General features: G+C 38.4%; 93 protein-coding genes and 5 tRNA genes (1 of these 98 running past the window's edge). 8 read left to right on the top strand and 90 right to left on the bottom strand.

Features of this window, described 5'->3' with window-relative positions; all coding sequences use genetic code 11:
• The 56 genes from BMZ41_RS10345 to BMZ41_RS10070 all read right to left on the bottom strand — a co-directional run.
• Window positions 1-849: the 5' portion of a Fic family protein gene (locus BMZ41_RS10345; RefSeq protein WP_090529391.1), read on the bottom strand. It extends 225 nt beyond the left edge of the window; only the first 849 of its 1074 coding nucleotides appear in the window; it begins with the start codon at window positions 847-849; its stop codon lies off the left edge, out of view.
• A gap of 142 nt (window positions 850-991) precedes the next feature.
• A complete protein-coding gene (locus tag BMZ41_RS10340; protein WP_176754491.1) occupies window positions 992-1150 on the bottom strand; it encodes a hypothetical protein in 159 nt (52 codons plus the stop codon).
• A gap of 30 nt (window positions 1151-1180) precedes the next feature.
• On the bottom strand, window positions 1181-1537 hold the full coding sequence (locus BMZ41_RS10335; protein ID WP_090529388.1) for a hypothetical protein: 357 nt from the start codon (window positions 1535-1537) through the stop codon (window positions 1181-1183).
• A complete protein-coding gene (locus BMZ41_RS10330; protein ID WP_090529385.1) occupies window positions 1519-1887 on the bottom strand; it encodes a HipA domain-containing protein in 369 nt (122 codons plus the stop codon). Before BMZ41_RS10330 ends, BMZ41_RS10335 begins: the two co-directional genes overlap by 19 nt.
• 68 nt (window positions 1888-1955) lie before the next feature.
• On the bottom strand, window positions 1956-3422 hold the full coding sequence (locus tag BMZ41_RS10325) for an RNA-binding domain-containing protein (RefSeq protein ID WP_090529382.1): 1467 nt from the start codon (window positions 3420-3422) through the stop codon (window positions 1956-1958).
• A gap of 317 nt (window positions 3423-3739) precedes the next feature.
• Window positions 3740-3916 carry a helix-turn-helix domain-containing protein gene (locus BMZ41_RS16145; RefSeq protein WP_090529379.1) on the bottom strand — a complete coding sequence of 59 codons (177 nt, stop codon included), beginning with the start codon at window positions 3914-3916 and terminating at the stop codon, window positions 3740-3742.
• A gap of 19 nt (window positions 3917-3935) precedes the next feature.
• Window positions 3936-4913 (bottom strand): DUF4422 domain-containing protein, encoded by a 978-nt coding sequence (locus BMZ41_RS10315; RefSeq protein ID WP_177184206.1) that lies wholly within the window; start codon window positions 4911-4913, stop codon window positions 3936-3938.
• A 109-nt stretch (window positions 4914-5022) separates the two neighbouring features.
• Window positions 5023-6090, bottom strand: a complete 1068-nt coding sequence (locus BMZ41_RS10310) for an FkbM family methyltransferase (protein ID WP_090529372.1) — start codon at window positions 6088-6090, stop codon at window positions 5023-5025.
• Entirely contained in the window at window positions 6083-7198 is a 1116-nt protein-coding gene (locus tag BMZ41_RS10305) for a DUF5672 family protein (RefSeq protein ID WP_090529369.1), read from the bottom strand. Before BMZ41_RS10305 ends, BMZ41_RS10310 begins: the two co-directional genes overlap by 8 nt.
• Entirely contained in the window at window positions 7191-8276 is a 1086-nt protein-coding gene (locus BMZ41_RS10300; protein ID WP_090529366.1) for an FkbM family methyltransferase, read from the bottom strand. The genes BMZ41_RS10305 and BMZ41_RS10300 overlap by 8 nt, the downstream gene beginning before the upstream one ends.
• A gap of 9 nt (window positions 8277-8285) precedes the next feature.
• The gene (locus tag BMZ41_RS10295) at window positions 8286-9530 is read right to left on the bottom strand and encodes a GT-D fold domain-containing glycosyltransferase (RefSeq protein WP_090529363.1); all 1245 of its coding nucleotides are present in this window, start codon (window positions 9528-9530) and stop codon (window positions 8286-8288) included.
• 10 nt (window positions 9531-9540) lie between these two features.
• Window positions 9541-10704 (bottom strand): radical SAM family protein, encoded by a 1164-nt coding sequence (locus BMZ41_RS10290; RefSeq protein ID WP_090529359.1) that lies wholly within the window; start codon window positions 10702-10704, stop codon window positions 9541-9543.
• Entirely contained in the window at window positions 10701-11657 is a 957-nt protein-coding gene (locus tag BMZ41_RS10285) for a hypothetical protein (RefSeq protein WP_090529356.1), read from the bottom strand. Before BMZ41_RS10285 ends, BMZ41_RS10290 begins: the two co-directional genes overlap by 4 nt.
• An 18-nt stretch (window positions 11658-11675) precedes the next feature.
• Window positions 11676-12128: a DUF4869 domain-containing protein gene (locus tag BMZ41_RS10280; protein ID WP_090529353.1), complete on the bottom strand. Its 453-nt coding sequence runs from the start codon at window positions 12126-12128 to the stop codon at window positions 11676-11678.
• A 106-nt stretch (window positions 12129-12234) separates the two neighbouring features.
• Entirely contained in the window at window positions 12235-13434 is a 1200-nt protein-coding gene (locus BMZ41_RS10275; RefSeq protein ID WP_090529351.1) for a glycosyltransferase family 2 protein, read from the bottom strand.
• Window positions 13435-13590: 156 nt separating this feature from the next.
• Window positions 13591-14940 carry a glycosyltransferase gene (locus BMZ41_RS10270; RefSeq protein WP_090529348.1) on the bottom strand — a complete coding sequence of 450 codons (1350 nt, stop codon included), beginning with the start codon at window positions 14938-14940 and terminating at the stop codon, window positions 13591-13593.
• A gap of 47 nt (window positions 14941-14987) precedes the next feature.
• Entirely contained in the window at window positions 14988-16418 is a 1431-nt protein-coding gene (locus BMZ41_RS10265; protein WP_090529345.1) for a glycosyltransferase family 2 protein, read from the bottom strand.
• 50 nt (window positions 16419-16468) lie between these two features.
• On the bottom strand, window positions 16469-17512 hold the full coding sequence (locus tag BMZ41_RS10260) for an FkbM family methyltransferase (protein WP_090529342.1): 1044 nt from the start codon (window positions 17510-17512) through the stop codon (window positions 16469-16471).
• Between the two features lie 26 nt (window positions 17513-17538).
• Window positions 17539-19056: a Coenzyme F420 hydrogenase/dehydrogenase, beta subunit C-terminal domain gene (locus tag BMZ41_RS10255; RefSeq protein WP_090529339.1), complete on the bottom strand. Its 1518-nt coding sequence runs from the start codon at window positions 19054-19056 to the stop codon at window positions 17539-17541.
• A gap of 24 nt (window positions 19057-19080) precedes the next feature.
• Window positions 19081-20130, bottom strand: a complete 1050-nt coding sequence (locus tag BMZ41_RS10250) for a polysaccharide pyruvyl transferase family protein (RefSeq protein ID WP_090529335.1) — start codon at window positions 20128-20130, stop codon at window positions 19081-19083.
• Entirely contained in the window at window positions 20093-21316 is a 1224-nt protein-coding gene (locus BMZ41_RS10245) for a glycosyltransferase family A protein (protein WP_177184205.1), read from the bottom strand. The genes BMZ41_RS10250 and BMZ41_RS10245 overlap by 38 nt, the downstream gene beginning before the upstream one ends.
• Window positions 21317-21361: 45 nt before the next feature.
• Window positions 21362-22417, bottom strand: coding sequence for a polysaccharide pyruvyl transferase family protein (locus BMZ41_RS10240; protein WP_090529329.1), 1056 nt, complete (start codon window positions 22415-22417; stop codon window positions 21362-21364).
• Window positions 22404-23471 (bottom strand): NHL repeat-containing protein, encoded by a 1068-nt coding sequence (locus BMZ41_RS10235; RefSeq protein WP_090529326.1) that lies wholly within the window; start codon window positions 23469-23471, stop codon window positions 22404-22406. Before BMZ41_RS10235 ends, BMZ41_RS10240 begins: the two co-directional genes overlap by 14 nt.
• A 72-nt stretch (window positions 23472-23543) precedes the next feature.
• A complete protein-coding gene (locus BMZ41_RS10230; protein ID WP_090529322.1) occupies window positions 23544-24638 on the bottom strand; it encodes a hypothetical protein in 1095 nt (364 codons plus the stop codon).
• An 88-nt stretch (window positions 24639-24726) separates the two neighbouring features.
• Window positions 24727-25251 carry a hypothetical protein gene (locus tag BMZ41_RS10225; protein ID WP_090529319.1) on the bottom strand — a complete coding sequence of 175 codons (525 nt, stop codon included), beginning with the start codon at window positions 25249-25251 and terminating at the stop codon, window positions 24727-24729.
• A 673-nt stretch (window positions 25252-25924) separates the two neighbouring features.
• Complete coding sequence (locus BMZ41_RS10220; RefSeq protein ID WP_028247533.1) at window positions 25925-27364, bottom strand: AAA family ATPase; 1440 nt, start codon at window positions 27362-27364, stop codon at window positions 25925-25927.
• 249 nt (window positions 27365-27613) lie between these two features.
• Complete coding sequence (locus tag BMZ41_RS10215; RefSeq protein WP_090529316.1) at window positions 27614-28675, bottom strand: galactitol-1-phosphate 5-dehydrogenase; 1062 nt, start codon at window positions 28673-28675, stop codon at window positions 27614-27616.
• The gene (locus tag BMZ41_RS10210) at window positions 28638-29351 is read right to left on the bottom strand and encodes an IspD/TarI family cytidylyltransferase (protein ID WP_090529311.1); all 714 of its coding nucleotides are present in this window, start codon (window positions 29349-29351) and stop codon (window positions 28638-28640) included. The genes BMZ41_RS10215 and BMZ41_RS10210 overlap by 38 nt, the downstream gene beginning before the upstream one ends.
• Complete coding sequence (locus BMZ41_RS10205) at window positions 29348-30010, bottom strand: ribulose-phosphate 3-epimerase (protein WP_090529309.1); 663 nt, start codon at window positions 30008-30010, stop codon at window positions 29348-29350. The genes BMZ41_RS10210 and BMZ41_RS10205 overlap by 4 nt, the downstream gene beginning before the upstream one ends.
• A 23-nt stretch (window positions 30011-30033) precedes the next feature.
• Window positions 30034-31395, bottom strand: a complete 1362-nt coding sequence (locus BMZ41_RS10200) for a hypothetical protein (protein ID WP_090529306.1) — start codon at window positions 31393-31395, stop codon at window positions 30034-30036.
• A gap of 118 nt (window positions 31396-31513) precedes the next feature.
• Window positions 31514-32341 carry a hypothetical protein gene (locus BMZ41_RS10195; protein WP_090529303.1) on the bottom strand — a complete coding sequence of 276 codons (828 nt, stop codon included), beginning with the start codon at window positions 32339-32341 and terminating at the stop codon, window positions 31514-31516.
• An 85-nt stretch (window positions 32342-32426) separates the two neighbouring features.
• Window positions 32427-32624, bottom strand: a complete 198-nt coding sequence (locus BMZ41_RS10190) for a hypothetical protein (RefSeq protein ID WP_143071343.1) — start codon at window positions 32622-32624, stop codon at window positions 32427-32429.
• A 254-nt stretch (window positions 32625-32878) separates the two neighbouring features.
• Window positions 32879-34066, bottom strand: a complete 1188-nt coding sequence (coaBC, locus tag BMZ41_RS10185; RefSeq protein WP_090529298.1) for a bifunctional phosphopantothenoylcysteine decarboxylase/phosphopantothenate--cysteine ligase CoaBC — start codon at window positions 34064-34066, stop codon at window positions 32879-32881.
• 65 nt (window positions 34067-34131) lie between these two features.
• Window positions 34132-35052, bottom strand: coding sequence for an ECF transporter S component (locus tag BMZ41_RS10180; RefSeq protein WP_090169625.1), 921 nt, complete (start codon window positions 35050-35052; stop codon window positions 34132-34134).
• Between the two features lie 315 nt (window positions 35053-35367).
• Window positions 35368-37779 carry a clostripain-related cysteine peptidase gene (locus BMZ41_RS10175; RefSeq protein WP_090529295.1) on the bottom strand — a complete coding sequence of 804 codons (2412 nt, stop codon included), beginning with the start codon at window positions 37777-37779 and terminating at the stop codon, window positions 35368-35370.
• A gap of 76 nt (window positions 37780-37855) precedes the next feature.
• Window positions 37856-39352 carry a methyl-accepting chemotaxis protein gene (locus BMZ41_RS10170; RefSeq protein ID WP_090529292.1) on the bottom strand — a complete coding sequence of 499 codons (1497 nt, stop codon included), beginning with the start codon at window positions 39350-39352 and terminating at the stop codon, window positions 37856-37858.
• A gap of 226 nt (window positions 39353-39578) precedes the next feature.
• Window positions 39579-39800, bottom strand: coding sequence for a Lar family restriction alleviation protein (locus BMZ41_RS10165; RefSeq protein ID WP_090529289.1), 222 nt, complete (start codon window positions 39798-39800; stop codon window positions 39579-39581).
• Window position 39801: 1 nt separating this feature from the next.
• A complete protein-coding gene (locus tag BMZ41_RS10160; protein WP_090529439.1) occupies window positions 39802-41097 on the bottom strand; it encodes a UDP-N-acetylglucosamine 1-carboxyvinyltransferase in 1296 nt (431 codons plus the stop codon).
• Window positions 41098-41154: 57 nt separating this feature from the next.
• Window positions 41155-42891, bottom strand: coding sequence for an ABC transporter ATP-binding protein (locus BMZ41_RS10155; protein ID WP_090529286.1), 1737 nt, complete (start codon window positions 42889-42891; stop codon window positions 41155-41157).
• Window positions 42891-44636, bottom strand: a complete 1746-nt coding sequence (locus BMZ41_RS10150) for an ABC transporter ATP-binding protein (RefSeq protein ID WP_090529283.1) — start codon at window positions 44634-44636, stop codon at window positions 42891-42893. The genes BMZ41_RS10155 and BMZ41_RS10150 overlap by 1 nt, the downstream gene beginning before the upstream one ends.
• Before the next feature lie 3 nt (window positions 44637-44639).
• A complete protein-coding gene (locus BMZ41_RS10145) occupies window positions 44640-45812 on the bottom strand; it encodes a peptidyl-prolyl cis-trans isomerase (protein WP_090529280.1) in 1173 nt (390 codons plus the stop codon).
• Between the two features lie 69 nt (window positions 45813-45881).
• Complete coding sequence (mfd, locus tag BMZ41_RS10140) at window positions 45882-49409, bottom strand: transcription-repair coupling factor (RefSeq protein ID WP_090529277.1); 3528 nt, start codon at window positions 49407-49409, stop codon at window positions 45882-45884.
• A gap of 32 nt (window positions 49410-49441) precedes the next feature.
• Window positions 49442-51091: a SulP family inorganic anion transporter gene (locus BMZ41_RS10135; protein WP_090529274.1), complete on the bottom strand. Its 1650-nt coding sequence runs from the start codon at window positions 51089-51091 to the stop codon at window positions 49442-49444.
• Window positions 51092-51100: 9 nt separating this feature from the next.
• Entirely contained in the window at window positions 51101-52207 is a 1107-nt protein-coding gene (locus tag BMZ41_RS10130) for a type IV pilus twitching motility protein PilT (RefSeq protein ID WP_090169645.1), read from the bottom strand.
• Window positions 52208-52225: 18 nt separating this feature from the next.
• A complete protein-coding gene (locus BMZ41_RS10125) occupies window positions 52226-52594 on the bottom strand; it encodes a hypothetical protein (protein ID WP_143071342.1) in 369 nt (122 codons plus the stop codon).
• Window positions 52595-52614: 20 nt separating this feature from the next.
• Window positions 52615-52995: a hypothetical protein gene (locus tag BMZ41_RS10120; protein ID WP_090529270.1), complete on the bottom strand. Its 381-nt coding sequence runs from the start codon at window positions 52993-52995 to the stop codon at window positions 52615-52617.
• Window positions 52985-53524 (bottom strand): DUF4860 domain-containing protein, encoded by a 540-nt coding sequence (locus BMZ41_RS10115; RefSeq protein ID WP_242942051.1) that lies wholly within the window; start codon window positions 53522-53524, stop codon window positions 52985-52987. Before BMZ41_RS10115 ends, BMZ41_RS10120 begins: the two co-directional genes overlap by 11 nt.
• Before the next feature lie 24 nt (window positions 53525-53548).
• Window positions 53549-53905 carry a hypothetical protein gene (locus tag BMZ41_RS10110; RefSeq protein WP_090529264.1) on the bottom strand — a complete coding sequence of 119 codons (357 nt, stop codon included), beginning with the start codon at window positions 53903-53905 and terminating at the stop codon, window positions 53549-53551.
• A 1-nt stretch (window position 53906) separates the two neighbouring features.
• Window positions 53907-54959, bottom strand: coding sequence for a type II secretion system F family protein (locus tag BMZ41_RS10105; protein ID WP_090169656.1), 1053 nt, complete (start codon window positions 54957-54959; stop codon window positions 53907-53909).
• A gap of 11 nt (window positions 54960-54970) precedes the next feature.
• Window positions 54971-55945, bottom strand: coding sequence for a transglutaminase-like domain-containing protein (locus BMZ41_RS10100; RefSeq protein WP_090529262.1), 975 nt, complete (start codon window positions 55943-55945; stop codon window positions 54971-54973).
• Window positions 55946-55968: 23 nt separating this feature from the next.
• A complete protein-coding gene (locus BMZ41_RS10095) occupies window positions 55969-56391 on the bottom strand; it encodes a hypothetical protein (RefSeq protein WP_090169660.1) in 423 nt (140 codons plus the stop codon).
• Window positions 56391-57638 (bottom strand): AfsR/SARP family transcriptional regulator, encoded by a 1248-nt coding sequence (locus BMZ41_RS10090; protein ID WP_090169662.1) that lies wholly within the window; start codon window positions 57636-57638, stop codon window positions 56391-56393. The genes BMZ41_RS10095 and BMZ41_RS10090 overlap by 1 nt, the downstream gene beginning before the upstream one ends.
• A gap of 129 nt (window positions 57639-57767) precedes the next feature.
• The gene (gene pth, locus BMZ41_RS10085; protein ID WP_090169664.1) at window positions 57768-58337 is read right to left on the bottom strand and encodes an aminoacyl-tRNA hydrolase; all 570 of its coding nucleotides are present in this window, start codon (window positions 58335-58337) and stop codon (window positions 57768-57770) included.
• 6 nt (window positions 58338-58343) lie between these two features.
• Complete coding sequence (gene spoVG / locus BMZ41_RS10080) at window positions 58344-58604, bottom strand: septation regulator SpoVG (protein ID WP_028247506.1); 261 nt, start codon at window positions 58602-58604, stop codon at window positions 58344-58346.
• A gap of 5 nt (window positions 58605-58609) precedes the next feature.
• Window positions 58610-59743, bottom strand: coding sequence for a glucose-1-phosphate adenylyltransferase subunit GlgD (glgD, locus tag BMZ41_RS10075; protein ID WP_090169665.1), 1134 nt, complete (start codon window positions 59741-59743; stop codon window positions 58610-58612).
• Window positions 59740-61014, bottom strand: a complete 1275-nt coding sequence (locus BMZ41_RS10070; RefSeq protein WP_090169730.1) for a glucose-1-phosphate adenylyltransferase — start codon at window positions 61012-61014, stop codon at window positions 59740-59742. The genes glgD and BMZ41_RS10070 overlap by 4 nt, the downstream gene beginning before the upstream one ends.
• Before the next feature lie 309 nt (window positions 61015-61323).
• Here BMZ41_RS10070 and murC point away from each other — a divergent pair, with 309 nt between their 5' ends.
• The 4 genes from murC (at window position 61324) to BMZ41_RS10050 (ending at window position 66252) form a co-directional block, all read left to right on the top strand.
• Window positions 61324-62703 carry a UDP-N-acetylmuramate--L-alanine ligase gene (gene murC / locus BMZ41_RS10065; RefSeq protein ID WP_090169668.1) on the top strand — a complete coding sequence of 460 codons (1380 nt, stop codon included), beginning with the start codon at window positions 61324-61326 and terminating at the stop codon, window positions 62701-62703.
• Window positions 62704-62917: 214 nt separating this feature from the next.
• Entirely contained in the window at window positions 62918-64042 is a 1125-nt protein-coding gene (locus tag BMZ41_RS10060) for a DnaD domain protein (protein WP_090529258.1), read from the top strand.
• Between the two features lie 12 nt (window positions 64043-64054).
• A complete protein-coding gene (locus BMZ41_RS10055; protein ID WP_090169672.1) occupies window positions 64055-65047 on the top strand; it encodes an ATP-binding protein in 993 nt (330 codons plus the stop codon).
• 26 nt (window positions 65048-65073) lie between these two features.
• The gene (locus BMZ41_RS10050; protein ID WP_090169674.1) at window positions 65074-66252 is read left to right on the top strand and encodes a ribose-phosphate pyrophosphokinase; all 1179 of its coding nucleotides are present in this window, start codon (window positions 65074-65076) and stop codon (window positions 66250-66252) included.
• Window positions 66253-66300: 48 nt separating this feature from the next.
• Here BMZ41_RS10050 and BMZ41_RS10045 read toward each other — a convergent pair whose 3' ends face one another.
• Window positions 66301-68487, bottom strand: coding sequence for an LTA synthase family protein (locus BMZ41_RS10045; RefSeq protein WP_090529255.1), 2187 nt, complete (start codon window positions 68485-68487; stop codon window positions 66301-66303).
• Window positions 68488-68624: 137 nt separating this feature from the next.
• Here BMZ41_RS10045 and BMZ41_RS10040 point away from each other — a divergent pair, with 137 nt between their 5' ends.
• Window positions 68625-71177 (top strand): hypothetical protein, encoded by a 2553-nt coding sequence (locus tag BMZ41_RS10040; RefSeq protein WP_090529252.1) that lies wholly within the window; start codon window positions 68625-68627, stop codon window positions 71175-71177.
• A gap of 5 nt (window positions 71178-71182) precedes the next feature.
• Here BMZ41_RS10040 and BMZ41_RS10035 read toward each other — a convergent pair whose 3' ends face one another.
• From BMZ41_RS10035 to BMZ41_RS09930, 23 genes are all read right to left on the bottom strand, one after another.
• The gene (locus BMZ41_RS10035; protein ID WP_143071341.1) at window positions 71183-71830 is read right to left on the bottom strand and encodes a lysoplasmalogenase family protein; all 648 of its coding nucleotides are present in this window, start codon (window positions 71828-71830) and stop codon (window positions 71183-71185) included.
• Between the two features lie 10 nt (window positions 71831-71840).
• Window positions 71841-73649: a hypothetical protein gene (locus tag BMZ41_RS10030; RefSeq protein WP_090529245.1), complete on the bottom strand. Its 1809-nt coding sequence runs from the start codon at window positions 73647-73649 to the stop codon at window positions 71841-71843.
• A gap of 133 nt (window positions 73650-73782) precedes the next feature.
• The gene (locus BMZ41_RS10025; RefSeq protein ID WP_090529242.1) at window positions 73783-74961 is read right to left on the bottom strand and encodes a class B sortase; all 1179 of its coding nucleotides are present in this window, start codon (window positions 74959-74961) and stop codon (window positions 73783-73785) included.
• A gap of 133 nt (window positions 74962-75094) precedes the next feature.
• The gene (locus BMZ41_RS10020; protein WP_090529239.1) at window positions 75095-86281 is read right to left on the bottom strand and encodes a fibronectin type III domain-containing protein; all 11187 of its coding nucleotides are present in this window, start codon (window positions 86279-86281) and stop codon (window positions 75095-75097) included.
• 235 nt (window positions 86282-86516) lie between these two features.
• Window positions 86517-87128, bottom strand: a complete 612-nt coding sequence (locus BMZ41_RS10015) for a Fic/DOC family protein (protein WP_090169689.1) — start codon at window positions 87126-87128, stop codon at window positions 86517-86519.
• Window positions 87129-87132: 4 nt separating this feature from the next.
• On the bottom strand, window positions 87133-87297 hold the full coding sequence (locus BMZ41_RS15650; RefSeq protein ID WP_155942184.1) for a hypothetical protein: 165 nt from the start codon (window positions 87295-87297) through the stop codon (window positions 87133-87135).
• 89 nt (window positions 87298-87386) lie between these two features.
• Window positions 87387-88043: a response regulator transcription factor gene (locus BMZ41_RS10010; protein ID WP_090529236.1), complete on the bottom strand. Its 657-nt coding sequence runs from the start codon at window positions 88041-88043 to the stop codon at window positions 87387-87389.
• A gap of 217 nt (window positions 88044-88260) precedes the next feature.
• Window positions 88261-88956 carry an ABC-2 family transporter permease gene (locus BMZ41_RS10005; RefSeq protein WP_090529234.1) on the bottom strand — a complete coding sequence of 232 codons (696 nt, stop codon included), beginning with the start codon at window positions 88954-88956 and terminating at the stop codon, window positions 88261-88263.
• Entirely contained in the window at window positions 88953-89693 is a 741-nt protein-coding gene (locus BMZ41_RS10000) for a lantibiotic immunity ABC transporter MutE/EpiE family permease subunit (protein WP_090529232.1), read from the bottom strand. Before BMZ41_RS10000 ends, BMZ41_RS10005 begins: the two co-directional genes overlap by 4 nt.
• Window positions 89690-90391, bottom strand: coding sequence for a lantibiotic protection ABC transporter ATP-binding protein (locus BMZ41_RS09995; RefSeq protein WP_330388870.1), 702 nt, complete (start codon window positions 90389-90391; stop codon window positions 89690-89692). The genes BMZ41_RS10000 and BMZ41_RS09995 overlap by 4 nt, the downstream gene beginning before the upstream one ends.
• Before the next feature lie 126 nt (window positions 90392-90517).
• The gene (locus tag BMZ41_RS09990; protein WP_090169698.1) at window positions 90518-90694 is read right to left on the bottom strand and encodes a gallidermin/nisin family lantibiotic; all 177 of its coding nucleotides are present in this window, start codon (window positions 90692-90694) and stop codon (window positions 90518-90520) included.
• Window positions 90695-90767: 73 nt separating this feature from the next.
• On the bottom strand, window positions 90768-90944 hold the full coding sequence (locus tag BMZ41_RS09985; RefSeq protein ID WP_090169700.1) for a gallidermin/nisin family lantibiotic: 177 nt from the start codon (window positions 90942-90944) through the stop codon (window positions 90768-90770).
• 73 nt (window positions 90945-91017) lie between these two features.
• Window positions 91018-91194, bottom strand: coding sequence for a gallidermin/nisin family lantibiotic (locus BMZ41_RS09980; RefSeq protein ID WP_090169702.1), 177 nt, complete (start codon window positions 91192-91194; stop codon window positions 91018-91020).
• A gap of 66 nt (window positions 91195-91260) precedes the next feature.
• Window positions 91261-91434 carry a gallidermin/nisin family lantibiotic gene (locus BMZ41_RS09975; protein ID WP_090169704.1) on the bottom strand — a complete coding sequence of 58 codons (174 nt, stop codon included), beginning with the start codon at window positions 91432-91434 and terminating at the stop codon, window positions 91261-91263.
• A 130-nt stretch (window positions 91435-91564) separates the two neighbouring features.
• Window positions 91565-92854, bottom strand: a complete 1290-nt coding sequence (locus BMZ41_RS09970) for a lanthionine synthetase C family protein (RefSeq protein ID WP_090169706.1) — start codon at window positions 92852-92854, stop codon at window positions 91565-91567.
• Between the two features lie 4 nt (window positions 92855-92858).
• Window positions 92859-94661 carry an ABC transporter ATP-binding protein gene (locus BMZ41_RS09965; protein WP_090529227.1) on the bottom strand — a complete coding sequence of 601 codons (1803 nt, stop codon included), beginning with the start codon at window positions 94659-94661 and terminating at the stop codon, window positions 92859-92861.
• A 10-nt stretch (window positions 94662-94671) separates the two neighbouring features.
• Window positions 94672-97689: a lantibiotic dehydratase gene (locus BMZ41_RS09960; protein WP_090529223.1), complete on the bottom strand. Its 3018-nt coding sequence runs from the start codon at window positions 97687-97689 to the stop codon at window positions 94672-94674.
• 158 nt (window positions 97690-97847) lie between these two features.
• The gene (locus tag BMZ41_RS09955) at window positions 97848-98567 is read right to left on the bottom strand and encodes a LytR/AlgR family response regulator transcription factor (RefSeq protein ID WP_090169713.1); all 720 of its coding nucleotides are present in this window, start codon (window positions 98565-98567) and stop codon (window positions 97848-97850) included.
• An 18-nt stretch (window positions 98568-98585) separates the two neighbouring features.
• On the bottom strand, window positions 98586-99890 hold the full coding sequence (locus tag BMZ41_RS09950; protein ID WP_090169716.1) for a sensor histidine kinase: 1305 nt from the start codon (window positions 99888-99890) through the stop codon (window positions 98586-98588).
• A 108-nt stretch (window positions 99891-99998) separates the two neighbouring features.
• Window positions 99999-100379 carry a DUF5975 family protein gene (locus BMZ41_RS09945; RefSeq protein ID WP_242942050.1) on the bottom strand — a complete coding sequence of 127 codons (381 nt, stop codon included), beginning with the start codon at window positions 100377-100379 and terminating at the stop codon, window positions 99999-100001.
• A gap of 219 nt (window positions 100380-100598) precedes the next feature.
• Complete coding sequence (locus BMZ41_RS09940) at window positions 100599-102509, bottom strand: ABC transporter ATP-binding protein (RefSeq protein ID WP_090529217.1); 1911 nt, start codon at window positions 102507-102509, stop codon at window positions 100599-100601.
• Window positions 102502-104274, bottom strand: a complete 1773-nt coding sequence (locus BMZ41_RS09935) for an ABC transporter ATP-binding protein (RefSeq protein WP_090529214.1) — start codon at window positions 104272-104274, stop codon at window positions 102502-102504. The genes BMZ41_RS09940 and BMZ41_RS09935 overlap by 8 nt, the downstream gene beginning before the upstream one ends.
• 3 nt (window positions 104275-104277) lie before the next feature.
• The gene (locus BMZ41_RS09930; protein ID WP_090169724.1) at window positions 104278-104757 is read right to left on the bottom strand and encodes a MarR family winged helix-turn-helix transcriptional regulator; all 480 of its coding nucleotides are present in this window, start codon (window positions 104755-104757) and stop codon (window positions 104278-104280) included.
• Between the two features lie 267 nt (window positions 104758-105024).
• On the opposite strand from BMZ41_RS09930, the gene BMZ41_RS09925 reads away from it, so the two are divergent.
• On the top strand, window positions 105025-105585 hold the full coding sequence (locus BMZ41_RS09925) for a TetR/AcrR family transcriptional regulator (RefSeq protein ID WP_028247491.1): 561 nt from the start codon (window positions 105025-105027) through the stop codon (window positions 105583-105585).
• A 60-nt stretch (window positions 105586-105645) separates the two neighbouring features.
• On the opposite strand, the gene BMZ41_RS09920 is transcribed toward BMZ41_RS09925, so the two are convergent.
• On the bottom strand, window positions 105646-106584 hold the full coding sequence (locus BMZ41_RS09920) for an ROK family glucokinase (protein WP_090529211.1): 939 nt from the start codon (window positions 106582-106584) through the stop codon (window positions 105646-105648).
• Between the two features lie 30 nt (window positions 106585-106614).
• The gene (locus tag BMZ41_RS09915; protein WP_242942048.1) at window positions 106615-108663 is read right to left on the bottom strand and encodes a transglycosylase domain-containing protein; all 2049 of its coding nucleotides are present in this window, start codon (window positions 108661-108663) and stop codon (window positions 106615-106617) included.
• Window positions 108664-109068: 405 nt separating this feature from the next.
• Between BMZ41_RS09915 and BMZ41_RS09910 the strand changes: the two genes are divergently transcribed.
• Window positions 109069-110103 (top strand): aldose epimerase family protein, encoded by a 1035-nt coding sequence (locus tag BMZ41_RS09910; protein WP_242942047.1) that lies wholly within the window; start codon window positions 109069-109071, stop codon window positions 110101-110103.
• Window positions 110104-110240: 137 nt separating this feature from the next.
• Here BMZ41_RS09910 and BMZ41_RS09905 read toward each other — a convergent pair whose 3' ends face one another.
• From BMZ41_RS09905 to BMZ41_RS09895, 3 genes are read right to left on the bottom strand one after another with little or no spacing between them, the layout of a single operon-like run.
• The gene (locus tag BMZ41_RS09905) at window positions 110241-111179 is read right to left on the bottom strand and encodes a transketolase family protein (protein ID WP_090529205.1); all 939 of its coding nucleotides are present in this window, start codon (window positions 111177-111179) and stop codon (window positions 110241-110243) included.
• The gene (locus BMZ41_RS09900; protein ID WP_090529203.1) at window positions 111179-112006 is read right to left on the bottom strand and encodes a transketolase; all 828 of its coding nucleotides are present in this window, start codon (window positions 112004-112006) and stop codon (window positions 111179-111181) included. Before BMZ41_RS09900 ends, BMZ41_RS09905 begins: the two co-directional genes overlap by 1 nt.
• A gap of 57 nt (window positions 112007-112063) precedes the next feature.
• Entirely contained in the window at window positions 112064-113488 is a 1425-nt protein-coding gene (locus tag BMZ41_RS09895; RefSeq protein WP_090529200.1) for an ATP-binding protein, read from the bottom strand.
• 322 nt (window positions 113489-113810) lie between these two features.
• Between BMZ41_RS09895 and BMZ41_RS09890 the strand changes: the two genes are divergently transcribed.
• Entirely contained in the window at window positions 113811-114806 is a 996-nt protein-coding gene (locus tag BMZ41_RS09890; protein WP_090529197.1) for a zinc dependent phospholipase C family protein, read from the top strand.
• Between the two features lie 87 nt (window positions 114807-114893).
• Here BMZ41_RS09890 and BMZ41_RS09885 read toward each other — a convergent pair.
• From BMZ41_RS09885 to BMZ41_RS09865, 5 genes are all read right to left on the bottom strand, one after another.
• Window positions 114894-114966: transfer RNA gene (locus tag BMZ41_RS09885), tRNA-Phe, on the bottom strand.
• Window positions 114967-114972: 6 nt separating this feature from the next.
• Window positions 114973-115046 (bottom strand) — tRNA-Met (locus tag BMZ41_RS09880).
• Between the two features lie 13 nt (window positions 115047-115059).
• A tRNA-Tyr gene (locus tag BMZ41_RS09875) sits at window positions 115060-115141 on the bottom strand.
• Window positions 115142-115170: 29 nt separating this feature from the next.
• A tRNA-Val gene (locus BMZ41_RS09870) sits at window positions 115171-115243 on the bottom strand.
• A 24-nt stretch (window positions 115244-115267) separates the two neighbouring features.
• Window positions 115268-115341: transfer RNA gene (locus BMZ41_RS09865), tRNA-Asp, on the bottom strand.
• Between the last annotated feature and the right edge of the window lie 2 nt (window positions 115342-115343).

Genomic DNA, 115343 nt, shown 5'->3' with positions numbered 1-115343 from the left:
TGCCTTTATTAATTCCATGTCTTCTTTATATATTTCTTTAACCTTTTCTAGCTTATAGATATAGGATGAACACTGGTCTATTGTACATTGTAGGAAAAATTTAAGGTATCCAATTATGTTCCCACGTCGTAATTCCATTAGACTTCTTTGATATGAAGGTTTATATAATTCAATTATTTCAGACATAAATAACAAAGGTCGTGTATCGTCAAGCACTGACATTTGCACTGGAATCAAAGCTCTCCCTAGTCTTCCGTTTCCATCTTTATATGCATGAATAGTCTCAAACTGAGCATGAGAAATAGCTACATTTATCAAAAAAGGATCAATAAACATATTATTCATGTACTCATATAGATTGATAAGAAGTCCATATACCTGTTCTGGAACCGGTGGAACAAAGGTTGCTGTTTCAAGAGTACATCCTCTTGGTCCAATCCAATTTTGGGTAGTTCTGATTTTACCAGGTGTTTTTTCTGAACCTCTAACACTATCAAGTAATATCCTATGCATTTCATTAACCAGTTCATAATTAATACCGGTGCCTTTGTTTTCCTCAGCATAAGATAAAGCCTTCTTTAAATTCTGTATCTCTTTCTTATCATCAGTTTCATCTAGATATTTTAAATAAAACATCTCATCCTGAGAGATTTGTGTTCCCTCAATTTGAGTTGACTTATAACTCTCAGTAAGAATAACTGAATCTAAGAAATAGGATGCATCAAACTCAAGAGTATTAAGAATTGCTTTATATTCTCCATACTTAGAATTCGCTTCAGCAATAAGTCTCAGAAGCTCCTTATCCATTTCATATTCTAATGGCATATTTTTTGCTACATATGGTTCCATTTTGATATTTTTTAATACTCCTAACTTAAATTTTTTCACTGTTTTTGATTATATTATAGTATTTCTAAAGCAAAAAATCACTATTTTTCTAAAAAACAGTGATTTTTCATCATTAAGATACCTAAAACAAACTACTGCATAATTATTTATTTTTACGTACTTCCTGTATTTCAGCATTAATTTCTTCTAAAGACATATCGGCAATTCCGTTCTCCTCAGCCCTTTTGCTAATTTCTTTCATTACTCGAATTGCATCATTATCATCTATTTCTGCACTATTTCTCATGTTTATACTATCCATATTGAATCTCCTTTCTCTTAATCCTCCCTTTTATAATTCCGCAAAACACTTAGCCCCAAAATCCTCAAACTTCACCCAGTAATTATCCAAATGATTATTTCCATTATTCTTTTTGATGTATAGGTCGAAATCCATTTTATCCATTCCAAGTGCTTTGAGATGTTCTCTGTAAAACATGCAACCCTCGCGCATAGTTCTGCGCTGAAAAAACTGATTGAAGCTACCATAGGATACACCCAGCTTGGCTAATTCCCATGGATATAGCTTACCATTACTTAAATCTTCAGCCTTTATAAGCTCGCGGTTCTTTATCTCGAAATCCATAAATGGAGTGTCAATGTAATAAAGGAGTCCCTTTAGATTATTTATTAATCTAACTTCTGCCATAACTGCTGCATCCTCCTTTTGTATTCTTCAGCAAAAGATGTGTGTAAAATTTGTAGGTAATGAATTTCCTCTACACCTTTATAAAGAGTCCTCAGATGATACTTTTTATTTAACTCAAGTAAGAAATCAAAAGGATCTTCTCCATATGGCGAAACATACACATTATTCATTGCTTCCTCGAAGCTCTTATAATTGTCTCTGTAATAGTCATGCTCAAACAAGCCCATACCATTATCAAATACTAGTGGAATCGAGTATTCTCCTGTGTTTGAATTAAAGAATAAACCGAAGTTTCTTGTATGCCTGTCCACATTTCCAACCAGGCAATCTATAACCGCCAAATCTATCATGTATTTTTCGGCCTGAGCATATGAGATCCTTCCTATTGTTGCAAGCTGATTGGCACACCATTCCAGCTTTAGCGAATTTTTAATTTTACCTTCTCTATATTTGCTGTATACATGCTTGCGGTTTGATTCTTTGTTTCTATGAGCATTCCTGAATTTACTAATCTGTCAATAACTTTACTTCTGAAATAAGTTGATGGTGTAACCCCTATTTCTGTGGCAATTTCTTTTACAGTATGTTTATTGCCGTAGCAATATGAAAGAATTCTTAAATCATTTTTTCCTTCCAGGATTTCTTCTACGTATACAGCTGGCGATTCAGCAGTAATATCTATAACGCCTTTTTCAAATGTTAAGTCAGGAAGAGTCAATGTAAATGAATTTGAATCAGCTGTTATAAATGGTGCAAACTCTTCTCCTGACTTTGCATAATCTTCTTCTATATAGTCAAATCCAGAGCCCTTTTTTTCCATGTATTTACACATCTCAAGAATATTACAAATGATATCGTTTCTTCTACGAGGGATAATTGATGCTATATTTTTCTCCTTATAAAGTTCTCTTACTCCTAAAAGCGCTCCTGGAGATGTTATCTCAAGTCTATCTGGGAAAATATTTATCTCAACTTGAGTACCGTGCATGTAGTAGTTCCTGTGACCTATAGCGTTTACGACACCTTCTGTAACAGCTCTAGGTGGATAAGATACATAGGGTACAGTTTTAGTATCAACTTTTCTAAAGCCATTAGCAGAATGTGAGCTGATAAAATTAATAGTTTTTTCCAATACAGATAGTATATTACCTGTATACTCTTCTGAAGCTGTTACGATAGAGCCTCCTTTTGTTAAACCAGGCCATACTGTAGCCACAACCTTTGTCCTTAAACCATCGTAATCATCTGCAAAAAGCTGCATTCCTTTAGATATAAACTTATCTTCTGAAATTGCACCTTTAGATATAAGTTCTTTTTCAGAAATCTTGGATTTTCTTTCTTCGGCAACCAAATGAAGCTTTTTATAATTGTTTTCCGTATAAGGAATATCAATTATAGCGGTGTCAAACGGAGTATTGTCACTCATTAAAATAAGATCTTTTATCTGTTCTGATGTAGCAATATCGGTACGTCCATAATTTCGTACATATATACCAAGCAAGCCTTCTTCGTGTAAGGTAACAGGTAAATTTTTACTTTTTGCTACTGTCACTTCTATGATATACCTTGGCTCATTGCCTGTTACCGCGTTAATTCCCTTTATGTCATAGGAAATACTTGGATCAATACGTTCTTTTATCTGGCGGTGTATCATCAAAATGATTTTATCGGCTGTTTTTTTGTCTAATGCTACAATCTTATGTGTGTCATCTTCAACACCTATGATTAATTTGCCACCTTCGGTATTAGCGAATGCCACGATTGTTTTAAGCCAACCTATTTCAAGATTTTTTCCTTTATCGCTTTTTCCTTCTTTAATTATTCCTTTATATTCAGTGTTTTTATTCTCCAAACCATATTCTGGAAACATCTCTTCTAGACGCATAATGTAATCCTCCGACGGGTCTTTATATTAGAATTATAAAAAAATACAGTGAAGTTGTAAACAAAAACTTCACTGTACTTCACTGCTAACTTCACTGTACTTCATTATCCAATTCACTAACTTCATTAGATTTCCAGTATGCACTCAAAAATATAATCTCTCGGCTGATAAAACATGTCTGTATTATAATTTGATATAGCATCAGAAATCCAAGAAGTATAGACTTCAATCAACACTTTTATGACATCCTCATCTTTTTTACAAATATGAGGTGTTAGTATTAGCTCGCTATTGTATAGTTTCTTTACAATAACCAGCTAATCCCACCTACTTTTGTCTAGTTCTAGCTGATTATTGCGCCTTTTTCCACATAACATAATAGTCTTGAAAAAATAAAGAGCCTGACGAGTGACGCCATACTCCTTAGCCAAAGCACTAAGACTTTCGCCACGATTGTATCGCTCTTCTATTTCATTTATCTGCTCTTCGCTTATTAATTAATTGTCATTATACCTAAACCAGCAGCCTACATCCCCCGTGAACAATCTTATATTTATCCTTATTCAGCATAAAGTATATTGTCTCCAGCGTTTCCCCCATGTACCCAATGTACCTGTCAGACCGCTGATTACCCTTTGGATCAGAGTACTCTTCCACCTTCTCAAGTATCGGAAATAGCCACTGGCAGTATTCCTTTAGTACCGATTTCTTAGCCAAGATTACATTGTAATTAAATAGCCATTTCTGCTGTAAAATCATTTTGACTGCAGGCATCTGCTCCGGATGAAGCTCTTCCAGTGCCCTCAACAACGCGTCCCAATCTTCATCCTTTATATATCTTTTTCTATGCTCCAATATATCAGGCTCATAGGTCAGTGGAAAAGGTAATACCACGTCTATGTCGTTAGCCTTTATTCGCCTTAAATCATCTTCAGACAAATCGAGAAATCTTCGATACTGACATAAGCCATAATAATTTGATTCATTCCCAGCCTCATTCAGCACATTCTTCCACACCCAATACAATCCCGTAAGCTCGCAGTAATTTCCATTCTTGTGGGAAATGTTAATACCAGTGTCATCAAACAGCTGGGCATTCATGTTGTCAGGCCCCGCTGCACCCACATGAATTGGAATCATATATTTCGGAATATCGTATTTACGAATCAATGGTTTGTCGTACTTTGAACATGCCATAAATACATTAAGACTAGACTGCTCACGCCCTGCATCAAGGCTATAAACAGAAGAGTACCCTACACCTCGCTTGCTTGCCTCAGTGCATAGATTATTCAGTTCTTCATCCTTCATTAATGTGATATTGTAGAAACCTGCTGCATGGAGAGAATCAACTATCCCATCCATCACATTTGCAGGCGTAGCCACAAGGATTTGCACATCAGATTTGTCTGCGCATTCCTTAGAATAATCTTCAAGAGTGAGCACTGGTAGACTTGCCAAAGAAGATGGATTGTTTTCATAACTAGTCACTAGAAAACACTCCACCTTTTTATCTGAATTTGAAATTGTATATGCCTCATAGACAGTTAGCGCTATGCCCTGGGCTCCGAATATTACAGTTTGCATGATTTCACCTTACTCACATCGCATAAAGCACCGTCTCAAGTCCTTCAAAAGAATAATGTCTCAAATAGAATTTATAGTCCCGATTTAACTCCAAAATGTACATCGGAATTTCCCAAATATCTTCCGGCCTATGATAAACACATATAGCAAGCTTTGGTCTCTGATCCGCAATAATCCGTTTTGCACCCTCCAAAGCTTTTAGCTCTGCCCCTTCAATATCCATTTTTATAAACGTAATTTTTTTATCTGAAAAAACATTATCAAGGCTGGTTACTTCTATTGAATCAACACGTCCCTGGTTCGCTTCAGGGTTCTCACATATGCATGAGCCTGCTGTTCCTTTTGCGTCAAAGAAAACGGTGCCATCCATGTTCCATGCACCTTTTCGTATGATTTCATATTGCTCATCGGTAATCCCCTTAGCCTTCATATTTTCCACAAGACCCTTTATGTTCTTTTCATCTGGCTCAAAACAATATGCATACCCTTTTCCATCACACCATTTTAAAAATTGTACTGCCGACATTCCATCGCAACTACCAACATCTGCAAATACTTCGTGACCATTTGCACGTGGCAGTTGCTCTAAATCAAAATACTGCTTTCCCTCAGTCAAATCATAGAGGATTGTTCCGTCGATAATATTGCTAATATCGACCCCTTTAGAAATCAGATACTCTTGCATCTCTTCTTTATATCTCTTTGAGGTTATAACAATATAGTCTCCTTGGTAATCGCTAAGATATTTATCAATCTGAACTATTGGAATTGAATGCAAACTTTCTCTGGAATCATCCTTAGTTATGATACATTTCCACTTAACATCTGGAGTAAGTTTTATCAATTGTGCTCCATATACTCCCGCGCCATATAAAACCAGGCCTTCGTCACAAGAACTAATTCTATCAATAAACTCTTTCCATTCCTCGCTCTGGCATACTTTAATACGAAACACATCTCCTAATTGATTCAAATATTTATCATTCAGGGTGTCACTATATGAGACACGCAAGTCAAAGATTCTTTTCGATTCGTCATCCATTAGAACAGATTTAATTATTTCCAACCCCTTATCATTCATTACACATTTCCTTCTGTAAATCTGTTGACAAAATAAAGTCTCTTCCTTTTACCCATCCTTTAGATAACAATAACTCTTCTACACTTTGTGGATTTGCAAGGGCCACAAGTATAGGATGACTTTCTTTATCTAATGCATCCATTAATGAAATGATTTCGATATCATTAATCTTTTTACCAATTTTATTATTATCGTTATCGATTATATTTACTATCTCAATCTCTGTACCTAATGCCATGTTTGCAAAACTAAATCCATAGTGTCCTGCGCCAAAAACATATATTTTCCCATCCCAATTCGGTAGCATCCTCAGCAATGTCTTATAAAGTTTTTCCTTTGAAAAATATTTTTTTAGCTTTTCAAAACGTTCCGGACCAGATGATAATATAATGGTCTCTTGGTTCTCAGGAATTATTTCCACATCATAGCCATAGCTATCAATTATTTCTTTCCAAAAATATCTTCCAAATCTATGCCAGGCATGACATCCAAAAGGTAACTGTCCACCGTGAAGCTTGTGACACTCCTCAGGATGCATTTCATATGCAAAATCCATAGAATCCGGTCTTTTTGCGATCTTTAAATATTCACTTCCAAAAACTGCTATCGCCATATCCTCTGGCACAAGCATTTTTCCATAGTCAACCGTAGCTTTGCATTCTCGAATCCATCTCAAAAATGCTGAAACCTTCCTCAGGGAAAAGCCTCCGTTGGCGAAATACCATAGGCTTTTCTCCGTAGTATGGCACTCTAATCCATGTAACCATTCTGCGCCTATATAGTCATACCCAAGATTGCAAAAATACTCTAACTTATCTTCAAAAACGAATGCATCCAACTGATAAATGAGAATATATTCATAATCCTCAAATAACTGATAGAATTCCTCACTTAGTACATACTCGCTGTAGGCTTTTCTGCTAGACAGATATTCAGCCCTTACTGAAAGTAGCTTCTCGTCATCCGCATAGTCTATAGTTATCCCCTCCGGGACCACCAAAAACCTATCGTATTTTTTTAACACCCTTCTGCATTGAGTCAATGATATTTTTTCATTGTTACTCAATTTTGCTTTGTGTGAAGGAATAACAACAGCAACTTTATTCATCCTTATGCATCCTCAATACCCCATGAACCAATCGAGGCGGTTGATTCATATTGTCTGGAAACACCATATAACCTTTTGTAGTCTCACCAACAAATCCGATTGGTTCTAGTATCTCCCTTATCTTCCTTTCATCCTCCAGATTATGATATACACATACTGCAAGCTTCATTTTATTCCTGTTTTTAAGGTAATCTCTTGCCGCAGATAGTGCCTCTACCTCAGCACCTTCTATATCCATTTTTATAAAATCTATATCATATTCTTTTGCCAGACTGTTTATAGTTACAAATATATCATCATCCTTGTTTCCTAAGCATTTATTAACAATTACTACCTTTTCCTTCCAGGGTTCAAAGGTCTTTTCTAAGGCTTCATTCCAGCCTTCATCGGCTTCAACCAGAATTATCTTTTCAGCCTTCTCTGCTAGTTCTAACGAGAAGTTACCTTCTGCTGCACCACAATCTAAAAGCACACCATCATCAAAGGAAAAGCCATCATCCAAATATTTATGTGGTGACATTTCATCCTGCTCAATTAGCAAGGATGCTATGTACTTTTCTGCTGCACCTATGGAGGAGAACTTTCGATTTAAATAAAGTTTCTTTCCATTGTAATTGGCATAGTAAAGCCCACAGCTTTCATCTAAAACACAACTTATACCATCTTTATATTTTTCTACAAAAGTATAATTAAAAGCTCGTAGTCTATCGCTTTTTTCAACGGTTTCGATTATTCTCCTTTTATCCTGATCATTCACATCTATACTAGAATAATATTCAAGGAAATCCTCTCTCTGCCAATAGGTCCAATGAACTATCTTACCTTTTTCTACCTGTAGCTCTTTTTCAAGCTGAGAATATATTTCCTCATAAATCGTGTCATTAACACATATAGCAACTTTATCATATTCGTATTTACGAATATCTGTTGGAGAAATAACCCCTACTCCCTCAACAGTTCTTCCCCACTTTGACTCATTGTTATCTAGAAATGCTATCGGTGTTATTCCCTTATTTTTTAAGTATCTGCATACTCTGACACCAAATTCTCCAGACCCAAACAACAATACTTTCTCCATAAATTTTCCCTATGCTTCTATCCTTGCAATTATTTCTCCAGAATATTTCTCCCAAAGTTCAGCAGGCATTTCTTCGTAACCTTTTTTGTCAACATACTCACTGACTGTTTTATATGGCACGTCGCATCTTTCCTCTGCTCCCCTTAGGAACCACTCGTACTCAGTATCAAGTTGACCAATGTCTAACGCCCAATGTCCTTCCTTGGCTAAATCATAGGCAAGCACTGCCGCTGTTGGTCCTACTATACCAATAGTCAAATGATTTGCTGCATACTTTCTGGCCGTAGCAAGTATTTCATCATATTTATTAAAGGCATCCTTGTCTGGAACAAGAATTCTTTCTACGCTCTTGACGTTCTCAAGAAGGTCGTTACCTAAACCAAACCTTGTGTGGTCCCCTTCAACAATAATCACATCCTGGTCTTGCCATATCTTTTTAATTAGATTAAATTTTTTTCTAATCACTTCGGGATTTTTATCTTTATAAATAAAATATGGTCGCGACACATATGCATTGCCATATTTCTTTGATACATCGAGAATTTCCATGTGAGCAGCACGAACCGATGGAGCTAGATACTGCCTTATTCCATTAGCTGCTACATCTGTGTATTTAGATAGATTGCCATAATTGTCCGCAATGGCAATCAGTATTCTAGAATCATTTGAATTTATTATTTCCTTAAGCCTAGCCGCAAGCTTCTCATCTACGTTCTGATAGCGCAAACGTAGCCTGTTTAACATCATTTCAAACTCGCCATCACCATAGCGAACCAAACTTTTCTTTGCTCCTAGCACCTCCTGTATGGTCTCTTCTTCTGTCATTACATATGGAATTTCTTTTTTCTCCAAGAGACTATCAGCGTTGGTTTCATATGGCAGATTATAAAGAGTTGGTTTCACTACCTCTTGGGTGTATTTCCATGTTAATTCGGCTTTCCATTTTGAAGAATCAATCACTTCTTCGTAAGCAGGATTGTCCGCATCTTTCTCGTCAAAAAAGCAAATTATTTTCTCTGCTGGAACCCCGCTTTCTATTAGTTCCTGACGTATTGGATTAAATGACATAATGCTCACTATTACATAGTCATAATCTCCACAAATGGATTGCTCATTTATTATTGGGATACCGTCTACATCCACCTGCTCCTGGGCATAGTTATCGATAAAGGCTTTTATTTCTATATCATTTACCAGACATTTTTTTAGATAGGAGTACCCCACTCCTCGTCCAAAAATATAAACCTTTTTCATTACTAATCCCCTATCTTTTCTGCTGTATTGCTGCTGGAATAAGAAACTTTTCAGCCTCTGCTCCTCTACAGTACCTACACATGCTCAGATATCCATTTTCAACCAATCCTAATTCAAAAGCCAATACATCTTTCTTATCCTTAACTGCATCCATATCAAGATATTCATCAAGGCCTACATCCTTGCCAGAATTCTCGGAAACACTTCTTGCCATTACGCAATAGTAATACTTATTTTCTCTGATTTCTCGACAAGGCGTGTTACAGGTCTTGAAAATCCTTTTTAGTCGTTCTTCATCTTCCCCATTGTCTACTTCAAAGAATCCATAATCAAACCACTGATCCTTGGAGGTATCTAGAAGTACAGTCTTCACTCCATGAAGTTTTTCCAAAAGCCTCTCATAAGACTTTTTTAGATTAGGTAACGTATATGAATAGTCTGAAATTCTAACTGTCACATCATACTTTTTTATCAAGGCTATCAGAGTATCATCTGGTGTGATGGTACCATTCGTAGTTATAGAAAACATTATTATTTTTTTTCTATAATTTTCTCCGATGTATTCTACGGCCTTGTCCAAGTCTTTATATAAAAATGGTTCTCCACCAATTAGTACAAATTCCTTGACGATATCCACATTTTTGAAGAAGCTATCTGCACTTTTCTTTACACTTTCAAATGACATATCCTGCTCGTCTCTACTCACTTTATTGCAAGCATGTGCACATGCCTCACAACGCAAAGTACATCGCTCCGTTACACATATCTGAGCCAGATTTACAAATATTTTTTCATTACGGAAATACGATATTAATGGTAATATGTCCTTCAAAAAATGTTCCCAGTCAGTATAGTCTTGTTCAGCCTCTAAGCCATTTTTCTCCAGCTGTTTTCCTATCGTCTTGGTATTATCTTTAGTTGCCGTGATTACAATATATGACCTGTTCTCCTTGGCGAGAAAATCTTCCAAGGAATAAACCTTCTCCCCTAAATATCCACTATCCTGCTTACTTTTATCGTTATCAATAAATCCCCCAAACAAGGCATAGCGAATAAGCACTGGATACAATTCCTCACCCAGCTTCCCGCACCCAAAGATTGCTACTTTTCTTTCTTTAGGAAGATATGTTGAGATTTGATTGTATTTTTCTCTTAGTTCATTCATAACCATCATTTAATATCATCCGGAAGAATCTTTTTAATTTTCTCAACAGAACCTTTTGTTAGATAGTAATCATTTAGACGCTTTTTTGAATATTGGCAAACACTATTTCTTGTTCTTTCACACAATTCATGCGTATAAAATTCTTCCCAACTAAAAAAGTCTCTACTATCTGAATAATTCCATGTCTCATCCAAGATTTCACTAGGTACCTGTACCACTCCAGATTTTAAAATCAAGTATTCAAACGACTCAGGTGCATAAATCCTTGCATCTTTTTTAGATGTAATAATATACTCCATACAATCCTGTATCTCTGGGCCAAAAGCGGCGCCATCTACTATTGCAAGGACATTATCTTCTGATGACTGAGCCATCATCTTTTTTATATTACTTTTCCCTTTGGCCGAAACACATTTTGCAGCATATATTTCACTAAAGAAATCGTTGCCTGAGTTTGAATCTTCAGTAATAACAAGCATCGGTTTACTGATTAGCGTCTCACTATTTCCGTATAACTGATACATCTCGTTATACACTTTCTTGGCGACTCTATATTTATCCGCTTCTCGATTCTCTCTTAGCCCATATATCTCCTCAATACTATATGGTAACTGTGACATTTTTTCTCGTGAGACTATAATAAAATAATGGTTTGCTTTTTTTACTTTTTCAGCAAACTCTTTACTCTTTAAAAAACTATTACCCTCGTCTATAAAGAATATTCTTTCTTCATAGGTATCAATAAACAAAGTCCCATTTTCTTCGGTCAACACATTACAACTCTTCTCACATTTAAGAGTAATACCAGATGATTCTGGACTACTATTATATAGTGACAAGAGCCTTATCAACTCGGATTTTCCTGAAGCACTATCTCCTCTAAGAACAGTAATATTTCTTTTTACCGTTAAATGATAATGAACTTTGTTGTTATATAAATCAATTTCGTATTTACCTATCATCCGATTGTACAGCCTCCACTAGTCCAACAATCCGTCAATAACTACTTTTTCTGCTAACTCTTTGGGAGAATGGACTATTTCACTAGTATTTTCAATCTTAATATCAAATTTCTCGCATGGGAAATGCATCATATGTCCTAATCGAACTAAGACATCTTTTGAATTTCCAATTTTAAGTAACCATTCAGCACAGTTATCACCACATGCTGAAGCATTATAAACGTGCTCATCATCAAATGCTATTTGAATAAGAGTTTTGGCACCACCTGAAATTCTATTAATAGAAATAGATCCCAAAAATGGACTGACTACCAAATTAGGACCCACTAATTCAGATTTATCAATATCCTTAACTATTTCTTTTGCTAAGTCGCTTTCAAGCCACTCATCGGAATATGTATTATCAAAAAATAAATCTGGATTATTAATATAATTTTTTCCTGTATAGTCTCCAAAATATATTTTCAGCATATTTCTTCCTCTTGTTTATAAAAAATGCTGTAGCCTTAGCTACAGCTAAATTATACACTATATAGTTTTTTTCATCCATTAGATGTGTTAAATATGAATCCTCCATTCACATCATAGCCTCTGAAAAGAAAGATTTTTCAATACATTCCCTCCAGATGATTTTACTAGGGTCAACTTGATAATCAGTTATCAGCTCTTCTCGAATTACCTCAGCCAATGAGGAATTCTTGACAGCTATTATTATCAAATCATAATCTTTTGACAGACCTTTTTTTATGGATTCTAAATCATAGTCACATTGAAATCCTAATTGCTCATAGTTTTTATCAACCCAGGCAACCAGATTATCCTGAGCATTATTTCGACGTACATAATGATACAGTGCCTGCCCACATGCATTTGCCCCATAGATAATATATTTATTATCCCTTAGTAACTGAGGCTCATAATTAAATTCCCAGATATTTAACAGTCCATGATTTATTCCATAAATGCACTCTAGAGTATGTGATTCTAATTCCAAAACATATCTTTTCAGCTGCCTTATTAGTTCATCCTTTTTTCTACTATCCTTAAACTTATCATAAAGTGTTGAATATAACCTGTAGGTATTCATTATTAGCTCAGGATTACAATCATGGCACATAGAATCATTCCTTATGCAGTAGTGATAATAAGCTTCATGCAGAATATAAATACTCTTTATCTCCATGCAATAGGAATACAATGTAGTGGAATCCTCGCCATAGAAAATGCGACTATCAATTTCTCTGAGTATTTTTTGAATGATATCCTTTTTGAATAACTTATTTACTAATGTTGGATATAATCCAAAATCATTTTTCTTAAAATCAAATAACATGGATGGATATATACTATCAGCAATATCTTTATATAATCCTTCTCCATAATTATCCATAACTATTTCTTTTTTTTGACCTGAATTATACTCACGAATTATTCCTGAAGATATCAGGTCTGCACCAGACTCAGAATATACTTTATATAATTCCGCGAACATCTCTGGCTCAACATAATCATCACTATCTACAAAACCAATTAGGTCATATGTGGCAGCCTCAACGCCGGCTAATCTAGCAGAGGTAGAACCGCCATTTTCTTTATGAATAACCTTAATATTTGAATATTCACCACTATATTTATCACATATCTCGTCAGATTTATCCATCGAGCCATCATCAACAAGTATTATTTCTATTGATTCAATACTCTGATGCAATATGCTTTCAATGCATCTTATTAAGTATTTTTCTGAATTATAAACAGGAACTATAATACTTATCATTTTTAATTACTCCCATTCATACATTAACAAAAAAGCGCCTCGCATCATAACGATGCGAAGCGCACTTCAAAACAATATTACCTTTTACTCCCCATCGACCCTATATTTAAAATTATTGTATTTTACATGAGGTGCAACCTTTAGCAACCTTTATACTTAAGGTGCAAGCTTTAGCAAATCACACAATAATATTATCCTTTTTTCATTAATCCCCATATCTATCAGCTCTTTGGTAATATCTAAATAATCCCTAGCAGGTGTAACAAGGATAGGAACTTCATCTAACGGTATTTCACTTGGTTTCTTTACAGATATATTCTTCGAACCCATTGCAAATATTTCATTATTATCCGCTCTCTTATCAAATATTCCTTTTACTCTATCTGAATTTGACAGTTTCAAATCAGACATAACCATACGTCCAATTTCTCCTAGTCCATATACATATATCTCGTCTATTTTATTTTTATCTAATATATCTTCTACTCTTTTACCAGTTGATGTTAATTTAGAATAGTTATAGTAACATATCCCCGAAACATCCGATTGAATCTTGGCAATTTTATTAGCTCGTGATATATCCATATTTGAATCTGCATTTTTACTTTGGATTATATCGTTCATGTCAAGATGATCAATAAATTCATCAAATCTAGCTTTTTCTTTCTCTTGAATATCTCTCGGTAAGTTATTATAGTCGAAAAAGATCCCCATTAATTCCGCCTGAAGTATTTCTCGACGTATTTTCTCACTCGTATTTTTTACTATATCTTCAACAATATAATAAGATTTATATACACAATCAAAATTATTAGCTCTTATTCCCACCAAAGACGTATCGCGTCCCATCTGATGATTAACTACTACTGCGTCACTCAACGAAACTCTTTCCGCATTAATAAGAACTGAAACATAAAAAGACCAATCGTTAACACATTTCAAATCATTAAATTCTATATTATTATTTATCAAAAAATCACGTCGATAAATTCCACTCCATGGTGCGCAAGTGAGTTTTCTTATCATTAAATCTATATATTCCCTAGGATTTAGCACTCTACCATCGAAGAATTTTTCATGAACGTTAAAAAGAGAATACTCCACGTATTCCTCTTCTTTTTGTGTTCCGCTATCAGCCTTAAAGCAAAAACACCTAAATTTCAAGCAATCCAATTTACTGGCTACTGCTTGACTATAAATTTGAGAGTAAACATTATCATATATATAATCGTCTGCATCTAAAAAATGAACATATTCCCCCTCAGCTTTGCTCAATCCAAGATTTCTAGCTACTCCGGCATATTTTCTCGATTGTTTATATACCTTTATATTTGAATAGTTTTTTTGATACCACAAAAGAATATTGTAGGTATTATCTGTCGAGCCGTCATCCACACATATAATTTCTATGTCTTCTAAATCCTGACGCATAATACTTTGCAGACACCTATCAATATGTTTTTCTCCATTATATACTGGTACTACAACACTGATTTTAGGTTGCATTTTTCCTCCGTCCCCGATAACGTCCTCAAAAAAGAATCTCAGTAATTTTATGGCAAATAGTCAAAAGGTAAATAACGTAACTCTAAAAATATATCTTTGGCCGAGGTTTCATATAATCTATATACTTTACCTTTAAATTTTAGGTTATCTTTTAACATGATATACATATCTTTTTCATATAATGCACTAGAAATAACGATTTCTTCGATATTATAATCGAGAATATCATTAACACTTATAATAGGTCTTCCACAATAATATTTTTGTCCTGACAAACAATTCGTCTCAATATAGAAAACTTCTGCATTAATACTACCTATTACCTTTTCGTACCATAACATAAATTTATCAGTATGATTTCCCGTCCCATATATACCTATTCTTTTTTTTGATGATAGTGGCAACTTTTCTAAATAATTCTTTATTGTAGTTAAATATTTAATATATGCCATATTAGCCAATGCCCGTTCACCAAATAATATACTCCATAAATTCTTAGTGACTTTACGAAATATCATTTGGAATTCAGTGATTATTTTGGCAGTTTCAAACGATAAATTACTAACCTTAAATATATCTAATTCTTTTGCCACTCGATCTTGGAGTCTATTTAGCTCTCTGTCTATTTTTATCGTTGAACTAGTATCAAATACTATATTGGCTGCACTATATATATTAATTAATGATTTAAAATAAAATCTCACGAATACATCTTTGTATTTATCATCAATCGTACTCTGTAACTCTTGAATATAATCCCAACATTTTTCTATACAAAATACCAACTGACTCCATTTTTCATATGTCATTATTGAAGTCATGGTAGAATTATCCCTATATCTCCTTACATATAGTTTTTCGGGTATATATTTAACACTATTTGCACTTACTGCAGTAATAAAAGAAAAATAATTATCTTCAAATATTCTTACAGGTGGAAACTGCGCATTACTTTTCTTAAGATAATCTAACTTAAATACTACAAGACATGGAGATTCTCTATATCCCTCTGGATAACATTCTGCAAAATAATCCATTCCAGACATCACATTTTTAGGAGCAACATTAGTCCTATTGTATATATCCTCTAACTTCATTATAGATGTTTCACATACTGTTTTTGCATCGAAATAAAGAATATCTATATCTTCTACACTTAAATTTTTCTTTACTTTCTTAACATAATCTGGATATAAGTAGTCATCAGAATCAAGAAAACAAATATACTCACTGTTAGCTTGTTTTATGCCTTTATTTCTTGCAACTGCTTGCCCTGTGTTTTCTTGATTTATTAATGTTATATTACTATTTGCTTTAGCATACGAATCACAAATCGAGCCTGATGAATCCGTCGAACCATCATTTATTATTATTATCTCATCAAACTTTTCTGTTTGAGACAATACGCTTTCGATACAATTATCAATATATTTTTCCGTATTATATACTGGAATAATCACACTTAATGTTACACTCATGTCTCATTTCTTCCTTTATTGAACATGTTGATAATTATATTATTTCGTTTCTAATAAGCATATAAAATCGTTTCATACGTGTTTGAAAAATAATTTCTATAATTAATTTTATAATCTGGATTTAACACCAATAGATATGAAGCTATTTCAATAAAATCAATAGGTTTATGATATACGCAAATTGCCAGATTTGGTTTATTACGTATAATGGTTTTTCTTGCCCCCATTAGCGCATGAAGTTCACTACCCTCTATATCCATCTTTATAAAAGTTATTCTTTCTTTATCTAACATAGAATCTAGTGTAACCGCAAATGCAGAATCAATCTCTCCCGAACACATATTACTATCACAGATTACTCTCGAACCAGCACCATTTAGTGAAAATCTTAAAGTCTCTTTCTTATCCCATAATGCGTAATTATATGCTTCTACCCTTTGATCATTCTTCGTATTATCCACTAAATTTTCATAGGTTATCCTATTCGGTTCAAAAGCCATAATTTTTTCGAATTTATCATTGCACCATTTTTTGAATCCAACTATAGTATCACCATTATTTGCACCTGCATCTACAAAAAAATCATCACCGCTCGATTTAAACGCATCAAAATATGTATTTCCTCGCTTTAAAGTTATATATCGGTGTCTCGGAATTACAATTTTATCTTTCGAAATTCCGCTCGCTATTAGCTCAGTATATATTTCCTTCATAAACCTTTTAGAACCCACAACATATTTCGCTCCAATATATTTCTTCGCAGCTTCTTCAATAGATTTTATTTCAATCCCTTCAACAGTTCCTTTTTTTAATCTATCTGTATAGCATAATATCTGGTAACCCAACTTACTCAATACCGTTTTGTTTAGCAATCCATCATGTCCTGCAGTGCATATTATTAAAGGATCTTCTATTTCAGGCGCTCTTAACCCATCAATCATTTTCCAGTCATTATACAACATCATGTTTGAAGTTACATATTCCCGCTCATCACATGATATAAGATATTTTAATCTCATATTAAAAATCTTTTTCGATTCATCATCCGAAAGATGATCATAAATGTTATTAATTGTTTCAAGTATTAATTCCATTCCCTCTCCATTCTATATTTGATTTGTTATACAGATTTCCTTTGTGGCAACAATTGGACAAACGAATAAACCTTCGAACTTATATTTCTCTTTTCAAAATCGTTACGTATCTGCCCCTCCCTAAGTAAGTTACATATAATAATCGCATCAACTTCATGATTATTACATAATATAACTAAATCCTCTAAACCACATACTCTACTATTAGCGAACTCATCAATAAATGAACTTGGATTCTTATCGCAAATAGTTATATCTACCCTATTATTTTTTTCTATATCCATTTTTGCTATACGAAGAATATCTGTCACTCCATATAAAACTATTCTACATAAACCATTGTCCTCTAATATCTTTCCTAAACTAAATCCATCAACATAGCTCTCTAAATACTCAAGTAAAATTGGGTAGTAATACTTTCTTCTAATATCATCATCTATTAAATCTTTTCTCAATATACTGGTGATAACTTCATCTATTATTCCACCATTCAATAATTCTTGATAAAAGATACTTCTATCAGGATTTTTTTGAACTGACATTTCTAGTGCTGTATTATTTCTTGCGATTTGCTCAATTGATACTGATCTATATTCCAAATTATCAATAACGCTTTCCCATAACATCTTTCCTTTTTTTGAATTTATGATTACTGCGCTAATACCTAAATAAGTATCTATACCTGGTATTTCCATTTCTACGTTCCAGAAATCACCCAATATAATGTCATTGTATCCACCTACCCCTTTACAATTACATTCATAGCATGACTTTCTAAGATATAAATTCCTCAAAAAACCTTGCATATATATATCGTGTTCATGTCCATCTATATATTCATTGTTATCAAAGTCTATTTTCAAACTAAATCTATTCCAACCAAATGTCTTATCCCTAAATGATATGTTTCTTATTTTACTTTCATCATATTGTCCCATCTTTAGACTTATATACTTTTTCCATACTAAAGGCGAAGGGACACCATGGCATACCACAGCTATTCCGTATACTTTATCTTCATAATCTCTAAATATTTTTTTTAAGGATTCTACCTGACATGGCGTTCCTGAGAATAGTACTTCTTTTCCCGCTAATAAATCGTTAGTTATTTCCTCCCAGCATTCTGAAACATTGCTCTGCACATATTTTGATCCCATCAATATATCTATATCTTTTACTTTGTCAATACGTATATGTTTTACCTCATTTGGGCTTACAAATGCGGCACCATACACTATCCCTCCTGCTTCTATAAATTCTTTTGCCAAATGATAAAATATGCCACCGGAACTACTTTTTTGTTTTATTATTTCATCCTTTGAGCACGCTGCATATGCTTTCGATTTAAAATCACTATACACCTCTTTCCTCGTGCAAAAGCTCATACACCGCCCGCATTCTATGCATTTATCTTGCATAACATTTGGACGCAAAAAGCCCTCTTCATCCTCAGTCATACTAATACATTTCGTTACACACACAGCCATACATCCACCACAGCCTGTGCACTTTTCAGCGTCTAAAGCTTTTATAGATTCCATCATTTTTACCTTTTATAAAAAATATAATTACAATTCTAATGCTTGTTTCAAATACAATAACGATTCCTCTTTTTTCTTACCTATCTTTCTTTCAATACTTAAATAATCTAACTCAGATTCTTGACAATCATCTCCCCAATTAATTATCCTACTCTTAATATCTATATATGAATCAAGTGTTTTAAATCGGCTGCTCATATTCTTATCCACATATGTATAGAACGGAATATGAAACTTAAGTGAAAGGATTGTTCCATGATATGAATTTGTTATTACGAATGTCGCATTTTTTATAAGACATAAAAAACGTTCAATATCACTATAAATAACACATTCTGAATCTGGGAATAAAATCTGCCCATTATTATTCCATAAAGTATGTTTTACTTTTAGTTTTTTCTCCGCAGCTATTTTATTTACAATAGGCACCACTTTATAAAAATCATTGCTATGTTGTAGCCAATAAAAAAATATATATTCGCCTCCATCCTCTTCTCTATTCCCAATCAAATTGATATATTCGCTTTCATTTATCAGCAGCGTCGGATCAATTACACAAGAACATTCTTTTCCGCTCATAGCTGTCACAAAATCCTGATGTTCAATTTCTCTGACACTCAAACTATCAAATTTAGCCAAATATCTGCTAAATTGTTTCTTGTTTTTTTCCGCTTCTACAACTGAACATCCTATACTAGCAGCGTAAGATATTTTTTTTATTCCTGCGCTTACATTAGGCAAAAAGTATTCTTTGGTATTTGAAAATGGATTCCAAATTTGATCACTACCAACACATAATGCATCGTATCCTTCTCCAGTAATTGTTGATACTGTTCTAGAATCCATTTCGCATTTCTTTTTCAAAAAATTATCAAATGCTTCTCGTTTATTAAGCCATTGTTTATGTTCATATTCTGTCTTCCAAATACGAGGATATCTGTATTGATTCGGAATATAATTAATTAAATTAGCGGTTATCTTATCAAATCTGTTTAACACCTTTTGCAACGCGTAACATTGTAGGACTGCTCCGTAATTGTCAGCATAGTGGAAAGTTGCTATTCCGACTTTCTTCATCGTGTTCTATACCTCTCTTTATATCATATGCCAAATACAGGTAATCAACTGAACTCTTCATCCCACGTTCATCTAAAAGTGATACTATTTCACCATGATATGCCAATGGTATTATTAAATAATCATTCTCATCAAATACGTGTGAAGGTGCTATTACATTTTCTCCCTGTTTCTTATCATCACTATCTATATACCCTGATATATTTAAATTGCCATACATCTCCAATCCCTTAGCTAAAATCTCATTTTTCTTACATGCTCCCCATATCCAAAATCTACTCTTTTTATCGTTTATATAAAACCTATATTCATTAATTATTTCTTTTGTTATCTCCACCGGTAAGTCCAACGCTTCATTCAACAATTCTAATTTCTGTACGAGATCTATTTTTCTTAAAACACTGTTCAATTGCTGATAATACGATTCACAGAATCTATCTTTGATACTTTTTAAAATACTTACCTTCAATTCTTCAATATCTTTAATTCTATTAAATCTTTCTTGATACGTCTTAAAACTGTGACTATGACTATCGTCTCTGTTTACATAAATAAAAAGCTTCTCATTTATCGTTCCAACAGAATATTTTGTTAATAATGGTAATAGTATCTGTAAATTCTGCCCCACTCTACTAGTAATAATTTTTTTTTGTTGAAACTCAGAAAAAAAATCTCTAGTATGCACCATAAATAACGCACCAGTACATCCACATAACCCCCAGTACAATTTTTCAAACAATCTTTCCTTTATTTCACAATTACTTATTTCTCCAATGGGTATTTCTATTTGTTTTTCTTCAACGATTATTCCTTTACACATTACTATAGAGTTAGCATTACCTCTTAATAAATTAACCTTCGTTTCTATATGATTACACAGAAGAATATCATCTGAATCCATCCACATCAAAAACTCACCACATACATATGGTAATGCAGAATTTATCGCAGCGGCTTGTCCCTGATTAATTTGTTCTATATATACTGTCTTTATTCCAGCCTGCCTCATAAGATAATCATATATGTTAAAAACTTCTCTAGTCCCATCAACCGAGCCATCATTAACAAATATTAATTGGATATATTTATATGTTTGTTTAATTAATGACTCAAAAAAACGATGTACATATTTCTCTCCATTAAAACATGGAACAATTATTGTTACCAAGTCATTTTCATAATCCATACAAATCACCCACATTAATAATTAAATAATTTCTTATCAATACTTTTATCGCAAGTATCTCATCCATTTGTCTATAGTTTCATAACAACATATATTTAATTCTTGTAATTTTTCTATTATTTCCTCTATTACATTTGAGTTATCGACAGTTATCACAACATAATAATTTTTATTATCTTTCAAAATATCTGGTGATTTACATTCTATGTTTTTATAACACGTGCCCCATTTATTAGAATCACTATCTACTAATATATATTCATTTTTTCTAGCTTCAATTTTTTGAATATTTCTTTTAAAACAATTACCAAATCCCCAAAAAACGTAGTTCCATTCTTTTACTACATATTTTGTATAGATATCCTTCGGATATGATTCGTATAGTTCCGCTCGCATTTCGTCTAAATTCGGCAAAGGCATGGGTTCCATATTTATCGCTTCTTCAATAGAACTTGCCACCTTGACTTTGAATCTTTTAGTAGAATAATACCAATCAAAATATTTAATCACTTCATCTGTTTCTTTCTCAATCAACCATACTGCTGGGACTCCATAACTCTCTGCTAAGATAATGCCATGTAATGATGCGGACACCACCATAGATGAACTTACAATCTCATCTATGACCTTTTGATAGTTATTTGTTTCTACATCTATTTTGGTTACTCCACTTGGAACCTCATTTAGTCTATCTTTCCATTGGTAAATAACAGATATTTTATTTTTTGTCGGAAATATTTTTGGTTTATATATATATGGCATCAAAATAGCAGGATCCCCATAAACTCTTGGGCATGAATATCCAGCATAAGCTAAAGCCCTTCTAGTTATAGGCCCTCTAACAGCTCGTATATCCAACTTACGTCGTTCATAATTGACTGCCAGTCGAGCTGAATCCTCTATATAATGAATCCCTGTGCCCCATACTACTGCATCATCTCTAAAAAAATCTGCCGCAAGAATAGAACCAATTGTCAATAAATTTACAGTAGATTCATTATTATCTTCTAACTTATACTGCTTTACCATCCAATCATTAACTACTGTTGCAAGTTGATCTCCAATATTTACTACTCCATCGTAATATCTAAGCTTTACCAACTCGATCCTCCATCAAATCTAATACAGTTAAATAATCATCCAATCTAAACATACTATTCTCTTTTTGATTAAATTTCTGTGTGAAAGATTTTTTTAGAAACTTATATAGCACTCTTCTTTTTACAGAAACATCAAATATTTCTTTTTTATTCCCTTTCTTTACTGTAAAAACTCCATTCTTCTCAAAAAAATATTCATATTCATTTTCTTTTGACATATACATAAAGGTTTTATCTACTTTATCTACTAACATATTTTTTTCATAATGAATTAGATAAGACATTCCAAATCTACTTTCAACAAATATAGTATTATCACTTAGTATTTCTATCCCATTTATAGCAATAATCTCATCATTTTCTTCATCTAAAATTACTTCCTCTATAATATTCAATTCCTTATCACATCGTATTACTCTTGCCTCATACTCAAGTGTTAACCAAAAATTATTTCCATCAAACGCAATTCCAGCATAACGGTAGTTATCTTTGCCTACTTTTAGTAATTCAACTGATTCATCATCATAATCAAAGCGCATAACGCAGTTATCAAAACATGAAGCCATATAAATATAATTATCAATTATTACATAATCACGTCTCAAATATTTCTTCTGTTGTTGCTTATATAAATGAATATTGAATGGAATTTTGATTATTTTTATACTTTCATCAGAAAGGTTTAATCGTAAAATGATTGGTAGTTGACAACCAAACATAAAAACGATATTTTTCATAACTACAGCTTGAAAAAATTTATTGTTTACTCCTTCTAAATCAGGTAAGTCTATTCCGTGCCAATGATTAGTACCTATTTCCCAAACCCATACTTTCTTTGCATTCATTGGAACAAAAAGCAACTTATCCTCTATTAATAACTGCATAGTTGATAATCTATCCGATAACGCGTCTTCCATTGGGATAATGCTCTCTAAAATAATATCTTTTTGTTCCATATCAAGAGAAAATACGACATTATAATATGTTGAGCAAAAATATATTTTATTTTTTATTCTCACTCCACATTCCGTTAGAAGATTAACTTTTTCTTCCATTTCACTTCCCCTTCATAAAAAAAGGGAGTGCCTAGGCACTCCCTAAATAAACAATATTTAATTCAATTAATATTAATTACCAGTTCCATCTAAGGTAATATCAACTGATGTACCTGCTGTATCGTTGAAGACAACTGTATATGTTCTACTAACTTTAGCGTTTGCGATAGAATTAACTCTTGCTGCGGTAAATGTTAATACGCCATTGCTGTATGACCACGCGTCTGTAGGAAGAGCTGAAGCGCCATTCTTTACAGAAGCAATACCTGTTGCAGCTAAACTTCCTGCACCAAGACTTACAGGAACATTAAGTGCTGCATTTGCTGTTAATGTATAAGTTGTTGTTGCAATAGAAGGAGCTACATCTGTTGGAGCTTCTTCCCATGACCATGTAACTTTAAGCTTAGGAGCTGTTGTATCAGCTGCAATTGCTAAATTCTCTGTAGTTGCACCTTCAACAGAAAAATCTACATTTGCCCATGTAGCATCAAAATCATCCTGAGTTTTAGAGCTATTTCCATCAAGAGCTTTATACTCGGTGAGAGTTAATTCTCTATACTCGTATGCATTGCCTGTGCTCGTAACTGCAACTTTAAAATTCGCAGGTGTACCATCAAGTTTAACAGTCTTTGTAGCTGCTGTATCAGTAATTTCTACCGCATCTTCTTCTCCCACTATTAATCCTAAGTACAAAGCTGCTGCTGTTGCACTTGTTAAATCAGCCTTTGCTGCTAACGGAATATCCTTTCCACCTGCACTTGCCACAGCTTCTGCTTTAACCGTTACATTAATAGCATAACTACTCTTATTTATTACTGTTTGTGCTGCACTAGAATTTAAATACTGCTTCTTACCACTGGCATCATCTCCATTGTCAAAATATACATGGGTATCACCGGTTGCAGGGAATACAACATCATTGCCATATTTTCCATGAGCAGTTGCTACTACTAATCCTTCAGGATCCATAGTGTATGCAAAAGGTGTTGTTCCTGATGCAATTGTTGGTAAAATAACACTAGTTGCTTTCTTCTCAACATGACCTTCAGAAGTACCTGCACCTTCTGATGTTCCATTTGTAGCTGGTTCATCAGCAAACGCTGTAATGGACATTCCCATAACCATAATTGTTGCCATTGCAACTGCTAAAATTCTTTTTAACTTCATATCGTCTCCTCCTTGAAAACATAACCTTCCTCCACCATCCATGGCAGAGTGCTTTGTTACTAAGTTCCCCAATATTTAATTTTCAAGCTTATTGGTTCACAACAATAGTGATACCTACGCGGACCGTACTAATCGTTTTTTGCTCCTCATCAATAAGATGATAGATACATACACAATTATACGTTCCCGCATCTAATGGAGTATCAAGTGCAATGTTCTCCAGTTCGCTACCCCTTGGGAGTACCGGCGACTTGTAAATCACCTGAGCTTCGTCCTCTGCTAAGACAACATCAAAATACACATCATTTGTGTTTCCTTCTACATTTGCAACATATGCATCTTCTGATACGTCAGAACCCGTAGCAAACGTCCATGTTGTGTTCATTGATGCCTCATAATAACCTGTCTCTACTGAAGGTGCCGTTTCCATTTCTTTAACGACTTCCTCTACATTGTCTTGAGTAACGACCACATTTCTTCTTTCAGGCTCTTCTTTGTCTTTTCCTACTAATAGGAAGATTACTACTCCCAACAAAGCTACTATAACAACTACGCCAACTGCTATCGCAATTTTCAAACCGTTACTTCCCTTGCTGTTTGTATTTTCTGACACGTCTAAGCCCTCCAAATTCTTCTGTGTTCATTCTCCATTCTTACAATATTAAGTTTTAAATCTTTGCGTTCTTGTTCCGCGCGACTCACCCCCTTATAGTATCTATATCGGTGTGAGTGTGATTATAATAAACCCTATCTGTTAAAAAACTGTTAATTTTTTCATTGCTTTTAATCTTTTGTAACAGTTCACAAAAACGACGTGGTTGTTTTTGGCATTTTGCGAGAAAACTTTGTTCTATTTTCTGGGAAACGTTTCAAGGAGTTTTATGGCGCCCTATCTATATTCATTTATCAAGCTGCGATAAACCATTTACATACTTATTTGTTCTACTATTTTACCGCATTTTGTCGGAAAATACTCCTCTTTTCACAGAATGTTGCGAATTTTCTTAAAACTATCAGATTTTTAGGGTATAAGAAATGCCAGCCGATTATCATATATATTTCGTCCTTTCCATTCCTTACTCAAACAAATAAGCTTTTTATTATCTATATTTTTTGATATATTTAGCTTGTAAACACTATATTATACCGTTCACAGCTGTTTATCCTGCACTTTTATGTGGATATTCAGCTGTAAAGCCAGTCTATAATAATGAAAATCATTGAAACTGTGGTTAAAAAAGCACCGCCAACCGGCGGTGCTACAACTGTTTATTAAAAATCTTGTTTCAGGCAAAAAGATCTTCCAAAGTAATAACCCTCTCAAACGACCATTTATACTCATTGTCCTTAACTCCATATGTTGTAATAAGAGTATTATGTATCGCGCTCTTCTTAGGAAGTTTCTCATACAGTAAATTTTGTCTATGCCTTAGCGTTGCATCATAATCTTTGTCAACCATGAAATAATCACTATAAAATTTCATTTCACACATGTTAACAATGTTATCTTTTCGAAGTATTAATAAATCTATCTGAGTACCTCTCTCACCATCTCCTGTTTTCGTCCATGCTGACTCAGAAGTATTCACTCCACTTATTCCCAAAGCACGCTTAATCTCAGGAATATGATTAAAACATACATTTTCAAATGCATATCCTCTCCATGTTATGATTGACTGAGCCTCAATATTCTGTAACCAAAATCCATTTTCTATTGAATCCTTATTTTCCACAAATCTTATATAAAAAATACAAAACGGATCAACTAGTTTATAATGTTCTTCCCTTTTACCGCATTCAAATGGTGTATATTTTATGATAAAGTCGCTTGCAATCAACGCGTTAAGACTCTTTGATAGAGAGCCTCCATCTGACAATCCAGCCTCACTAACTATTTCCTTTCTGGTAAATCCTTTACTACGCTTAGAAAGCAGCTTCACAATAGTCTTTACCGCATCAGGGTTAGTAAATATAGATGAAAATAGTCTATTATACTCTTGTGATAATTTTGCCCCTTTTGAAAAAAACAAATCATCCACATTTTGTGCTAAACTATTTCCACGTTTAAAATAGTTCAAATAAAATGGTATTCCGCCAAATATCATGTAGCTTTGAACAATATCATATCTAGAAAGTGATATTCCGCGCTCTTTTAAAAGCATCTCGCTCTCCTTAAGCGTGAATGGAGAAAGTTTTATTTCATATGTAACACGCCCATATAAGCCACCATGATTATTTATAAGCTCATTTTCCATCCAAGAATTAGCACTTCCAGATATAATAACCATAATATTTCTGTGGCAAGCCCAGCTATTCCAAAATGCTTCGAAGCCAGTGATAAATCCTGATTTAGGTGTATCCATCCATGGTAACTCATCCAAAAATATAACCTGTCTGGCGCCATTATCTATACTTTGCAAATGCATTTCCAGCATAAAAAAAGCTTCGAGCCAATCCTTTGGACAATGGCTTTTTTTCATCCCCTGCGTTATTAGAGAATAATAAAACGCTTCCAACTGTTTTTTTAACGGTTGATTCTTTTGATGATCATTACTCATTTCCACAGGTGAAAGACCAGCATGCCTAAAGGTTATTTTATCCCTAAACGTCTCGTCTATAAGGTATGTTTTTCCAACACGACGCCTACCATAAACCGCAACAAGTTCAGCTTTATTCCCAGCATATAGTTCAAGCAGCTCAGCAACTTCTTTATTTCTTCCTATCATATCTATATCCTCATTTACGCTATCATAACACTATCTCTTCTTGTTTTATTATAATTCGCGTTATATTCAGCTGTCAATTATATTTTTATGCTGTTAGCAGCCGTTTATCTTTCACTTTTTATGTGATATTCAGCTGCAAACAAATGTAAACAAAACATTTCTTTTTTAGAATGAATTACCCTTATTCATATTCTATTGTTAAAATCATTACATGTCATTGAACCTATAATTTAAAATGGCCAGCCGATTTTAGCGGCTGGCCCACATCACCTTCACATACTCCTCTTTCTTATCCCTCATAAGCTCGAAACCATCCACTATATTATCTAGCTCAAATCTATGAGTTATAAACTTCTCAGGATGTATATCACCCTGCTGCAATCTTTCCAACACATAGTGCCAATCATCCTCCTTTTCGTGGGTAAAAGAAGAATTCCAGGTCCCCATAATTGTTAGCTGGTTTCGCAAAATCTTCCAGTACACATTTCTCTCGAGCTCCATATCCGAATGTGGATTTCCCACTGTGCAAATCCTTCCATTAGACGCAGCAGCATCGACTCCCACGTTCAACGACTCATTCTTTCCAATACATTCAAAGAAAACATCTGCTCCATGTGAATTCGTATTTACGTTAATCCACTCCACAGCGTCACCCTTGCAGCCGTCAAAATATCTATCCTCAGGAACTCCCAACTCCATAACTTTATTTTTCTGGAATTCCTTATTTCCTATCGTATATACGTTTTTAACTCCCATGTCCATTAAAAACATGGTTACAAATAAACCTATTGTTCCAAGCCCCATCACAACTACATTGGCTTTTTCCAAATCAAGCTCATCGGTCCATACCTGTCTAATAGCGTGTACAGCCACAGCCATAGGCTCAAGCATCGCAGCCACATCAACGTGTACCTTATCTGGCAGCTCAATCAGATTCCATTCAGGTACAGTCACATACTCCGCAAATCCACCGTCCCTACGTGACCCTAAATAAGAATAGTTCTTACACATTTCGTATTTACGAATCTTACAGCACATACATTCCATGCATGGAATCAATGGGAAGACTCCTACTCGCTTGCCTATCCATTCATCTGACACTCCTGCTCCAACAGCTTCCACCTGTCCTGAAAACTCATGACCTATCACAAGCGGCATGTTATGTGCGCCATCTTTATAAGCCCTTGGAATATCCGACCCACAGATTCCGCATGCCTTCACATTCACTAAAACCTCCCCCTGTTTTGGGGAAGGTTTCTCAATTTCCTCTACTTTAATTTTTCCTACTTCTTTCAGCAATAATGCTCTCATGAAATCTCTCCAAATCAACCTTTGTTGTTATCTTGAAATTCCTCTCATCCCCGGCTATCAAATGCATCCTCATCCCCGCCATCACGGCAGGTTCTGTGGATCCCACTATCTGCTTGATTTCTCCAGAGTCCACCAATGCCTTGTTAGCCTCAAAATACTTTCCATACACAAATGTCTCTGGAGCCTGCCCCGCATAGATCTCATCTCTCTTCAATAAAGAATCTATGCACTCGCCATCCTTGCTCATATACACTGTATCCTTCATTGGAAGTACCGGAATCACACCATCATATCCATTCATTCCACGGATTGATTCCTCTATCATAGCTTGCGACAACAAAGGTCTCGCCCCGTCATGTATAAATACATAATCATCATCTGATACCACTCGCTTTACATCATTCAGCCCACTCCAAATAGATTCCTGTCGATTCTCTCCCGGCGCAGAAAAACCCAAGAATTTATCCTCAAGCCCAAACTGCGACAGCCAGCCAATAATACCTTTGTGCCACTGCTTATCAGCTACAATCTGAATCTTGTCTATATATTTACTTTTGTTCAGCGTCTCAAGGCAATAGACCAAAATCGGAACCCCCTCCACAGTGATGTACTGTTTTGGAATTTCAGTCCCCATTCTGCTGCCCTTTCCACCGGAAAGCAAAATCGCAACCGTCATAATCTTAACTTCCTAACATCTGCCAAAATATCCTTATAACTACGTCCTCGTCCGAAAAGTAACGTGGTTCCCAGAATGAAGCCATCTACCCCTTTCGGTGCAAACTCTACAATCTTATTTCCCGAGCAGGCTCCATCCCAATATATTTTAAAGCCATAACGCTCCTTTAATTTTAAGAGCTTATCGATTTTCTCACCTACATAAGGCAGGTACATCTGACCCGCGTTACCTGGATTTACAGACATAACAAGTACCTTATCTACAATCTTCAGCATCTCCTTAACCGTCTCTATACTTGTACCCGGATTAATGGCAATACCTGGCACCATTCCTGCATCTATGACCTTCTGCAAAGTTGTGGAAGGATGATACTCAGCCTCAGGATGAATGTAAATCGTATCGCCTTTACGAAGATTTCTGATGAACAAATCAATGGTGTTATTTGGGTGCTCAACCATGAGATGCACATCCATCGGCTTAAATGTCACGCTTGCAATATAGCTCAAATCGTTCAGCGACATTGCAAAGTTAGGCACAAATCGACCATCCATAATATCGATATGAAAGGAATCAATTCCCGCCTCCTCCAGTTCATTTATCTCCCGTGCCAAGTGACCATAGTTAGCGCACATCATAGACGCATTTAATTCAAACTCCATAGCTCCCCTCTCCCACAATCACATTATTCGCAACACAAAACCTCTGTATTTTGTATCATTATCGGTTTTTCCAATTTTTCATAAAGCTGTACTATGCTACTGCCATCCCCATAATAGGCATCACTAATAATTATCGCCCTGTTCATATCGGAGGTGTCATCATAAATCCCCCATCCTTCAGCCTTATATTGCTTTACTATCTCCCTGTACTCCTCCAAAATATCTGGCACCATACTTTCCAAGGTAGCCTCAATAAGCGGATGCGGTCTCCACAACAACGCCACATCATCCTTATTTTCCTTGAAAACCTCAAATACATCCTTTATCTTCTTAATCATCTTTTCTTCCTGATTAAGGATGGCTACAACGCCTGTATTGTAAAAGACGATTTTCTTCTTTGTGCCATCAGGTTTATATATTATCTTTTTCCATTCCTCCGGTATCTCCTGCGGCTGTTCCTTTAGCTTTAGGATTCGATCAAACTTTGGAGATCCTGTTCCCTTGATTTTGCTCTCCCAAGTTGCTCTACTCTCCTCACCAAACCTTTTTACAAGACACTGAACATATGCCTGCTTCATCTTTTCCGACTGCAGGATAACCTCATCTGAATAAACCACTCCTGGAGTCAAAGCAAAATTGTATATATGCTCCATCTCCACTTCGTTATCCAAATCTGGCTCCGCCAATACAAAATAAGGAATATAAATTAGCTTATCTGTAAATTTTTTTAGATTCTGTGTATAGAAAAATGGATGCACACTTGTGACGTAGTTACACTCATCATACGGATTATGAATGTATATTTCATCAGGATGAATCCCCTCGAAATCAAATTTCTGAAAATCCGTAACCGGCACATAATCGGGATACTGATTGCCCTCATAGAACATCTTATTCAATCCACCTTCAGCATCTCTCTCGAAGTAAGGAATTGGTATCACAAAATCATCGATATTCTCATCATCCCTTGCTTTCATCCACACCGACTCTAGTGAATCCCACATAGACGCCTTGTACGGAAGAAATACTACCACTTTTCTTATAAGGATATCTGTGTGTGCACTTTTATCAATTTCGTTTATACAATGCTCTATTCTTCCTTTCGCCGAAGACGCAGAAAGTCCTCTCTCAGACTGAATTTCTTCATGTATCTGAAAGAGAACTTCGCAATATTCCTCTAGGTGAGACACTGTCTTATGTCCCTCACCTTCAGTTTCCTCTATAAAATTTCCTAAATCGATGGCCTTTTGCTGTGCCATTTCTAGGTACTCACAGGCCTTAGAAATTCCAGACTCCTTCCGGTTCAGCTCCTGACAAACACCCTCGCAGAGCTTCCGAAACAGCTCGATATAATTCTCTACCTGCTTGAACCCTTGCTTCCTCATCCCAACTCCCCATGTATAGACAATAAAGCGAAAATACCCAAATGTTATTATATGAATATTATAGGTTTAACCGTGGCTATATTCAACGATTTGCAAAGATTACACGGAATTATCACAATTACAGAAGATATTTCTCAATCATGCTCTTAATATTTCTCGAGCTAATTGGTTGTTGAGAAGTCTCAAAGGATGCAATCATATTCACCCCTAAATAATATCCATTTTGCTGATACACATTAAGCTTCAAGATATTCTTGTTAGCATAATCATAATCATCCATCATCCCAAAATGCTCCCAAATATATTCCTTCCTTTGGCTTTTATTCAAACACACAAAATCAGGTCTAACTGTTCCCTTTCCCTTTAGTATTAGGGGCTTCTCATACTTATAGGGAACATCATATTGTTCCAATAAATTAGCTATTATCAACTCAGATTTTGATCGAACCCTCACTCCATTTGTTGAATAAAACTCCGTATTATCCATAAATGGCATCGGCTCATATTCTTCAGCTTGCCATGACTGAATAAACTCTTTCACCTCAGGATGTATTGGCTCTACAATCTTCTTTTTAGCATCACGCATATCATCATATATCTTCTGATAAGATTCTTTTCCTAAGAACGCATCATACTTGGAAATGATACTTTTCTCCCTTTGCGCCAGCTTTAACACTTTCCTGTTATATTCCTTCTGTGCCAAAGCCTTAGCTATGTTCACTTTTTCATTTGGAATATACACTCCATTAGTATCTTTACAATCCTTGCACCAGTAATATTGCACGTAACTCTTTTTATCTACAATCCTTAATGATCCCTCTGGAGCCTTTTTTATTTCTCCTTCCAAATCCTTTATCAATTCTTCAACACAGAGCCTTCGCGCCGCTATGTTCTCTATATATCTATCATCAAATAAAATCTTATTCTTATTACTATTTTCTTTCATGCTACTCCATAACTACCATTACATCTTCTTCACAATTACCCTTGCACATATAATTTTGCAGAAATATTTAGAATTATATGTGTACCTACCCTTTCCTCAACCCAAAATCTACCTTCCAAGCATATAATTTTTCAAAATCCTTCAAAATTATATGTGCACCTACTCTTTCCACAAGCCAAAACCCACCTTCCAAGCATATAATTTCATAAAAACCTTCAAAATTATATGCGCGCCTGCCCTTTCCCAAAGACCAAAATCGCCTTCCAAGCATATAATTTTTCAATAATCTCCAAAATTATATGCTTACCAGCTCTTACAGCCACCTGTGCCAACCAAAAACACTCAGCAAACACCTATAATATTAAGAAAATGTGGGAAATTATCTGCGAATGAACTTCGCAAACCATAAAAAATATAAGTCTAATGAATGGTTCTTAATGAACCGTTACAGAATACCACGATATTACACAATTGTAAAGCGTTAATAACTCCAACCAAAAAAGGACCCATGCTCGCATGGGTCCAAATCAATCATAATTATTTAACTATCTCATCCAATATAGCCTGGGCTACATCGTCCTTAGACATGATAGGAAGCTCGCGGGCATCGTCCGCTGTGATTAATGTAACCACATTGGTGTCTGTGCCGAAGCCTGCTCCTGCAGTGCGCAGGTTGTTAGCTACAATCATATCCACATTCTTTTTCTTGAGCTTGGCCTTGGAATTCTCCAGCATGTTTTCCGTTTCCATGGAGAATCCGCAAATAAACTGGCCTGACTTCTTGTTTGCGCCCAGGTAAGAAAGAATATCCTCTGTGCGCTCAAGCTCAATAGAAGAAGCTTCACCATCTTTTTTCTTTATCTTCTCCGCAGCTACAGTTGCTGGTCGATAGTCAGCCACTGCTGCACTCTTAATTATTATATCCATCTCCCCTGCTCGAGACTTCACTGCTTCAGCCATCTCGGCAGCGCTCTTGATATTCACTACATCTACAAACATAGGTGGCTGGATAGCCACTGGACCGCTTATGAGTGTAACCTCTGCTCCCCTAAGCATTGCCGCTCTAGCGATAGCATAGCCCATCTTTCCAGTGCTGTGATTGCTAATGTATCTGACTGGGTCAATTGCCTCCTGAGTAGGCCCTGCCGTTATCATAACCTTCTTCCCATCGAGGTCGTGGTCGAAAGCGATTTCTCTAAGTATGTACTGTAATAATACCTCTGGCTCAGGCATCTTTCCTGCACCAGTATCTCCGCATGCCAAATATCCGCTTGCTGGCTGAATAATCTCGAAGCCATATTTCTTAAGTGTTTCCAAATTGTCCTGGACGATAGGATTTGTAAACATATTTGTGTTCATGGCTGGGCTCACAAGCTTCTTGCACTTTGCAGCAAGAATAGTAGTAGTGAGCATATCGTCAGCGATTCCGTGTGCCATCTTCCCTATGACATTAGCGCTGGCTGGTGCAACCATGAAAATGTCTGCACGCTTTGCCAAAGCCACGTGCTCAACATTAAATTTGAAATCCCTGTCAAAAGTGTCCACAAGACATTTATTGCTAGTTAATGTTTCAAAGGTAATTGGATTGATAAAATTGGTGGCATTTTTAGTCATGATGACATTAACATCAGCGCCTAATTTCACTAAGGCTGATGCAAGATTTGCAATCTTATATGCTGCAATGGAGCCTGTTACTCCAAGTACCACGCATTTACCCTTTAACATAATTCCTTATTACCTCCGGACTATCGTATTGCTGTTTTATATCTTAGCTTACTTGATGAAGTCTCCTACTGAGCCATAGACTCAGCAGTCTTAACCTCTGATACAGCCTGAACCTTGCCAGACTTCTTTCCTGAATATACACCTGCTGGCTTAATCTTATCAAGTACAATGCCAACAAGGTAAACGATTACCGCACCAACGATAGCTTCGATAACACCGTTGAAGCTGATGATTCCGCCAATTACTCCCATGAGAGCACTTGGGTCGATCTGAAGAACCTCTGAATATGGGATTCTGTAGAATGCATAGATGCTTCCCATAACAAGAAGTGTATTTGTCATAGCACCAGAAATACCAGCTGTGATAAATCCAAGTGCCTTAGCATCTTTATTCATAAATAAATACTCGATAGCTACGAATACTGCGATTCCAACAACAGCGCCGATTACCTGAGCAGCTGTAACCGAGAATCCTACCTTACCTTCAGAAATCATCTTATTGAAGAAAGCGAATACACCAAATCCCATGATGAAAGAGATGATTACGTTGATGATCGAACCGTAAACTACCTTCTTCTCTGAGCTGATTGCCTTCTTGATTCCTACGTATACAAAATAAGGAACTACACCAATAAGAATTCTAGGAACGATAGCAATGAATGTGCTCTTGAAAACAAGTGCGATTGCCTGTCCTACAGTATCATGTGGAAGCATTGTAAGTGCAGCCACTGGTGAGAATGCGAAAGCTGATGGAGTAGGTGTAAGTGAGCTCTTGATAAAGCTTGTGATACCAAATACTCCGCCGAGGCAAGCTCCCTTCTTTGGTCCTAAGAATAAAGAACCAATGATAACTGGAATATGAAGTGTTGTTGCATTGATAACTACGAGTGGAATATATCCGAGTGGTGTTGAAGCCATAACTACAATAATGGCTACGAATAACGCTGTGAGCACAAGCTCATAGGTCTTAGAATTGTTGCTTTGCATATGTTTCCTCCTTCTGGTAGAAGCCCTTAGGCGGGTCTCCTCCTGTTAAAACAGTTATTTGCAAGCTAATTAAATTGATAAAATTTTAACAGCACATGAATTCTATCACATAGATTCATATGTGTCAAAAGCCCGGTACAAGTCGCTCTGGATCTTGTCTGGACTTCTGAAAGTATGAGTTTTTCATCAGAAAAGCTCATACTTTACTCTGACCAAAATTCCTTTAGGAATTATGTCCTGCTGTGCAGGATTCATGCTGATGTTTCCTTTACATCAGCATGAAGTCTCCACACATCTATAGAATAGAATCATCAGCTACTCCGATAGTCCCTCGGTGTAGTAGCTGTTACCATATATATCGGTAAAGACATATGAAATCAATATATCCTTATCCTCAATTACAAGATTTGAAATCTTCATATCTTCCATGGCAGTGCTAACAGTCATCTGCTCGCCAAGGAAATAGCTATCGGTATATCTGCCACTATAATCATAATAATCACTTATGAAATCAAGTGTGTCCCCAGGCTCAAGCTCTGTAAGATTCTTTGCAATAACCTCTGTCTCACCATCCTTGTAGTCATAGGTAGCACCTGCCACATAGCCATCCTCATGCTCGCTATCAAACACAAGAATCAAATCTGCCCTCTCATCGTTAAGGAGTACTGGGACACGTCCTGTAATTGTATAATTGCTAGAATCACCAGTAGTATCTATGTGATAATAAGCCACTATCTGACCATCGATTGCAAGCCAGCTTCTATCTGTATTTGCGATAAGATTATTGTCATCATCCCACTCAAATACATTATCTAAGCCAAGGTCGATATAGCCCTCTCCATCATCTACAAATGTAGAAAATTCTATCTCCTGCACGTTCTCCCACTGATCTTCATCTAAAGAGATTACCTGCTGCCCAGCAGAATTCAGAGTCCATTCCATATTTGCAACATTACTAATATTGTTATTTGCTATATACTCTGCTGCATCATCTACCGATACTCCATTATTCAAAAATCTAGGAGATGAACTACCTGAAGAGGATAGATAAGCATTTAATATGCTGGCTATTGCCTGCGAGTTCATGGTATTAACATCAGTATTTCCGGCTCCGAACAGCATGCTGGCTGGATTCGAATCATAGGTTGTTGAATTCTGTCCATAGTAAGCCATCGATGCAAACTTCTGAATGCAGTTACTATAGCTTTCGTCCATACCTATTTCATCATAGGTATCCACCATATTGTCCACCTTGCTGGTCTGACGATATGGGAAATAGATTGAAAGACCGTAGGCATTAGTCATATTGCTTGATGTCTTGTTGTACTTTACTGCCCCCTTAAGAGATGACGCCAGCTCTGTTCCAGCCTCGTTGTCCATCTTGATTGCAAAATCAATCAAATCAATCTGATCTATTCTTGAAGAGGTAGCAAATTCTCTTGTTGATGAGCGGGCATTTGAAACAACCTTATATTCCTTCTTGTCGATAAGACTTGCTGTCGAATCTGCAAAGCTCTTTAAATCCTCTGGCACGGTTGCTGTAAGCTCAGCCAAATCAACTACAGACAATGTAGTCTTCTGACCTGCACACTGCTGTCCGCACTGAGCCACAAAATCATCAACGATATTCTTGCCTATCTCCAAGGTAGACATAGATGGATTCTTTGAAAGCTCTGTAAGCCAGTTTGTATAATACCAGCCGATACCAGGCTCTGTTTCCTCTGATGCAATCATGTAATCACTATGGGCATCCAGCATCAAACCAGTCTCTACAGTTGCCATAAGGCACGCATCAAATCCCACGAAGTCGTACTTCAAACCGCCATCTGTAAGAGCCTTATTGATTCCTGCAAGATTCATAGAGCCTGCTTCTCTATGCTTTTCATCATAACCATAGCCAGTTACTGAGCCACCGCCGTGATCCCAGAAAATAAGATCATATCTGTCAGCTTTATAATTCTGAGCACCCCACTTGATAAAGCTTGAAAGAGTATTAGGATCAGTCATAGGAAGATCACCGAGATTATCCTTAATCAAATTCATCTTCCCATTTTTTATCTGGTATATCTGATTAGTTTTGTTGCTTACAAAATTATTCTTCCAACCAGCGCTGCCTCCCGTGTAAACAATCAGATTGATATTATCTGCGACAGTAGCATTAAGCATCTCCTGCAAATCCTTTGAAGCCATAGCTCCTCTGGACTCCAGGTCAGTACCACACATGTAAACCATGATAGTAGTTGTGTCCTTACCATCACCTTTAAGTAACGTATATTTTTGACGGGCCCCCTCAGCCACTGTTTCATCAAGAATTCCCGTATTGGCCTTGCTACTCCAGCTGGAATTTCCACTGGCAGCCGTACTCGTATAGCCTCCACTACCTAGAAGCAGAGACGCCATCGTACCAATTGTATTTATGGTACTTGTAGCACTATCCCCAGAAAGAGAGCCTGTACCAGTTCCGCCTGAGCCGCCCCCAAGGAACGCACCAAGACCGCCTCCACCGCCTAGTAATACTACAAGTGCAATGATAATAAGCTTTCCAAGACCACCGCCTCCGCCATAGCCACCATCACGATTTCCACTAAAACCTCCAGAGCCAGAACCTCCTGGCACATGACCTCCTGCGCCTCCGCCTACGGGACCGCTTCCCAGTCCACTACCACGGCGATTAACCGAACCAGAACCGGTTACATTCTTCTTTCTTGATACTGGTCTGTCTGCCATTTCTTTCTTCCTCCCAAAACAAAGGAGGTGTAGCATTTGCTACACCTCCGCTACTATTTCCCATTATACACATTTTTTACTTCAGTGCCATCTCTTCCATTTCTCTAGCAATCTTATTAATTACTTCAAGGGTATCGTTCATATTGCGGAGAGCATCCATGGCATCATCACTTACAGCTCCTACTGTATCAGCGGCTGCTGCAACCTCCTGTGATGTTGCAGAAAGGTTTGTAATGTTATCCATAATCTGTGTATTTGCACTGAGAACCTCACTAACTGAGCCCTTTACCTGAACAACACCATCTCTAAGCTCATCAGAACCTTCCTTGATTGCATCAAGCTTTGTTCCTGTCTCAGAAATCAGGTCATTCTGCTTCTGAGCATACTCAGCTGATTTTGACATTGCTGCCGATGCTGAACGTGCATCACTTGTGAGTCTTTCGATGATTCTTGAAATCTCCTCAGTAGCTTCTCGTGTACTTTCAGAAAGAGCTCGAATCTCATCAGCTACTACTGCGAAGCCCTTGCCGGCCTCACCAGCTCTTGCTGCCTCGATAGATGCATTAAGAGCAAGAAGATTTGTCTGACTTGAAATACCAAGAATTGTCTCTGTAATTGCTTGTACATCCTGAATACTTGTATTTAATGCCTGTGTTGTTGAGGCTGTCTCCAGGTTAATCTTTGCTACTTCCTCAGCCTGACTCTTAAGCTGATTAATAAGATCAACACCTTCGTTAACAGATTCCTCTACACGACCAGATACATCATCAATGTTGTTAGCTTCCTGCTCAACAGCTTGAATGCTTTCCTGAATAACTGCAGTTTTATTAGTCTGATTTTCGATAGCCTCAGCAGTGTTCTTTGTGCCTTCTACAATCTCATTAACAGATGAATGTGTGGCATCCATAGATTCATTCAGCTTATCAGAAACCTCGTTTGCCTCAACAAACTTCTGATTCAACTTCTCTGCCAATTCAACTATTGTATCAGATGTTTCTTTAATCTCTGCAGCATTTTCCTTGATTGTATCAAGAACCTCTGTGGTCTGACGGCGTTGCTGCTTACAAACAATAACAGATATAGTACATGCGATAATAGAGAATACTAACTCTGTAACTAAATCTCTACCAGAAATATTACCTCTTCTAATCTCTATAATGCCAGATGTTATCAAGCAGAAATTAGCTATAAAGCATCCAATTCGTACTGTTCCTGCTTCGCCATATATCATTACGATTAATATAATCGTATACATGAATATGTACATGTTTGTGTCGGCAGGATAATAGATATTGAGCAAAAACAATGCAACCATCGAAAGAGTAATAACGTATTTATATTTGTATTTCTCTCCGAATGACTTGTAGGTCACCTGGAACAAAATCATATCTAAAACTGATACAGCCAATCTGATAATATCTAAAGCGTTTAATCCATCAAGCACTATCGACCTTACTGTAACAAAAATCAGCGCAATACAAGTGATTGTCCCACAATACCTCGCTAATCTATTCTTCTCAAGCATCTGTCTGGTTTTTACATCCATGTTATCTTCTCTGTTATTATCTGGCATATTTTTTGGCCTCCACCTTACACAACACAATTGATCTCATGGGCTTTTACTTATGTCCTCTAAATAAGTTAGTTATAAAAGATTCTTGCCCTATGCTAGTAGAATAAGTATATCAACTTTTTTCTCAGAAAATGTAAAATTGACAGAAAATTCATAGAAGTTTCATTGAGTCTTTAAAATCACCACAACATAGTAATTTGTAAAATTTCTAAAAAAAACCAGGAGATTACTCTCCTGGTGCACTGTTTATTACTTTGCCTGTGTTCCAAAGCATTGCCGACTTCTCAGCTGCCTGTTCACGGCCTTCTTCAGTTTTGTATCCCACGGTACCCGTGTAGCTTCCGCAATCAAGACATGCTACATAATAACCGTGATCCTCTTCTTCCATGAGACCGGCCCCTCCGCAGATAGGGCACTCATGTAATTCAAACTTTTCTGTAAAATCCATCTTATGAAACCTTCAACTTAAATTTTTGTAAATCTCTTTCAGAATCAACCTCTTCCATAACAGCGCCGAGCTTGTTGAACTTACCAACAATATCCTCGTATCCACGCTGGATGTACTTGATATCATCGATAACTGTAATACCATCTGCAGCAAGACCTGCAATGATAAGCGCTGCACCTGCACGAAGGTCTGGTGCGCAAACCTGAGCGCCTGTATATCTCTCAACACCAGTAACGATAGCTACTGTGCTCTCAACCTTGATATTTGCTCCCATTCGGGCAAGCTCATCTACATACTTGAAACGATTCTCGAAAATCGACTCTGTAACTGTACTAGTACCATCAGCAATACCAAGTACTGCTGTAATCTCAGGCTGCATATCTGTAGGGAAGCCTGGGTAAGGAAGTGTAGTAACGTGAGTCTTTGTAAGCTTACGTCCCTTTGCGATAACGCGAACTGCGTCATCATATTCCTCAATAACACAACCAGCCTCGATAAGCTTTGCAGAAGTAGCCTCTAAATGCTTAGGAATTACATTCTTTACAAGAACATCACCATGTGTGGCTGCTGCTGCGCACATATATGTACCTGCTTCAATCTGATCAGGAATAACTGCATATGTAGTACCATGAAGTGCAGAAACGCCAACGATACGAATAACATCTGTACCTGCGCCGCGGATATTTGCTCCCATACTGTTAAGGAATGAAGCAACATCTACAACGTGTGGCTCCTTAGCTGCATTCTCGATAGTAGTCTTTCCCTCAGCAAGAACAGCTGCAAGCATGATATTGATAGTAGCACCTACAGAAACCTTATCAAGGTAAATGTGGCTACCAGCAAGCTTATCAGCACGTGCTGACCAAAGACCATAAGAAACGTCTACGTTTGCTCCAAGAGCCTTAAGACCCTTAACGTGCAAATCGATAGGACGCGCGCCGATAAGGCAACCACCTGGAAGCGCAACCTCGGCGTTCTTATACTTTCCTAAAAGTGCTCCCATCAAATAATATGAAGCACGAATCTTCTTAATGTATTCATAATCCACTGACAGTCTTGATATGCTAGAACCGTTAATCTTAACTGTGTGCTCATCAACACGAGTAATTGAAGCTCCGATGTCCTCAAGAGCTCCAATAAGTACATTTATATCTTTGACATTTGGCAGATTTTCAATTGTAACAGTTTCGTCTGTCATTATGGCACCTGCAAGAATTCCCAGTGCCGCATTCTTAGCGCCACTGATTTCCACTTCACCACAAAGTGGAGTGCCGCCTTTTATCACATACTGTTCCATATTGTCTCCTACAATTCTCTCAAAATCTCTATAAGCCAAAAAAGGGCATAGTTCTCCCTATGCGATTTGACTCCGATATAATTTAGCATAATATCCGTCTTTCTGCAACAACTCTGTGTGATTACCTTGCTCAACAATTTGACCATCTTTGACGAACAAAATAATATCAGCCTCTCTGATAGTTGAAAGTCTGTGGGCTACAACAAAGGTAGTTCTGCCCTGCATCATCTTATTAAATGCTGATTGTATCTTTTGTTCTGTTCTGGTATCGATTGAAGATGTTGCTTCATCCAGAATTAACATCGGCGGAATATTAAGCATTACTCTAGTGATACAAAGGAGCTGCATCTGTCCCTGTGAAAGAGATCCGTTCTCTGGTGATAAAATTGTATCGTAGCCATAAGGCATTCTTTTAATAAAGCTATGTGCATGAGTTGCTTTAGCCGCTTCGATAATCTCTTCATCTGTGGCATCTGGGCTGGCCATTTTCAGGTTTTCCTTGATGGTAGCATTTTTCAACCATGTCTCTTGAAGCACCATTCCAAAGTTTCTTCGAAGATTATCTATATCTATATCCTTGATATTTACGCCATCGATAAGAATCTCACCAGCATCAATATCATAAAATCTCATTAAAAGATTAATAATTGTACTTTTTCCTGCACCAGTAGGGCCAACAATCGCAACACGCTTGCCTTGTTCCACCTTAAGATTAAGATGTTCAATAAGCTTTTTGCTCTTATCATATGAGAAGCATACATTCTTGAATTCAATCTCGCCCTTGGCACTATCGATGTTGAACTGGCCTTCATTCGTCTCTACCTCAGCGTCAATCATTTCAAAAATACGCTCAGCACAAGCCAGGGCATTCTGAAATTCTGTGATAACACCTGAGATTTCGTTGAAAGGCTTTCCATAGCTGCTTGCATAATATAGGAAAGAGGTAAGTCCACCGACTGTTATTCCTCCGCCGATTGCCATCAACGCGCCAAACACTCCAACCGCAGCATAAATCAGGTTGTTTATAAGTCTTGTGCTTGGATTGACTGTAGATGAATAGAAGGTAGCTCGCATTGACGCATCCGCAAGATTGTTATTCAAATCCTCAAATTTCTCAAGAGCCATATCTTCATAGTTCATATGACGAACTATATTCTTGTTTACGATAACTTCTTCTATATAAGAAGTCTCTTCTCCTCTAAGGCTAGCTTGCTCGCCAAAATACTTGTATGTCTTCTCTGAAATGAATCTTGCTAAAAGCAAGGAAAATGGAGTAGCAATAATAACTACAATGGCTATCTTCCATGAAATAATTACCATGAAATAAATAGTTCCCAAGATTGTAAGCACACCAGTAAATAACTGGGTAAATCCCATCAACAATCCATCTGAGAAAGTATCTGCATCAGCAACAATTCGGCTGACAAAATCACCGTGGGGATGACTGTCTATTGCTGCAAGCTTCATGTGTTGTAGCTTTGCAAAAGCCCTGTCTCTGAGATTCTTTGTGATATTGTAGGTGATTTTATTATTCACCCTGTTCATAATCCATTGAATAGCACCAGTAGCTACAACATTAAAAGAAATTGCCTTTAATATTATAAATAACCCTTCGTAATCTATCTCTGCTGGTCCTATGATACAGTCTACAGCCTTTCCTGTTAGAATTGGAATTCTCAAAGATAAGATAACTGTTGCTAACGCACATAAAATTGAGACTAAAATCTCTAGATCATATGCTTTCAATTCTATTAAAACTCTATTTAATATTTTTGATTGAGACTTATTTTCCACTACTTTGCCTCCTCTCTAGGAAACTGGCAATAATAGATTTCCTGATAAGTTTCGCAGGTTTCAAGGAGCTCTTTATGGGTTCCAAGCCCTACACATTTTCCATCATCAAGGACTAAAATCTGATCTGTGTCCCTTACAGCAGAGGCTCTCTGTGAAATAATTATGATAGTTGGTTTCCAAGTCAACTTTCTCAAAGCCGCTCGTAGCTTTGATTCTGTAGCCAAATCAAGAGCGGAAGATGAATCATCGAAAACCAAAATTTTAGGATTCCCAACAAGAGCTCTGGCTATTGTAAGACGCTGACGCTGACCACCTGAAAAATTATTACCACGTCCTGTAACCTCAGCATCAATTCCACCTTCTTTAGCCTCAACGAAGTCTAACGCCTGTGCAATATTTAATGCTGTTTTAATTTCTTCATCGGAGGCGCTATTTTTCTTCATTGTAAGGTTGCTTCTGATTGTGCCATGAAATAGTGATGCATGCTGTGGAACCACTCCAAAGTACTCTGCAAGCTTAGAATCTTCTAATCTTTTAACATTCTGACCATCTATCTCAATTTCGCCCTTTGTAGCGTCATAAGTATGGTTCAAAAGCTTTACCAAGGTGCTCTTTCCGGAACCAGTTCCTCCTATAATTCCAAGGCTTGAACCACCCGGAATCACAAGATTGATATTCTCTAAATCATATTCACTTCCGCCATTGTAGCTAAAGCTTACATCGTCAACGATAATGGTTCCTGGCTCCTTAGCATTATCTATCATATTCTTCTCTGCATTGAACTTACTCTGATATCGCTCATCAGATTTCATTTCCATAAGCTCCTGCACTCGTACAGCAGATGGAAACGCCTTCATTAACAGCACAATAAGATTAGCCAGTTTTATAAGCTCAATAAGGATCTGCCCCATATAGTTCACAAGCGCTACAACATCGCCCTGGAGGATAAAGCCCTTATCTACCTGCTTCATAGCCACATAAATCAAGGCTACAATGCCTATATTTACTACCACATAGGTCACAGGATTCAAAAGCGCTGATATTCTTCCAGTACCAATCTGCATACCAGTTAGTTCTGCTGTTCTGCTCTGGAACTCATCGTTTTCACTATCTACCTGACAGAAGGCTCTAAGTACTCTGGCTCCTTCCAGATTCTCAGAGGTTAAATGCAACACCTTTTCCAGCTTAGCAGCGATTGCTTTGTATCTAGGCAATGTATATTTCATAATGAAATACACGATTGCAGATAGCACCGCTACTACCACTAAAAAAATTAATGCTGATTTAACATTAACAATAAACGCCATTATTGTGGCACCTGCAACAATAAATGGGGAGCGCAAAAACAGTCTTAAAACCATGTTAATTCCGCTTTGAACCTGGTTTATATCGTTTGTTATTCTAGTGGTAAGGACCTCGTCTCCCACCTTTTCTTTTGTACCCTGAGACAATGATAAAATCTTAGCAAACACATCTCTTCTGATTTCAGCTGCCGAATAAACAGCCACATATGCGCTAAAATACTGAGCAGTGATAGAGAACATCAAACCCACTACAGCGAGGAAAATCAAAACCCCACTCATCCTAATGATGTAGTGGGTATCTGAGCCTGCGATTCCCTTGTTAATGATCTGCGCCATAACAAGTGGAACCAAAAGCTCAAATATCGCCTCTAGCATTTTGAATAGTGGGGCTAAAATTGCTTTATTTTTATATTTTTTTACGTAACTGATAACAAAGCTCATAATTTAATTTGATTCTGAATCCTCTGTTTCTTCAGTATTTTCCTCTGTATTTTCCTCAGATGTCTCTTCAGTTGTGTCCTCTGTAGTCTCTTCTACTGTATCTTCTGCTGTATCTTCTGCTGTATCTTCTGCTGTATCTTCTTTAGTCTCCTTAGTAGACTCTTCTTCCTTCTCAGGTGCCTTGAAAAGTGATGTGAACTGAACCTTATCCCAAACCTTATCATCTACAGTCCACTCGATAGCTTCCTTCCATGAATCCATAAGTGTGTTAAATGCCTCTGTCTGTAAAGAGCTTCTCTTGTTGTCTGAAGCTTCTGTATCATGATCCTTCTCAAGCTTGATTACATAATATCCAGCGTCCTGAACCTCGATTACAGCTGAAACCTCACCTTCCTTAAGCGATTCAGCAGCCTTGATAATTTCCATATCCATTGTGCTGTCTTCTGTCTCGCCCTTATGGTATGAGTATGATTCCTTTGTAGCCTCGAGAGCTTCTACCTCTGCATCAAAGTCCTCAGCCTCTGCAAGTGCCTTGGCATTTGCCTTCTTCTCCAACTTCTCATCATCTGAAAGAGGCTCTACATTGCCATCCTCGTCTGTCTTACCTGTTGTATCAAATAAAACATAAGAGAAGGTACGCATCCAGCAATCATTCTCTGTAATATCCTTGTCTGCTTCCTTCTTAGCTGCATCTGCTACAAGATTGTAGTAAGTTCTGTACTCAAGGTACTCCTTAACTGTATCTTCTGTAGCGCCCATCTGCTCTAAAGAATCCTTCTCATTATCTGAAATGAACTTCTTTGCTGCATCCTCGATAGCCTTCTTCTGGTCATCTGTAAGGGTGATGCTGTAGTCCTCTGCGTGAGCCTTAGCTAAATACTGCTCCTCAAGGTCACTAAGAACCCCATCCTTTGTCTCATCCTGAAGTGTCGAGCCAGAGCCTGACATATCCTGCTTCCACATACCTTCTCCGTAGTATGAAAGAAGATACTGATCATACATTGACTGCTGATATCTTGCAGCGAAATTACCAAGTCCAAGTGAAATGGTATCTGTCTTATCTCCATTTTTTATAGTTACAAGTGTCTCGTTTGGATCAAGTTTTCCACAGCCTGTAAATAAAACTGCAGCTGAAAGTGCTGCAATGCAAGCTGACTTTACGTATGCTTTTTTCATTATTTCCTTCTTCCTGGGTAAACCCTACCCATTATTTTTTCTAACGTTTCGATTATAGTTAATATTAGTCTAATTATCAACTTTTAGAGACCTTAAATCAGATAAGAAATCCTGTAGATAATCATAGACTTCGTTAGGTTTTATTCTCGTATTAGCCTTAGTGTTGAAAATAAACGCTGGAGCCTTAGGATCTGCGGCAAATGTAATATGTGGATTGTTCCGCTCCAGTAAAGCTGGAATCTGAGCCACATCTATCTTTGCTTTCTCATACATCACAATCCTGATTATGTCACCCTTCTGCTCAATTGCAGTAACATAAGCGTCGTGAGCTTTTACACGTAACATTGCCACCCAAAGAAGATTCTGTACACACCTCTTTGGTTCACCAAATCTATCCACAAGCTCATCTAACATATCATCCCTTGCTTCCTCCGAATCGATAGCTGCAATTCGCTTGTAAATATCGATTCTCTGCTCCTCATTGGAAACGTAGGTATCAGGCAGATAAGCCTCGATATTAATATCCACAGAGGTATTGAAACTATCTTCTTTAACCTCACCTTTTTCACGCTTAACCGCCTCATTCAGCATCTTACAGTACAGGTCATAACCTACCGCTGTCATATTACCATGCTGCTCCACGCCAAGAAGATTTCCTGCACCTCGAATCTCCAGATCGCGCATGGCAATCTTGAAGCCAGAACCAAGGTCTGTAAACTCCTTTATAGCCGCCAAACGCTTCTCAGCCACCTCTTTCAGCATCTTATCCCTCTTGTACATAAGGAAGGCGTAGGCAGTTCTGTTGCTTCGACCAACACGTCCTCTAAGCTGATAAAGCTGCGAGAGTCCCATATTATCCGAATCATGGATGATGATTGTATTTACATTTGAAATATCAAGACCAATTTCGATGATCGTGGTAGCCACCAGAACATCAATCTCGTGATTAATGAACTGCATCATAACATCTTCGACTTTTGCCTCTGTCATTTGGCCGTGAATATAGCCAACAGTTGATTCTGGCACCAACCTCTCAATTTCAGCAGCCATATCCTGTATACCACGCACTCTATTGAACACGTAATAAACCTGACCATCTCGTGCCATTTCGCGCACAATAGCCTCTCTAACCATCTCCTCGTTGTATTCAAATACAAAGGTTTGGATAGGGGTTCTTTCCATTGGCGCCTCATCCAAAACGCTCATATCTCGTATTCCAACAAGGGACATATGGAGGGTTCGAGGGATAGGTGTAGCAGAAAGAGACAACACGTCCACCGTCTTTTTCATCTGCTTTATGCGTTCCTTATGATTTACGCCGAAACGCTGCTCCTCATCGATGATAAGCAGACCTAAATCCTTAAATTCCACATCCTTCGAAAGAAGCCTGTGTGTTCCAATAACTATATCTACCATGCCATTTTTCAGGCCTTCAATAGTCTTTTTCTGCTCCGCAGCAGTTCTAAAACGGCATAAAAGGCCCATGTTTACTGGGTATCCACCCATACGCTGAACAAAGTTATTGTAATGCTGCTGGGCAAGGATTGTGGTAGGTACCAGATAAGCTACCTGCTTACCCTCCTGAACAGCCTTGAAAGCGGCTCTCATGGCCACTTCTGTCTTACCGAATCCTACATCACCGCAGATTAGGCGATCCATGATTTTTCTGGATTCCATATCTGCCTTCACAGCCTCTATGGCTGTAAGCTGGCCTTCTGTCTCCTCATATGGGAAGCTTTCCTCAAATTCCTTCTGCCATACAGTATCTGGTCCATATACAAAACCATCTGTATTCTGTCTAAGAGCGTATAAATCTACCAACTCTTTAGCCACAATACCTACCGCAGACTGAACCTTCTGCTTTGTCTTCGTCCATTCCTGAGTACCTGTACCGAGAGAATTAAGCTTAGGCTTCTTTCCATCCGGCCCTGAATACTTCTGAATCTGGTCTAGTTGATTCGTGAGTACATAAAGATTACTTCCCTTTGCGTACTCGATTTTAATGTAGTCTCGGATTACACGGTCCAATTCCATCTGCTCGGTACCCTTATAGACACCGAGACCATAATTTTCGTGCACCACATAATCGCCAACATGTAGATCTGAGAAGGATGAAATACTCTCTCCTTCGTATCTTTTTACTCTCTTTTTCTTCTTTCTGACATGTCCGAAGATATCTCCATCAGACAGCATTACAAAGGCTGAATCAGGATAATCAATTCCTCTTTTAATATTTCCGACACAAATCATTGTCTCACCAGGATTTATCCTGTGATCCAAATCTGTAGTGAAATATGAGTTCAAGCCTTCGTCTAAAAGGTCCTCTGCAAGACGCTGTCCCTTGGTGGATGAGCTTGTAACCAGAAGCACCTTATATTTTCTCTTTTTATACTGTAAAAGCTCCTTGGTAAGAAGCTCAAAACTTCCGTTATAAGCATTTACGCCCTGAACAGCTATGCTGAAATGATCTGCCGATTTAAGCAGCTTATTCTTAGCATCAAGCACCGACATAAGGGTTATAGGATATCTTTCCAGCTTTCCAAAGACCTCAGTCACACCGTAAAGCATATCCATCTGGCCTTTAAGCATATATCCAGCCTCTACACGGCGGGTCATGGCGTCAGCAAACTCAGTTTCAGTAACCTCTGCTTTGTTAATTACCTTCTGAACCTCATCAATAAACACATAAGTGCCCTTCGGCATGAAATCTACAAAGGAACCAAGCTTATCACAGAAGTATGTAAGATGAGTCTCAAGCTCCTGACTGAGTCCCCACTCTCGAGTCTCTTCGATTACTCTGTCGGCATAGGTTTTAAGATGAAAAGCTTCCTCCGTTTTCATCTCTTTTCGGTACTTTTCATACCTTTCATCGCGCTCTTTTTCAATCTTTGCCAAACCTGCTTCGACTTCGTCAGCGCCCAGTATTAGCTCTACCGCAGGAAAAATTAAAACAGAATTTATATTTTCGATAGACTTCTGATTTGTAGGATCGTAAGAGCGAATACTATCTACTTCATCACCCCATAATTCAATACGAACTGGTAATTCCGCTGTCAAAGGATAGACATCGATAATACCACCTCGCACTGCAAATTCTCCTGGATGCTCACAGGTGCCCACATTCTCATAGCCCATAGCCACAAGCTTCTTACGAAGGCTCTCCAGCTCCACACTATCTGTATCAGAAATAGCTACCACACCATCCTCAAAATAAGACATAGCAGGTAGTTTATTCATAAGCGCATCAATAGTTGTAATAACCGTACAAGCGTTATTGCTGATTACAGCCTCTATGGCCTGCATACGCTCTCTAGTAAGGGCATTGCCTCGGATATCCGACTGATAGAAAAGAAAGTCCTTAGCAGGGAAATACACTACATCACTGTCAAAGAAACGATACTCCTCATACAATTCTCTGGCCTTCAGCTCATCACTGGTAACAATAAGCTTATAGCTAATATCATGGCCTATACCATAAATAAGGTGCGCCTTATCAGCGCACCCAGTAATATCATATATCTTTCCAAACTTAAGTAGAGCCTCCCTAAGAGACTCTACTGCTGTAAGTGATTCAAATGGTTCTAAAAAAGCCTTCATAAAGTTTAACCTATATTTAATAATCTAGCAAATTACTTTAACCAAAGGAGAGCTTCTGCTCTATCAAGAGCGGCATCAATGTTAGGCTGGAAGTTTTCCTCGCCTACAATTTTAATAAAATCAGCCTTTTCCATCATCTGACGAGGCTGCTCATTTACATGAGAGAATACAACTGTAACACCCTTCTTCTCTGCACGCTCTACCAAATCTCTAAGAGCACGAAGAGCTGTGATATCAATTGCAGGTACAGAACGCATTCTCATAACAAGAACCTTTGTGTAATCTTTTACGTTAATGCTCTCAGCAAGCATATCAGAAACACCAAAGAAAAGTGGTCCTGTAATCTCGAATACGCGGATTTCCTTTGCAACTGGGCGAAGATCATCTACGAACTCTTCCTCATCACTCTGATAAGTCCAGCCGCTTACGTGTGTTTCCTCGCTCATTCTCTTGATGAAGAGGATACATGCAACAATCATACCCCACTCGATAGCTACAACAAGGTCAAATACGATTGTGAGCACGAATGTGAGCACAAGTACGATAATATCTGACTTAGGTGCATACTTAACAAGTCTTGTGAAAGGTCTCCACTGGCACATGTTGTAAGCAACCTGGAAAAGAATAGCTGCAATACATGGCATTGGGATGAACTTTGCAAAAGGCATAAGTACAACAAGGATAATAAGTAATGTAATTGAGTGAACCATACCAGCGATTGGTGTACGTCCACCGTTCTTGATATTAGCTGCTGTACGTGCAATAGCACCTGTTGCAGGAATACCACCGAATAATACTGAACCAATGTTACCGATACCCTGACCGATAAGCTCCTGATTACTTCTGTGCTTGCTGTTTACCATTCCATCTGCAACTACTGCTGAAAGAAGAGACTCAATAGCAGCAAGGATAGCAATTGTAAAGGCATTTGGCATCTCATTCTTAATAACTGCAAGTGAGAAATGAGGCACTGATACAGAAGGTAATCCAGCCTTTAAATCAGGATAAAGAGTACCAATAGTGTTAACATTTAATCCAAGTCCCTTAACCATAAAAATTCCAACGAATACAGCAATAATAGATGCTGGAACCTTAGAAAAGAACTTTGGCCAAATAATAAGAACTGCAAGACAAACAACACCTACAAGCACTGCCTGCCAATTGATAGTATCAATATTTACAAAGAAAAGTCTAAGCTTATCCATTGTCTCGATTGGCTTTTCTCCGTGGAAATCCATTCCGAAGAAATCCTTGAACTGACCAATGAGAATAGTAACAGCGATACCAGCTGTAAATCCTGTGGTGATTGTATAAGGGATGAACTTAATAAGTGCACCAGCCTTAAAAATACCAAGTAAAATAAGAATAATACCAGCCATGATGGTGGCGATAATAAGTCCGTCCATTCCATCAGTTGCGATAATTCCTGCTACAATTGTAGCGAAAGCTGCTGTGGGACCAGCAATCTGAACTGTACTACCACCGAAGAAGGAAATCAAAAATCCTGCTACGATAGCTGTGTACAAACCTGGCTCTGGGCCTACGCCAGAGGCAAGAGCCAAGGCAATAGAAAGTGGCAATGCTATGATTGCCACAATAATTCCAGATACAACGTCTTTTACAAACTGTTCCTTGCTGTATTTCTTCATACAGGTGAACAGCATCGGTTTAAATTGTTCCATACGTAATTCTTACACTCCTAATCTTCTTCCTAGCATTTCTGCATTAACTGAGAACTCTAATGCAGTATCCTTAGTGATTTTACCATCCTTTGCCAACTTGTAAAGACTTGAATCCATAGAAACCATATCATCAGTGTCACTTGAGTAAATTACACCCTCAATTTGTGGCACCTTATTCTCCCTAATCATGTTTCTGATGGCCGGTGTAACAGTCATTACTTCGAATGCAGGCACTAAAGTTCCATCCACTGCAGGTACCAGCTGCTGCGATACCACGGCCTTTATAACCATGGAAAGCTGCAGAGCAATCTGGTGCTGCTGCTCTGATGGGAAAACATCGATAATTCTGTCGATTGTATTTGCCGCACCAATGGTGTGAAGTGTTGATAAAATCAAATGTCCTGTTTCCGCAGCTGTCATGGCTACAGATATAGTCTCTGCGTCACGCATCTCTCCAAGCAAAATAACATCCGGACTCTGTCGCAAGGACGCACGAAGAGCCGTAACATAATTTTCAGTATCAAGATGAATCTCTCTCTGGGAAACAATTGACTTATCATGTCTGTGGAGGTACTCAACCGGATCCTCCAAGGTGATAATATGCTTATTATAGTTTTTATTAATCTTATCTACAATACATGAAAGCGTAGTTGATTTACCACTTCCTGCAGGACCTGTAACCAGCACCAGTCCCTTAGACTCATTTGAAAGATTAATAACAGATTCAGGAACGCCCAGCTGCCTGTAATCTGGCAGGGAGAAGGTTATAATACGTACTACTGCCGCATAGGTACCTCTCTGTTTAAAGGCGTTTACTCTGAAACGTGAAACGTCTTTTATAGCGAAAGAAAAATCGTCATCACCATTTTTCTTATAGAAATCCATGTCTCTTTTTGCAAGCTGATAAATCTGAGTCACAAGCTCCTCAGCCTTTGCAGGCATAACAGGACCCTCATCCTGCTCAGATTTTATATCGCTATTGCTTTCCAATTCCGATCTGGTCATAACCATATCGTTAACTCTGAAGGAAATTTCACGGCCTGTGATGATAAATACATCAGAAGCCCTGTACTTTTTTACCGCATCTGTTAAATAAGTTACGATATCTACAGCCATAACTCCTCCTTAATCCCCTTAATTCCAGTCATCCAAAGTGATTATTGGCTGAGTGCTGTCTGCCTCCCAGCTGCTATTATTAATAACCTCCCAGCTGACTATTTCACCACTACTTACCTTTACATTTAAATCCTGTGAATCGTTAATGCTAACAGTAAATTCCTGATCAGCCCAGCCTGATTCTGCTATCCTCTCGTAGGCCTCATTTGATGCCGCATAATATTCATCTGTATGAATTCTCTGCTTATCACTTAAGCTGAAATTGTTGTGACTGGATGAAATAGCCAGCGCAGCAATAACAGCAAAAGCTAGGCCAATGAGAATAACCACCATTAGCGAGGTTCCAATATTTATTATTGTGCGATTAGTTCTGTTTTGCTCTTCCATATTAATCCACACCAATACCTTTATTTCAAAGCTTTTTCCACAACAAGTGAATAGATTTCCCTATCATCGGCAGTTGCTACAACAATATGCAGGGACTGACAGGTCTTCTTGTTCTCTGCCTCTGTAATAATCGCTGTAGTCTTATAAACACCCTCGTCATCGACTATCTGCCAGTTCTCATCGTAATATTCTGTATAACCCTCAAATCCAGGGTCAGCCAGATACTGCTCTGCTGCATTAGCCGCCACATTCACAGCCCCTGTTATCTCACTGGCGTCCTTGCTCTTTGCATAGGCGGTAGCAAAGCACTGAATACATATCGCAGATACTATAATGAAAAACAAGATTGAAAACATTAGCTCGGTCATAAAAATACGCGAACCATTATTCCTAGTCTGCATCTGGCACCTCCTCTCCTGAATCTTCCTCAGTATCAGAGGTCTTTTCTATATAATTAACTGCTGATTTAATTCCTATATCTACTATTCTTTTCTCTCCAGTGGTCTCCTCTACCTGAACCTCCATTAGTTGATTGTTCTTCCAACTAAAGTCCATTCCATTTATTTTAAGTAGCTGATTTCCGAAGTCAGCTGTAACTCCAGCACCCTCTTTTGCTTCCAATTCCATCAGGTAGCCATCCAAATAATAAATGTAAAGATAATATCCTTCTGCTTCCTTCATTTTAATGGCTTTGTTGCCGTCTATTTCTGCAATCTCTATACTTCCCGACTCATCGTGCTGTCTTACCTTTTCCCTTATATAAGCCGTTGCTGCTCTGGTGTTAGAATTCTCCTCATTTGCTACAACTACAGCCTTATAGGAATTTACAGCTAGCAAAAGAACACTCACTGCAGAAAAAGTGAATATCAAGAAAAGAATCATGAGGAACATGATATCGATATTATGTTTTTGCAATCGATTCTTGTTCATTGCCAAGACTTTTTCCTCCCCAAACTACCTATCACCCAGATTTATAATCGTTATATCCGGCTTCATATTGGTACCAAAAATCACATAATCCACCCTAAAAAGCTCATCATCATATATAATTCCATAGTTCTTTCTAAGATACTCAAAGCTCTCAGGATAGCGGCCCTCTGTGACGTAGCACTGCATAACAGCCCTGTCTATTGCAGACTCCAAATTACTTCGTTGCTCATCAATAGAGCCCTTAGATGCCATGGATACTGCAAACAAAAATCCAATAAATATGAGAATGAACATGCCTGCAGATATAAGTGTCGTAGAGGCCACATTCTTTTTTTTGATTTGATGTATGCCATCTAGGCTTCCAAATCGTGTTTTAGCCATATTAAATCATCCCTGACATAATGTTTAACAGTGGTAACATAACTGAAAGAAGAATAATACCAACAATAACAGAAAGGATAATAACCAACGTTGGTTCTACAACAGCGATTAAATCGTTAATTTCCTCGTCTGCCTCCTGCTGATAGGTTGTAGCTACCTTCTCCAATACCGTCTCCATATTTCCTGTTTTTGCGCCTAAAATTGCCATTCTTCCATAGAGACCGCCAAATATTCCAGACATAGAGAAGGCCTTTCCAATATCCATGGTATCTGCAAAGGAATCCTTGCACTTTTCAACCTTCTGCTCAAATTCTGGCGCATCTACTATTCGACCGCTCACATCAAGAGACTGCATTACATCCATACCACTTGATAAAGTCATGGCCATGGCAGATGCAAATCTACTTGTAGCAATCTTAGAATGGATTGACTTAAATCTTGGGCTCTTATAAAGAATACCGTTACGGTGCTCCTTGCCCCATGCAGTTTTATTAATAACAATGAGATATATCACAATGGCAGCCAAAAGAATTAAGAATAATACGCCATTGCTCTTCATGAATTTTCCTACTGTAAGAAAGCCTGCTGAAAGGCCGTCCATTGTGCCACCCAGCTGCTTAAAGACCCTGTCAAAGACAGGCATAATTTCTGTAACTAATACGATAATGATTACAAGCATCATTGCAACCATCATAAGCGGATATGTAACCGCACTTCGAATGGCATTGCTGATAGCCATTTCTCTTGAATAATGAGCCGCAAGATTAATAAGAACAGAGTCCATTTTACCGGTCTGCTCACCCATCTTTGCCATCTCTACAAAATAATCTGGGAAAACTCCTGCGCCCTCGATGGCTTTTGAAAGAGAACCTGTCTCTCCCACAACCTGCTCCATCTCAGTAAGAAGCTCCTTTTCCTCACCACCCTCTGATTCATCAATCATCATGGTAAGTCCCTGAATTGCTGAAACACCGCTTGATATCATCATTCCCATTTCATCTGAGAATGCGTATAACTCCTCTGACGTTAATTTCTTTCTAGATTTCTCACTCATAGCCCCACCCTTTAATATTTATACTTTAACTGGTAATAGGTATTGTCTTCTAGATATTTCTTAACAACGCTTTTACTTGCATAGGAACCAAGTGTTGGATCCATCAATGTCCATCGTGTACCGTCAAACTGTATTATGTTGTCTATCCAACCTATATCCGGAACATAAACAGAAATCCATGCGTGGTATTCTGTTCCGGCGTAACCAATCTCAAGTCTTGTAGGTATTCCCTGAGACCTTAGCATTGCCCCCATTAATGAGGCATAGTCAAAGCAGATTCCAGTGCCTGTGGCCAAGGTTTCATCCACAGTTGGAATATAGCCAGACTGGACCGTAGCCGCCTTTTGATAATCGTAGGTTACATTCTCGATTATGTAGTGATACACATTCTGCACCACCTCAAGGTCGGTATTACATCCCTGTGCCAGCTCTGCTCCCTTTAAAACAGCCTTTGAAGATGCATTAAAATCCACATAGGCGTTTGGATAAAGGAACATGCTTAATTCATCTTTTAGAGTTACATTCACTGACTGAGAAAATGCTGTTGCATACTGGTCATCATGTAGGTTCTCATAGACACCGATTTTGTATTTTCCGCTACCTTCAGACAATGGATAAACATCATAGTTTCCATCAAGTGCCATCAGATAATTGTATGTATTTCCCTTTGGTGTCTCTATTAGCATTCTAACCTTAGCGGCGCTGCCGGTATACTTTACCATCACATATCCATCAGCTGCATTGCTGGCGTCTATAGCAGCGTCACTGTTGGAATAAACAGTCACACCGCTAGCCACCGGTTCAAGGACTTTGATTTCATTGGTTCTGGTACCCTTAGACCCTTTGGCCTGAGTACTTCCCGCTGAAGCAACTACCCTGTCCCCTGATGAACCGGCCTGCAACGATGCGTTCCCTTCAAGGGTTCCGCAGGCCACCAGGCTAATACTCAGAACAATCAGTGAAAGCAAATATTTAAATCTTCCCACTTGCTTCCTCCACTTGCTCTACACTATTTCAACAATCTTATAAGTTCTACCTCGCTATTGAAATTAAATTCTTCGTCTTTTGTCTTGTCATATATAATTCCCTGCCAGGTGACATTATCACGGCTTGTAACCATAAGCACAAAGCCCTTACTAACATCAGCAGGAATTAGTTCATCAGCTCCCAAAACCTTGTTCTCAACATCGATAGTTGCTGGTGTAAACTCAGCTTCTGTCTTTTTGAAGGTTCTATTCTTGGTCTTGATAGCTGGGAAACTCAGTGCATCCATAACACTGTCTACTATGTAAAACAACTCATTTATGTCGCTGAAAGTCTGTGGCTCCTTAGAGAAACAACTATAAACTCTTCCTCTGAAGCAGTTCTTGTCCTCATCAATGCAGATTCCAACGCAATTTGGAGTTCTTTTCATTCTAGCTGATACTGGCATTAGTCCTCTCCCTTTACAATATCCTGAAGCTCTTCTGTATCGTTATCAGTTCCTGCACTTGCCAAATTAACTGGAGCAAGATGATATTTGATGTATCTCTTTCTTGATTCCTTGCTGAGGTTTTCATTGATTCTTGCCTGAACCAAAACACAATCCTCCTGAGTAATATCAAGAAGAAGTACAACAAACTGGTTATTGCTATATCTTGCGTACATATCTCCTCCACGTGCTGATGTTCTGATTGCCTCAGAAAGCTCGTCTGAAAGAAGATTTAAACGATCTGAATCATTAAGGGCAAATCCCTTACCATCAGTAATTGTGCAAAGCATAAGCCATGCAGACTGACCTGAACGACGAATTACGCGCTTAATGTATCTATAGCTCTCAACGAAGATAGGATATGTGCAATAGAAGGCACCCTCAATATCTTCCTTGGAAGTATCAAGATTCTTCTTAACCTCGCTGATTACATCTGTATTATTCTTAATCTGCTCGCCAAGCTTATTAAGCTGGTCTGACATTTCTGCTGATACAGAAACGCCCAACTCCTGGAACATAAGGGCCTCAGTATCCTCGTAAAGCTTGAGAGCCTCCTTAGCCTTGCCAAGCTCGATAAGAGCCTGCATCTCATAAGTCTGCCAGTTGTCATATGGATATAATCCATCAGCCTTGTGACTTACCTTGTAGAGCTTGTCGTACTTCTCCTGAAGCACATACATCTCCATAAGCTGCTTTAAGCATCTATCGTAGAGCTTCTTCAGCTTAACCTGAACAGTTACAACCCATTCAACGCCACTAAGACCTGGTAAAAAATCTCCGTTATAAAGCTTAACAGCCTCTTCTAACAGCTTCTGCTGTTCCTTTATGTCTTCTGATGCAAGAGCCTGTCTTGCAATATTCTCAAATTCAATAGCATCGCATTCTACCGTAACGTTTGGACTAATGCGATATGTTCCTCTCTTTACATGAACATAATCTTCATCTGGAAGGCCTACCTTTGGAAGTGCCTTTCTTAATCTGAAGACAAGTGCTCTTAAACTGTTAGACTCATCAGCGATATCCTCGTTGTGGAACAAATTATACATAACCTGCTCACGTGGTAAGCCGTTTGTATAATATAGTAACATCTGGAAAAGCTGATTTACCTTTGTAGTATTGTTTCTCTCGATTGTGAAAGGCTTATCGTTGTACAAAACCTCCACATTTCCTAACATTCTTGCTTTGATAATAATTGTTTGATTAACCATCACTCATCCCTTTTCTACTACGGATATTGCCTACTTGTTACAACCCTAAGTATAGATTTTTTAACCGTTATTGTAAATAACTATGTTACAAAAAAGGGCACACTTTTAAGTATGCCCGTAAGTTCTATCCTATTTCTCTTCTTTTCTGTTGTAATTATTCATTGCAGCGTCTAAATCTCCATCTAAGAACATTTCTACAGCTCCAATAACCTTCTCCATGGATGCGTCAACCCTTTCTCTGTCCTCTGCGTTATATCGTCCGAGAACGTGGGCAATCATATCGCCTTCACACTCTCCAACACCTACGCGGATACGTGGAAATTCGTTGGTTCCTAAGAGATTAATGATGTTCTTCAGACCATTATGTCCGCCAGCACTACCTTTCTTTCTAACACGGATATTTCCTGTAGAAAGTGATACATCATCTGAAATGACTATCATCTCTGTAGTCGGATCAATTTCATAATAATCTGTAAGTGGTAAAACACACTCACCACTGAGATTCATGTAAGTTTGTGGCTTTGCCAGAATCACTTTCTTTCCGTTTATGATTCCCTTTCCCACAAGACCCTTGTGTTCCTTGTGGTTTACCTCGATTCCAAACTGCTTCGAGATGGCGTCAATCGCCTCAAATCCTACATTATGTCTGGTTCCATCATACTTTCTCTCTGGATTACCTAGACCTACAATTAAATACATAAAATACTACTCAGGGAACTCTTCTTTATACTTATTAAGAATCATTGTCTGCATCTGCTCTCTAGTTGTAGACTTGATAGGATGAGCAATGTCCTTATAGCCGCCCTCAGAACCACGTCTTGATGGCATTGCGATAAACAGTCCCTTATCTCCTTCAATAATCTTGATGTCGTGGATTACAAACTCCTCATCGATTGTTACTGAAACAACAGCTTTCATTTTGCCTTCTTTTTCAATCTTGCGAATTCTGATGTCTGTAATTTGCATTTGTGTTATACCTCCCCAACTGGCATATCATATCTGTTCTTGTTACCGGTAACGATGCGGATTCCATTTTCCCCAATATATGTGGATCCGCTGAGCAACGTCTCATGGCTTTCTACAATGCAGTTCTCCACGTGCACGTTATCTCCTATATATGCTCCGTTCAAAATGACGCAGTTTTTAACCACCGAATTGTTTCCAACAAACGCCTTCTTGAACAGTACAGAATTCTCTACAGTGCTGTTAATGATACATCCTCCAGCAATAAGCGAGTTCTTAACCCTTGATCCTGCGTTATATTTTGCAGGTGGAAGGTCATGAGTCTTAGAGAAGACTCCTGGCTCAGAGTGGAAGAAATTATCTCTAACATCCTTGCGTAAGAAATCCATGTTTGCTTTGAAGTAGCTGTCTACGTCTGCAATGTTTGACCAATAGCCTTCCATTTTGTAGCCGTAGATTTTCTTCATGCTCTTGTATCTTATGAGAATGTCTGTAACAAAATTGTACCTGCCCTCTCGATTGCACTCCTCCAATAAATCGATAAGAGCTCTTCTTCTAATGATATAGACACCAGCAGAAACCATATCAGAGTTTGCCACCATAGGCTTTTCTTCGAACTCAGTGATTCTGCCATCTCTATCCATTGTAACCACACCGTATCTGTTGATGTCATCGCCCTCTGGAAGCTTAGCGCAAACCACTGTGATATCAGCCTGCTTCTCAATATGATAATCGAGAACCTTGTTGAAGTCCAGTTTATAAACGCCATCTCCACTTGCAATGATTACGTATGGCTCATGTCTCTTCTTTAAGAAATCAATGTTCTGCCAAATAGCATCTGCAGTACCTCTGTACCACCAGCTATTGTTTGTAGTAACTGTTGGTGTGAACAGGAAAAGACCTCCCTGCTTTCTACCAAAGTTCCACCACTTTGATGAATTAAGATGCTCGTTTAGAGAACGAGCGTTGTACTGTGAAAGTACTGCTACTGTCTGGATGTGTGAATTTGTCATGTTTGAAAGAACAAAATCAATACATCTGTAGCTTCCGCCTATTGGCATTGCAGCGATGGCACGCTTGTCCGTCAACTGCTGCATTCTGCTGCTATTTCCACCTGCTAGTATAATTCCTAATGCTTTCATAATCGATCACCTGCCTTGATAATATAGCCACCACTAGCTAATTGTCCGTCAGGATAATCTCCCTCGCTGGTCTCGCCCTTGATAGCTGTGTTCTTTCCAATAGTTACATTTGCTGGGATAATAGAATTTTCTCCGATTACCGCTAATCCAAAGGAATATACGCTGGCATTCAGTCTGCTTTCTACTTCCTCGCCCTGACCAATCTTAGCGTTATCGCCAATGACTGTGTTCTCGGCAACAATCGATTTATCTATTACACAGTTCTTTCCAATCTTAACGCCTTCCATAATGATGGAATCGCGGATAACTGTGCCTTCCTCAATAACTACGCCTGCGCCTAGTACTGAGTTGTATACCTCTCCATAAATCTGAGCACCAGCGCCCACAATCGCCTTTTCTACTACTGCAGAGCTGGCTACGAACTGTGGTTCAATGATGTTCTGATTAGTATATATCTTCCAGAATTCCTCGTAGAGGTTGAACTCTGGAATCAAATCTATAAGCTCCATATTGGCTTCCCAATATGAACCAAGTGTTCCTACGTCCTTCCAATAGCTGTTAAACTCATAAGCATACATTGGCGAACCCTTCTCATGAAGATATGGGAGCACGTGCTTACCAAAATCGCAATTGCTTTGATCCTTAAGGGCCAAAAGAGATTCCTTAAGAGCCTTCCAACTAAAGATATAAATACCCATTGAAGCCAAATTACTACGTGGCTGAGGTGGCTTCTCCTCAAACTCGCTGATTCGCTTATCATCATCAGCAATAACAACTCCAAATCGCGATGCTTCCTCAATAGGAACTGGTATTACAGCAATAGTAACATCAGCACCCTTAGCCTTATGAAAATCTAACATGGCTTCGTAATCCATCTTGTAAATGTGATCTCCCGAAAGGATAAGCACATACTCAGGATTATAGTTTTCCATGTACTTAATGTTTTGGAAAATTGCGTTAGCTGTACCAGAATACCACTCAGATGTATCACTCTTCTCGTAAGGAGGGAGAACAGTAACACCACCATTGTTTCGATCCAAATCCCATGGAATACCAATTCCAATATGAGAGTTCAAAACAAGTGGCTGATACTGCGTTAGTACGCCAACGGTATCAATCCCTGAATTGATACAATTTGATAGAGGAAAGTCGATAATACGATACTTACCTCCGAAAGAGACAGCTGGCTTTGCCACGTCTGACGTTAGTACGCCCAAGCGGCTTCCTTGCCCACCAGCCAAAAGCATTGCGATCATTTCTTTTCTAATCATCCTTTTTCATCTGCCTTTCTCATGGTGTCCGTCAAGGATGTGCCAATTAAAAAGAACTCTAGCACTCCCCATTAAAAGTTGTAAAATTTAACGAATTCTACACTCTTATGCATTTAGTATAACAAAGTGATAATTTACACGCAATATTATTCTAATTTTTTACGATATACTCGTTAATTATTTGACAATTCACCGTCATATTCACTAAAATAATCCATGATTTTTACCAACTTGACCCTTGAATGTAGACGCAATTGGGGGTATTGTAGGGGAGGTATTCTTTAATAAGAAAAGAAGGAAGAAAAAACAATGTATAAAATTGATTTTAATAACAAAATCCACGTCCACTTTATCGGAATCGGTGGTATCAGCATGAGCGGTCTTGCTGAGATTCTTCTTGGAGCAGGATTTACTATTTCTGGTTCAGACAGAGATTCCTCTGATTTAACTAAGCACCTTGAGGCTCTCGGAGCAAAGGTTAATTACCCACAGGCTGCTTCTAATATCACAGAGGATATTGATTTAATTGTTTACACAGCAGCTATTTCAGAAGATAATCCAGAGCTTATGGCGGCAAAGGCTTCAGGAAAGCCAATGCTTACACGTGCAGAGCTTCTTGGTGAAATCATGGCAAACTACAGCGAGTCCATCACAGTTGCTGGTACACACGGAAAGACTACTACCACTTCAATGGTTAGTCAGATTCTCCTTGAGACATCAACAGAACCTACTATTACAGTTGGTGCTATTCTTGACGCTATCCACAGCAATGTTCATGTTGGTAACAGTGATGTCTTCGTAGCAGAGGCTTGTGAATACACAAACAGCTTCCACAGCTTCTTCCCTAAGTACAACATCATTCTTAATGTAGAAGCAGACCATCTTGATTTCTTCAAGAACCTTGATAATGTTCGTGCATCCTTCAGACAGTTCGCTGAAAACACTTCTGAAAACGGAATCCTTATTATCAATAATGAGATTGAAAATACTTCCTACTTCACAGAAGGCCTTAAATGTAAGGTAATCACCTACGCTCTTCACGGTGAAGCAGATATTGTTCCTACTGATATAAGTTACGACGAGAAGGGCTTTGCAAGCTTCGTACCTGTTTACAAGGGACAGGCCCTTGAAAGAATCACTCTTCACGTACCTGGAGACCACAACATCAGCAATGCACTTTCAGCTATTGTACTTTGCATTGAGATGGGTGTTGATTATGAATGTATCAAAACTGGTCTTTCAAAGTTTGGCGGTGCACATCGTCGTTTTGAGCTTAAGGGCACTTACAACGGAGCTACTGTTATTGATGACTATGCACATCACCCAACAGAGATTCGTGCCAGCCTTGCAGCTGCAGCAAACTACCCACACAACCGTGTAGTGGTTTGCTTCCAGTCACATACTTACACACGTACACTTAGTTTATTAGATGATTTCGCAGAGGCTTTAAGCGCCGCTGATTTAGTTATCCTTCCAGACATTTACGCAGCCCGCGAGCCAGACATTTACGGAGTCAGCTCAAAGGACATTGCAGACCGTCTTGAAAAGCTTGGAACAGAAGCCCATTATTTAGGCACATTTGACGCCTGTGAAAAATTTTTGAAAAAAAATCTTTTAAACAATGACTTGTTGATAACTATGGGAGCCGGAGACGTGTATTTAGTAGGCGAAAATCTACTTAAGAATTAGTTATCCACATTATCCACATTTTTTTGAGGTATTTTCCCCACAAAGAAATGTGGATTTTTTTATCCCTTTTTTGCTACATTGGGGACACTTTTCCACATTATCCACAATCCTCACAAACCCTTTATTTACAAGGGTTTCGGGACTTCAGAGCCTTTTCTTTTCAATGTGACTTTGCTATAATTTGCCACATAGTAAAGAGGGAGATGAATAATTTATGGCTGACATCATGTTGCACACAACTGGAAGCACAGGCTTCACCTGTGTTTCAAATACTTTCATAGACGATTTCATGAAAGACGCCAATGGAGAATATGTTAAGGTTTACCTTTATCTGCTTCGTTGTCTTACTAGAGATGGATTCGAATTTTCCATCTCGCAGTTGGCGGACTGTTTAGACCACACAGAAAAAGACGTAATGCGTGCCTTTACTTATTGGGAGAAAGTAGGCCTGCTTCGCCTTGAGTATTCTTCAGATAATGAGCTTTCTGGAATCTACTTAGTCGATGTGAATGGAAATGGATATGGCAGAACAGAGAGTCCTGTCATATCCAACATTACATCCATGAACAAGGCTGCTCGCGTCACTACTACAGCGACCAACAATATTGCTTCTGTATACACCGCTGAGACGAAACCAAGCTACAGCCCTGACCAGCTCAGAGCATTTAGTGAAGACTCACAGGTGGAGGATATGATTTTCGCTATTCAGACTTATCTGAAGCGACCACTGTCTATCAGCGACACAACCACCCTTCTATTCTGGTATGACAGCCTCCACTTCTCAGTGGATCTTATCCAATACCTTGTAGAGACCTGCATCGGCGGTGGACACAGCAGCTTCCATTACATGGACACCGTTGCTCGCAACTGGGCTGAGGACGGCATCACTACAGTAGACGAGGCTATCAGCACATCAAGCGCACGTAACAACCTTGTATACTCTGTAATGAAGTCTTTCGGTATTTCAGGAAGAGTATTAGTTGAGTCAGAGCTCAACTTCGTTAATAAATGGTCAGGTTTATACGGAATGGATCTTGATTTAATTAGCGAAGCCTGCAAGCGCACTATTCTGCAGACTAACAAAGCATCCTTCCAGTATGCCGATTCCATCATCACAAGCTGGCACAAGTCAGGCGTCAGAACAATGGCAGACGTTGAAAGACTTGATTATGAGCACAGCATGGCAAATGTAGCTAACATTTCTTCAGCTGCACGTGCAAGAAATAATGGAACTAATGGTAGCGCAGCTGCAAAGCCAAAGAACACAACAAAGTTCCAGAATTTCTCACAGAGAGATTATAATTACGTTGAATTAGAGAAAAAATTATTAGGAAACTAAGGGGGAATACATATGGCATTAACTAATGAACAGTATGATGCTCTTATGCGTCAGTACAACCACAAGCAGGCCCGAAACAATCAAATCGTTGCTTACCGTACTGATGAGGTTTACTCAGCTATTCCTGCTCTTTCACAGTTAGATGAAGAAGTTTCAAAGGTTTCAGTATCTTCTATCACTGCCATCTTCAGCGGCAGCGATATTCAGACGGCGGCTGCAGAGTCAAGAAAAAGGCTCTCAGAATTAAAAAAGCGCCGCGTTAATCTTATGGAATCGGCAGGTTTTCCTGCTGATTATCTTGAGCCACCATACGACTGTCCTGATTGCAAGGACACAGGTTATGTAGATGGAAAACGTTGCCACTGCTTCAAGCAGGCTGCTATCAATCTTGTTTACAAGCAGTCTAACATCAGCAACATCCTTTCAAAGGAAAATTTCGACTATTTTGACTTAAATGTATACGACGAAAATTACTATGAGGGTAATTCTGACGTCAGCGCAAGGGCTACTGCACAAATAGCCCTAGAAAGAGCGCAAAACTTTGTGCAAAATTTCAAGACAAAAGGTGGTAATTTAATGTTGCTTGGACAGACTGGTTGCGGTAAAACCTTTCTTTCCAACTGCATAGCTAAGGCGCTATTAGACGAAGGCATATCTGTTATTTACTTTACAGCCTCTGAGCTATTCAAAGTATTTGAGGATCAGACTTTCAAAAAACACGTTAATGTTGAGGATTTACACGATCAGATTTTTGATTGTGACCTGCTCATCATCGACGACCTCGGCACTGAATTTCCTAATAATTTCACTATTACAAAGCTATTCCAGTGCTTAAATGAAAGATTGCTCAGAAACAAATCCACAGTGATTTCCACAAACCTTTCTCTCGAAGAAATGAGAGATACTTACAGTGAAAGAATTACTTCGCGAGTATTTTCATATTATGATGCCATCAGGCTCATTGGAGATGATATTCGTATTAAGAAAGTAATGATGAATAAATAAATAAAATATCTTTCAAGGAGCAAACAATGCCAAATAATGAAATCGTGTTGGAAAACACACCACCTATGGCTGAGCTTGGATTAATTCCACACAAGAGCTGTACAGCCATCTCGGAGCGAGTTAATGACTACCTTCTTAAGTGGAGACAGGAGCGTAAAAGCGACCAGTCTATTATCACTCTAGCAGGTTACCGTAGTGATTCCTACATTGTTGATGCCGATTGCCCACGTTTCGGTTCAGGCGAAGCAAAGGGTATTATTAAGCAGTCTGTACGTGGACTTGATTTATACATCCTTGTTGATGTTACAAATTACAGCCTTACTTACACTGTTTGTGGTCATGAGAACCACATGAGTCCAGATGATATCTTCTGCGATTTAAAGCGTATCATCGCAGCAGCTATGGGAAAAGCAAAGCGCATTACTGTTATTATCCCATTCCTTTACGAAGGACGTCAGCACCGTAGAAGTGCTCGTGAATCCCTTGATTGTGCTATGGCACTTCAGGAGCTCGTTAACATGGGTGTTGATAACATCATCACATTTGATGCTCACGACCCACGTGTTCAGAATGCGATTCCACTTCACAGCTTTGAGACAGTTTCACCTACATACCAGTTCCTTAAGGGCATCTTTAAGAACTGCAAGGACTTAAAGCTTGATAACGATAATCTTATGATTATCTCACCAGATGAGGGTGGTACAAAGCGTGCTGTTTACATGGCATCTGTTTTAGGTGTTAATGTTGGTATGTTCTACAAGCGTCGTGATTACAGCCGCATCGTAGATGGACGTAATCCTATCGTCGCTCACGAATTCCTTGGAAATGACGTTGCTGGTAAGGACGTTATCATCGTAGATGATATGATTTCTTCTGGCGAATCAATGATAGATGTAGCTACAGAGCTTAAGAAGCGCAACGCAAAGCGTATCTTCGTAGTAGCCACATTCGGACTCTTCACAAACGGAATGGATAAGTTCGATAAAGCTGTTGCAGACGGCATTATCTATCGTGTTGTTACAACAAACCTTACATACCTTCCAGAAGAAGTTCAGAGCAAAGACTACTTCATCAAGTGCGATATGTCTAAGTACATCGCATACATCATCGATACTCTCAATCACGAGTGCTCAATCTCAGAGCTCCTCAATCCATATGGACGTATCGAAAAGCTCATCACACGTTACAAAAACGGCGAATACTAAAAACACTAAAGGCCCCGCACATATTGTGCGGAGCCTTTTTTTATGCCTTTAGTCAGCTGAATCAGCTTCAGCCTCGCCATCTTCTATTGACTCTTCCTCAGTTTCCTCAACATAGTGTGGATCATAGACCACGTACTCGTTGGATTCACGGAAGATTGTATTTGAGCTTCCGACCTGGCAAACCTTAATCTTGTCACCATTCTTAACGTCTTTAGCATTTATTGTAAGTACCTGACCAGATTCATACTTTGTAGAAACCTGTTCGTCGTTGACGAATACCTTCGACCATTTGGTGAATTCATCGCCGTAAATGTGAAGCTTCCCATTGAAGAAATATGCGCTGTCTACATTTACCTCATTAACACCCATAACGATGTCAGAAGCCTTGTATTCTTTGCCTGCCTTATATGTATAGCGGTCACCATACATAATGTCGTACTGAAGCATTCTAAGGTCGTTCATGTACTCGCTGGTACCGTATTTCTTACCTGCTGCCATTGCTGTCTGGTGATATCCATTAATGTTTCCATTGTGGATACCAAGTCTGTTTAAATACTCTGATACAAGCTGATATGAAGTAAGATCCATATCATTCTTTTCCATTCCAAAGTTATTCCATGTGAAATACTTTGTCTTGTATAAATCGCCTGTTGTAACTTCGTCATTTGTAAGACCCATTGTTGGGAGGTGATCACCAAACATGATAACGATAGTGTCCTCTCCACGCTCATCAAAGGCCTGAATGTACTGCTTGATAAAATCGTCTACGTTGTGAATACGGTTTACATAGTATTCCCAAGCGTAATTCTGTCCTTCAGTCTTACCGTTGGCTTTAACCTTGATTTCAGGATTCTTCTCGACCTCGTACTCTGGATAAGAGCCGTGTCCCTCTACAGTGATTGTGTAGATAAAATCGCTGCCCTCTGTGGTATCCATAGCATCAATGGTAGCTGGTAAAAGAATATCATCTGTAGGCCAGTTGCCAAGCGGTGTGTACTCTGTAATATCTAATAGTTCCTTCGAGGTGAAGGTATCAAATCCCATCTGGGAGAATGCGTTCTTTCTTGAATAGAAGTTACCACCATTGTTATGAACTACGTGAGATGTGTAACCAATCTCATTAAGTACATCGGCGTAGCTTTCTACATCTACTTCCTTAAGGATAGTCTTCTGTGGATACTCACCTGGTCCAAAGAAGTTACAACTGAGACCTGTAAGAACCTCGAACTCTGAGTTACAGGTACCGGCACCAACTACAGGCACGATACAATGTCCTGTGGAGTAGTTTTGCTCCAATGAATGAATAAATGGAATTGGGTCCTCGCTTGTCTCAAGGAACTTACACTCTGAAACATCGTAGAAAGACTCTAAAAGGATAACTACTATATTAGGTCTTGTTCCATCTGCTGTCTGGAGCGTCTGGATATAGGCTCCGTCATTCTCAAGAATTGTATCGATTTTAGCCTCCGAATATCCGAAAGGTCTGTTCATACCTCTGTCTAAAACGGATGTGGAGAAGCCATATAAATAACCATAATCAAGGTATCCCTGTGCAAGGTTTCCGAAATATGATGTCATGATTCCGGCATTTCTAAGAAGAATTGTCGATGGATAAAGTGATACGAATAAAGCAACTACAAGTATCAATCTCTGCCAGAATGGCTTTCCATCTTCCTTCTTAGGACCACGGGCTGCATAAATGCTCATTATTATAATGTAGACAATCAATGCGATAATGGTCAGCATAGCCTGCTGGGCTGAGAAGTAGTTGGAATCCTGCATTGTAAGCAGGTCACTAATCATATATAAATCTGTATAACCAAAAGGTGATACTCGGTTCAACAAAATGACGCAGTTTATAATTCCAAGAATTATAAATACCATGCTGATGAATACTCGCCACCAGCCTCTTCTCTTACTGAGAAATACAATTGATAATGCTACGAATACGCAATATGAATTAAATAAGTAAGGACCTGTGTGATCTGATACAAATGTACATGCCGCTGTAAAAGAATGGCGTGACATCCACTCCATAAGGAATATGATGGCCATCGCAAGTGGTATGTGCATCCAAAATGCATATTTATCCCAAAGAGCAAGCCAGGTTCTGTGGAATTTAGAGCCAAGATACCCCTGAACAGCCTTTGAATTAGCAAGCTTTATGAATGGTTTCTTTATATTATTACCAAGCCAACTAAAACCGGCTTTTATTTTTTTAAGTACTTTCTTCATGAATCCTCCGATATAAAAAATCTCATCTATCTTAATTTAGCAAGACAGTACTAAAAATTAATGCTATTATACTTATGTGTTTTAATCTCACGGATTATATCACTTTATTTTTTATTAAGCAAGAAAGCGAGTCCTTAATGAAATTACAATTCTATAAAAAGGGGATTCCTACCAAAATAATCCAGCGAATAGCCATTTTATTCGTCGTTTTTGTAGCTTCCCTTGTATTTTTTGAAATCATAACTAATGTATCTGAGACCATGGAAATCTCTAAGCAAGCATCTCCTACCCTGCCTGTTGTCAGGGTAAATTATCTCAATGATGCTACCACAGAGCTCCACGGCTATTTGTCCGAGATGGATCCAGCCTACATGAGAGATGCCATCATTCCTTTGGATGACCAGCGTAACATTTCCTTATCTATAGACACCAATGATTACGACATCGATGGTCTTTCCTATGAGATACGCTCTCTGGATACACAGCGTAACATTTCCAAAAATGCACTGAAATATAAGAGCAAGAACGGTGTACTCACCGCAGGCTTTCAGGCTGAGAACCTTATTGATGCCAACGAAGAATATCTCTTGGTAATCACCCTCACCAGTAATTCTAACAAGATTTACTATTACACACGTATCATGCAGCCACAGGGTTGTAACGAGGAAGAGATTCTGGATTTTGCTCAGTACTTCCATCATACAGCTCTTTCAGAGGATGCCTCTGATTTATCCACTTATATCGAGCCAAAGCCATCCATGGCAAATCAGGATTTGAGTCATGTAACTATCAATTCAAATCTTTCTCAGATTTCCTATGGTACTTTTAAAGCTAAACAGGTGGGTGAAACAAATGTAGCCCTCACTGATATCAGTTCCAGCTATATCAGCCTTACACTTGGCTACACACTTAATCTTGATAACAACGGCAAGCAGGAATATTACACCTGTACTGAGGACTATCGTATCCGCTATACAGCAGACCGCCTCTATCTCCTTGCTTACGACCGTACAATGGAGCAGATTCTGGATAAGAATTCCATCTCCATCGAAAACAACCTTGTTAATATAGGTATAACTGATACCGATGTTCAGTACCTTTCAAACGAGACTGGCACCATCGTATCCTTCGTGCAGAACGGCAGCCTTTACCAGTACAATCAGACAGACCGTCAGGTAAAGCAGATTTTCAGCTTCGTGGACGACCCTACCGACAATCGTTCTACCTACGACCAGCATCAGGTACTCATTCTTAATATCGATGAGTCTGGTACCATGGATTACGTAGTTTACGGCTACATGAATTCAGGCCCACACGAGGGCTTGTGCGGTATCAACCTTTATCACTACGACGCCATCACCAATATCTCCACAGAGCAGGTATTCATTCCATCTACCAGCTCCTTCCAGATATTGAACGCCAACTTCTCAGACCTTTTATATGAGACAGCTGACAACGAGTTCTACATCATGGTAAATGGAACTCTTCTATATATGAACCTTAACGATTTGACCACTAAGGAGCTTCTTACTGGTCTTGATGATCGCCAGTACGCTTCCTCAGGTTCACGTCGTTATCTCGCCTGGATGGAGGATGCCACCGTTTCCGATGCTATCCACATCATCGATTTGGAGACTGGACACTCCTTCGATATAACAGCTGATTCCGGCCAGCTCCTTCGTCCACTAGCCTTTATGGATGAGGATCTGATTTACGGCCGTATATACAAAGACGACATCACCACTGATGGCGCGGGTTCAAAGGTTTACCCTATGTATTCTCTCACCATTGCTGATATCACCAGTGGTTCTGAGCGCCAGTTGATGAATTACAAAAAGGCGGGCTTATACATCTCAGATGTTAGCCTTCAGTCCTATACTATCTATCTTGACAGAATCCAGATAGACGAAGACGGCAACATTCTTGCTGCACCAGAAGACACTATCAAAAACAGTGCCGGCGAGCAGAACAAGGCCGTTCCTATCACTACCGAGATAGACGATGTAAAACAGCAGGTAGTCGTACTGAATATGACCCCTCTCGAAGAAGATGAAAAGCTAGGTAAGATTAAATATGATGTTACAGATTTAGTACTTGCTGATGAAAACCACAGTATCTCTGTTGCATCGGCTACCAGCTCTACACAGTACTTTGTTTATGTTGGTAACAAGGTAAAGCTTGCTACCGATAATCTTATCGATGCCATCGCCATGGCAGATACGGAAATGGGCATCGTCCTTGATAACGAGCCAAAATATATATGGAAGCGAGGTCGTAAGGCTTATCAGAATTCCATCAGCCCTATCACAATCGGTTCCAGCGATTACGAGGCAAGTGGCTCAGCAAGAGCACTGTCAGCAATGCTTGTTCACGAGGGTGAAAATGTTCAGGTTCACACTCTCTTAGAGAATGGTGAGACCCCTATTTCCATACTCACAAAGACACTCAAGGATTACACCATCCTTGACTTAACAGGCGCAAGCCTTTCAGAAGTTCTCTATTATGTAAACAACGGCACTCCAGTCTACGCTTACACCGGCGAAGACACTGCCGTACTGATAATAGGCTATGATGCCTCAACCATCATTTACTTCGACCCTATCAAGGGACAAAACGCAAAAATGTCCATGACCGAGGCCACGGACTATTTCGCATCATTTGGTAACGTATTTGTAAGCTACTTACAATAAATAGCCTAAAGGCTGAATATAAATAAGAGAATTGCCATGTAGTATGTCGCTAGATTTACGAAATGGACAAGTCTCTTATTTTTTTTGTCTGGAAAATGGAAGAAGTACAAAAATAAGATGGTAAAATCACTCAGCAGGAACAAAACTCCTGCGCAGGCTATTTCTCCCATACCCGCCATTCCACACTCAATAGCTTTAAAAGTCATTGTAGTGACGAAATAGCAGTATATCAGGCATGGTACAAGTAAACGTCCCATATGAAGATGCCATGCCTTTTTCATCCACACCAAAAGCAGACAAACCACTATTGGCAGAATGAATACCCATATGCTGGTGTCCTCTGTTATCCTGCACATATAATTGAGCAGTCCAACATGGCCAAGCATAAATGCAATGATTCCCAGAGCCATAAACTGTTTTCTCATGTATGTATTGAACAGGCCCATCAGCAGGTCTCCTACAAAGCATGCTAGAAGCGCCCAGAACAGCAACCACAGCTTCTGTGAAAAGCACTGATTAATCCAAAGAATCACTAAAAAGGAGGCACTACATACCACCTTTAAAGGGACATAGTACCTCCTTGATAAGCTATTATCACATACTGAAAATAATGCAATTAACAGTGCCACGTAAATAATAGTCTCGATAATCATTTTCTCCACCTTAATAGTCTTCTCGCTGGTCTGCCAAAATCATCTCCAGCTTTCTCTGTCTTCCCATAAGTATTGAACCGGCGCCAAGAAGGAATATTGCAATGCATAGCAGATATCTGGCGTCGAATCCATCCGCCGTCTTAGGGGTAGTATCCTTAGTATGACCAGATGAAATAGAACCATCTGAGCTTATCTTATATGAAACTGTTGTTGTAGCCTTTGAGCCTACCACCTTAAGTCCTGTCAATGCGTATCCATCATCATACTGGAACTGCACTACGTGATCTCCAGGTGAAAGGGTTGCTACATAATCTTTCTTTAGTGTTAATATTGTTGAACCTGATGCTAATGTGTAGTTAGCGCTGTTAAGTACGGCACCATCCATCAGGATATATAACAATTTACTTAACTCACCGTTGCAGACAATTACGACATCGCCGTTATTCTGAGCTATTACCTGGCCACCGCCCTTGGTAACAACATATTTGTTAGTGGTCTGTGCCTCTGCGCTTGCAGTAATTCCAGGTGTATTATTTGTGCCTGTAGTTGCTGCAGCTGTAGTCGCTGACTTACCATCAGTAGGCTTATAGAAGAAGTAAACCTTCATATCACCATGTACAACACCTGATTCATTCCTTCCGCCCCAGTGTGAATAGCCTGTATAGCTTGTAGGACTGAATGAATATGATGCTCCATCAGTATACTTGTTTGTTGAACGAGTAATGGTCTTTGTCATGGTTGACATATCAGATTTGTAGAACTCGTCCACTACAGTAACGGTGTACATTTTACCATTTGAAGGTGTACCTGTAGGTGTTGGCGAACCTGTAGGTGTCGGTGAACCTGTAGGAGTTGGGTCACCGGAATCACTTGGGTCAGATGGCTCATCAACTGTGGCTGTATATTCAAATCTAAAGGTTGTGTCAGTTGATACTGTAAATGAGGTTCCGCTTGTCTGAACATTGTCCTTATATACAACAACTGTGTAATCAGTGTAGGTAGGTACTGTTACTGTTTGTGCTGTTGTATATGGACCATATGACTGAGAAGAATACTTAGTAGAATCCTCAACTCCATCCTTAGACATAAACTTCTTAATTATTGTATATGAAAACTCTTCTTCAGGATCGGAGCTTCCACCTCCGCCGCTTCCACCAGAATCATACTGGATATTATCTGTTCCTGCAGTTCTACATCTTTTTGTGAAGAAATCTGTTACTTCTGTTGCTGATGTCTCAGTTGAGCCATATGCGTAGCATACAGTTCCGGCAAGAGGCCAATTATCATGAACGCCAAAGCCTCCCTCGTTAATTAAATCTGCACCACCATTCTTAAAAACCAGTTCTGTTACAGCACTGTTATCAAATGCGTGAGCCATAATCCCTTTAGTTCCTGTACGAACTTCTACTCTTGACCCAGCACTCCATGATACATATACAAGAGTGTTGTCTTTATAGAGAACACCATCCTCCATGTAATATCCAGAACCAGGACTCTGTCCAGCAATAGTAATACTTACTCCATCACTTCCTTGGAATGTGGTTCCATCTGCTCCATAAAGATTTCCTGTAACATATACAGTGTTTAAACTTTGGTTATCTGCCAGTGACAATCTATTTAATGTTAAATTACCCTCAACATAAACTTGTGTTAAAGAAGGACAACCTTTTAATACACTCTCTCCAATAGTAAGGTCTCCAGTTGAATAAACCTTTTCTAAGGCGCTTTTTTGATTAGTGTTTAGCGAACTTGAAGTAATTGTTTCACCACCAGTAGCCGTATACACACCATCAGTATAGGTACCTTCCGCTTCAGACACGGTACTTCCCAAAAACGTGAAGCCCGCGAGAATAATAGACGCGCTAATTAGAATACATCCTGTCTTTTTAAAAAATCCTTTTTTCACCATAGCATCCCCACCCCAAATATCAAGGCATACATTAAAGTGTCAATCATTTGACTCTCTTTGCTACGATGAACATTCTGCCGTCTTCCTTATAAGTATTACACGTGCTGAGAGTCAATATTTTATCAGTGCTTGAAATATCGATAGTCTCATCAAATGCAGATAAACGCTGGATGTTATCTAAAAACTCCTGAAGCTCAGCACCAGTTATGGCGTCGATAAAATCGTAGTATTTGTAGGTGTCATCATCGTCATATCCCACTTCTGATAAACCTACTCCTACAACCTCATATTCCTGTTCTTCATAGAGTGTTTTAAATATTATCTTTTTGTGTGCCTGATAGTAATCATAATTCAGGTATCGCTTCAAACCACCAAACATTGTTCCTTTACGCATGTTGTGACCGTAGATAATGGTATTGGTGGTTGGGTTTAATATGTCGCATCGATAGTCCACAAATAAAGTGCCGCCTGTGCTATCGTTGCCATAAAAATCCCTGCGAAGATAATATTCTGGGTCATTTGGAGTCTGAACAACTGGATAGTTGATGTCAGTATCTACTATCTCTAAAACCCCTACCAAATCATGATTTGCCGAATATAGTTCTGTGAGCTCTGGAAGAATTACTCTTTCACCTTCCACGTAGTGTGTATCCCATGGACTGTTGATTAAATCTTCCTCAATGACTTTGGCAGGTGAGTTATTTTCCTCACTCTGACCTGCATTTGAATCCTCTACAGTACCTATATCGTCAATTTCATTATCAATTTTAACGTTATTTTGTGAATTATTAGTGTTCGATGCTTTTTGGACACTTTCCTGTAACTTAGCGATTTTTCTGGTCTCAGCAATCTCTTTTATCTCGATGCCTGCAAAGATAACTATTAACACTGCTGCAATACCCACAAAAATAAGGCCAAAGAGCCTAGAACTCTTAGCCTTTCCTGCTGCTTCCTCTATGATTTCCCTATCATCAAGCATACCTGCAGACTTATTTGCTACGATGTCTGCCACGTGGTCTACATACTGCTTTCCTATTGGGCTATTGAAGGTAATAATACCGTCACGAATATCGTTATAAAGGCGCAAAGCAACCTCAGGATCTTGAATATCAAGCTCCGCATTGATGCACTCTATTTTCTTTACATCCTCCTGTGCTGCTCTGTACTCATAGTAGGTCTCAAACTCGAAGCCACCTATGATGAACCTTTTGTTTTCCGCCATACATTAATACGCCCCATATACTTTTTCTTTATTTTAGCAGTTCTAATCAATAATTGCATAAAATCCACATATTTTTCTTTTTTACCCATATAAAAATAGGAGCGGCCATCTGGCCGCCCCTAGAAACCACTATTTACTTAACTGTTACATCCATGTGTGGTGATTCATTAATTCTCGTTAATTCTGCGTTATTCAAATAATATCCCACAACGTAGTAGTAATACGTCTTACCACTAGTCAGGTTAGTATTTGTAAACTGTTGAGAGGTAATGTTGGTTGGAACTATTGCAACTATAGAACCAGTATCTGTTGCTGTTTCAGCTCTGTAGATGTAGTAGAGTGTTGCATCTCCATAATTATCCCACTTAATAGTAGCAGATTGTGATGCATTGCTTGTAACAGTAATATCTGTGGTAGCCACTCCAGTAGGTACTTTAAGTGTGCTAATAACACCCTTATTCTGATTTCCATTTACATATGCTCTCGCCTGTACCCTATAATTTGTACTACTTGCAAGACCTGTAAATTTATAGGTGTTAGTAGTGCCAGTAGTCTTAACCGGACTGCTATAGCAATCTATATATGTTCCACTACTATTCATCTTTTGGAGCATCAATTCAGTTCCAGATGAATAAATCTCTCTATTCCACTTAATTGTCACAGTGGTTCCTGTGTTCTCAATAACTCCAAGTCCTGTGATACTTCCAAGTACAATATCAAAGACCTCTGGTCTTGTACCAGTAACATAGTTGCTTGTAATACCCTTGATATACATTAAGCCTACATTTTCAATATTTCCATTCTGATTACTCTCATTGTAGTCTATGGTGTAATCCTTATCCTTCGTCAAATCATACATCTGACTCTGATTTGTCCTAAGGTTTGTAGACGCAATGTATGCAATAACAGATGGTTTTACACGCTTTCCTGTATATCTCTGCTTACTTGAATAGAGAACCTTCACATTAGCAGAATTAATATTTACTGGCACAATCTCGTATTCACCCTCAGCCTGTCCCTTCTTGTCACTGCTATCGCCAATCTGGTATGACAATCTGACTTTGAACTTACCTGGCGTCTTGAAGTAATCCTTCTCTAATGCTTCAAAGTTAGAAAGATCATTTTCTTTAAACTCAGTATATGGTTCGTCATTCTTAGAAATCTCAGTCTTTGTTACAGTAGCAGTAGATACACTTATCTTAAAGTCAGGAATAATATTGAAGCCAGTGTAAGTATAAGAATCCTCTAAGTTCCCAATCTTTACATCATCAGCATTAAATTCTACGCTGTACTGTATTTCCTTTTCACCTGTCCAATATGGAGCCAGACCAGTATATGTTACGTAACCTCCTAATGAATACTCATCAGTATTATTAATTGGTCTGTGTCCTGTAGCGGAATAAGCTGCTTTCTCAGTGGCAGTGTTCTCATGCTTAAGAGCTAATTCTTTGCTTACTCCTCGCCTGTCTGGATCAAAGAACAGGTAGATTTCTGGCTCACCATAAGTGATATATGTTCCTGTATATTGCTGGACAGGCTTGTCTGATCTCACAAAAGTGTCATCACTTTCATCATCAGTATCATGTGTGTCCAGATAATATGCCACCGTATCACTCAAGTCTCCATAGATGGTGAATGTTTTTGTTACTACATTCTCTTTCAGAGCATAGTTATTAATACCAGTAATTACGACAGAAGCCTCGCCTGGATATAAATTATTCTTGTACTGTACTGTATAGTCTGTGTCCTCTACAAGCTCCTTTGTTCCTACCTTTACAAGAATATCTGGCTCCTGTTCAGCACCAGTATACTTATACTTGTTACCATCATGCTCATTCTTAAATGTGACTGTAAAGGTCTTCTCATCAAATTTGTCTGGTATCAGGATGTAGCGAATATGGAACGCTGCACTGTTCTTAGGAACATAGTAATTTCCTATTCCAGTACTAATTGATTGTTCTGCAGTTTCATTGGCTGCTTCTGTTGAATCTGTAGCTTGTACCTTAAATTCAATCTTTACATCACAATAGGTATCAAGCTTCCACTCCTTAGCCACATCATCATATTTAAATGTAGAAGCCTTTGACGCATTCTCAATGGTATCAAGAGTAATAGGCTTTAAATCTGCATCATTATCGATAATAAGATCTGATAATGTCTTATCCTTTACGGTAACCGTAGGGACAAAGTCGGTTCCATCATACTTGACGTAATAATATCCAATGAACTTCTTATAATCGTCTGTCGGAACTATATTAGTGTCATACAGATACTTCTTTGCAGTAGTTTCTGTAAATGTGGCAATATTGCTGCCAGATAAAGAGAACTCCAATATGTCAGTACCAGAACCTGTGCCATCACTTGTAGCCTTCATTGGGCTCTCATTTGTAAATGATCCTATATTAGGCAAATACTCATTATGAGTATATGCAATCGCATTAACGCCTTTTCTGGTAATACTGTATATCTGCTTGATAGTTCCGCAGTAATCACCTATACCTGTGATGGTTACGTACTTGTATCCAGCGTTGGTTATAGCATCTTCATTTCCATCCTTGTCAGTAAAGGTTACTTCGTAGTCTGTACCTCTTGCAAGAGTAGCATAACCATTCTTATCCCTTACTGTTACAGTAGGTTTTTGACTCTTGCCATTGTATTCAAAGGTAAGATTATATGGCTCTTCTGCCTTTAGTGGTTTATATTCATATTCCTGACTAGCCTTAAACGTAATCTTCCATTCCTGATTATTAATATTCTTACCAATGTTATAAGGGATATTGATGGAATCCTTGTAATTACCCATACCTTCAATAATTACATATGGTGAACCATCAGCTATATCAGCATTAACCTTTGATGTACCATTCTTCTTCCAGCCAGCAGAGCCTGCTCCTGAGTTATTCTGTGGAGTCACCTTATAGTCCACATCTTGTACCAGCTCTCTACCTTGCTTTTGAGAAGTCGTACCATCGGAATTTTGGGTGATAACTATAGCACCTTTATCCCAAATAGTAATGCTAGGCTTATTGTTCGGATACTCAGGTGAATTAATCTTTGGTACATCATCTATTGATATCTTAAGTCCTGTCGTATCGGATGTATCTTCTACCTCGTACTTAGGAGTCGTTGTACTATCTGCACTTGGTATATAACAGCTCTCCCAATTCTTTGGGTAGAATGAGCTATCTGAAGACTTATAGTAGTAATGGAAATTATTTGAGAGAGACCTAGGTGTTATTTCAAAAGTCTCTTCTCTTTCACCCTCACAGTTATGTTTTCCTGATATTTTAATCTGATATACACCTGTTTCATAAATTTTTCCATCAGGATAATGATTGCCATCTTTAGTAACAGTTACCTCATAATCATAATTATCTCCTACCACACTATATGCACCTTGCTGTGTAAGTGGTACGTTAAATGTGTTGCCGGTCTTAGGATTTGTATAAGGTATTGTCAATTTTACAACATTGGATACATCAATAGCTCCTCCTGTGTATTCAGCTGTTCTTTGTGCAATCGTAACTGAGCCACTACTAACATCACGCTTTTTTATAGTAAATGAAGCTAAACGTTCACCTGCAAGATTTCCAGAAGAACCTGGCTGAATTCTAAAGTAAGGTGCTTTAGATGCTATTATTCCTGAGCTGGTCGTTTCATCAGTTTTCTCCTTAGCGGTATAGTTATATGTCCAATCCAACGCCTTCCAATCGCCATTTGTAATGTTACCCTTTTCCTCTAGCAACTGACGTCTTACACCCTTAGAATCTGTACAATACAGAGCATAAGTCGGTCTTACTGTTGCATAACCCTTATCTGGGTTATCCATGTCAATATCTTCTGGATTAATATAGTATCCGTTATAAGTTGCTTCCCCTACTTCAATTTCAACCGATGAATCTGATAAATCTAGTGGCTTAATAGTGAATGTTAAATTTGTAGTAAATGTAGGACAAGCATATGAGCCAAGGCCTGTGATTCTTACACCAGCTGAATTAGTGCCAGACGCACTGGTATTGTTTGTATAGCTAACACGATAGTCCTGTCCCTGCACTAGTGCCTTGTTTGTTAATGTAATATATCCCTTTACCTTTGGTTCAATCGGACCGCCTGTATAATGTAAGTTTGTCACATTTTCATCAAACTCAAATGTAGCCTTTGTTTTCAGCGATACCTCTGTAATATAGAAGCTCTTAGTCAGACTAGTATTAGATCTTACAAGCTCAGTATCTTTAGGTATAACCGTAATTCGGTGTTCAGCAATATTTGTAATAGACCTATCACTTTCTTTTACCTGTACTAAATCGATATTATGTCCATTCTGACCATATTCGTACAAATCACCTGTATCTTTCACAGTAACTATTACTCGCTTCGTCATATCTATTGCAGCGCCTGTATACTCCACGCTATCCTCTGGTAGACCCGTATCCGGATTTATAAAAGCCATAGTAGCTGTAGAAAGATTATATTTTACGTAGAATTCAAGCGTTGTATTTGTATTATTTGAATAGTATTTACTTGTACTTGTGGCACTAATTTTTACATTATAATATCCAGCATCAACTACTTCGTTAGGATTAGGAGTTATAAAATCTGAATCTGTTTTATACTTTTTATATGTGTATGTCAGTTCATAATCTGTACCCTTAGTACCTAATAGTCCCTTTATTACTGGCTGAATGGAATCTACTCCGGTGTTACCTGTGTAATCGTAAATAGAAGGATTCATACTAAGACCTGCTTTATCTAAATCCTCAACGAAGCACACAGTATTCCCGTATTCATATTTTACAGAGGTAGCAGTACCCTTGCATATATATTGACCTACTACTGCAAGAGTATCATCAGGACCTACTTTTCCTGCATTATCTCGGCTAATTGTATATACATTTTTTGATTTATTATCTACCAATACAGTTGAATTAACTCCATCATAACTAATCGTCCTATCATATTCTCCGCCAGAGGATGACTTATACATGATTGTAGGACGAACATTATGCTGTGTTTCCTGCGTTAGAGTATATGTAGAATCTGGCATAAATACCCTGGCCAGACCTGCCGAGGAGCTGTGAGAGCTAATATCAAGGTAAATAGTAAATGGCACAGCGCAGTATCCGCTGTATGTACCATTACCTTCTATAAAGATATAGTTCGACTTATAAGAAGGTACGAATAGCGGATTGTCTTGTGCATCATACTCAGAAGGTTCAAGAATACTCTTAAAATTCTTACCTAATTTCGTACTCAATGCTGTATTTATTTTACCAAGTTTACTAGCAGCCTGTACTATAGTGAAGTCGTTTCCTATTTCTAATTCCTTACCATTTGTTCCCGGTTCCTTTACTTTAAGTGTAAGGCTCTTGTTTTCAATAGAATTTATAATATCATTAAGCGAGTATGTAGATGCTGTATACTTTAAATCGCTCAACTCACAGACAAATGATGAAATGTCATTTGTCATGATTTCATAAGTGACTTTAATTGTATCCTGTACATAGTTATTGTTAGTAATTTTAATAGTAAGAACTTTAGTTCCAATGTTTGTTACGTCAGCCGGTTTTGTTATCGTGTAATCAACATCCTCTGTTAACGGAGTTTCTCCATCTTCAGCCTTTATTACTATATCTGGAACATGCTCATCTCCATCATATAAGTAATTCTCTCCTCTTGCTGTTGAAAAATTAAATGGCCATTCAGACGCAGTTGTATTAGCAGTAGTTGTAAGTGTAGGCCCCGTAGTATCAGCATCTGGGTTAAGAGGTAATATCTTTGTATTTGGATCAGTAGCTTCCCTCTTAATATAAACATTTACCAAACCCTGTCTAATTGTAAATGTTAACTCTCTAGGGTCAGTAAAGTTACCTACACCATGAATTGCCTTAGAATATGAATTACTTACATCATTATTTCCATCTAATTTAAATGGATCTGGGCTATAGTCTCCTGCCTTCAATACATAATTTGTCGCGACATTATTTGTAGATCCACTCTGTAAATATCCCTCAATAGTAACTGGAATATCACCACCATAATAATCGTAATATGCAGTATGAGTGGTATATACCTTATGGCTTGCACTTTCGAGCTTTGCAAAACTTACAGGCTTAATCATGTACTTGATTTCACGGACTCCGCCTTCTTCACTACAATAATAGCCCGCAGGTGTCGCACTTGGACTAATAGAAAGTGTAACAGTATTATAGTTTGGCTCATCATTACCTGCGGCTCTAGAACGGAAAATATCCTTATCTGCTGCAGGCGCACCAAATAGACTACTGTTAGCAGTCACTGTAATACCTGTTATATCTTGTGCATTATTATTTGCAGTATAACCAGGAGTAGTATCTAAATCTACTGCTGAGATTGGCTCTCTGGCTGTAGCTTCGTTAATGAAGATTTCTTTACCATTGCTCCATTTTAGTCTAACCATAGGAGCATGCTGTCTCCACTCTGTAACAAATACCTTTCCACTATCTGTCTTGTTATCAAAGACATCTGTTGCATCATACCAGTTAGAAATCTTCACGCTGGCATCCTTAATATCCAAGCCTACTCTGTACTCTTTTGTCACCTCTCCTGTATATTTATCTTTAAAGTTTATTGTAAAGCTCTTTTCACCAGCTGTAGTTTTACTCATGTTGTCAGGATATGTCACTGTATAATCAGTTCCTTTTGTCAATTCTGTTGAATCATTCTTCAACTTGACAACAAGGTCTTCTACCTCTACATCTGCCCCAGTATAAGGATAGCTTTCCTTTTCCCCATCATACCTATAGGTAACAACTACATCATCCTCGGTTAATTCTCTTCTCTTAATATTGAAGAAAACAATTGCATTATTGTTCTTATAATCATTTATACCAACAATTTTCACATAAGGTGCAGAGTAAGGAGTCGTACTTACATCAAAATCATCCTCATACACAGAGGTATTGTTTTTAAATGTGTATGAAAAATCCTTATTTTTTGTTAGTGGTACTCCATCTTTTCCAATAACAGAAACCTGGAATGTAATAGGCTGATTTTCTCCTTTGTAATAAACATCAATAGCTGTGCATTTATATAATCTTTCCCATCCTACGCGTTTTCCGTCTGAATTATTAATTGGGTTTTCACCAAGTTTATCGTTCGTAAGATTTACCTGAACACTTCCATTCAAATATATTTCTTTATACTCAGCTGTATTTGTACCAATGTTAAAGGAAACTATGGCTGTACCGGTAAGATTATTCTTTCCTTTTATAGTAATCGTTGATGTTCCAGGAGACTTATTTGTTTTCTCGTCATATACAACATCAAAATTCGCACTAGATAAGTTTCCTGATGAATAGCTATATTCCTCAGAAAATGTTGTACCAATTTCTACTTTTACACCTGGATGCTTTGCAAGTCCATCAAATGTAAGATCTTCCATGCCGACTAAGCTAGCCTTAGCCTCTGGTTCTCCACTCTCTGGCTTTGTAATTGATGCTGGTTTAATTGTATATCTATACGCACTTCCACTAAGTACCGATCCTTCGAAATTGCCCTTGCCAACAATTCTTGGAGTGACTGTGCCAGCATTTACATAATCACTTCCGTAATCAATTTCGAAATCTTTTCCTTCAATAAGATAGTTATCCCCAAGCTTTATTGTTAAATCTGGATCGTTACTAGCAACTGTATCCCAGTCTATTGCTATGTTGTTATTAAATGACTTTGCGGAATACATATATCCGCTACTAATCGCTGTTGTCCATGTATGTGGTCTATTATTAAAGGTCTTGTCAGTCTTCGCTTTTGTTCCCCAAACAATATTGTTTTCTATTTCTGATAGAGGTAATGGAACAACTTTATATGTTGCTACTATTTCTGTATTACCTGCATAATCATTAATTGGTGTGATAACAATATACTTTGTTCCTACTTTAGGAGATATATCTTCAGTTGTGCCGCCTTTTGTATATGAATCATATATTACGTATGTGTAGTCTTGATTATATACAAGATCTTTATCTAATCGCACAGTAAGCTTAGGCGACAACGCAGTAGGTGATGGAGCCGTAGCAGGCACTACTCCGTCATAATATCTTGTGTAGCCTGTATCATAATTATTCTTTTTATTTCCATCATGATTTCCATTTTCGCTTATACGCACTACAGCATCTACTTGGAAATTAGGTTTAATAGTATAGTGTTTTGTAAGATAAGAACTCGTTGTAAAGTTCTTACCAGCACCTGTTATCTTTAGAATCGCATCTGATCCTACATTTGTGTGATCAGATGGATATGTTGTTACATAATCTGTCGAATCAACTAATGCCCCAAGCTCTCCATTATTTTCGCCCTTAAAATATACTTCAAAATCTACGCTTGGCTTTGGTTCAACAGGTTTTCCATCAGGGTCATGTAAAAATGAACCATCACCACCATTAGTCCATTCTATTACTGTATTATCCAATTCAGCCTTTTCAATAGTGAACTCTGTTGCAACACTACCGCTAACTCCACCACTTGTTATGGTTACAACAATTGCTTTTTTTCCTGCCGTCTTTGGACTGGCTTCTTTTCCATTTCTTGCATAGTCTGCAGCCCCATACCCATCCATGTAATCATAAATGGTATATGTGGCATTTCCACCTTCTCCAGATATAACTAAATCTGTAACCACCTCTCTCTTGTAATTTCTGAATGTCAATTCAGTCCATCCTTTATTACTTGGTCCTGGTGTAAGGGTTACAGGTTGAGCATTATATGTACAATTCTTCAACGCTGAATTTGTGCTTAGTTCAACAGTTAATGCTGTTGTTATGTCGCTCGGCTGATAATCAACATATACTTGACCAGTAAAGTTATTACAGCCTTCAAGCTTTATTGTATATGTAATACCATTCACGCTTGTTACAGTAGCAGTAAAATCTCCTTTAGCGTATTCAGGAGTTGTCGTAAGAATATTGTTTGTGTTTACATCCGTAACAGCTGTGACTTGTCCTTTATCATCAAAGGTAAACTTGGCATTTGCAAAAGCATTTGGGCCACCATCTGTTAGTACATATCCAATATCTATTTGATCAATTGTAAAATATCTCACAAACGATATCGTAGTTGTTCCAACTATATAATTAACGGTAACATCTTTTATTCCTACATTTTTGTCCTGAGGTAAACTTACCGAAACACTATTACCCGTAATCTCTGCGTCAGCTTTGTATAGTTGCACCCTCACATCTGAGCTTGTCATAGCTTTTCCGGTATATTTCACACCACAAGCAGGGGTATCACCTATAGCTTCTACCCCATTAATTTTAATGTTTAGTACAACTATTCTAATTTCTGCTTCAAGACTTCGATACTTTGCAGTAATTGTGGTTTCACCAGAATTAACTGTTTTGATTACTGCAGTTAACGGTTTATCAGCAGTAATCTCTAAGAATTGATTTGTTGTTGTCTTTCCAGATGTTGTTGAACCTGGTAAAGACCAAGTAATTGTTCTTTCTGCATTTGGATTTAACTGTGCGGTAACAGTTATTCCTTCTTCAGAATCACCCATTTTTGCAATATAGTATGTGTTATCTATTTTCTTAGCTCTAGAGTCTGTTATAGCTAGGCTTAAGCTTTCAAAACTATCTGTTGTTGGCTCATCAACTAGCTCTAATGTTGCTGCCACATCACCTACTGCTGCTGTTGTGATATAGAGTGCATTGTCACATAAACTATCCCAAATCCATGATGTTTCGCCCTCTTTTACTACAGTGTAAGAATCTCCCCTGTCTTGCTTTGCATAACCGAGATTTACCTCACAATCTTCATGATCAATAACGATTGCATAATCATTACCTGCTACAATATATCCATCACCAGTTGTTTTTTCACTCAATGGTATCTGCACAGTCGTCCAACCCGTAGTAGTTACTTTTAGATTATTAATCTCTCCCTCTGCGATTGGCTCTCCAACTATCGGATTGTTTTTATTTTCAACATTTCTATAAACACTAGCCTTGAATGAATACTCTACATTTGCAATAGCATACATATCAAATGATGCATACTTAACTCGTGTATATTTTTTTGCACTTGATGCTGTAGCTATTGCAGCAAAGCTTTCATGGGACATGAGCGCTAAATAGCTTCCCTCTGTACCAACTACATATTCTGAGAAATGCTCAGCTTCGAAAGAAACCTCTTCACCAGCTACATCAGCTTCAATCTCTGTTACGGAATTATCCTCTTCGATTCGATAGACAATTATCTCTTCGTCAGGTGTCTCTGCTAATTCATCCACACCAGAGAAAGTAACCTCTACAGTGTTGTCATCATAAGATGGTTGATACTTGCTTCCATCACGGTAGTAAATGTTGATATCATAAGCCGCAAAAGCCCTGAAGGTTCCTTCTTCAATGTTATCATTTACTTTATTTTCTGCTGCCTTTGTTCCTACATAGTAAATATCTACTGTACCACCACGAGGAATCATACCTTTAACCATGACTTTAATTCCATAGAAGGTCTTTGAGAACTCCTGATAAATCAGCCTCTCATCCTCATACAGACAGTCGTGGCAAATACCATTCTCGTCCAGCTGGCAAGTCTCAGTTATCTCTTCACCACACTTCTTACATCTCTTAATGTGAGTACCGTCGTTATTAGAAATGTATTCCCACTCATGCTCGCATTCTTCTTCCTGCACATAACCGCAGTGGATACACTTTCCATCCTCATTAAAAGTACAATCCTCTGTACTTTCCTCACCACACTTAGAGCATTTCTTCACATGAGTACCATCATTATTTGAAACGTACTCCCATTCGTGCTCGCATTCTTCCTCTTCGCCTTCTTTATCCTTCTCTTCGTCCTCTTCTTCCTCGTCCTCTTCAACTTCTTCGTCAGTTTCTTCTATATCTTCATCTGGGGTTTCTTCATCTATTACAGGGGTATCCTCTGGGGATATTTCTTCATCACTAACAGACACAGGTTCTTCTGTGTTTTCAATCTCTGGCTGTGGCTCTTCAGACACAGTGATATCCTCAACCGGCTCTTCTATTGAAGGGTCTTCAGCTGACTGCACCTCTTCTACTGCTGCATCTTCTTCGACTACAGGTTCCTCTTCTGCATGAACATGAGCCTGCTCTACCTGACCACAGTGATCGCAGTATCCATCTCCTTCTCCAACTGGTTGAAGTATGTTGGCTGCATAAGTCTGGTCATCCACATACTCCGAGCAGTGATTTTCTTCTGTCGCTATTACAAACACATCATTCCAGATAGTTGTTCCCAGCAACAGAACCGTGAGCGTAAACGCCACTAATCTTTTGATTGCGTTTAAGTTCTCTCTCATAGGCCAATTCCCCTTTACATGAAAAACCCCATATTCCATGTCTTTCTTGAAATTTAGCAGCTTTCTGGGATATTTTTGCACGCAAAAATAAACGCAGATATACTACTACACTTTCAATATCGGCTGTAATTGTTATTAATTTTATAATGTTAAGGGGTATTAACTATGAAATTTCTATGAATAAAGTATGAGGGAATGGCTTTAATTCAACCATTCCCTCTTAATAGACTATCATTTACATTTCTACCAGACATATATACAGCAATTCCTCAAAAGGCTCGTAGTTCAACACCGCTGATTCCTTGCTGGCAAGTATCATGTCATTCTTTGTAGTTTTTGAAAAATCAATATCAAAGGTCTTACTGTTTTTGCAAACATACTCGATGTACACACGCTGGGCTCTTCCATTGCCCTCTCGGAATGGATGAATCATATTTATCTCACCGATTAGGTAAGCCAAGCGCTTCGCCATTACCTCTTTATCGTGTACATCCTGAAGGTACTCATTATTTATGAGCCACTCCTGAACTTTTTTAAATTCTATCTCTATAAACTGAGTAAGGCAGAAAATCGTGCCTTTTGAAATGTCAACTGTGCGAATCTTTCCCGCCCAGTCGTATATATCTTGAAACAAGTACCTGTGAATGGCGCATAGGTGGTCTAAAGAAAAATCGCCAGGGATTGGATGCTTCACAAGCTCAAAGTATCTGGCAGAGCTAAGCTCCTGCTCCACCTTGAACAGTTCATCCTTGTCGTGAATATCAAGTTTGTTCTTGAGAATGTGAGTATGTGGATAACAGTACTGGCCGTTATCTTCGTACTCATAACGGTAATATTCATCCATCATAGGCTTATCCTACTGAAACATATCTGGATGTAATCTCTCGAACTACATCTTCCACATCTACCTTATCTTCAATTATCATTCTCCCACGCTCAATCTCCTCAGCAGTGAGAATCATATCCTCCATAGCAAAGGATGCCTGTACACTAGCGATCTTCTCGTCTGTAGACATTAGTCTCTCCTTAGTTATCGGCTTAAAATCAGTTATTAATTATTGGCCTTAAGTAAAACCTGACCTATCCTTTATTTATTTTCATTATATCACATACATTCTTCGTAATTCCAGCGATATCCCAACCCCCAAATGGTTTCTATTGGGTTCACCGCTACTTCCTTGCACTTCTTGCGAATAGAATAGATATACTCTGTTATTGTTTCTATCTGAGTATCCTTTTCCAAATCATAAATGAAATCATAAATATGATCCTTGGTAAAAGTCTGTTCCGAATTCTTTGCCAGAGTCTTACAGATGCGATACTCATTTCTGGTCATGTATATCCATTTATTATTAATACAAACCTTGTATTCCTGATTGCTGAATAAAACTCCGGAATAATTTTCTACCTGACAGGAATTTTTTTGTACCAGCCACTTTACCTTTGTAAGAAGCTCCTTCTTACGTATTGGCATGAATATATAATCTCTAACTCCTGCATCACCACACTCCTGAAGTTCATCCACGTCCTCTTCTCGAACGATTGCAATTATTTTGCAATCAAATGTGTTAATCAAATCCTTGTAATAGATGTCTGCTCCCTCTTCTGGGATTTCAGACAGAATCAAATCAAACTTCTTTTTCTTAAGATGGTCATACTCATAAGAACGTAACACCTCAACTTCATATCCATCTGGTATAAGCCATGTATACATTTCTTTTTCTAAATCTAAATCTTCTCCGACAATCAAAATCTTCTCCATATGCTGATCTCCTATTCTTGTTATTACCCACAATGTTTCTTTTGTTCGTTACATTTAGACTAGTCGTTTACAGTAATAACCTTATCAAAGGGACCTGCCATATTTACGTTATTGACGGAAGTAACACGTTTATTGCCTTCAATTGTATTTTTTTACACTATTCTATGCATCTAACTCCAACCTTTTACCGTTTGTTCCAGTATAATTTGTCGTTTTATCACTTCTTTCTTCCTTCCCAGCGCTGAAACCACGCACTAAAGAGTGCAGTTGTAAGGAGAATCAACATTACGCATTTGCCCCAGAAAAGAAGCTGTGTATTCCAGGTTTGATTTACGACATCACTCTTCCACTCCATTGCCCAGGCTGTAGGTAAGTATCTCCAACCTCCAACAATGGCGATGTTGCTATACATTACAGACTGCAACACTTCAAGTGCAGCAAAGAACATGGAAAGGGCAACGCCAAACTTCAAATTCACCCACAAGTGGAACAGAATACTGATTACAGATAATATTGCTTCACCTATGATAAATAAAAGGATGTCTTTTCCTGTCAAGGCAATTCCTGTTTGAATTCCCACTGCTGCAAAAGTAAGAATTAAACGTATTGTTTCTATTGCCCACACCATGAACGTAAGAGAGAGAAACATCATTATTCTCCTCCGTACTGACAGAAGCTGATACATATTTGCCATCTGTTCCTCTGGATTTATAAGGAAAAATACGGTCAGTCCATGGAGTAATGAAAGGAATACCCCATAAACCTCGTATAACAGCTGTAACCTCTCTCCCAATGGTTTCCAGGCATATATCAGGTTGTATAAAACAAACATGCTAATAATACCAATGGTTGTTATTGCAAGATACCAAATGAATGGTGTACGTCTTAATTTGATTATCTGTGCTTGTATCATCTACTCTTTACCCTCTTCTCAAAAAATCCTCTGTTATATAATTTAGATTCCCAAATAGATAAAGCAGGGAATACCACTAACGACAATGCCACTGCAATTAGAACTGTAAGATTAACTCCCTGTGGCGCAATGTAATCGCCTGATACTTTGATACCCGCGAGTGCTTCGATTGCCTTTGGTCCATAGCTGTACGGACAAATTACCCAAAGAGGTGTGTCTGCCACAAATGCTGGAAGCATAATATTCAATACCACGTTTACACATAATAAAATATAGATGTTCATGTATCTGCTTAATAGTAAGCAAGCAGGAACCATCCAAAGACTACAAATATAAAGGATTAAGTAGCTTCCTACTGCAACTCCATAGGAAATGCGTAATACTCCAAGAAAGAATGTTGAAACTACAGATACCACTGCCATTGCTAAATATACCCAAAACAGTTTTACAGAAAGAGCTGCGATTCCTGCATTTCTAAACCTGTAAAGATCGATTGGATAGGTGTAAAGCATCTTGTCATTTCCAGATTTTTTATTCTGGCGTTCATGTTCAGAGCAAAATAGTGCTGTTAATGCTGGAATCATAAATGTAGACCACCAATACAATTCGAAAGTTTGAATATTTAATGAGCCTGCCATCAAGAAACATAAAATTACGTTAATGACTGGTGCTAAAAATATAAAGTAACTTAGTATTGTTCTTCGTGTCTTAATTGTTTCTGCGATTACATAATTCATCCTACTAACCTCCTATTTTTTGTGTACTCCATGAAAATAGCATTTAAATCATCCTCAGGTGTAATCATTCCCTGATATACTACATGTCCTTCTGAAATAATGCCTACTGCGTCTGCTATCATCTGAACCTCACTTAAAATGTGGCTGGACATGATAATCGAAATTCCCTGCTTTGAAAAACTTCTCAGTAATTCACGTAGCTCTTCAATACCGTAAGGGTCCAATCCATTAGTAGGTTCATCCAAAATAAGAAGCTTTGGATCATTTAGTAAAGCTAAAGCAATACCAAGTCTCTGCTTCATTCCAAGAGAAAAATCTCCTGCCTTCTTGTTGCCAGTTTTTGCAATTCCTGTAATCTCAAGCTTCTCCTGAATACGTTCCTTAGGTACCCCTAAAAGCTTTGCCTTCACCAACATGTTCTCATATGCTGTCAGGTTAGGATAAATTGGAGGCATCTCAATTAATGCTCCTATATCGGCTAGAGCCTTTCTTGTCCATGGCTTTTCATCAAAATATATTGTTCCGCTGGTTGGCTTCGCAATTCCTGTAATCATTTTTAATATTGTCGATTTTCCTGCTCCATTTGGTCCCAGCAATCCATAAATCTTTCCTTCTGGAATTTCCAGATTTACATTTTCAACGGCTGTAAAGCCAAAATACTTTTTTGTTAGATTTTCTGTTCTTAAAATCATCTGTATCTCCTCCTTATTTACGTCTATCTTAAAATCTAATTCTAAAGATTTTCTAAAGATTTAAATTGAATTTTCATTTTCAAAAAAAAGGCTAATCAGTAAAAACTACTGATTAGCCTTTCCTGTTTACGATTAACCAACATGAACTGAGCAGTTACATGTAGCTGACGATCCAGCGCAGCCCATCAATAAACCTGTTACACAACCTGGTGTGCAAAGTGACTTGCTTGTGATCTTTACGTCTGCCTTCTTTGTGTCATCCTTTGATACTGTTACATCAAGATTGAAATCGTTATTGAATTTTTCCATTTTTTGTTCTCCTTTTTCTGATTAATATTTTTAGTTTTGTTTTTTTTAGTTACTTGTTAGTTAGTATTTCCGATTATCCTACATGAACTGAGCAGTTACATGTAGCTGACGATCCAGCACAGCCCATTAATAAACCTGTTACACAACCTGGTGTGCAAAGTGACTTACTTGTGATCTTTACGTCTGCCTTCTTTGCGTCGTCCTTTGATACTGTTACATCAAGATTGAAATCGTTGTTGAATTTTTCCATTTTTTTGTTCTCCTTTTTTCTGATAAATTTTTGTGTTTTTGTTTTTAAGTTATTTGTTAGTTACTATTTTTGATTATCCAACATGAACTGAGCAGTTGCATGTAGCTGTCTTATTGTTACAGCCCATTAATACACCTGTTACACAGCCTGGTGTGCAAAGTGACTTACTTGTAATCTTTACATCTGCCTTCTTTGTGTCGTCCTTTGATACTGTTACATCAAGATTGAAATCGTTGTTGAATTTTTCCATTTTTTTGTTCTCCTTTTTTCTAATAATATTTTTGTTATTAAGTTACTTGTTAGTTCGTATTTACGATTACTTGGTATATACTGTGTCGCTGCCTGAAGGGCACTTATGACAACCCATTAAAATTCCTGTTGGACAGCCTGGTGTACAAAGTGATATGCTTTTGAACTGCACATCTGCGCTTTTTGTATTATCCTTTGATACTGTTAAATCAAGATCAAAGTCGTTTTTTAATTTTGCCATTGGTTTTCCTCCTTTCTATTTTTTTCTTTTTATCTATATTTATTTGTCGCTTTCCTTATCGACAAGAGAAATATAACAAGCAATTCTCAAGAAAATATCAAGATTAAAATTTATTTTTAAAATTTTTTATTTATAATCCAAAAGCACTTTGGTATACACCTCTTCCACTTCCATCATCCTGCAATGCCAAGACTATCCCCGTACTTCCGTTTAAAAGTCCTGGTTCATGATAATCTCTGAAATCTTTCAGCTCTGGACTATACTCATGATCACAGAATCCGAAAGGAAGCCTCTTATCGAAGGTATCTAAAATTAATTTTTCCAAGACGTCACATTCTTCCTGTAAAAAATACTGTCCCACTACATTTTGTGAAGCCTTAGCAATCTGTAAAAGACCAGAATAGCCATGACAAAAGGTTGGTGCAAAATTTGCATCTCGCTTCTGAATTGCTTTCTTCATGTTATCCATAGCCATAAGTCTAATATCTGCATCTGTTACTACATCGGTAGCCTGAAGCAATCCGTAACATATTCCAGGAGCACCATAGCACCATGCATCTCTACGGAAAAAGTCACCTTCTCCAGGATTAGCTTTTCCTGCCATAACAGCGTCATATTCCTCTGAAGACAACTGCCCTTTCCAAATGAAGCGGTCATCCTCAAGAATTTTAAATTTTTCATAGTAATCCATAATCAACTTGATGGCTTCCAGCTGTCCTGGACGCTTGATGCCTTTTTTATAAGCCTTCGCTAATACTCCCAATACACCTGCAATGCCATGGGCATACCCTGAATTATATGCACCGTGAGGATACATGATTCGTTCATCATCGCTAAAGAGATATTGTGGTGGCACCAACCATCCTCCTTCCCCTAAAGTAAAATGAATTAACGCATCTACAAATCCCTCGGCTGTATGATAAATAACATCGTCATCCAAATGTAAAAGCAGATAGCTGGTTATACCAGCAAGACCAGAAATAATGTCATATCCAACGATTGCTTTTGCATCTACTCTGGCAATTAATCCCTTGGAATTACCTGCAATTGCGCCATTAATGGTCTTAAGTGCGTTCTCGTAACCCCCTGTTTTTTGTGCCAGTGATGTAATAGCCAATCCCAAACCAGCCATTCCATTGTGTAGACTTAGATCTGGATAGCCATCTCTATTACACTGCTCTACTGCCTTTGCGATAAAGTCTTTTGCCACCTTCTCCATTCTGTCATCCTCTGCTTCATCCAGCAGCTGAGAAAATACCAGGCTTATGCCTGGAAGACCAGCGCAAAGTGAGCGGTGGTCCCAGGGAATAACCTCTCCTAAGGCACTGCGGCTGTTGGCTGGATCCTCCATTAATGCCTTCATTTCCTCGTAATTCATAAGCTTTTCAACTGTTATTTTTACAACTTCGTTTTTATCCATTTAATTAACCTGCCTCTGCATAGTTTTCTGCTTCATACATATCCTGATATACCTTGCAGCGTTCAATTAACTGGTCGTGGGTTCCTACATCAACCACGTGCCCCTGCTGCATTACCACTATTTCGTCTGCCTTCTTTGCTGCACACAAACGATGCGAAATGTAAATACCCATTTTATCCTCAGACAGTCTGAAGAAACGGTCAAAGGCATCCTTTTCTGACAAAGTATCAAGCGCTGCATTTGGTTCATCCAACATGTAGCAGTCTGCATCCTTCATATAGATACGAGAAAGTGCCACCTTCTGCCACTGTCCCTGAGAAAGCTCTCGTCCATTTTCAAACCAGTTGCCCAACTGCATCTGTAAGTTTGCATTGCCATCCTCTCCCTCTAGGAAAGGTGTGCCCACCTTCTTTAAGGATTCTCTGATTTGTTCCTCACTATCCATGTTTCTAATATCACCAAAGCCAACATTTTCCTTTAATGATAATTCGTATTTTACAAAGTCCTGGAATAATACTGATATACGTTGATAGTAGCTTGCAGTATCAAGAGCCGTACTTTTAACTCCGTTGATCTTAATATCTCCTTTTTCTGGTCGATAAAGACCTACCATCAGCTTTAACAATGTACTCTTACCAGAACCGTTAGGTCCCACAATAGCGATGCGCTTACCCTTCTTAAACTTTAAATTTATATCTTCAAGTGCATTGTGCTCGCCATCGTAAGAGTAACTTACATGATTCATTGAAATTTCCTGAATGGTGTCATCTATTGGTGTTACTTCAGACTGCTCCTTGTGGTTTTCTTTTAAAAAATCCTCCAGCATCTGCATGTAAAGCGAGCAGCTGTAAATAATATATAATCCTGTCATGATGCCTCTGGATTCACTCTGTACCATTGATACAGAACGAATAATACTCATTACATTACCTACCAATATGTGTCCTAAATAAGCATCTACTACTGATAATCCAATTACTATTCCACTTAAGAGATAGATGGCAATACCATAAAGCACGTTGAAGAAGGTTTTCTGATTAAGAATTGTTTTATTCTGTACTACAAATCCATCAGAAGCCTCCTTGAACTTTTCAAGGATATAATCACTTATGTTTAATACCTTCATTTCCTTAAATGAAAAATCATGTGTCATAAGATGGTTGTAATACCATAATTTTCTCTCGCCACTGGCGCGGTTCCACATGATATCAAATTCCTTCTGACCAATACGTAAGTAGTACAATACAGCCAAAACTGGAATTATTAACATGCCAAGTGCTGCAAATGGCTTCCACATCACAAGAATAGTGAGCACAGACACTAAAGACATTGTTGAGGTAAATATAGATATTACCGCCATAAACATCTGGTACGGTTTATAGCCTATCTCTGTTGTAAGCTTCTCTACCTTGTCATAAGTGTGTGCCTGCTCGAAGTTCTTCAGTTCCATCTTGGAACACTCGCTCATCATGCGGTGTTGAAGTCCATATTGTAATTTGTATTGATAGATGGAGGTCACATATGATGTGACCTCAGATAAGAGATAGGATAAAACGTTGTATCCTATGAATGCTCCCACCAGAATTAGCGTACGCTGCATCGAGCGATTTGCTACATCTACAATTGAGTTAATCAAGCCCTGTGTAATCAGTATGCTGACCACAGGCAATACACCTGACAGCAAACTGAAAAACACTAGAAAGCTAAATAATTTTTTATCTACTGAGGATAAAATATCTATTGTTCCAGGCAACTGCTTCATTGCCTTTAAAATATCCCCAAATGTTACTTTTTTTTGTTCCTCCATTTTCTTTCTCCTATGCAATTTCTTCCTGAGCTTGTGTCAGTTGATATTTCTTGGCGTGTAGAATGCCCTCGGCATAACACATAGCCTTAGCTTCTGCCTCGCGATCAATGCCCATCATGCGATTGCAGTGCAGATGGAGTACGCTGTATAAAATTTCCTTTTTCTTTTCATAACCCAGCTTCTCCAATTGTTCTCTATACTGGTAGATTGCGTGATTTCTCATATCAATAACTGGCATCACAGCTGCGTTTTCACCTGAACGTAACCCTTGCCAATTTTGTTCTATATCGCACAATTTCAGCATCTCATTTTTATCTTTTTTAAAGGCACCCAGGTGGGTAGCTACGTGAAACTGTTCAAGGAAATCCAGTTGCTCGTCAACTGTATCAAAAAATTCTTGTGTATATTTTAAAACTGATATTACTGTCAATGTGAAGGCATCAAGCTTCGTCCGTCCCATTCTACGAAGCAACAATAAATTCTCTACTACACTACTGTCCGCAACAAATAATTGCTCCGCGTATGGTATAAGATCTGTTCCTCCATACCTTTCTGTCTCCTGCTCATATATTCCGATGGAATAATCTCCCACCAGGTTCTGTGCCATCAGTCGATTGAACCAAGCCAGAATTTCTGGCATTGCTCGGTATAGATTCTCTGACTGACCTCCAAAACGAATTCTTAAATGCGTACGCACATCTACATATCTCATGAAGAAGTGGCTTATACCACGTTCTTCCTCCAGCTTTTTGGCAAACTCCTTCAGCTCCATGGTAATCATCTCCTCTTCGCGAGATTGTTTACAATAAACCTTGAAATACAACCATTGCTGCAATGGTGTTTTCAGATAAGTCTCTCTGGCCAGAACTTCCTTTTCTGGTATGGAAATTGGAGCCATTAACTTTTCTCGTTTTGTTATATTGGCAATAATTTCCATGGTATGTTTACCATCACCCATAGCAATCTCTTCATGACCACTGGTTTCTATAGTTAAGGAACTAAGTGGGTTTTTCTTAAAAATATCGTATAGAGTCTTCATTCCCCATGGATTAGAAGTATCCAGCTGTATCTTGTTGTCTGTTTGCACCAGTCGAATCTTTGTTGGTATATGATGTTTTACTGCGTATTCTTTATATACCTCTGCGAATTTTTCCTCCGTCAAGCCCTTAAGTGGCTGGCCCATCTGTTGAGCTGATAAATTCCAACACTCTCTGGTAACGCAGATATCTTTATAGAATAAGGCTGGTATATGATTACAATCTTTGAAGAGACGATTCCAAGGATAGTCAAACCATGTATATGCATCATCATTATGAATTTCCAGCAAGAAACGATATACGTTTGGATAGAGCATCTTGTTAAACATGTTGCTGCTTCCAAAGCGAATAATCTCACCTGTCTTAATATGCTTCGCATAGAAGCGGTTATTCCAAACACCAACAACGATATCCTCTACTCTAATCTCCTTATCCTGCTGCACCCAAGGGCCCATGACGTAATCTCTTCCAGTGCATGATCGACATACATTTCCATGTCGTGTATCTGCAGGCAAGAACTGAATCTCGCAGGATTTCTCACCCTCTCTTTCCACACGGTCTTGAATGTTTGTCAACATTTCACGTATACGAGAATCATGAATGGAAAATCTTCCCAGGGTACTTCCTCCAATAGGTGAGCCACCACTGCCGTTATACTCCAGTCGGTATGTACCATCCTGTTCCGTCAAATTGAAATATAAATCAAAGGAATCAAAGGTTTTATTTGGTTCCACATCACCCAGAAGCTCAATTAATCCTGAATCATCCAGTCGAATCTCTTTTCCATTTTCGATTGCGTTTTCATACAGCATGGTCAGGTACTTTCTCACTGCTTCATCTGTAGTTGAACTAATATTATTAACTGTCTGATAATCCGTAGGATTGGTATAACCGTAAGGAGCGCCTAACCCGATGGTTGCATCCATCATCTCTAACACCGGCACTTCTCGATCCATTCCATACTTCTCTAAAAATCGATTTCGATACTGTTCCAATACTCTATGATCTATACTGCACTTTGCAGATAATGCTGCAAAAAAGTTAGCTAAATCTTCAATTTGAGTTTTCATGTCATATCCAAGAACGACTCCGTTATCCTGTAATATGGTATCTACCTGAAGACATTCATCACTATCATATAAATGATGCATCTTCTCCTGAAGCTCTTCATATATGTCTATGCCCTCTCCGATGTCGGTATCTTCATATTCCTCATATCCTGATACGATATCCTCCAACGCATTAACATCACCAACACCGTACTTCTTGCATGTCTCCAGCAAATAGTGCATAGGTTTTCTTTCTTCCAAGGTAGGTCGTAAAACAGATACCAAAATATGATTTTCTACCAATTCCATCAGATAACGATCGATAACTTCATCACCTACATCAATGTAGATGTCTCGAATGGCTTTAACCAAGGTTTCGTATGGAGTATATTCGGTAGCATAGTTTTCTACGATTTCAAATACTCGTGTGCTTCGAATACTTTTCTCATCCGCTGAATCTTCGTTGGTATAAATCAATGTGATTCGATTACCATCATGTGCGGCTGCTCCTGTTATTTTCCATGCCAGCTTCTTGGTATATTCTCGCTCCAATTGCTCAACGTAACCATACAACCATTTGGCATCTGGAAGGATGTGCTTTTCGCTGGTATGTTGAACATCAGCAAGGCTTCCTTCCTTTTCAAAGCTTCCAACACCAACTCCTGCAAACAATCCAAAAGGCGTTGTTCTACGAGTTGCTCTGGCGTAATACTTGTAGACAGAAGTCAATACATCCCTTCGGGCTTTCTTTGAAAATGTCTCTGGCTCTTTTACCAGCAAGCACATGCTTTCATACAGTCCTCGGCTGGCGATTCTCACCTTTTCCAGAAATTTTTTATCGGAACACAGTTCCAATAATCCTTCGTCAGTTTCCTTCATCTCCGCAGGAGACAATGGTGTGCGATAGATATAATTCTTTTCGCAGTTATAAATTTTTTTCATGATTTATTCTCTCCTAGTATTTTTTTACTGTTTTTATGTTATGGATGCAGTTTAACGAAGAATTATCAAGAAATTATCAAGCACCAAAAAAATTTTTTAATAAAAAAAAGACACTGCTTTCGCAATGTCTTTTCTATACTTTATTCCATATTACAAATTTAAAAACCCTTTGTTCTTGCTAGATAATCTGAATATCCGTCACAGAAGGTTTTATACTTCTGTCTGCTAATCATAACAGATTCACCGTCCTGAAGAATCACATCTGTATGGCTAAAGGAATCTATGTATTTCATATTTACCAAAAATGATTTATGACATCTAAAGAAAAACTTTGGAGAAACTCTCTCTTCTATTGCAGACAAAGTCTCGTTGCATTCTATTGCATCATCCTTGTTTATACAATGAATAATACTCTTTTTTCCATTTCCCTCTACAAAGGAAATCTGATTTTCTTTAATGTAATGGTTAACACCCTCCGCCTTTATTGCAAGAGTATTGTCACTGTTCAAGCTGTTATAGTAATCATCCATTGCCGAATACAGCTTTTCCTTGTTAATTGGCTTCACCAAAAATCTAAAGGCTGCAACCTCAAAGGTATCATAAACTATACTAGTGTAACTACTAAGGAATATTATGGTAACTTCGGAATTTATCTTTCGAATTTCTCTGGCAATGCTCATACCATCCTTACCTTTGTTTTCAAATTGATAATCAAGAAAAATAAGATCAAAATCTGTTACTTCTTTTAGCAGACTCTCACCGCTTTCAAACTGCTTGGCAGTGTAGTCCACATCTTTTGCCATACAATAATCAAAAAGTGCCTTATCAGTTTCTTTTCTCATGAATTCTGAATCATCACATATTGCAACTCTAATCATAATAATTCTCCCATCCTGCTAGTCAAATACGAATGTTATCTTCGAACTAAAGCGCCCATTATCAAAATTGATTTGCATATTTCCATTGTATTTTTCCGCCACTTTTTCAATATTCTGTAATCCAAAGCCATGGATTGTTTTCTCTTCCTTAGTGGTTGCAATCTTATTGCTGTTTATGATACATACATCACCACTAGGATTATCTGTGCATAAAACCCACATCTTCTTCTTTAATATAGAATTAATATGGATTGTCTTTTCTCCATCAATCTTCTCACAGGCTTCGATGGCGTTGTCCAAAACGTTGGAAAGCACCACAACCATGTCTACATCCTTAACTTTTTCCGCTGGTATAAAGCCCTCAAAAACAATATTAGTGTTGTACTGTGCCGCCTTTGTATCCTTGGCACTTAAGATGGCATCAGCCATGAAATTTCCTGTATCGTACTTTGGTCTAAGCTGAGCACAAATCTCCTGCATTTCTTCAATATAAGAAGATGCCTTTTCGTTTTTACCCTCGTTTATCATTACATGCAAAACAATAAGTAAATTCTTTATATCATGTCTGAATTTCTTCGTCTGATTATCCTTCTCGATAAGTTCGTTATAATAATCAGTGGTCTGTTTCATCTGGTCTTCAAGAAGAAAATTTATGTCCTCAAGAAAATTCTTTTTCTCTGTTATAACTATTACCTTTATAATCAGCAAAACCGTTGAAACAACCACTATTCCCATTATTATTCTGATAAATGTTTCAAACTCATCAGATCTGAATATCAAAGCTTCCAATATACCTATTGTAAATAAGATAATAATTAAGTGGATATGGTCGATGGATGACAAATCTGCTATCCAAATTTTAAAGATATTTCTCTTTCTAAGCATCAACAGAATTAAAGAAACTATCAAAAAAAATACTGCGCCAATTATTTCCGTTAAATGACTATATTCATATGGAATTGTCCACACTCTGTCAAATATTAATGAAATGTTATAACCAATAAAAGAAGTCAACTCTACAAAGAAAGCAATAATTGTTAAATTTTTAGGTTTCAGGTCGTAAAAAGAACTGAGAAGAACTCCCGATTTAAAGAATACAAGAACAGTAAAAAACATAGCTGCTACCATTGAACTACTGTCTTCTACCACCACATACATATACCCAACCAATATTAATAGATATACCAGTAACTTAGCTGCAAAATCCCATATTCTAAACTTTTTAGGTGCTATATTTAGGAAATGCTTTACTAATATATTTACATTACAAAGCTCCAATAAACTCCAAATAATAATTATTATGATTCCTACTAAGTGTGTCATTTTTCTCCCAATCAACCTGATGTAACATTTTTAAAATCTTGGTAATTATTGTATAACAATTTTCGTAATTTTTAAATAAAAAAAGCTGAAATCGTTGCGATTTCAGCTTTACATGGTTCCTCTTATATAAACGTCAGTTATGAGGTAATCTTCCTCTAAATTCATTAATCGAATTAAGCAATATTTGCTCTTTGACAACTCTTTATACTTACCTAAAAGAAATTCATCGATTTCTTTTAAATTTTTCTGTAACTCTTCCTTTGAAGTCTCTAGTCTAACTCTGAAGGATGGCCATACCGTAAGTTTATTTAAAGCTTCTTTTGTATCTATTTTTTCATATATTTCACAAATTTCATCTTTAAATTTAACCACGATATTGCCATCATAATTTTTCTCTTTATCAAGAAATTCCTCGAATAATTCTTTTCGTTCACATACTTTTTTATTCGAATAATTAAAAACTAGCTCTTCGTGCTCTAATACTAAAATTTTATAATACCTCCTATCATTTTATTAGTGACCACCGCCACCTTTTCCACCCAACCAAACTGGCATATGTCGTGTCCTCCTTTCATTTAGTTTCTTATGTCCTTGCCTTATGTGTATATAATATACAAATATATTTCTTTTTTTTATTTTCAGAGTGAATGGTATGATTTCGGGAGTGAATGGAAAAAATGGCACTGCAAATTTGCAGTGCCATCCAATTTATGCATTTTGAATCTTTCCAGTATAGAGTTGATAATACTTTCCGCCTTCGCCAATGAGCTCATCATGACTTCCGCGCTCGATGATTCTACCCTGGTCAAGAACCATGATGCAGTCCGAATTGCGGATAGTAGAAAGTCTGTGAGCGATAACAAAGGTTGTACGTCCGTGCATCAGCTTATCCATACCATCCTGTACAATCTTCTCTGTACGTGTATCGATAGAAGATGTAGCCTCATCAAGAATAAGTACTGGAGGATCTGCGATAGCAGCTCGAGCAATAGCAAGAAGCTGTCTCTGACCCTGTGAAAGGTTTCCACCATCACCCTTGATTACGGTGTCGTAACCCTGTGGCAATCTACGGATGAAGCTATCTGCGTTAGCAAGCTTAGCTGCTGCAATAACCTCTTCTTCTGTAGCATCCAGCTTACCGTATCGGATATTGTCTGCAATAGTACCTGTAAAAAGGTGAGTATCCTGAAGTACAATACCAAGTGACTTACGCAAATCAGCCTTCTTAATCTTATTAATATTGATTCCATCGTAACGAATCTTACCATCAGCGATATCATAGAATCTACTAATAAGATTTGTGATTGTAGTCTTACCTGCTCCAGTAGCACCAACAAAGGCAATTTTCTGACCTGGAGTAGCAAAAAGCTTGATGTTGTGAAGTACTGGCTTGTCTGGGTTGTAACTAAAGTCAACATCGTCGAATACTATGTCACCAGTGAGCTTAACGTATGTTGTTGTGCCCTCAGCTTTGTGATAATGCTTCCAAGCCCACATACCTGTACGCTCTTCACATTCTACGATTTCTCCGTTTACTTCCTTGGCGTTTACAAGCATTACATAGCCATCATCTGCCTCTGGCTCCTCATCGATAACCTCAAATACACGCTCAGCACCAGCCATAGCAAGTACGATAGACTGAAACTGCTGTGAAATCTGATTTACAGGCATATTGAAGGCTCTGTTAAACTGAAGGAATGCTGCAAGACCACCAAGTGTAAGTCCTGTCCAACCATTTATAGCAAGCACACCACCTACTACGGCACAAGCAAGGTAACTGATATTACCCATCTGCATGTTTACAGGGCCGATACAGTTTGCAAGGCGATTTGCTTTGTATGCATTGTCGTAAAGTTCTTCATTAAGCTCGTTGAACTTCTCCATTACTTCTTCTTCATGGCAGAATACCTTTACAACCTTCTGACCATTCATAATCTCTTCGATATTACCATTTACTGCACCAAGAGCCTTCTGCTGCTTTCTGAAATAGCTACCAGAACGACCAGCTACAGCTGCTGTTGTAAAGGTAATAAGGGCAATCATAACGATAGTTACGACTGTAAGTGGCCAAGATGTAAGCACCATATATGTGAATACAGTTACGATAGTGATTGCACTGTTGAGAATCTGTGGGAAACTCTGTGAAATCATCTGGCGCATTGTATCAATATCGTTGGTGTAGATTGACATTACATCACCATGTGGGTGTGTATCGAAGTAGCGAATTGGCAAATCCTCCATCTTCTCAAACATGTCATCTCTAAGGGAACGAAGTGTACCCTGACCTACGAAAATCATTACGTAGTTGTAAACAAAGGTAGCTATTGCACCGATTGTATAGTAAGCAATAAGCTCTTTAATAGCTGCTGCAAGTGGTCCAAAATCTGTGCTTCCAGACTTGAGCATTGGCACGATATAGGAATCAATAAGAGTCTGCATAAAGGCAGTTCCCTTTGCGTTGCAAATAACCGCAGTAAAAATTCCTGTAACTACAACTATCAGATGAAGCCAGTAATTGGCTCCGATGTATTTAAACAGGCGGCCAAGGACGCCTCTTCTTTTAGCCTTCTGCTCTGCTGTCAGTTTAGGAACTGCTCCTGGTTGTGGTCCTCTAGGCATTGTCCTTACCTCCTTCCTCGTCTACTTTATCGAAATCACCGCTTCCAGCACCTGTCTGCTGCTCGAAAATCTCACGGTAAATCTGATTTCTTGCTAACAATTCATCATGTGTACCAAAATCATCAATTCTTCCGTCATCCATAACAATGATTCTGTCTGCATCCATAACTGAATTGATTCTCTGAGCAATGATAAGCTTTGTTGTGTTTGGAATCTCCTCACGGAAAGCCTTTCTAATCTTTGCATCAGTAGCTGTATCTACAGCTGAGGTTGAATCATCAAGAATAAGAATCTTTGGCTTCTTAAGAAGAGCTCTGGCAATACAAAGTCTCTGACGCTGTCCACCGGATACATTTGTACCACCCTGCTCGATGTGTGTGTTGTAACCATCTGGGAACTTCTCGATGAACTCGTCTGCGCAGGCAAGCTTAGCTGCGTGCTTTACTTCTTCATCTGTAGCGTTCTTATCACCCCAGCGAAGGTTCTCAGCAATAGTTCCAGAGAAAAGAACATTGTTCTGAAGAACCACAGAAACCTCATTTCTGATTGTCTCCACATCATATTCTTTTACGTTTCTACCACCAACAAGAACCTCGCCCTCGTTTACGTCATAAAGACGAGAAATCATTGAAACAAGGGTAGATTTTGCAGAACCTGTTCCACCAAGAACACCGATTGTTTCACCTGAACTAATCTCAAGATTTACATGGTCTAATACTGGACGTTCTGCGGTCTTGTTGTAACCGAAAACTACATCCTTAAACTTGATAGAGCCATCCTTTACCTCATAAACTGGGTTCTCAGGATTTGTGATTGTACTCTTCTCTTCAAGTACCTCATATATACGCTGCATGCTGGCAATTGACATTGTTATCATAATGAAAATCATAGCAAAGAACATAAGTGAGAAAAGAATGTTCATACAGTAGCTGAAAAGTGAGAGAAGCTCACCAGTTGTAAGTGTGCCATCTAATACTATAAACTTCGCACCAAACCAGCTGATAAGAATGATACATGTATAAACCACTACATTCATAAATGGCATTGTGAAAGCTACCATCTTCTCAGCTGAAGTTGCTGCCTTGTAAATACCGTGGCTGCCCTCTGTAAATTTCTTCTTCTCAAACTGCTCACGTACATATGCCTTAACAACACGCATACCAGTGATGTTTTCCTGTACTGACGCATTTAAGGCATCATACTTCTTAAATAAGGTAACAAATAATGGACGTGCCTTTGCCATTACGAAGCTCATAACCGAAAGTAATACAATCATGGCAACCAAATATATAGAAGCTAAACGCACGTTGATTCTGAATGAAAGAATCATGGCAACTGCTACTGTAACAGGTGCTCTAAAGCCCATTCGAAGAATCATGATAAACGCATTCTGCACGTTTGTTACATCTGTTGTAAGTCTTGTTACAAGACCTGCTGTAGAGAACTTATCGATATTCTCAAATGAGAAGGTCTGAATGTTCTCAAACATCTTCTTACGAAGGTTCTTTGCCAAACCGGCTGATGCCTTACTTCCTAAGATTGCACCCATAATACCACCGAACAATCCTATTACGGCACATACCAGCATCTGGCCTCCAATGCTATATATTTCTGTAAGGTTACCTTTTTCAACACCCTTATCAACAAGATCTGCAATAAGAAGTGGTATAAGCATTTCCATAGCAACCTCAAGAACCATAAAGACAGGAGTCATAATAGCCGCTAGCTTGTACTCTTTAATTTCCTGCAATATTCTTTTGACCAAAATCTAATCCTCCTTCTTTTCTTCAACGTAGGATTTGTAATCCATAGCGTTTTTTCTCATTTTTTCAAGGACCTCCACCACAATCTCTATCTGCTCTGGTGGAATGTCGCTTGTAATATAATCATCAACTGCCAATATCTGAGATTCAGCAAGGTCATTAAACCTTTTCCCCGCCTCAGTGACAATGATTTGCTTTTTTCTGCCATCACCATCAACAGGTACCTTGGCAATATACCCACTCTTTTCCAGACTCTGAATCATATCTGCAAGAGTAGACTTTGGAAAGTGAAATATCTTTTCCAGGTCTTTTTGATAAACTGGCTCAGTCTGACGCTCTAAAAAACCTAACAACCAACCGTTCTTGACGTTGCAGTTTTCTGCATCTATCTCGATAACTCCTCGGTTTACAGCTTTTCTAATTTCTCGTGATGTGCAATCAAACATAAAACCCAAATGTCGTCTGCTATCAAAATCAGCAAGCATAATTTATACCCCTTTCCCCTGAATTTAGTTCGAATCCGTATAGTCCGACTCCGAACTAATTCACATTATACACTCTAAAATGTGTTCATTCAACAAACAATTTATAAAAAATCTATTAAAAATTCCCCGAGAGCCTTTTCACGTGGTATAGTAGACAGTGAACTAAGAAAAGAAATAGTTCACTTATTATGGGTTTTAGACGACATCATGTGCTTACTTCATATATATGTGTTTCGAGGGGATAAATAGTAAATAAGGAGTACAAATATGAGAGAAAGAAGTAAGGATTTAAGAGTTAGAAGAACTATCAATTCTATCAGACGTGCATTCTTCGAGCTCGTTTTAGAGAAGAATTATAATGAGATCTCTATTACTGAACTTACAGAAAGAGCTGGCATTAATAGAAAGACCTTCTATTTGCACTTTTCATCACTTGATGATTTCGTAGCTGAGATTGAAGAAGAGATTGTGGCTGACATTCTCGATCATATCGGCTCTAATGCAGAAGCATTTGATCTGGCTGGATGTATTACAAACTTCTATTTATACCTGGAGTCATGTAATGAAGTACAGCAGAAGCTTCTTTGCGATGAACACTACTCATTCTTCTATGAGTCTGTTACAGAGGGTGTTCTTCGAAGCGTACCATTCTCAAGATTCTTCGAGCGTACAGAATATCCTTCAATCGTACGTTCATACACCATCTCTATTACCTTCATTTATAGAGATTGGCTTAAGAGTGGCAAGCAGATTCCATTTGATGTTCTTACAGCACAGGCTAGTAAGATTGTTGAGAATGGATATGCTGGAATTATTAGAAAGAAGTAAATTCAGAACACAAAAAAGTGGCCCGGATAATCCGGGCCATTTTTTTATCTAAATTTAATATTAAAGGATAAGCTTCATAGCTCCATAGATACCTGCATCGTTTCCAAGTGTAGCAAGTGTAATCTTTGTGTTCTTGCAGCCATGGAATGCGATTTCGTTGAATCTATACTCAACTTCATCGATAAGATACTGGCCAGCTTTAGAAACACCGCCGCCGATAACGAATGCCTCTGGGTTTACTACACAAGAAATAACCTCTAATCCCTGTGCAAGGTACTCGCATGCTCTCTTAACAACTTCCTTAGCAACAATGTCACCCTTCTTAGCCTCGTCAAATACAGCCTTAGCGTCAAGAGTCTCTACATTTCTAAGTGAGCTTGCATCCTCATTCTGTGCAAGACGAATCTTTGCAAGACGAGCAATACCTGTAGCTGAGCAATACTGCTCAAGACATCCGTGATTTCCACATCCGCAAGCATTCTCTTCGTTGTAGTTTACACGAATATGTCCAATTTCTCCTGCTGCACCTGCTGCACCGCTGATAATATCATCATTGATGATAACACCACCACCTACACCTGTACCAAGAGTAACCATTACTGAGCTAGAATATTCCTTAGCTGCACCCATCCATGCCTCGCCAAGTGCTGCAACATTTGCGTCGTTACCAGCCTTAACCTTAAGACCACCAAGGCACTCTGAAAACTCCTGCTCTACATTGAATACGCCCCATCCAAGGTTAACGCAACGATTTACAACGCCATCCTTAGAAACAGGTCCTGGAATACCGATACCAACACCTGAAATATCATCAGCAGCTATATTCTTTTCTTCCATTTTGTTAGTAACTGCCTGTGCAAGGTTCTTTAAGATGTTAACACCACCATTTGTTGTGTCTGTAGGAACCTCCCATTTCTCAACTAATTCTCCTTCTGTAGTAAACAAACCACATTTGCATGTTGTTCCGCCCAAATCAAGGCCAAATCCATACTTTGCCATTACTTCTTTTCTCCCTTTCGTATAACTATATTAATCGGTTACCGTGGTAATCTCTATATCTGTAGCATTATCAGGTATTGCACCAGCAGGAATCTCCGTACCTTCGAAGGTCTGTGTGATGATTCTGTAGGCTGGCTGCTCTTGCTGTTGCTCCACTCCCTCAGGATTCTCTTCATCAAAGACACCATATTGCTCCTCGTCTTCAACGTCTTCCATATCTTCAGGGTTCTCCATTTCCGCCTGCTGTTCTTCAGTACCAATAAATTCTACTGGCTTTTTGAAGGCTATTGGAGTGAGCCCTTCATGAATCTGTGCCATGAACTCATTCCAAATCTTCGCAGGATAGGTAGATCCCTTTAATCCAGGAACCGCTTTAGGAATGTCATATCCCACCCATACGCTTGTGGTGTAGTAGTCGGTATATCCCACAAACCATCCGTCTCGATTGCTATTGGTGGTACCTGTCTTCCCCGCAACAGGCATGTCCCCAAGGTCAATACCCTTTGCCGTACCGTCAGTCACTACCGATTGTAGCATATCTGTCATTGTTCGTGCAGCATTTTCTTTATAAACTTCAATTTCCTCCTCGCCTGTCTCATATATGACATTTCCCTTAGAATCGGTAATCTTTGTGATACAGGTTGGATTTCGCATATATCCATCATTGTAGATAGTCTCATAGCCCTTCGCCATCTCCAGAGGACTCACTCCCACAGTAAGTCCACCCAGACATGCTGCCATGCCATAATCATCCTTTTCAATCTTAGAAAATCCAAGCTTTTTCAGGTATCCAATACCTACCTGAGGTGTAAGCTCCTCATATATTTTCCATGCGATTGTATTCTTAGATACGGCCACTGCCTGACGCAACGTCATCTCTCCTGAATAAGTTCCACCTGCATTCTCAGGACCATCCTCAATCACTTCATCAACTACGATTGTGTCTGGTGTGTACTCTCGCTCAAGTGCAGGCGTATACACAATCAAAGGCTTAATAGAGCTACCTGGCTGTCTGTAGCTTTGATAGGCTCTATTAAGAGTGTAGCCTGTAACCTCCTGACTACGGCCACCTACAATAGCTTTAGTCATTCCTGTTTTGTTATCTATACATACTGCTGCAGCCTGAAGCGCATATATGCCCTCTTCGTTTGTATCTGTGAAGCTCTCGAGATTGTTATCGATTGCTTCCTGAAGCTGATTTTGCATATTTAAATCTATGCTTGTATAAATCCTATAGCCCGAGGTAAAAAGACTCTTATTCCATTGGTTATATGCTTCTTCATACGCCTTATCATAAGATTTCTGTCCTTCAGTAGTTGTAAAATCTGTCTTAAATTCAAAACCATCAAGCTCCATCAAAGCCCTTGTTGCACAATAATATACATAGGTCTCCACATAATTATTCTTTGTATTAACAGTTCTGTTCAGAAGAATCTCCTCGTTTAATGCGCCCTGATAGGTCTTATCCCCAATCACACCATCATCGTACATGGCCTTTAAAATCAGGTTTCTTCTTGTAATGGTATTCGCAGGATTAACCAGTGGGTCGTAGTAAGTTGGACTATTTGGAATCGCAAGCAAATAGCATATCTCTGACAAGGTAAGGTCACCAATATCCTTGCTAAAATATCCCTTTGCTGCAGCCTGAATGCCATAATATCCATTAGCAAAATATACATTATTTAGGTAGAATTCCAGAATCTGATCCTTGGAATACTTCTTCTCCAGCTCTGAGGCGATATAAATCTCCTCCACCTTTCTCTGCCATGTTTTCTCGCTGGTAAGGAAGATGGTTCGCGCCAACTGCTGAGTGATAGTACTACCACCCTGTGTAATCTCCTTATCACGCATGGTAGCAACCAGCGCTCTTACAATAGCCTTGTAGTCCACGCCTGCATGCTGGTAAAACTTCTTATCTTCTATTGAAATAATTGCCTGAGTTACATAAGTTGGGATTTGATCGAAAGTGAGATAGTAGACATCCTTTTCACCCTTAAGCACCGATATTTTTGTTCCGTTAGCCGCATAGACCTCGCTGGTCTCTGTTTGTCTAAAGGTAGAAAGGCTGGAATGACGCACGATAGTAAAAGCCTCCGTTTTAAGTTTGGAGACCTTGGAAGCATAACCACTCATATAGTAGAATGATATTCCCGCCATGAATATGAGTAGTAATACGATTTGAACTTTAATTAACCGTATGATTTTTCGATCAACGGTCTTTATTTTCTGCGCAGTTCCACTCATACCTTCATTTTACGCATTTGTCATTTTCTGTACAATACGCCCCACAAAACCCTCACTAATTGCTCACAGAAATTTCAAATGTCATATCTTTTACTTCTTTCCTAATAAAGATTGATTAATTGCCCTTTATCCCTTGTATTTACTGGCTTAGACAATTATCATATTGATAGTTTGGTTTAATGTCCCACTTTTATGATTTTTGGGGCAGAACATAGTCTAATATTTTAGGGAGGGTTTATCGTGGAAAAAGAAATACTTGGCAAAACCAAAAATAACGAAGACATTATTGCCTACACACTTGTTAACGAGAACGGTATGCAGGCTAAAATCATGAACTTTGGATGTAACTTACTTGAGCTTTGGGTTCCAGATAAGGACGGCATTCTTTCAGACGTAGTTCTTGGATATGAAAAGATTGAAGATTATTTTGTAAATGGACCTGGCTTCGGCTGCTGCATCTGCCCTAACGGCAACCGTATCGGCGATGCAAAATTCACTCTCAACGGAGTAGAGTACAAACTTGATGTTAATGATGGAAAGAACAACCTTCACTCAGGCTTCAACCCAATGCACAAGCGCATCTGGGATGTAGAATCTGTTGATGATAAGCACATTACCTTCACTTGTCACAAGGTTGATGGCGAGTGCGGGTTCCCAGGAGAAATGGATATCACTATCACATACACACTTGGCGATGACAACTCTATTCGCCTTGATTATTCAGGGGTTTCAGATGTTGATACAATCTTCAACCCAACTAACCATTCTTACTTTAATTTGAATGGTCACGACTCTGGTTCTGTTATGAATCACATCGTTTGGATAGATGCAGACAAATACACTCACACTGATGAAGCTTCTATTCCACACGGTGAATGCCGTGATGTTAAGGGTACTCCAATGGATTTCACTACTCCAAAGCCTCTTAGCAAGGATACAGACGCTGATTATGATCAGCTTAAGTGGGCAGGCGGTTTCGACCACAATTACTGCTTAAATAATCCATCACTTACTAAGCCATCTTGTACACTTGAAGATCCTGAGAGCGGCAGAAAGATGGAAGTTTACACTGATTTACCTGGTGTACAGCTCTATGCTGGTAACTACCTTGATTCTTCTCACATTGGAAAGGGTGATTTCCCATATGACAAACGCTACGGTGTTTGCTTTGAGTCTCAGTTCTTCCCAAATGCAATCAATGTACCTTCTTTCCCACAGCCAATCGCAAAAGCAGGTGTTAAGGCTCACTCAACAACAATTTACAAATTCGTATAATCGTATAAAAAAGTAGGCAGCCCCATTAGAGGGACTGCCTTATTTTAATGAGCTGGTAACTATCAAGCTCTGAGTGTTGCTCAAGGAGCCAATCTCGCGACGGAGCAATACTCAGGCTTGAGAGTGTAACCAGCGGACTATATAAATGCTTTAATCTGCTTGTAGATTCCTTCTGCATCAAGCTCATACTTAGCAAGAAGCTTAACGGCTGGGCCTGACTCTCCGAAAGTATCCTTTACACCGATGCGAAGCATCTTTGTAGGGCACTTCTCTGAAAGAACCTCTGCTACTGCTCCACCAAGACCACCGATAACTGAATGCTCTTCAACAGTAACAACCTTGCCTGTCTTTGATGCGCTCTTTACGATAAGATCTGCATCTATAGGCTTGATTGTGTGGATGTTGATAACCTCAGCATCAATTCCTTCCTCAGCAAGCTTCTTAGCAGCTTCAAGAGACTCATTAACCTCAAGTCCTGTAGCGATGATTGTAAGGTCCTTACCTTCCTTAAGAACAACACCCTTACCAATCTCAAACTTGTAATCAGCATTGTCGTTGATTACAGGTACTGCAAGACGTCCAAATCTAAGGTAAACTGGGCCGTCCATCTTGTATGCAGCCTCTACAGCAGCCTTAGCCTCAACATCATCAGAAGGATTGATGATTGTCATACCTGGGATTGTACGCATAAGAGCGATATCCTCGTTACACTGATGTGAAGCACCGTCCTCACCTACTGAAATACCAGCGTGAGTAGCACCAATCTTTACATTAAGGTGTGGGTAGCCAACTGAGTTACGAACCTGCTCGAAAGCTCGTCCAGCTGCAAACATAGCGAATGAGCTGCAGAATGGAACCTTTCCTGTAGAAGCGATACCAGCAGCGATACCAACCATGTTTGACTCTGCAATACCGCAGTCAATGTGGCGCTCTGGGAAAGCCTTCTTAAAAATACCAGTCTTTGTAGCCTCTGCAAGGTCTGCATCTAAAACTACAACATTATCATATTTCTCACCTAAAGCAACGAGAGCATTACCGTAGCTCTCACGAGTTGCGATTTTCTTAACCTCTGCCATTACTCTTCACCTGCTTTCCTTAATTCTTCCATAGCAATTGCATATTCCTCATCGTTAGGAGCCTTTCCATGCCATCCTACCTGGTTCTCCATGAATGAGATGCCCTTACCCTTAACTGTCTTCATAACGATTGCTGTAGGCTGACCCTTTGTTGCCTTAGCCTCAGCGAAAGCAGCGCGAAGCTGGTCAAAATCATTACCATCAGCAACTTCTACTACGTGGAAGTTGAAAGCTCTAAACTTATCAGGGATTGGATATGGGCTGTTTACATCCTCGATACGTCCGTCAATCTGGAGGCCATTATTATCAACGATTACGCAAAGGTTATCAAGCTTCTTTGCAGCTGCGAACATAGCAGCCTCCCATACCTGACCTTCCTGGATTTCACCATCTCCAAGAAGTGTATATACCCTATAGTTCTCATTTGAAAGCTTAGCTGAAAGAGCCATACCAACTGCAACAGAGATACCCTGTCCAAGTGAACCAGATGATGCATCAATACCTGGTGTGTGCTGTACACATGGATGTCCCTGAAGGTGTGAACCGATGCTACGGAGAGTCTTTAAATCCTCAATTGGGAAAAAGCCTCTCTGTGCAAGTGTAGAATAAAGACCTGGTGCTGTGTGACCCTTTGAAAGTACAAATCTATCACGATCTGCCTTCTTAGGATTCTTTGGGTCGATATTCATCTCCTCAAAATAAAGGTATGTAAATACCTCTGTTGCTGATAAAGATCCGCCTGGATGTCCAGCCTTAGCTGCATGAACACCTTCAATGATGCCTTTGCGGACTTCAATCGCTGTTTTCTTAAGCTCTTGATTTGTCATTTTTCTCCTCCTAATTACTTAAATATCCAATGCCACATTGGCTATGAATTATCTTATTTATCTCATTTCATCAAGTGTGATTAGCATGATGTTCTTAATAGCTGATGAAATGGTGATAGCATTTTCATGGAAACCTGCATTTGAGAATACCAAATAGAAGGCATCCCCCTGTCGGTGAAGCTGCTTTGTCTTCTCAATGAGAGATTTCAACTGAGCTACCTCAATAGGCTCATGATTGTAGTAGCACTGAGCAAATATAGTAGCAGATTTACCTTCACATTTTCCAAGTGAAACAAGGTCAAAGCCATCTGTAGTGCCAGCCTCGTCGTCGTTAACCCACCAGTTTCCAATCTCCTCAACAGTGAATGGAAGCATATTTTTATCACTTTGATCTGCAAGATATTCCCCACAAATCTTGATGAATACAGTCTCCATATATTCATCCATCGAAGCTTCTACTTTACCCCAAAGAGCTTCAACATCACCTGATATATAGGCGTCATAATTTGGAACAATAAACTTATACCAGAACAAGGTGCTAGTATTTACTATTGAATATCTTGTCTTCTTACGATTAGTAATCTCTGTAATGGCTGTATCCTTAGTGCAGATACCAATAGCCATCAGAGAATTAAGATATGGTACAACCACATCCTTTGGCTTCTCAACCTCAGCAGAAATCTGATTTACACGGTTGAGCCCCTTTGCCAATGTAGTAAGCATATAGTTGTAATATGCCAACTCTCTAAGCTCTGTAGCCATAATCTTTTCTGGATTAAGGCCGAGTGCAATATTTTTATCCAGGAATAATCTGGTAGTAATCTCTTTAACTTTATTATCTCCTGTAATAGGAGTAATACCATAGCCCTCGAAGCCTTCTATGGCAAGAAGAGCTGCTACCTTTGCAAGATTGTGAGGAATTCCACCTGTGATGCCATAAAGATATGCTGCTTCCTTTGGACTTGCATCACCAAAGAACAGGCATGAATCATAGAAACCTAAAGGCTTTACCTCTAAATCCAGTGAAATATCCTTACTCCAGATGGCTTTCTTTCCCTTTACATATTTATCAAGGAGCACAAAGGCATCTGAACAAAGTATCAACTTGATTGGCAAATCCTTCCATGAGCCTTTAATTGCTTCATGTAAAGCCTTATCAAACTCAGGATCAGCCTTAACAAAGTTTGGATATTGATCGATAATAATGAGCTGCTTGCTGCTTTCAGCACGCTTTGCAATCTCATCGCAGAATGATGCGGCATCAAGTGATTCTACGCCCATCAGCTGAGCCAATCGCTCCATCTGATGCTTTCCAGTAGTCTCGTATGCCTCAAAGAAAAAGGCATCCTTGTCACTTGCGAACTCCTGTAAAAGCGCTGTTTTGCCAACACCAATAGAACCCGATACTACTGCAACCTCTGCAGTATCTCCTTCATAAAAACCATTTAGTAATTGAATTTCATTCGTTCTTCCTTTAAACATAACACCTCTCCTCTGCAGTACCTATTGGCACATGCAAATCTATGGTATCACGTTTCAACTATTCCTGCAATATCACCGATTTTCTCTATTTATTTTTGTTTTGTTTAAACTATTTTAGATTTTACCATATTTACTTTTATTACTTTAGCATTATCTCTCTTTTCAGGCAACTCTTCTTTCCATTTTTTTACCTTTAAGGGTGAAATTTTAAAGAAATTTTAATACACAGTTATTTCTCAGTTCTAAAGACTCATTATGCTATAATCATACTAGAGAAGGAATTACAAGATTATATCAATAATATGTAAAAGAGGGTTAGCCTATGCCTGGTTTTATAGCACATTTATCCTTTGGCGAACAATCATTATCTTTTATAGAATTCGCTGAAACTCGCAAGATAATAGATTCACATCAAACCACGTTTAATCTTGGCCTACAGGGTCCAGACATTTTCTTCTATCATATCCCTGCCTATTTATTTTACAGCCAAAATATAGGTAACGTTATGCATCGTTCTGATGTTATGCTGTTTTTTGACCGTCTTTTTGACGCTAGAAACGCTGTAGAAGATAGTCACGATAGAAATATTTGCGATGCTTACATTCTTGGCTTTATCGGTCATTATTCTCTCGATGTAGCATGTCATCCATATATATATTGTAAGAGCGAACACATAAATAATTTAAAACGTGGGGGAAAATACGATTTTGGAAAGCATGTATCATTAGAAACAGACATTGACCATGTTTTGTTAGATCATTACAAGAAATTAAAGCCTTCCGATTTCGATTACGCAGCATCAGTACGCCCAACTTCCCATGAACAGGATGTAATCGCTAAATTGCTTTTTAAGGCATTAATTAACACCTATGGCGATAAATGTATACGTCTAGGCACTATAAAGAATGCTATAAAATCATTTATTAATCTTAATCATGCAATGCATGACCCTACTGGACATAAAAAAAGAAATTTAAGGCATATAGAACAAACACTGTTTAAGTACGCTTTTATATCTTCAATGATACCAAGCGATAACATTATCAAATACCAAGACCCTTGTAATCTCGAGCACAATGAATGGCATAACCCTTGGAATCCTGGAAGGAAAAGAACTGAAAGTTTTTTAGATTTATTTAATCATGCTATGCCAAATTATATTGAGTGTATTGATTTATACTCTAAGGCTGTTGGTATTACTGATTTCTCTGGTTTAGACTTGGATTCAATCGCTGAAACAAATAATTATCTACGATACAGAAATCTATTATTGATGAGCTTAAGTGATTTTAGCTACCTAACTGGACTTCCTTTATAGAAGATTTAGACTCAGAAGATGTCGAAAGGCATCTTCTTTTTATATGAAAAAACCCTTCAGTAGAAATACTGAAGGGTAAAATAAAAGTGCCCAGAGTCGGAATCGAACCAACGACACGAGGATTTTCAGTCCTCTGCTCTACCAACTGAGCTATCTGGGCACGTAGTTGCGGGAGATGGATTTGAACCACCGACCTCCGGGTTATGAGCCCGGCGAGCTTCCAGACTGCTCCATCCCGCGATATTAAAAAAGATGGGCGGTGGTGGATTCGAACCACCGAAGCAATTTGCAGCAGATTTACAGTCTGTCCCCTTTGGCCACTCGGGAAACCGCCCATGTTATTAACTAAATATATTCAATTGAATGGGACCTACAGGGCTCGAACCTGTGACCCCCTGCTTGTAAGGCAGATGCTCTCCCAGCTGAGCTAAGATCCCACATTCAAACAATATTGAATTAAACGACCCCAGAGGGACTTGAACCCTCGACCTCCGCCGTGACAGGGCGGCGCTCTAACCAACTGAGCCATGAGGCCAT

The sequence above is a fragment of the Pseudobutyrivibrio sp. UC1225 genome (assembly GCF_900115215.1).
GTDB lineage: Bacteria > Bacillota > Clostridia > Lachnospirales > Lachnospiraceae > Pseudobutyrivibrio.
This window is presented reverse-complemented; position numbering and strand designations above follow the sequence as displayed.

What these genes read in the sequence shown, in the direction of transcription:
- BMZ41_RS10340 (WP_176754491.1), bottom strand. Translation starts at nt 1,150, where the DNA reads ATGGATAGTATAAACATGAGAAATAGTGCAGAAATAGATGATAATGAT.
- BMZ41_RS10335 (WP_090529388.1), bottom strand. Translation starts at nt 1,537, where the DNA reads ATGGCAGAAGTTAGATTAATAAATAATCTAAAGGGACTCCTTTATTAC.
- BMZ41_RS10330 (WP_090529385.1), bottom strand. Translation starts at nt 1,887, where the DNA reads ATGATAGATTTGGCGGTTATAGATTGCCTGGTTGGAAATGTGGACAGG.
- BMZ41_RS10325 (WP_090529382.1), bottom strand. Translation starts at nt 3,422, where the DNA reads ATGCGTCTAGAAGAGATGTTTCCAGAATATGGTTTGGAGAATAAAAAC.
- BMZ41_RS10310 (WP_090529372.1), bottom strand. Translation starts at nt 6,090, where the DNA reads ATGAATGATAAGGGGTTGGAAATAATTAAATCTGTTCTAATGGATGAC.
- BMZ41_RS10305 (WP_090529369.1), bottom strand. Translation starts at nt 7,198, where the DNA reads ATGAATAAAGTTGCTGTTGTTATTCCTTCACACAAAGCAAAATTGAGT.
- BMZ41_RS10300 (WP_090529366.1), bottom strand. Translation starts at nt 8,276, where the DNA reads ATGGAGAAAGTATTGTTGTTTGGGTCTGGAGAATTTGGTGTCAGAGTA.
- BMZ41_RS10295 (WP_090529363.1), bottom strand. Translation starts at nt 9,530, where the DNA reads ATGAAAAAGGTTTATATTTTTGGACGAGGAGTGGGGTACTCCTATCTA.
- BMZ41_RS10290 (WP_090529359.1), bottom strand. Translation starts at nt 10,704, where the DNA reads ATGATGGTTATGAATGAACTAAGAGAAAAATACAATCAAATCTCAACA.
- BMZ41_RS10285 (WP_090529356.1), bottom strand. Translation starts at nt 11,657, where the DNA reads ATGATAGGTAAATACGAAATTGATTTATATAACAACAAAGTTCATTAT.
- BMZ41_RS10280 (WP_090529353.1), bottom strand. Translation starts at nt 12,128, where the DNA reads ATGCTGAAAATATATTTTGGAGACTATACAGGAAAAAATTATATTAAT.
- BMZ41_RS10275 (WP_090529351.1), bottom strand. Translation starts at nt 13,434, where the DNA reads ATGATAAGTATTATAGTTCCTGTTTATAATTCAGAAAAATACTTAATA.
- BMZ41_RS10270 (WP_090529348.1), bottom strand. Translation starts at nt 14,940, where the DNA reads ATGCAACCTAAAATCAGTGTTGTAGTACCAGTATATAATGGAGAAAAA.
- BMZ41_RS10265 (WP_090529345.1), bottom strand. Translation starts at nt 16,418, where the DNA reads ATGAGTGTAACATTAAGTGTGATTATTCCAGTATATAATACGGAAAAA.
- BMZ41_RS10260 (WP_090529342.1), bottom strand. Translation starts at nt 17,512, where the DNA reads ATGGAATTAATACTTGAAACAATTAATAACATTTATGATCATCTTTCG.
- BMZ41_RS10255 (WP_090529339.1), bottom strand. Translation starts at nt 19,056, where the DNA reads ATGATGGAATCTATAAAAGCTTTAGACGCTGAAAAGTGCACAGGCTGT.
- BMZ41_RS10250 (WP_090529335.1), bottom strand. Translation starts at nt 20,130, where the DNA reads ATGAAGAAAGTCGGAATAGCAACTTTCCACTATGCTGACAATTACGGA.
- BMZ41_RS10245 (WP_177184205.1), bottom strand. Translation starts at nt 21,316, where the DNA reads ATGGATTATGAAAATGACTTGGTAACAATAATTGTTCCATGTTTTAAT.
- BMZ41_RS10235 (WP_090529326.1), bottom strand. Translation starts at nt 23,471, where the DNA reads ATGGAAGAAAAAGTTAATCTTCTAACGGAATGTGGAGTGAGAATAAAA.
- BMZ41_RS10230 (WP_090529322.1), bottom strand. Translation starts at nt 24,638, where the DNA reads ATGAAGTTAAAAAGAATTTTAGCAGTTGCAATGGCAACAATTATGGTT.
- BMZ41_RS10220 (WP_028247533.1), bottom strand. Translation starts at nt 27,364, where the DNA reads ATGATAGGAAGAAATAAAGAAGTTGCTGAGCTGCTTGAACTATATGCT.
- BMZ41_RS10215 (WP_090529316.1), bottom strand. Translation starts at nt 28,675, where the DNA reads ATGAGAGCATTATTGCTGAAAGAAGTAGGAAAAATTAAAGTAGAGGAA.
- BMZ41_RS10210 (WP_090529311.1), bottom strand. Translation starts at nt 29,351, where the DNA reads ATGACGGTTGCGATTTTGCTTTCCGGTGGAAAGGGCAGCAGAATGGGG.
- BMZ41_RS10205 (WP_090529309.1), bottom strand. Translation starts at nt 30,010, where the DNA reads ATGGAGTTTGAATTAAATGCGTCTATGATGTGCGCTAACTATGGTCAC.
- BMZ41_RS10200 (WP_090529306.1), bottom strand. Translation starts at nt 31,395, where the DNA reads ATGAGGAAGCAAGGGTTCAAGCAGGTAGAGAATTATATCGAGCTGTTT.
- BMZ41_RS10195 (WP_090529303.1), bottom strand. Translation starts at nt 32,341, where the DNA reads ATGAAAGAAAATAGTAATAAGAATAAGATTTTATTTGATGATAGATAT.
- coaBC (WP_090529298.1), bottom strand. Translation starts at nt 34,066, where the DNA reads ATGTTAAAGGGTAAATGCGTGGTACTTGGAGTAACAGGCTCCATTGCA.
- BMZ41_RS10180 (WP_090169625.1), bottom strand. Translation starts at nt 35,052, where the DNA reads ATGCAAAGCAACAATTCTAAGACCTATGAGCTTGTGCTCACAGCGTTA.
- BMZ41_RS10175 (WP_090529295.1), bottom strand. Translation starts at nt 37,779, where the DNA reads ATGGCAGACAGACCAGTATCAAGAAAGAAGAATGTAACCGGTTCTGGT.
- BMZ41_RS10170 (WP_090529292.1), bottom strand. Translation starts at nt 39,352, where the DNA reads ATGCCAGATAATAACAGAGAAGATAACATGGATGTAAAAACCAGACAG.
- BMZ41_RS10165 (WP_090529289.1), bottom strand. Translation starts at nt 39,800, where the DNA reads ATGGATTTTACAGAAAAGTTTGAATTACATGAGTGCCCTATCTGCGGA.
- BMZ41_RS10160 (WP_090529439.1), bottom strand. Translation starts at nt 41,097, where the DNA reads ATGGAACAGTATGTGATAAAAGGCGGCACTCCACTTTGTGGTGAAGTG.
- BMZ41_RS10150 (WP_090529283.1), bottom strand. Translation starts at nt 44,636, where the DNA reads ATGAGCTTTGTTATCAGTTACGTAAAAAAATATAAAAATAAAGCAATT.
- BMZ41_RS10145 (WP_090529280.1), bottom strand. Translation starts at nt 45,812, where the DNA reads ATGAAAAAAGCATACGTAAAGTCAGCTTGCATTGCAGCACTTTCAGCT.
- mfd (WP_090529277.1), bottom strand. Translation starts at nt 49,409, where the DNA reads ATGAAGGCTTTTTTAGAACCATTTGAATCACTTACAGCAGTAGAGTCT.
- BMZ41_RS10135 (WP_090529274.1), bottom strand. Translation starts at nt 51,091, where the DNA reads ATGGAACAATTTAAACCGATGCTGTTCACCTGTATGAAGAAATACAGC.
- BMZ41_RS10130 (WP_090169645.1), bottom strand. Translation starts at nt 52,207, where the DNA reads ATGGCTGTAGATATCGTAACTTATTTAACAGATGCGGTAAAAAAGTAC.
- BMZ41_RS10125 (WP_143071342.1), bottom strand. Translation starts at nt 52,594, where the DNA reads ATGGAAGAGCAAAACAGAACTAATCGCACAATAATAAATATTGGAACC.
- BMZ41_RS10120 (WP_090529270.1), bottom strand. Translation starts at nt 52,995, where the DNA reads ATGCAGACTAGGAATAATGGTTCGCGTATTTTTATGACCGAGCTAATG.
- BMZ41_RS10115 (WP_242942051.1), bottom strand. Translation starts at nt 53,524, where the DNA reads ATGAACAAGAATCGATTGCAAAAACATAATATCGATATCATGTTCCTC.
- BMZ41_RS10110 (WP_090529264.1), bottom strand. Translation starts at nt 53,905, where the DNA reads ATGGCTAAAACACGATTTGGAAGCCTAGATGGCATACATCAAATCAAA.
- BMZ41_RS10105 (WP_090169656.1), bottom strand. Translation starts at nt 54,959, where the DNA reads ATGAGTGAGAAATCTAGAAAGAAATTAACGTCAGAGGAGTTATACGCA.
- BMZ41_RS10095 (WP_090169660.1), bottom strand. Translation starts at nt 56,391, where the DNA reads ATGCCAGTATCAGCTAGAATGAAAAGAACTCCAAATTGCGTTGGAATC.
- BMZ41_RS10090 (WP_090169662.1), bottom strand. Translation starts at nt 57,638, where the DNA reads ATGGTTAATCAAACAATTATTATCAAAGCAAGAATGTTAGGAAATGTG.
- pth (WP_090169664.1), bottom strand. Translation starts at nt 58,337, where the DNA reads ATGTATTTAATTGTAGGTCTAGGTAATCCAGAGAGAAAGTATGATGGA.
- spoVG (WP_028247506.1), bottom strand. Translation starts at nt 58,604, where the DNA reads ATGCAAATTACAGACATCAGAATTCGCAAGATTGAAAAAGAAGGCAAA.
- glgD (WP_090169665.1), bottom strand. Translation starts at nt 59,743, where the DNA reads ATGAAAGCATTAGGAATTATACTAGCAGGTGGAAATAGCAGCAGAATG.
- BMZ41_RS10070 (WP_090169730.1), bottom strand. Translation starts at nt 61,014, where the DNA reads ATGATTAGAAAAGAAATGATCGCAATGCTTTTGGCTGGTGGGCAAGGA.
- murC (WP_090169668.1), top strand. Translation starts at nt 61,324, where the DNA reads ATGTATAAAATTGATTTTAATAACAAAATCCACGTCCACTTTATCGGA.
- BMZ41_RS10060 (WP_090529258.1), top strand. Translation starts at nt 62,918, where the DNA reads ATGGCTGACATCATGTTGCACACAACTGGAAGCACAGGCTTCACCTGT.
- BMZ41_RS10055 (WP_090169672.1), top strand. Translation starts at nt 64,055, where the DNA reads ATGGCATTAACTAATGAACAGTATGATGCTCTTATGCGTCAGTACAAC.
- BMZ41_RS10050 (WP_090169674.1), top strand. Translation starts at nt 65,074, where the DNA reads ATGCCAAATAATGAAATCGTGTTGGAAAACACACCACCTATGGCTGAG.
- BMZ41_RS10045 (WP_090529255.1), bottom strand. Translation starts at nt 68,487, where the DNA reads ATGAAGAAAGTACTTAAAAAAATAAAAGCCGGTTTTAGTTGGCTTGGT.
- BMZ41_RS10040 (WP_090529252.1), top strand. Translation starts at nt 68,625, where the DNA reads ATGAAATTACAATTCTATAAAAAGGGGATTCCTACCAAAATAATCCAG.
- BMZ41_RS10035 (WP_143071341.1), bottom strand. Translation starts at nt 71,830, where the DNA reads ATGATTATCGAGACTATTATTTACGTGGCACTGTTAATTGCATTATTT.
- BMZ41_RS10025 (WP_090529242.1), bottom strand. Translation starts at nt 74,961, where the DNA reads ATGGCGGAAAACAAAAGGTTCATCATAGGTGGCTTCGAGTTTGAGACC.
- BMZ41_RS10020 (WP_090529239.1), bottom strand. Translation starts at nt 86,281, where the DNA reads ATGAGAGAGAACTTAAACGCAATCAAAAGATTAGTGGCGTTTACGCTC.
- BMZ41_RS10015 (WP_090169689.1), bottom strand. Translation starts at nt 87,128, where the DNA reads ATGATGGATGAATATTACCGTTATGAGTACGAAGATAACGGCCAGTAC.
- BMZ41_RS15650 (WP_155942184.1), bottom strand. Translation starts at nt 87,297, where the DNA reads ATGTCTACAGACGAGAAGATCGCTAGTGTACAGGCATCCTTTGCTATG.
- BMZ41_RS10010 (WP_090529236.1), bottom strand. Translation starts at nt 88,043, where the DNA reads ATGGAGAAGATTTTGATTGTCGGAGAAGATTTAGATTTAGAAAAAGAA.
- BMZ41_RS10005 (WP_090529234.1), bottom strand. Translation starts at nt 88,956, where the DNA reads ATGATACAAGCACAGATAATCAAATTAAGACGTACACCATTCATTTGG.
- BMZ41_RS10000 (WP_090529232.1), bottom strand. Translation starts at nt 89,693, where the DNA reads ATGAATTATGTAATCGCAGAAACAATTAAGACACGAAGAACAATACTA.
- BMZ41_RS09990 (WP_090169698.1), bottom strand. Translation starts at nt 90,694, where the DNA reads ATGGAAAAATTCAATAACGATTTCAATCTTGATGTAACAGTATCAAAG.
- BMZ41_RS09985 (WP_090169700.1), bottom strand. Translation starts at nt 90,944, where the DNA reads ATGGAAAAATTCAACAACGATTTCAATCTTGATGTAACAGTATCAAAG.
- BMZ41_RS09980 (WP_090169702.1), bottom strand. Translation starts at nt 91,194, where the DNA reads ATGGAAAAATTCAACAACGATTTCAATCTTGATGTAACAGTATCAAAG.
- BMZ41_RS09975 (WP_090169704.1), bottom strand. Translation starts at nt 91,434, where the DNA reads ATGGCAAAATTAAAAAACGACTTTGATCTTGATTTAACAGTATCAAAG.
- BMZ41_RS09970 (WP_090169706.1), bottom strand. Translation starts at nt 92,854, where the DNA reads ATGGATAAAAACGAAGTTGTAAAAATAACAGTTGAAAAGCTTATGAAT.
- BMZ41_RS09965 (WP_090529227.1), bottom strand. Translation starts at nt 94,661, where the DNA reads ATGGAGGAACAAAAAAAAGTAACATTTGGGGATATTTTAAAGGCAATG.
- BMZ41_RS09960 (WP_090529223.1), bottom strand. Translation starts at nt 97,689, where the DNA reads ATGAAAAAAATTTATAACTGCGAAAAGAATTATATCTATCGCACACCA.
- BMZ41_RS09955 (WP_090169713.1), bottom strand. Translation starts at nt 98,567, where the DNA reads ATGATTAGAGTTGCAATATGTGATGATTCAGAATTCATGAGAAAAGAA.
- BMZ41_RS09950 (WP_090169716.1), bottom strand. Translation starts at nt 99,890, where the DNA reads ATGACACACTTAGTAGGAATCATAATAATTATTATTTGGAGTTTATTG.
- BMZ41_RS09940 (WP_090529217.1), bottom strand. Translation starts at nt 102,509, where the DNA reads ATGCCTAGAGGACCACAACCAGGAGCAGTTCCTAAACTGACAGCAGAG.
- BMZ41_RS09930 (WP_090169724.1), bottom strand. Translation starts at nt 104,757, where the DNA reads ATGCTTGCTGATTTTGATAGCAGACGACATTTGGGTTTTATGTTTGAT.
- BMZ41_RS09925 (WP_028247491.1), top strand. Translation starts at nt 105,025, where the DNA reads ATGAGAGAAAGAAGTAAGGATTTAAGAGTTAGAAGAACTATCAATTCT.
- BMZ41_RS09920 (WP_090529211.1), bottom strand. Translation starts at nt 106,584, where the DNA reads ATGGCAAAGTATGGATTTGGCCTTGATTTGGGCGGAACAACATGCAAA.
- BMZ41_RS09905 (WP_090529205.1), bottom strand. Translation starts at nt 111,179, where the DNA reads ATGGCAGAGGTTAAGAAAATCGCAACTCGTGAGAGCTACGGTAATGCT.
- BMZ41_RS09900 (WP_090529203.1), bottom strand. Translation starts at nt 112,006, where the DNA reads ATGACAAATCAAGAGCTTAAGAAAACAGCGATTGAAGTCCGCAAAGGC.
- BMZ41_RS09895 (WP_090529200.1), bottom strand. Translation starts at nt 113,488, where the DNA reads ATGTTTAAAGGAAGAACGAATGAAATTCAATTACTAAATGGTTTTTAT.
- BMZ41_RS09890 (WP_090529197.1), top strand. Translation starts at nt 113,811, where the DNA reads ATGCCTGGTTTTATAGCACATTTATCCTTTGGCGAACAATCATTATCT.